The following is a 115,343-nucleotide window of genomic DNA, read 5'->3' as shown; positions in this document are numbered from 1 at the left end:
CTGGCCGCGGGCACGGACCCGGGAACGGTGACGGGTGCGGACACGGGTACGGGCGGGGACCAGGGGTGCGCCGATGCCTTCGCGTACGGCGTCCTGTACGCCCGGCAGCTGGCCGCGGCGGCGGCCGCCCGGGAGCGGCTGCCGGAGGTCTGGGCCCGCGCGGCCGGGCGGCGCCTGCCCCGCTTCGGCTGACCTGCCCGACGCCCCGGGAAGGGGCTCCTACGGCTCCGGGGACGGGTCCAGGCCGGCCCCTCGGGCCGCCGTGCGCAGGACGTCGCGGAGCATCGCGGGCGTCAGCCGGCCGGTGAAGGTGTTGCGTGGGCTGACGTGGTAGCAGCCGTGCAGCTCCAGTGGCGGCCCGCCGTCGGCGGCCGGCAGGCTGACGTGCGCGCCGTGGCCGAACACCGGGCGGGGCCGGGGCAGCTGCCAGCCGGCCGCGGCCAGCGCCGGGAGCAGCGCCTGCCAGGCGAACCCGCCGAGTGCGACCACGGCCCGGACGTGCGGGCGCAGCAGCGTCAGCTCGCGGGCGATCCACGGCCGGCAGGTGTCGCGTTCGGCCGGGGTGGGCCGGTTGTCGGGCGGGGCGCAGCGGACGGGGTCGGTGATCCGTACGCCGTACAGTTCCAGGCCGTCGCCGAGCCGGACGGACTCGGGGCGGGAGGCCAGGCCCAGGCGGTGCAGCTCGGCGTAGAGCAGGTCTCCGGAGGGGTCCCCGGTGAAGATCCGGCCGGTGCGGTTGGCGCCGTGGGCGGCGGGCGCGAGGCCGACCAGGACGAGCGGGGCGTCGGCCGGGCCGAACCCGGGGATCGGCCGGGCCCAGTAGTCCCAGTCCAGGTAGGACTTCCGCTTGGTGCGGGCCGCCTCCTCGCGCCAGGAGACCAGCCGGGGGCAGGCCCGGCAGTCCGTGACGGCGGCGTCCAGGACGGCCAGGTTCGTGGCGGCGGCCGCGGTGACCTCGGGATGTGCGGGGTGCTCGGGGTGCTCGGGGTGCTCGGGGTGTTCCGGATGTGCGAGGTGCTCCGGGGCGTCCGGTCGGCCTGTCCGGTCCGCCGCCGGGCGGTGCGCCGGGCGGGCCGGCCGCGACGGGCCGGCGGCGGTGGTGCGGCGCGCGGGCTGGGGCTGGTCCGGCATGCCCTCGATCCTAGGCGGGCGCGCCGGCCGCCGGGGATCGTCGCCCCGCCCGGGGGAGCGCGGCCGGCGCCCGTTCCGGCGGTGCCCGCGCAGGCGTAGCGTGGAAGGCGGCTGTTCCGGCGATCGTCAGCCCGGTCCCACCCCGATCGGGCCGGGGCGGTCGGGTGCCTGAGGTGGCGGCGATGCTGATTATCGATGTGGTGCTGGGGGCGGTGGCGGCAGCGGGTCTGTGGGCCGGGCTGAGCTTCCGGGTGGTCCAGCAGTTCCAGCGCGGCGTGGTGTTCCGGTTCGGGCGGGTGCGCGCACAGGTGCGCGATCCGGGGCTGGTGATGCTGATGCCGGTCGCCGACCGCCTGCACAAGGTGAACGTGCAGATCGTCACGATGCCGATCCCGGCCCAGGAGGGCATCACCCGCGACAACGTGACCGTACGGGTGGACGCGGTGGTGTACTTCAGGGTGCTCGACCCCGTCCGCGCGGTCGTCAACGTCCAGGACTACGGCTTCGCGATCTCCCAGGTCGCCCAGACCTCGCTGCGTTCGATCATCGGCAAGAGCGAGCTGGACGACCTGCTGGCCAACCGCGAGCCGATCAACCAGGGCCTGGAGCTGATGCTGGACACCCCGGCCCTGGGCTGGGGCGTCGAGATCGACCGGGTGGAGATCAAGGACGTGGCGCTGCCGGAGTCGATGAAGCGCTCGATGTCCAGGCAGGCGGAGGCCGAGCGGGAGCGGCGGGCCCGGATCATCACGGCGGACGGCGAGTTCCAGGCCTCGGCCCGGCTGTCGGAGGCGGCCGCGGTGATGAGCGCGACCCCGGCGGCCCTCCAACTGCGTCTGCTGCAGACGGTGGTGGAGGTCGCGGCGGAGAAGAACTCGACCCTGGTGCTGCCGTTCCCGGTAGAGCTGCTGCGCTTCCTCGACAGCGCGACGGCCGCCAACGTCCGGGCGGCGCCGGCGGGCGAGGCCGAAGGCGACGGGCAGCCGGGGGTGGTGGAGGCGGTCGAAGCCGTCGAGGCGGCCCGCCGGGGCGTCGAGCAGCTGGAACTGCCCCCGCTGGAGGAGCTGTTGGCGCGGGTCCCGAAGGAGGAGCGGACGGCTGTCGACGTCCCGCGGGTGGACGGCGGGGACGGCTCCGGGCCGGACCACGCCCGCGAACAGTGACGCCCGGTGGCGCCCCGGCCGGGGCCGGACCACGATGGGAGCAAGGGGCCGCGAGTGGGAGCGGGGGCCACGAGTGGGAGCGGGGGAGTGGGCAGTTACGGCAGGAGGCCTGACCATGACCAGAGCCGGCGACATCATGCACGCGGGGGCGGAGTGTGTCGGCGAGCACGACACACTCGCCGACGCGGCCAGGATCATGCGGGAGCGGGACGTCGGGGCGCTCCCCATCTGCGGCGACAAGCAGAAGCTGCTGGGCATTCTCACCGACCGCGACATCGTGCTGAAGTGCGTCGCCGAAGGGCGTGACCCCAGCCAGGTCGAGGCCGGTGAACTCGCCCAGGGCCGCCCGATGGTGGTGGAGGACGACGAGGACACCGAGCAGGTGCTCCGGGTCATGGAGCAGTACCGGGTGCGGCGGCTGCCGGTGATCAACCATCCGGAGCACGAGCTGGTCGGGATGATCAGCGAGGCGGACATCGCCCGCGGCATGCCGCAGGCCCGGGTCGCCGAGTTCGTGTCGGTGATCTGCGCCCGGTAGCGCCGGGCGGTGACCGACGGAGGTACCCGCCCTGGGTACCTCCGTCCTCGTTCTTCCGGCGTCCGGCGGTCCGGGGGTGGCGGTGCGGTCCGAAACCGTCGCCCGGCGCGTGTTCTCGGGTGGCGGTGCGCGGCCCGCGGCCGCCGCAGGCACCCGGAGAGGACACCACCCGATGCGGAACCCCGCACTCGACCGCCGTACCTTCCTGCGCGCGGCGGCCGCCGCCGGAGCCGGCCTGCCCGTGGCGGCCGCCGCGTTACCCGCCGAGGCCGCGCCACGGGACTGGCCGGGCCGGGCCGACACGCAGCCGCAGGAACAGCAGGAACAGCGGGAACAGCGGGAACAGCGGGAACAGCGGGAACAGCCGGACGGGCAGGAGCAGGCCGGGAGGCCGTCCGGCACCGTCTACCGCTGGCTCGGCACGGCGGGCTGGCGGATCGACCACGGCGGCCGCACCGTCCTGTTCGACCCCTACCTGACCCGCTTCAGCACCGGCCTCCACGTCGACGGCGGCAAGGCCTTCGACCCCGCCACGCCGCTGGTCACCGACCCGGCGCTGGTGGACCCGCACATCGGTACCCCGGAGCTGCTCCTGGTCAGCCACAGTCACTGGGACCACATCAACGACGTCCCGTACATCGCGGCCAGGACCGGCGCGCCGGTGGTCGGCACCGAGACCACCTACCACCTGCTGCGCGCCCTCGACGTGCCCGCCGGGCAGCTGATCGTGGTGAAGGGCGGCGAGGTGCTGGACTTCGGCGGCGGGCTGACCGTGGAGGTGGTGGCGAGCCGGCACAGCCGCAACGAGCAGCGCCGGTACTTCGCGCCCGGGACGCTGAACGCGCTTCCGCCGCGGCGGCCGGCCACCGTCGGCGATCTGCCCGAGGGCGACACGCTGGCCTTCCAGGTCGGCTTCGAGGGCGGCCCGACGGCCTTCCTGACGGGCGCGAGCGACTTCGCCGAGCGGGAGGCGGCCGGGTTGCGGCCCGATCTGGCGATGATCGCCGTACCCGGCAGCGCGGCCACCCACGGGTACGTGCCACGGCTGATGCGGGCGCTGGGCAACCCGCGGACGGTCGTGCCGGTGCACTGGGACACCTTCGAGAGCGCGCTGGTGAACCCCGTCCGGCCGGACCCGCACATGGACCTGGCCGCGTTCACCGCGCAGGTGGCGCAGGCCTCCCCGCAGACCCGCGTGGTGGTGCCGGACTACCTGACGCCCCGCACCTTCTGCTGACGCCGAGCGCCATCGGCCGAGGCCCCCGCACCTTCGGCGGACCCGGCGGACCCGGCGGCGCGGGCGAGCCGGGAGCGCGCCGGCGGGCGGCCCCGGGTGTGGGGCCGCCCGCCGGTGGAGCGGTGCGGTCAGCTGCAGGTGATGCTCAGCGAGCTGTTGGCCTTGCAGGTGCGGGTGGCGCTGTCGTTGGCCGCCGCCGGGTCGGCGGGCACGCTGGCGGTGCGGGTCGCGGTGACGGCCCAGGTCCGGTAGGTGAGCAGGCCGACCGGGACGGAGAAGTGCCGGGTGACGGCGGCGCCGTTGGCCAGGGCCGGCAGGGTGCAGGTGACCTTGCCGGCGGCCGCGGTGCAGTCGGTCGAGGTCGCGGTGGTCGGGGAGGTCAGCGGCACCGAGACGGTGCCGGAGGTGAGCTTCGAGGGACCGCGGTTGGTGACGGTCAGGGTGTAGTCGACGCGGCCGCCGAACAGGGCGGTCACCGGCGTCGCGGTGAGGGCGACGGCGAGGTCCGCCTGCTCGGTGTAGGTGTAGCGGTCGCCCTGGACGGCGGGGCTGACCCCCTCCGGGGTGGTGACCCGGATGTCGACCGTCCCGGCGGCGCCGGCCGGCGCGGTGGCGGTGCAGCTGGTCGCGGTGCAGGAGACGGCGGTCGCGGCGGCGGAGCCGAAGGTCACCGCGGTGGCCGTGGCCAGGTTGGTGCCGGTGACGGTGACGGCGGTGCCGCCGGCGACCGGGCCGCTCGCGGGGCTGACCGCGGTGACGGTCGGGGTGGGCCGCGGGATGTCCAGCACGCTCACCGCGCCGGCGCCGAAGTCGGCCAGGTAGCCGCGCTTGCCGTTGGGGGTGATCGCCAGCCCGTACGGGTTGCTGCCGACCGGGAGGGTGGCGCTCACCGTGTTGTCGGCGGTCGTGATGACGCTCACCGTGTTGTCGTCGTAGTTGCTGACGAACGCCTGCCGGCCGTCGGGGGCGACGGTGACGGCCAGCGGGTTGGCGCCCACGACGATCGATCCGGCGGCGGCCCCGGTGGCGGTGTCGATCACCCCGACGCTGTGGTCCTCCCAGTTGGCGGTGTAGATCCGGGCGCCGTTCGGCGTGACCGCCAGGTCGAACGGGGTGCTCGGGACGGTGATGGTGCTGCTCACCGTGTTGGTGGCGGTGTCGACGACCTGCACGGCCTTGTCACCGGGGACGGCGACGTAGAGCTTGTGGCCGTCGGGGGAGAGCGCCAGCCCGTGCGGCTCGGTGCCGACCGGGACGGTGGCGCTCACCGTGTTGCCGGCGGTCTCGATCACGCTGACGGTGTTGGCGTCGGCGTTGCTGACGTAGACGTGCCCGCCGTCCGGGGCGACCGCCACGTCGAAGGGCCCGGCGCCGACCGGGACGGTCGCGCCGACCGTCCGCCCGGCGGTGTCGATCACGCTGACGGTGTTCTCCGCGGAGTGCGTCAGGTAGGCGTGCCTGCCGTCGGGCGCGATCGCGACCGCGTAGGAGCCGGAGCCGGTCTCGACGGTGGCGGCGACGGTCCCGGCGGCGGTGTCGATGACCTTCACCGCGCCGGTGCTCTGGCTGGTGACGTAGGCCTGGGAGCCGTCGGGCAGCACCGCCACCCCGGCGGGGTAGGGGCCTACTTGGATGGTGCTGGTCACGGTGGGCGGCGCGTCCGCGAACGCCGCGCCGGCCGGGCACGTCACCAGCGCTCCCACGGTCAGACCTGTCGCCAGCAGGGCCGTCCAGGGTGTGCGGAAAGAACGACGTGTCCTCACAGAAGCCTCCGGGGCTCATCACATTCGGTAGGAGTGGTTCCGGTGGACGCCGTTGTGCGCCGCCGGAGCCGGTGCACAGCGTAGGAGGTGTCCTGACGCCGGGTCAGAACGTTGGATGGATTGTCGTTTAATGATTGAAGTTGAAAAGTCGTGAAATCTGTGGGGCTGTTGGGAAACGGGTGTGCTCACGCCCGTTCGCGCGGCTCCCCCACCCCGGCCCGCAGCGCGCGTTGCAGCAGCTCCGCCAGGTGCAGCGCGCGCCGGCCGTCCGCGAGCTGGGCGATCTGCGTCCGGCAGCTGAACCCGTCCGCCAGCACCACCGTGCCGGCCTCCGCGGCCCGGACCTCCGGCAGCAGCACCCGCTCCGCCACCGCGACCGACACCTCGTAGTGGCCCCGCTCGAAACCGAAGTTCCCGGCCAGACCGCAGCACCCCGAGTCGAGCACCCGGTTCGCCAGCCCGATCCTGGCGTCGATCCGGCGGTCGGCCCCGGTGCCCAGCACGGCGTGCTGGTGGCAGTGGGTCTGGGTGATCGCCTCCCCGCCGACCTGCGGCAGCTCCAGCCCGGCGGCGGACTCGTCCAGGAACTCGGCGAAGGTCCGCACCCGGGCCGCGGCCGGGCGGCCGGCCGGGCCGAGCAGCTTGGGCACCTCCTCACGCAGGGCCGCCGTGCAGCTCGGGTCCAGGCCGACCACCGGGACACCGTCGGGCAGGGCCCGCAGGCTGCGCCGCATCACCCGGCGGGCGGTGTCCAGCTGCCCGGTGGAGACCCAGGTGAGGCCGCAGCAGACCGGCCCGGTCGGGAGCTCGACCGCGAAACCGAGGTGCTCCAGCACCTCCACGGCGGCCCGCAGCACCTCCGGCTGGAGGTGCTCGGCGAAGGTGTCCGGCCAGAGCACGACGCGTTGCCCGCCGGCCGGGGCCGGGTGCGCGGCCCGGTGCCGGCGGAACCAGCGGCTGAAGGTCTCCGGCGGCAGGACGGGGATCGCCCGGCGCCCGTCCACACCCGCGAGCCGCTTCAGCGGGCCGGCCGCGGCCGAGCGGGCCACCCGGTTGGCGAGGCCGGGCGCGAGCGCGGCGCCGCGCAGCCAGAGCGGCAGCCAGCCCATCGAGAGGTGCGAGGCGGGGCGCAGGCGGCGGCGGTGGTGCTGGTACAGGAATTCGGCCTTGTAGGTCGCCATGTCGACATGGACCGGGCAGTCGCTCGCACAGCCCTTGCAGCCAAGGCAGAGGTCGAGCGCCTCCCGCACCTCCGCCGACCGCCAGCCGTCCGGCACCGCCTCGCCGCGCAGCATCTCCGCCAACAGCCGGGCCCGGCCCCGGGTGGAGTGCCGCTCCTCGCCGGTGGCCATGTAGCTCGGGCACATCACCCCCGTACTGGTGTCCACGCACTTGGCCACGCCGACACAGCGGTGCACGGCCTTGAGCAGGCTGCCCCCGTCCTGCTCGTACGGCAGCGCCAGCGGCAGGTCGCGCACCGGCCCGTCGAAGCGCAGGTCCGCGTCGAGTGGGCGCGGGTCGACCAGGTTGCCCGGGTTGAGCAGGTTCTCCGGGTCCCAGATCCGCTTGAACCGGCCGAACAGGGCGATGATCTCCGGCGGGTACATCCGGGGCAGCAGTTCGGCCCTGGCCTGCCCGTCGCCGTGCTCGCCGGAGAGCGAACCCCCGTACGACACCACCAGGTCGGCCGCCTGCTCCAGGAACTCCCGGAACACCCGGCCGCCGCGCGGCGCCGTCAGCGGGAAGTCGATCCGCAGGTGCACGCACCCCTCGCCGAAGTGCCCGTACGGGACGCCGCGCAGCCCTGACCGGCGCAGCAGCCCGCGCAGGTCCCGCAGGTAATCGCCGAGCCGCTCCGGCGGCACCGCGGAGTCCTCCCAGCCGGGCCAGGCCTCCCCACCGTCGGGCAGTCGGGTGACGATCCCCGCGCCGGCCTCCCGGACGCCCCAGAGCTGGCGCTGCTCCGCCGGGTCGGTGACCACCGAGGCGGTGGCGGTACGCTCGCGGCGGACGGCGTCGACCAGGGCGCGGGCGGCGTCCAGCGCCTGCGCCTCGGTCGCCCCGCCGGCCTCCATGAACAGCCAGCAGTCGCCGTCCGGCAGCCGGTCCAGCGCGGGCGGCCGGGGGCCGGCGGCGAGCAGGGCGGCGATCAGGTCGCCGGCCATCCCCTCCACGGTGAGCGGGCCCAGCGGCAGCAGGGCCGGCACGGCGTCCGCGGCGGCCGTCTCGTCCGGGTAGCCGGCCACCACCAGCACCCGGACGGCCGGCTGCTCGACCAGCTGCACGGTGGCGCCGAGCAGCAGCGCGCAGGTGCCCTCGGTGCCGGTGAGCGCGCGGGCCAGGTCGTGGCCGTGCTCGGGCAGCAGCGCGTCGAGGGCGTAGCCGGAGGTGCGGCGCGGCAGGTGGGGCATGCCCTGGCGCAGCGCGGCCAGGTTCTGGTCGGCCAGGTCCTGGAGGGCGCGGTGGAGTTCGCCGGGCCGGCCGGGCAGTTCGCGCAGCCGCCCGCGCGCGACGGGGGAGAGCGGGCCGCCGACGGTCAGCTCGGTGCCGTCGGCGAGCAGCAGGTCCAGCGACTCGACGTTGTCGGCGGTCCGCCCCCAGGCCACCGAGTGCGCGCCGCAGGAGTCGTTGCCGATCATGCCGCCGAGGGTGCAGCGGCTGTGCGTCGACGGGTCCGGTCCGAAGCGCAGCCCGTACGGCCGGGCGGCGGCCTGCAGATCGTCCAGCACCGTGCCGGGCTCGACCCGGGCCAGCCGGCGCTCCGGGTCCACGGACAGCACCCGGCCGAGGTGCCGGCGGAAGTCGAGCACCACCGCGCCGGGCCCCACGGCCTGGCCGCCGATACTGGTGCCGGCGCCCCGGGCGACCACCGGCACGCCGTGCTCCCGGCAGAGCGCCAGCGCCGCGCGGACGTCGTCGGAGTCGGCGGGTTTGACCACGCCGAGCGGCAACTGCCGGTAGTTGGAGGCGTCGTGGCTGTACACCGTGCGTTCGGCCGCGCCGAAGCGGACCTCGCCGCGCAGCGCGGCGGCGAGCGCCCGGGCCAGTTCGGCGCCTGCGGCGGAGTGCTGGGTCACGGCGTGCCTCCCGGGGTGGGCGCGGCGGTCATACCGCCGATGATCCCAGCCGGGGCGCCGGGGCGCGGGGCGGCCACCCCGGGCGGAGGCGACGGGGTGTCATATGGCAGGCTCGGCTGCCATGATCACCGACAACAGCTACCAGGCACGGGGCGACGGGCCCGGTTCGTACCTGGAGCGGCTCCCGATCGGCCGGCGTCCGCAGCTGCGGGCGGACGGCGTCCAGTCCTGGGACATCTTCCCCTTCGAGGGGGAGCTGCGGGTCAAGGTCCTGGACGAGCCGCTGCTGCCCGAACCGCCCCGGCAGGGCGAGGCCGGCGCCGAGGAGTGCGACCAGTGCGCCCGGCCGGACTCCGACTTCCTCTGGACGGACGAGCACTGGCGGCTGAGCGGGCCCGACCAGCCGGCCGGGCTGCCCGCCATGGTGCTGCTCCAGCCTCGCGACCACCACGACCTGACCGACCTGCCGCCCGCCCGGGCCGCCGAACTCGGCGCGATGCTCCAGCGGACCGAGCGGGCCGTGCTGTCGCTCGGCGGGATCGCGCGGGTGCACATCGACAAGTGGGGTGACGGCGCGGCGCACCTGCACTTCTGGCTGATCGCCCGCCCGGAGGGCATGGCGCAGCTGCGCGGCGCCTGCCTGCCGCTCTGGAACGACGCGCTGCCCCGGGTGCCGGCCGAGGAGTGGGCCCGGACCGGGCGGCTGATCGCGGCCGCGATGGCGGCCGGGGGCGGTACCGCGCAGGTCTGACGGCGGCGCCGGCCCGGTCCGGCGCCCCAGCCTGCTGCTGCTTCCGCTGCCGCTGTCGGTGAGGGCCGGCCCGGCAACGGCGGACCGTCAGCCGGCCGGCTCCGGGGTCCGGCGGCGGCCGGCGCGGGCGGTGACGGCGCCCCGGGCGATGTGCGAGAGCTTGGCGACCTCGAAGGCCGGGTACGAGCCGCCCGCCAGCAGGGAGAACTTCAACCCGTCCCGCCCGGCGGGCCGCCGGTGTCCGGCCGGCAGGAAGCGCCGGTGGTGCTCGGCGGCACGCTGGAAGAACTGCGGGCGCTCGGCCCTGGCCACGCACCCGGCCAGCTCGAAGACGAACAGGTAGTGCCGGATCATCCGGTCGAACAGGTGCGGGCGGACGGCTTCCAGGTCCGGCCGGGCGTCGAGCAGCTCGAAGCTGCGCTCGTACTGGCCGAAGAGGTCGAAGTGGCTGCTGCCGGGCGAGCCGCTGGGGTGCAGGGTGTGCCGGCGGCGCAGCTGGACGCACTCGCGGGGGAGGACGGCGATCCGCCGGGCGTCCATCAGCGCCTGGTGGACGACGGGCACCTCCTCGTAGCGGCCGTCGGGGAAGGCCAGGGCCAGGTCGTTCCACCGGGCGCGGTCGAGCAACCGGTCCCAGCTGAGCGGCGGGGCGCCGAACAGCTCGGGGCGCGCCGCCGGCCCGAGGACGGCGCCGCCCGCGGCGGCCAGCTGCTGCTGCGCGCCGCCGGGCCAGTCGCGGCCGCCGTGCCGGCGGGTGTGGCCGAACAGCAGGACGTCGACCGCGCCGGTCTCCGCCAGCCGTTCGGCCAGCGAGTCGAAGGCGTCCGGCGGCAGGACGTGGTCGCTGTCCAGGAAGAGCAGGTACTCGCCGCGGGCCTGGGCGGCGCCGGCGTTGCGGGCCCGGCCGACGCCGACGGCGGCGTTGAGGTGCAGGACGGAGACGTTGGGGTGCTGGGCGGCGTAGGCGACGGCCAGGTCCGCGGAGACGTCCGGGGATCGGTCGGCGACCAGGATGACCTCGAAGTCGCGGAGGGACTGGGCGAGGAGCGATTCGAGGCAGTCCGTCAGCTGTTTCTGCTGGTCGTAGGCGGGGAGTACGACGCTGATCAGGGGTGAGGGCATGCCGTGGAGGGTAGGAGCGGCCGCCTTCGCAGGCAACGGCCGGCCGCCTCCCGAAACTGACCATTCCCTGTCAAAAGGAACGGCGTGCGCCATATCTTCACCGCGCGCGCCGAGGGCGTCCACCTGGGCCGCGCGCCGGGCGCACGGAACGGCGCACACCGACATGTCGGTGTGCGCCCCCGGGCGACCTTGCCAGGCGTGTGACCAGCGCGAATCCGGGCCGTCCCCGGACCGTCCGTCCCCGGACCGTCCGTGTGCGGGTGGTGGGCGTCCGGCTCAGTACGCGTGGTGGACCTGCCAGAACTTCCACGCCCCGCACGGGCTGCCGTAGGTGGCGTTCATGTAGCTCAGGCCCCACTTGATCTGGGTGGCGGGGTTGGTCCGCCAGTCCGCGCCGGCCGCGGCCATCTTGGAGCCGGGCAGGGCCTGCACCAGGCCGTACGCGCCGGAGCTGGGGTTGGTGGCCGTCACCTTCCAGTTGCTCTCGCGCTCGATGATGTTGTTGAAGCACTGGAGCTGTCCGGCGGGCACGATCTGCGCGGCGATCTGCTGCGGGGTGCCGGTGAACGCGGCGGCGCTGTTCAGTGCGGAGCGCTGCTGCGAGCGGGAGGCGGCCGCGGCGGCGTCCGCCTTCGCCTTGGCGTCGGCCTGCGCCTTGGCCTGGGCCTGTGCGGCGGCCGCGTCGGACTGCGCCTTGGCTTCCGCGTCCGTCCGGGCCTGGGCCGCGGCGGCCGCGTCCGCCTCGGCCTTGAGCTTCGCGGCGGCGTCCGCCGCCTGCGCCGCGTCCGTCTGTGCCTGCGGTTCCTCCGCCGTCGGCGTCGCGGGGAGCCCGTCGACGGAGGCGGTGGTCACGGTGGTCACGGCCTCGGCGGTGGCGCTGTCCTGCGGGAGGGCCAGCGAGAGGGTGGCGGCCCCGGCCAGCGCGATGGTGGTCACACCGGTGATCAGGGAGTTGCGGCGGGCATGGCTGAGCTGCATGGGGCGGGTGTCCTCTTCCGTCGGGCGTGGGACCGCGCCGGAGCGCGGGGCGGCCGGACCCGCTCGGGGGAGAAGGTCCGGCGCCGCTCCGCGGGACGGCGGTGGCACCCCGGCTGTGGGGACGGGGCGGGCAGGTTGCGCGGCGGTGGGACGCCTCGCGGCCTGGCGGCCTGCACATTCTTCGCAGAGCCCCGAGCGGGGAGCAAAAGCCCCGGCTACTACGGACGGTAGTGGACACGGTGGTACCCGGCCGTAGCCGGGTGCGACGAATCTGGTTACCCGGAGTAGGGGAATTCCGCGCCGGGCGGGGGCGGCCGCCGCCGCGTCCAGGGCTGGAAGTCACCTGGTGGCCCCTGTTCCGGGCCGGGGCGCCCCGCCGTCGGCGCCCTCGGCCCACGGGCCGAGGACGGAGGGCGGGGCGCGCCCGACAGCCGGCAACTATCAGCGGTAGTAGTGACGGGAGAGCCTGTGTCCGGCCTCACAGGCGGTGCACGCCGCTGTGGCGCGGTGTCACCACCCGCTCGCCTTCGGTGGCCGCACGCGCTCGTGTCCGGGGTTACGGAGCGGACCGGTAGGGATTGGCCTCGACGCCGCCGCGGTACGGGTTGTGCGCCTGCGGGGGCTCCGCGTACGGGTTCTCGGGGTAGGCGCCCGTCGTGGAGGGGCCGCCGTACGGGTTCCCCTCCGGGTGCTCCCCGGACTCCCGGGCCGCCTGCGCGCCGTCCGTGCCGTCCTCGCCGTCCTCGCCGTCCCCGTCCGCCTCGACCGGGACGAGATCCCGGGCCAGCAGGGTCGCGCCCGCGACCGCGCCCGGCATCGCCAGCACGGTCAGCAGCGGGACCAGGAACAGCAGGATCAGCGGTACGCCGAACCCGAGCGCCAGCGGCAGCCGGCGGCGCAGCAGCCGGATCCGCTCGGCCTGCGGCACCCCGCGCCGTTGCAGCGCCACCGCGGAGAGCTCGACCACCAGGAAGAAGCCGGAGACGCAGAAGCCGAGGACCGGCACCACGGTCTGGCCGACCACCGGGATGAACCCGCAGGCGAACAGCAGGATCCCGAAGGCGAGCACCCGGACCAGGACGTACAGGCTGTCCCGGGCGGAGATCAGCAGCTCGCGCCAGAGCGGGATCTCCGGCTTGGCGGGCGCGCCGCCCTCGGTCTCGTCGACCTTCTCGCAGAGCGACTCGTAGAAGGGCTGGCCGACCAGCAGGGTCACGGCGGTGAAGGTGATCAGGGCGATCAGCAGGCCGCCGCCGAAGGTGATGGCCGCGAGCGCGCCGCGCAGCAGGCCCTGCCAGGGGGAGCCCCAGCCGTCGGCGAACGGGGTGGCCCAGGCGGCCAGGTCGTCGGCCCGGGTGCTGAGCAGCACCAGCGCCACGATGTATCCGACCAGGGTGATCAGCGCGGGAATCATCCCGAACCCCCACCAGCGGCCGTGTCGCGCCACCCACTTCTGGCCCTTGGCCAGGTACACCGTCCCCGCCACAAGATCTCGCATAGAGGGAAGGGTAGGGGACGCCGTCGGACCGGTCACCTCTGGTCCGGGGCCCACGGCCCGGCCCGCCGGACGGTCGGCCTGACGACGCGTCCGGCCGTCCGCCCGCCCGGTGAGGGCGGCCGGACGGCCGGAGGGGGTGCGCCGCCGGTGCCGGCTATCCGGCCGCGGCCGCGAGGGCGGCGGCCTTGCGGCGCCGGTCCACCACGGCCGCCGCCACCAGGACGACGGCTGCCGCGACCAGCGAGAGGTACATCTGGGTCCGGCCGTCGTGGTCGGTGAACATGTAGATCATCACGAACCCGATCAGGCCGATGGTGGCCCAGGTGAGGTACGGGTAGAGCCACATCCGGACGGTGAGGCGCTCGGGCGTCTCCCGCTCGATGATCTTGCGCATCCGCAGCTGCGAGAAGCAGATCACCAGCCAGACGAAGAGGGCCACCGCGCCCGAGGAGTTGATCAGGAACTTGAAGACGGTGTTCGGCGAGGTGTAGTTGAAGAACACCGCGAGGAAGCCGAAGACCACCGAGGACAGGATCGCGACCCGGGGCACGCCGCGCCGGCTCACCCGGGCGAAGGCCTTCGGGGCGTCGCCGCGCTGCCCGAGCGAGAAGGCCATCCGGGAGGCGGTGTAGAGGCCGGAGTTGAGGCAGGACAGGACGGCGGTCAGCACGATCACGTCCATCACCCGGGCGGCGCCGGGGATGCCGACGTGCTCCAGCACCGCGACGTACGGGCTGCCCTTGACCGAGGCGTCGTTCCACGGCAGCAGGGTCACCACGATCGCGATCGAGCCCAGGTAGAAGACCCCGATCCGCCAGATCACGCTGTTGGTGGCCCGGCTGACCGCCTTCTCCGGGTCGGCGGACTCGCCGGCGGCGAGCGTGACGATCTCGCTGCCCATGAAGGCGAACACCACGGTCAGCATGCCGGTGAAGACGGCGCCGACCCCGTGCGGCAGGAAACCGCCGTTGCCGGTCAGGTTGGCCGTGCCGACCGCGCTGGTGCCGGGCAGCAGGCCGAAGACGGCCAGGGCGCCGATCACGATGAAGGCGATGATGGCCACCACCTTGATCCCGGCGAACCAGAACTCGAACTCCCCGTAGGAGGCCACCGAGAACAGGTTGGTGGCCGTCAGCACGGCCATCACCAGCAGGGCGAACGCCCACTGCGGCACACCGGGGACCCAGGTGTTGAGGATCTTGGCCCCCGCGGTCGCCTCCACGGCCAGCACCACGACCCAGAAGAACCAGTACAGCCAGCCGATGCTGAACCCGGCCCAGCGGCCGAGCGCCCGGTCCGCGTACGCCGAGAACGAGCCGCTCTGCGGGTCGGCGGCGGCCATCTCTCCGAGCATCCGCATCACCATCACGACCAGCACACCGGCCAGGGTGTACGAGAGCAGGATGCCGGGGCCGGTGGAGGCGATGCCCGCGCCGGAGCCCACGAACAGGCCGGCGCCGATCACGCCGCCGATGGCGATCATCGACAGGTGCCGGTTCTTCAGTCCGGCCTTGAGGTTGCCGTCCTGGCCGCCGTCGCCGGGGGCGTCCGGGGGTGACGCGGTCCGGGTGGTGGTGGTTTCCGCACTCATCTGCAGGGTGCCTGTGCCTTCCCGCGCGGTCGACCCCTTCGGCCTGTGGTGCCGGAGGGTGGGGGGACGGATCCGCGCAATGCGACGCAACCTAACTTCTACTTCCGAGTATCGGAACAGCGCATCGCGATCTGTCCGCTCAGCGGACGCGTAAGGCCTGGCCAGAGCCCCTTTTCGAGTTGTCGGGGAAAGCTCAAATCTGACCCGACGTCAGGTGCTTCGACCCGATCCCGGCGTGACCCGGGCGTTACCCGGCGGGGGTCGGGGGCCGGTCGGGGGAGGGCCACCGGGGTGCTCATACTGTGGGGGTGAAGATCAGTGGAACGGTCCCGGAGTTGATGGCGGCGTGATCGTGGTCGTGGTGCTCGCCCTCCTGCTGGCCCTGGCCGTCGTCGGCCTCGCCCACTGGTACCTCTGGCGCCGCCTGGTCCGGGACGTCAGCGTGCCCGGCGGGCTCTGGCGGCGGACCGGCACCGTGCTGGCGTTCCTGCTCCCCGTCCTCGGCATCGGCGCCGTGGTCGGCGGGCGGGCCCTGCCGATGGCGGCCGAGCGCTGGATCGCCTGGCCCGGGTTCCTCTGGCTGGCGGTGCTGCTCTACCTGCTGCTCTTTCTGCTGGCCGGCGAACTGGTCCGCCCGCTGCTGACCCGGCTGGCGGCCCGCCGGGACGCGGCACGGGAGGCGGCAGGGGGCGCCGCAGCGGACGCGGGAGACCCGGGACGGGGCGCGGCGGGGGGCGCGGCTCCGGCCGGTGCCGCCTCCGGGCCGGTCGCCGGCCCCGCCCCCGACGCGGTTCCGTCGCCCGCCGACCCCGGCCCGCCGACCGTCGACGCCGCGGCGCCCGCACCCGGCGGCCCCGCCTCGCCGCAGCGGCGGCTGTTCATCGCCCGCACGGTCGCGATCGGCGCCGCCGGCGCCGCGGCGGCGGTGGTCGGCAACGGCACCTACGGTGTGCTGCGCGGCCCGCGCCTCAAGCAGGTGACCGTCCCGCTGGCCAAACTGCCCGCCCGGGCGGACGGCTACCGGATCGCGGTGGTCAGCGACATCCACCTCGGCCCGATCCTCGGCCGCGCCCACACCCAGCGGATCGTCGACACCATCAACGGGGCCCGGCCCGACCTGATCGCCGTCGTCGGCGACCTGGTCGACGGCACGGTGCCCGAACTCGGCCGGGACGCCGAGCCGCTGGCCCAGCTCCGGGCCAAGGACGGCGCCTTCTTCGTCACCGGAAACCACGAATACTTCTCCGGGGCGGCGCCCTGGGTCGAGTTCGTCCGCTCGCTCGGCGTCCACCCGCTGCAGAACGCCCGGGTGGAGCTCCCCGGCTTCGACCTGGCCGGCGTCAACGACCTGGCCGGCACCTCCGAGGGCGACGGGCCCGACTTCGACAAGGCCCTCGGCGACCGCGACCGCTCCCGAACCTCGGTGCTGCTCTCCCACCAGCCGGTGACCGTCCACGACGCCGTCCGCCACGGCGTGGACCTGCAGCTCTCCGGCCTCACCCACGGGGGCCAGCTCTGGCCCGGCAACTACCTGGCCGAGCTCGCCAACCCGACGGTGGCCGGGCTGGAGCGCTACGGCGACACCCAGCTCTACGTCACCCGTGGCGCCGGCGCCTGGGGCCCGCCGGTGCGGGTCGGCGCGCCCTCGGACATCACCATCGTCACGCTGGCCTCGCTGCGGGCCTGAGGGTACGGAACTCCGCCGGGCTGCGGGTGCGGACCCCGCCGGCCCGGCAGCGGGCAAGCGGGTACGGAACTCCGCCGGGCTGCGGGCGCGGAACCCCACGTGAGAGCGGCCGGTCGCCGGAGCGGTCGGCCGCTCTCACAGCGGGCGCAGCCCGAGCAGGGTGATCAGCCGCCGGTCGGCGGGCCGCCCGGTGAGGCGGGCGGCGATGATCCCGGGGATGTCGCTCTCCTGGGAGTGCCCGGGCAGTACGGTCACGTCCGCCCGGCGGATCCCGGCCCGGCCCGCCACGGCGTACGTGACCCGGTAGGTGGTGCGCTCCGGTGGCGGGGCGGATGTGCCCGGCGCGTACTCGATCATGTGCGCCGGCCTCCTCGTGAGCAGCCCCCGGGACCCCCTGCGGACATTCTCGTCGCGCCGGCTCGCGCTGTCCTGCGCGCGCCGGCGACCGGCGCCGCCGCCTGCGCAGAAGTCCTGCGGCCGCCGGTGTAGACCCCTCCGGGACCGGGCAGCACGCCTGTAGGGCCCGGCACCGGCATGATCCGGAGGTGGCGGGCGTCGAACGGACCCGGACCGACCTGGCGCGTACGCCGGGGTCTGGAGGCGAACGAGATGGATCCGCAGACAACCGGGGGCATCACCGCGGGCCCCCCGCAGCGGCCGCACGGCCACTGGCTGAAGCGGGCCTGGAAGGCGGCTGTCGGGCTGACCCCGACGGCGGTGGTGTTCCTGGTGGCACTCTCCCTGGGCCTGGTCCTGGTGGCCGTCCAGATGTCGTACACGCCGCTGCTGGTGGTGTTCGCCGTTGTGTGGGGCGTGACCGTGATCGTCCTTTTCGGGGTGGTGTCCCGCTGGATCAGCAAGAGCCAGGGCCCCGCGCGGCACCGGAGGATGGCCACCGGGCACTGACGTCCCGTCCCGACCGACCCGTCCTCGTTCGCACGGCCCCTTGAGCACGTCCGAACGCTGAGGACCTCCGAACGCGCCCGAGCACGTCCGAACGCGCCCGAGCGGGTCGGACCCGGGCCCGAGCGGGTCCGTGCAGCCCGTCGGCCCGCGGCCCCTTCCCGGGACCGCGGGCCGACGGAAGGCGGACCGCCTCAGGAGGCGGGCGGCCCCATCCACACCGTGGTGATGTTGCAGAACTCCTTGATGCCGTGGCCGGACAGCTCCCGGCCGAAGCCGGAGCGCTTGACCCCGCCGAACGGCAGCGCCGGGTGCGAGGCGGTCATCCCGTTGAAGAAGACGCCGCCCGCCTCGATGTCCCGGACGAAGCGCTGCTGCTCCGCGCCGTCCGTTGTCCACACGTTGGAGCTGAGGCCGAACGGCGAGTCGTTGGCCCGCTCGACCGCCTCGTCCAGGTCCGCCACCCGGTAGACCGTCGCCACCGGGCCGAAGGTCTCCTCCAGGTGGACGCGCATCTGCGGTGTGATGCCCGAGAGCACCGTCGGCTCGTAGAACCAGCCGGCCGCCAACGCCGGGTCCAGACCCGACGGGCGGCGGCCGCCGCACTCCACCCGGGCGCCGTGCGCGCGGGCGTCCTCGACCAGCTCCTCCAGGTCGGTGCGGCCCTGCTCGCTCGCCAGCGGGCCCACCTCGGTGCCCTCGGCCATCGGATCGCCGACCTTCAACGCCCGCATCGCCTCGGTGAACGCGGCCAGGAAGGGCTCGTACACCTCCTCGTGCACGATGAACCGCTTGGCGGCGATGCACGACTGCCCGTTGTTCTGGACCCGTGCCCGCACCGCGGTCGCCACGGCGGCCGGCAGGTCGGCGCTCGGCATCACCACGTACGGGTCGCTGCCGCCCAGCTCCAGCACCGCCTTCTTGACCTCGTCCGCCGCCGTCGCCGCGACGGCGCGCCCGGCCGGCTCGCTGCCGGTCAGCGTCACGGCCGCGACCCGGCGGTCGCGGATCACGGCCTCCACGGCGGCCGATCCGATCAGCAGGGTCTGGAAGCAGCCCTCGGGGAACCCGGCCCGCCGGAACAGGTCCTCCAGTGCGACCGCCGTCCGGGGCACGTTCGAGGCGTGCTTGAGCAGGCAGACGTTGCCCGCCATCAGCGCCGGCGCGGCGAAGCGGATCACCTGCCAGAACGGGAAGTTCCACGGCATCACGGCCAGCACCGCGCCGATCGGGCGGTAGCGCACGTAGGCGTCCGAGGCCCCGGCGTCCGCGACGTCCTCCCGGCGTGGGACCTCGTCCGCGAGCAGGCCGGGCGCCTGGTCGGCGTACCAGCGCAGCGCCTTGACGCACTTCGCGGCCTCGGCCCGGGCGGCCGCCAGCGGCTTGCCCATCTCCTCGGTCATGGTGCGGGCGACGGCCTCCTGGTCGGCCTCCAGCAGGTCGGCCGCGCGGTGCACCAGCGCGGCGCGTTGCTCGAAGTCCGTGGTGCGGTACTGCCGGAAGGCCGACTCGGCCCGGGACAGACACAGCTCGATCGCCGCGTCGTCCAGGGCTTCGAAGGTCTGCAGGATTTCGCCGGTCGCGGGGTTCACGCTGGCGATGGGCATGGCGGGCTCCCTGACGGGGGTGGTGGGCGGTCGGGTGGGGGAGGGACCGTGCGGACGGGTGGCCGGACGGGGGTGGGGGCTGCGGACGGCCGGGGCACCCGGGCCTTCACTCGGGTGTGGCCTCGGCCCGGGCGGCGGCCTCCCGGGTGCGGGCACCCGAGCGGGTGCGAGCGGCGGTGACCTGCCGGTTCGGGAACCGGTGCAGGTACTCCGCCTCCAGCTGGGCGGTGCGCGTGCTGTGGTGCGCCAGCGCGTCGTCCGAGCCGTAGAGGAAGGTCTCGTGCCTGGTGCGGTGGAGCTGTTCCAGCTCGTGCAGCAGCACCCCGTTGTCCAGGGCGTGCGGGGAGATCCCCTCCGGCTTGCTGCGGGGGCCGTCCGGGTGCCGCATGTCCGTACCTCCTCGGCGGTTGAACCTCCTTCTACCTTCTACCCGGGGCCGTCACTCCGCCGCCGCTGACCGGGCGGCGCGATGGGCCGATCGGGTGCGATCGGGCCTGAGCGGCCCGGCAGGCGCGGCCCCCGGGTATCGCCATGCCTGTCGGCGCATCGTTCTCCTCCTCGCCGACCCCTCGATCGCGGGCCCGCGCCCGGCGCCGGACGGTGGCAATGATCCGAAGATTCCTCGCCCGGTTCGAACTGTCGGCGGTGCAGGAGCGGCACGACCCCAGTCGGGTGCTGGCCTCCTACTCCGCCGTCAACGCCGGCATCTCGCTCGCGGTGATGGCCGCGCTGGCGCACTTCAGCAACGCGCCCTTCCTCTTCCCCTCGCTCGGGCCGACCGCCTTCCTGCTCTTCTACACGCCGACCCTGCCGAGCGCCTCGCCCCGCAGCACGGTGTACGGGCACCTGATCGGCGTGCTGTCCGGCTACTTCGCGCTCGCCGTCACCGGCATGCTGGACACCCCGCCGAACCTCGACGACATCACCTGGGCCCGGCTCGGGGCGTCAGCCGTCGCGCTGGGCCTGACCTGCGGGCTGATGCCGCTGTTCGGCGTCGCCCACCCGCCGGCCGCCGCCACCACGCTGATCGTCGCGCTCGGCCTGCTGCGCACCCCGCTGCAGCTGACCGTGGTGATGATCGCGGTCGTCCTGCTGGTCGCCCAGGGCCTCGTGGTGAACCGCCTCGCGGGCATCCCCTACCCCTGGTGGCGGCCCGCGCCGCCGGCCGCGCCGAAGCCCGCCCCGGCGGCGGACGGGGTGCGCGGCGGCGGGTCGTAGGATGGTCCCTTTCCTGATAGTTCCACCCCCGAGTACCGAATCGATCCCTTATGTCGCTGCCCAAGGCCGAACTCCACCTGCACATCGAAGGCACGCTGGAGCCTGAACTCGCCTTCGCCCTCGCCGCCCGCAACGGTGTCACCCTGCCCTTCGCGGACACCGAGGAGCTGCGGCACGCCTACTCCTTCAGCGACCTGCAGTCCTTCCTCGACCTCTACTACGCCCTGATGGCGGTGCTGCGCACCGAGGACGACTTCGCCGACCTCGCCGACGCCTACCTGGCCCGCGCCGCCGAGCAGGGCGTGCGGCACGCGGAGATCTTCTTCGACCCGCAGGCGCACACCGCCCGCGGCGTGGAGATCGGCACGGTCGTCGAGGGCCTCTCGCGGGCCCTGCGGCGCAGCGAGGAGCGGTACGGCATCAGCACCCGCCTGATCATGTGCTTCCTGCGGGACGAGTCGGCCGCCTCCGCGCTGGAGACCTTCGAGGCCGCCAAGCCCCACCTGCACCTGATCTCCGGCGTCGGCCTGGACTCCGCCGAGGTCGGCAACCCGCCGGCGAAGTTCCGCGAGGTGTACGAGCTGGCCGCCGCCGCCGGCCTGCGCCGGGTCGCGCACGCCGGGGAGGAGGGCCCCGCCGAGTACATCCGCGAGGCGCTGGACGTGCTCGGCGTGGAGCGGATCGACCACGGGCTGCGCTGCCTGGAGGACCAGGACCTGGTCGCCCGGCTGGTCCGCGAGCAGATCCCGCTGACCCTCTGCCCGCTGTCGAACGTCCGGCTGCGCTGCGTCGACACCCTCGCCGACCACCCGCTGCGCCGGATGCTGGACGCCGGACTCCTGGTCACCGTCAACTCCGACGACCCGGCCTACTTCGGCGGCTACGTGGAGGACAACTTCACCGCCCTGCGGGACGCCCTCGGCCTGGACCGGGAGACCCTGCGCACGCTGGCCGCCAACTCCTTCAAGGCCGCCTTCCTGGACGAACCCCGGCGCCGCGCGCTGCTCGCCGAGGTGGCCGCGTACGAGTTCACCGACTGAGCGGGCTCTCCGGGCTCCCGCCCGACCGGACGGCCAGGCCCTCGGCCGGGTTGTCAGGCGTCCGGGTGGGGAGCGAGCCGGGCCCAGACCGACTTGCCGCCGGGGACGGGCTCCACGCCCCAGGATTCGCTGAGCCGGGCGAGCAGGTGCAGGCCGAAGCCGCCGTCGGCGCCCGGCTCCCGCCGGACCGGCAGCCGTGGCGAGGAGTCGCTGACCCGGAGCAGCACCCCGCCCGGCACCGGACTCAGTTCCAGGTCGGCCGGGCCGCCGGCGTGCCGGTGGGCGTTGGTGACCAGCTCGGACACCAGCAGGACGGCGTGGGCGTACTCCTCGCCCGGGTGGTCCCATTCCCGCAGGGTGTTCCGGGCGAGCTCGCGGGCGCGGGCGAGGGTGCCGCTCCCGGGCGGGATCCGCCAGCCCCGGCCGGGTGCTTCCGGGAGGTCGGCGACGGATGGGAGGCCCGGGACGTGCGGGAGGCCCGCGACGTGCGGGGAGCCGGGCGCCAGCGGCAGCACGGCGGTGTCCGGGGTGCTCTCAGTCATCGGGCGGAGCCTCCTCCGGGCCGGGCCGTCCGAGCGGTTTCCGTCGGCCCGGGGCCGGCCCCGGGCCGTCCGTGTGTCGTTCTCCGGCTGTGCCATGTCCACTGCCCCTCCCTGGTTCGGGCTGCGTCGGTGCGGTCGGGGCCGGGGAGCGGGCCGCTCTCCGGCTCACGACCCGCCTACCCGAAGGGGTGGGGCGCATGCGGCCGGTGGTCCCTTTTGTCCCTCGCCCCGTGGCCGGCGCGCCATGCCACCGGGGCCGCTCCCGCCCGGCCCCGCCCGGCCCCGCCCGGGGACGGCGGTCGACCGGCGCCGGACCCGGCGGCCTCAGTCCAGGCAGAACTCGTTGCCCTCGGGATCGGTCAGCACGATGAAGCCGGCGCTCATCGGGGGAGCGGGCTCGTAGCGGCGCAGCCGGGTGGCGCCGAGGGCGACCAGCCGCTCGCACTCGGCCTCCAGTGCCGCCATCCGCTTCTCCCCCTGCAGCCCGGGAGCCGCACGGACGTCAAGATGGACGCGGTTCTTGGCGACCTTGTCCTCCGGCACCTGCTGGAAGAACACCCGCGGGCCGTTCCCGTCCGGATCCTGGATGGCCGACCTCGTGTTGCGCTGGTCCTCCGGCACGCCGATCCGGGCGAGGAAGTCGTCCCACGCGGCCAGCGGGTCGGCGCCCTCGGGCAGGGCGACCCCGGGCGGTCCGGGGTGGACGTAGCCCAGCGCGTCGCGCCAGAAGGACGACAGCGCTCGCGGGTCGTGGGCGTCGAAGGTGACCTGGAACTGGCGGCTCATCGGGGTACTCCGTTCGTAGCGGTGTCGGTGTCGGTGTCGGTCTCGATGCGGGTGCGGGATGCGGTCGTGCGGGGGTCGGGCCTCGCGCGCGTCCGCCCCCGTGGGGTCCCGGCCGTGGTCCTGTCACCACCCTGACACCTCGGACCGACAGGACCGGTGCGCCATGAGGGGAACGGCCGCGCGCGCCGGGCGGTCCACCGCGTGCCGCCGGGTGGACGGCCCGGCCGTATGCCCGCTTTCTCGCGGAAGATTCCCAGGAATAGCCCCGACCGACCCGGGCATGCGGTTTTCGACACCGACTGGGAGGTCTTCGAAATGGGTCCGCTGCTTCTGGTACTTCTTCTCGCGCTTCTGCTCTTCGGCGCCGGTTTCGCCCTCAAGGCACTGTGGTGGATAGCCGTCTTCGTCCTGGTGGTCTGGCTGCTCGGATTCGTCGCCCGGGGGACGCACCCCTCCGGCAGTCGCCACCGGTGGTACCGCTGGTGACACACCGCGCCGGTAAGGCGCGCTGGTCGTAGGGCAGTTCGGGCGGGGCGCACCCCAAGGGTGCGCCCCGCCCGCGTGCCCGGCCGCGCGTGTCCGGCCGCGCGTGTCCGCCGCGTCGGTCCGGCCGCTTCCGTCCGGCCGGGGAGTGACGGGCAGTCGGACGGTACGGATGGCGAAACGGGCCGGAAATCACGACGGCGGACGTGCGACCACCGGACGCGCCGTCGGAATACCGGAGGAAATCCCCCTACGCCGAATGGGGCGCCGTGGGCATCGTGATTTCGTCGTCCGCACGGTCCGCGCCCTCCGGTGCGGCTGATCCCGCCTCCGGCTGACACTCCGCCAAGTTCGTCCTCCCCGGGAACGGTCAGGCCGACTGCCCGTACCGCGCGGGTCGGCACTCCGGTCCACCTGAGGGCGCAAACCCGTACAAGCGTCATACATGCCGCATGTACGGTCAGTTTCGCGCCGCGGCGCATGCGCGGGTGATCGCGGGGTAGCCGCGGCCCAGGAGCGTTGCGCCGATCCGTGGCCCGCGTTCGTGACCAGGGAGAGGGATATCCATGGCAGTCCTTCAGGACACAGCGTCAACCGTCGCTTCGGACCTCGGCGTGACTTCGGCCCCGGCCACCGCGCGACCCGAGGCCGCTCCGGCGGCTTCGGACGGGCCTGCGCCACGGATCGAGGACGCGGGTGCGATCGCGCCGGCGGACGCCCGGGTGCTGTCCAAGGACCTCTTCCTGCGGCTGCGGGACCTGGAGGAGGGCACCCGCGAGTACTCGTACGTCCGCGGCACCCTGATCGAGCTGAACATGGCGCTGGTGAAGTTCGCCGCCCGGCGTTTCAGCAACCGCAGCGAACCGATGGACGACATCATCCAGGTCGGCACGATCGGCCTGATCAAGGCCATCGACCGGTTCGACCCGACGCGAGAGTTCGAGTTCGTCACCTTCGCCCTGCCCACCATCACCGGCGAGATGAAGCGGTTCTTCCGCGACACCAGCTGGATGGTCCACGTGCCCCGGGGGATGCAGGAGCTGCGGCTGGCCCTGGCCAAGGGCTCCGACGAGCTGGAGCAGGTCCTGGACCGGCTGCCGACCACGGCCGAGCTCGCCGAGCACCTCTCGCTGACCGAGCGTGAGGTGATCGAGGGGATGAAGGCCGCCAACGCCTACACCGCGCACTCGCTGGACGCCCCCTCCGAGCACGACGACGCCGGGTCGGGCTCCGGCGCCGGGCTGGGCGCCCGGTTCGCGGTGGAGGAGGCCGGCTTCGAGGCGGTCCTGCACCTGGAGACCCTCAAGCCGCTGATCGCCGCGCTGCCCGAACGGGACCGCGCGATCCTCGCGATGCGGTTCGGCGCCGAGATGACCCAGGGCCAGATCGGCCAGGAGCTGGGCCTGTCCCAGATGCACATCTCCCGCCTCCTCACCCGCATCCTCGGCCATCTGCGCACGGCCCTGCTCGCGGAGAGCTAGGCCGGCGTGTCCGCCCCGGACCGGGGCCGGGCCGGCGTCCCCGCCGGGTTCGGCCCCGGTCCGCGCGGTGCCCGGGGCGGCTGACGGCTCCCGCACGGGGCGCCCCGGTCCGGCGGCGACCGGCCTGCCCGCGGGCGGCCGGGCGATTTTTTGTAGGGTCAGATGTGAAGGTCGGTGCGGTGCCGACGACGAAGAACCGAGGTGGAGATGAACGATCCGGCGAACGCCGCCGCGATGCCGGCCCCCGACGGGCCGGGGGCGGAGTTCCGGCGTACCGACGACGGTGCGCTGGTCTGCTCCCTGGAGGGCGAACTGGATCTGGACGGCGTGCTCGCGGTCGGGCCGGCCCTGGAGGAGGCGGTCCGCTCCGGCGCGCCGCTGATGGTCGTCGACCTGTCCCGGGTCGGGTTCTGCGACTCCTCGGGCCTCAACCTGCTGCTGCGCACGCGTACCGACGCCGACAGTGCCGGTACGGCCCTGCGGCTGGCGGGGGCCCCCGACCAGCTGCTGCGGCTGCTGGAGATCACCGGCGCGGACCGGGTGTTCGCACTCGAACCCACGCTTGAGCACGCGCTCGCCGCACGGTGACCGGGCCCGGGACGGTCGCGGCCGTCGGCCTGGACCCTCCGGCCGTGCCGGCGGCCGCCGCTGCCCGCCGTCCGGCCTGGCGGCTCGGCCCGGCCTGCCCGCCGCCCGGGGAGATGTGCAGAAACAGGGCAGCTGGTGTTCCCCGGGTCTCAGCGGGCAGGCGTGACACGGTACGGAACGGCGTGCGAGCCGCCGGGCCGGCGGACCGCGCCGGGTACCACCGGATCCGTGACCTCCCGATCCACCGACAGCGCCGAACCGCGGGGTGAGAACGTAGTGACATCCATCGACCCAGGGGCGGGCGTGCCGCAGCGGGCAGGTGTGCCGAAGGCCGGCCAGCGCCGGCGCCTCGCCCTGCTGGCCGTGCCCGGGCCCGTCGGCCGCGGCCGGCACTTCGCCCGGCAGGCCCTGGAGGACTGGGGGTGGGCCGACGCCGACACCCTCACCGACGACATCCTGCTGATCGTCTCGGAGCTGCTCGCCAACGCCTGCATCCACGGCGGTGGCCCGCGCGAACTCGTCCTCACCGCCTCCCCGGAGGGGCTGCGGGTCGAGGTGCTGGACCACGAGACGACGCTGCCCGGTCCGCGTCCGCCGCACCTCACCACCGCCCCGGGCGGCCACGGGCTGCACATCGTGGCGCGGCTGTCGGAGCGCTGGGGCGCCGACCCGCATCCGGGCGGCAAGAGCGTCTGGGCGGAGCTCGGCGCGGCCCGCCTGCGCAGTCGCGAACCGGCCGGTCCCGGCTTCACGGGCCGTCCGGCCGGACGGGACTCCGCGCCGGCGGTGTGAACGACCGGCGGTGCGGACGGCGGTGTGAACGACCGGTGGTGCGGCCGGCTGTGGGTACGAGCGGCCGTGGGTGCAAGCGGTTGTCGGTACGGACGGCCGTGGGTGCGGGTGGCCCGGCGGTGCGAGCGGCCGGTCGGCTGCGGGGAGCGGGCGGTGCCCCGTACCGAGCGAACCGAGGGGCATGGGAGTGGCCGGGGCGGGCAGGCGGGACGTACGGCGGGGCGGTTCGCCCCCCGCGTCCGGAACGGCGAGTCCTTCCGGAGCCGTCCCGCCGCTCCCGAGTCGCGCGCCTTGACCGGCGCGTCCCGAGTCCGCCCGAGGTCCGATGAATCATCACATGTCCCTGTTCCCCGCCGAGGCGGGTCCGGCCGCGGACGGCCGGACCCCGGGCCTCCCGGCCGCCTCGGCGATGGTCCCGCCGGCGGCGGTCGCCCGTCCGCTCGCCGCCGGCCCGTCGGTCCTGCGGGGTGCGCATGGTTAGCGCACGGGAGCTGCCGGGGGAGTCCGGAGCCGTCTCGCCGGCCGCCGGCGGGCCCTCGGCCCGTGAGCGCGAACTGCTGGCCGCCCTGGCGGCCTCCCGGGCCCGGTGCCGCGAATCGGAGCGCAGTCTCGCCGCGTTGCGGGAGAAGCACCGGGAGGCGGTGGCGCGGTACTCGGTGCTGTCGGCGGAGCTGGAGGAGACCAACCGCGGTGTGGTGGCGCTCTACAGCGAGGAACACCAGTTCGCCCTGACACTCCAGCGTACGTTCCTGCCGGCGACCCTCCCCGACTGGCCGGGCGTCGGCCTGGCGGTGCGCTACCTCCCGGCGGCGACCGAGAACGAGATCGGCGGGGACTTCTACGAGGCCGTCGCCACTCCCGGGGGCCTGCTGATGGCGGTCGGCGACGTCGCCGGCCACAACCTGCAGGCCGCCATGGTGATGGGGGAGCTGCGGCACGCGCTGCGGGCGTACGCCAACGAGGGGCATCCGGCCGATGTGCTGCTGGAGCGCCTGGACGCGCTGCTGGGCCGGCACCGGCCGGGCTGGACGGCCACGCTCTGTGTCGCGCTGCTGGAGTCCGGCACGGGCCTGCTGCACCTGGCGAACGCCGGGCACCTGCCGCCGCTGCTGGTCGGCCCGGACGGCCGGGCCCGGTACGTCCACGAGCACGGCCCGCTGCTGGGCCTGGGCCTGCCGCAGCCGCCGGCGACCCGGCACGAGGTGGCCCCCGGCAGCAGGCTGGTGATGGTCACCGACGGGCTGGTCGAGCGCCGGGGGGTGGACCTGGACCGTTCGCTGGAGCGGTTGCGCCTGGCGGCCGAGGCCGGACCGGGCGAGCCGGAGGCGCTCTGCGACCACCTGCTGGAAGGCTTCGGCACCCGCCAGGAGGACGACACCGTGGTCTTCGCGGCCCGGCTGGGCGGCGGCTGAGCCGGCGCGGGCCGGGTGCCCTCCGCCCGGGCCGCGCCGTGCACGGGCCGGGGCCGGCGGCGCCCACGGGCCGCTCCGCCGGAGCGCCCCGGCGCCGGGACGGGCGGAAGGGCCTCCCGGGGCCGGGCACGAGGGGTGACCGGCGGAGCCGGCTCAGTCCAGGGGGAGGTGCGCCCGGACGCGCTTGCCGCCCGCGTGCCGCTCGATGTCGTAGCGGCGGCAGACCGCGAGGACGATCTCCAGGCCGTGCTGGCCGACCCGTGCCGGATCCGGGGACCGGGGGGCCGGAAGACGCGCCTCGGTGTCCCAGACCGTCACCCGGATGTCGTCGACGGTGAGTTCCAGGTCGAGCAGGCAGGGGCCCGGTGCGTACTTCGCGGCGTTGGTGACGAGTTCGCTGACGACCAGCCGAACCGTGCCGGCCAGCGCCTCGGTCACCGGGACCCCGTGGACCGTCTGGGCCTCGGCGAGGAAGTCGTCGGCGAAGCGCCGTGCCGCCGAGGCGGTGCCCGGCGTGCCGTCGTAGGCGGCACCGGCCCGGAAGATGAAGTCCGTCCAGGTCTGTTCCGTCAGTGTTCCCGCCTCCGGCACCAGGCACCGTCCCCGTTCGTGGCCCGGTGCGCTCGCGGCCGGGCATGCGCCACCGCCTACCCCGGTTCCGCGAGGTCATGCACCGGCCGTCGGACCGGTGGCCGGCGACCGGGAGGCGGGGCCGGGGACGCGCCCCCGGCGGGGCGCCTCCCGGCTTCTGCCGCAGGTCAGGGCCGGGCGAGGACGGCGGCCGTCTCCAGGTAGAAGTTGTCGATGCTCTGGACGGCCCGGGTGAAGTCGTCGAGATTGACGGGCTTGGTGACGTACGCGTTGGCGTGCCGGTGGTAGGCACCGCTGACGTCCTCGGGGGCGGCGGAGGTGGTGAGGACCACGATCGGGATCAGCTTGAGCTGCTCGTCCGCCTTGAGGACCTCCAGCAGCTCACGGCCGTTCATCCGGGGCATGTTGAGGTCGAGGATGATCAGGTCGGGGTACCGGGCGGCGTTCTCCCGGAGGTGTTCGAGGGCGACGACGCCGTCCTCCGCCTTGACGATGGTGCGGGCCATGCCCTGCTCGAACAGGGCCTCCTCGATCAGCATGGCGTCGGCTGCGTCGTCCTCGACGAGCAGGACGCTGTACGAGCCGGCTTGCGGGCGGGCGGCCATCAGGTGCTCCGGTTCTCAGGAATGGGCGTTGCGGTGCGGAGCCGGGGGGACCAGCCCGGGCCAGCGCAGTCGGGCGGCCTGGCGGCTGATGTCGCAGGCCTGCCCGAGCTGCGGGTAGCCGGCCCCGGCCCTGGCCGCGTCGCGGGCCGCCTGGTCGGCGAGGCGCTCGGCGGCCTTCCGCAGGTGCATCAGGGCGTGCAGCCGGGTCAGCGCGTCGTGCTGCGCGTCGGCCTCCCAGGGCTCACCGGGCGCGGGGGCACCCGGGTCCGCGGCGGGCAGCGGACGGAACGCCCGGGCGGCGAGGCGGCCGGCGAGTTCTCCGAGCGTCGCGTCCGCGAGGGACGCGAGTTGGTCCTCGCCCAGGAGGGCGGCGAAGCGGTCGGCTGGCATGCCTGCCACCATAGGTGACCGTTCGTCGGGCGACAACCAAACTTGTCGGACGGCGTGTAGGGTGTGGCTGCCGCGCGCGACCTGCCGCAGGCGGGCACGGACGAAGGCGCATCCGGCGACGGATGCCGGATGAAGGACCCGACATGGCCAGCCAGACCCCGGCGGCGCACCGCCCCGCCGCCGACACCCAGGGGCGGTCCCCTTCGGAACGAGGCGCCGGGGCGGGCACCGGCTGGACCACCCGCCGCTGGCTGCGCGTCGGGGTGAGCGCCTCGCTGGCGGTCCTCGTCCTGCTCGGAGCCCTGGGATTCTGGGTGTTCGCCCACTCCTCGGCGGTGAACAATCGTCTGGTCGACGTCAGCTCGCCGGCCCTGATCGCGGCCGTCCGGCTGGAATCCGGCCTGGTCGACCAGGAGACCGGCATCCGCGGCTACGGCCTCACCGGGCAGTCCGAGTTCCTCGCCCCCTACGAGCAGGGCGTCACCCAGCAGCGCGAGGCCGTCGCCACGCTCCGGCAGCTGGTCACCGGCGACCAGGGCCGGGCCGACCTCGACCGGGTCGTCGCCCGCGCGGAGACCTGGCAGGCCCAGGTGGCCCGGCCGGTGGCCGAGGCCTCGCCGGGCAGTGCCACGCCGACCGCCGGCCGGCAGACCGCCGAGGGAAAGGCGGCCTTCGACGCGCTGCGCGAGGCGATGACGCTGCAGCAGGAGCACCTGCAGGCCGACCGGGCGGACGGCCGGGCGGCCCTGCGGTCGGTCCGCACCCTGCGCAACGTGGTGTTCAGCGCGATCGCGCTGATCATCCTGCTGCTCGCCGCCCTGGTCTTCGAGGGCCTGCGCCGCGGCGTCACCCGCCCGCTGGAGCACCTGTCGGCCGACGCCGAGCGGGTCGCGCGGGGCGACTTCAGCCACCCGATCACCCCCACCGGCCCCGCCGACCTGCGGCAGCTCGCCGCCGTGGTCGAGGCGATGCGCGGCCGGCTGGCCCACGAACTCCTCGCCAAGGAGCAGGCCCGGCAGGCGCTCGACTCCCAGGCCGGTGACCTGCGGCGCTCCAACGCCGAACTGGAGCAGTTCGCCTACGTGGCCTCGCACGACCTCCAGGAGCCGCTGCGCAAGGTGGCCAGCTTCTGCCAGCTGCTCCAGCGCCGCTACGGCGGCAGCCTCGACGCCAGGGCCGACCAGTACATCGAGTTCGCCGTGGACGGCGCGAACCGGATGCAGACGCTCATCAACGACCTGCTCGCGTTCTCCCGGGTCGGCCGGCTGCACGCGAGCTGGACGCCGGTGGACCTGGAAGAGGTGTTCGCCCGGACCGTCGACTCGCTGAGCATCGCGATAGCGGACAACGAGGCCGTGATCACCCACGACCCGCTGCCCCGGATCAGCGGCGACGCCACCCAGCTCGGCATGCTGCTGCAGAACCTGCTCAGCAACGCCGTCAAGTTCCGCAGTCCGGACCGCGCGCCGCGGATCCACCTGGAGGCGGTGCGCGACGGCGACCTGTGGCGGTGCGCGGTCACCGACAACGGGATCGGCATCGACGGCGACTTCGTGGACAAGGTCTTCGTCATCTTCCAGCGTCTGCACACCCGGGACGCCTACCCCGGCAACGGCATCGGCCTGGCCATGTGCAAGAAGATCGTCGAGTTCCACGGCGGCACCATCGAGGTCGACCTCGCCCACACCCCGGGCACCCGCCTGGCCTTCACCCTGCCCGCAGAGGTGCCCACCGAGGCGCCCACGGAGCCGCAGGACGCCGCCGGGGCCCCGGCGGACGGCCGGACCGAGGGTCTCCTGGTGGCCCCCCGGGCGGAAGCGGGGCGCTCGTGATCCCCGGTCAGAAGCACCGGCCCGAACCGCCGGCGTACGCACTCACGCAGCCCGGCGCGGAGGCCTCCGACGTACGCGTCCTGCTGGTGGAGGACGACGCGGGGGACGCCCTGCTGGTCGAGGAACTGCTCGCCGACACCGACCTGGGCCACACCCTGCGGTGGACGCCGACCCTGGCCGGGGCCGTCGCCGAGCTGGAGCGCGAGCCCGCGGACTGCGTCCTGGTCGACCTCCACCTGCCCGACGGCTCGGGCGTGGGCCTGGTCGCCGCCGTCCAGCAGGCCTGCCCCCGGGCCGCGGTGATCGTCCTGACCGGCCTGGCGGACTCCGGGGCCGGTGCGCAGGCCGTCGCGGTCGGCGCCCAGGACTACCTGGTCAAGGGGCAGGTCGACGAGCAGCTGCTGCAGCGCGCCCTGCGCTACGCGGTCAACCGCAAACAGGCCGAGCTGGCCGGCGCCGAACTGCGCGAGGACCGCATCAGGGCCCGGGAGAACGCCCGGCTGGAACGCGGCCTGCTGCCGACCCCGCTGCTGCGCGGCGAAACCGCCACCGTCACCACCCGCTATCTGCCCGGGCGCGAACGCGCCCTGCTCGGCGGGGACTTCCTCGACGTGGTGGAGACGGCGGACGGCGCGGTGCACGCCGTCATCGGCGACGTCAGCGGGCACGGACCGGACGAGGCGGCGCTCGGTGTCTGCCTGCGGATCGGCTGGCGCGCGCTCGTCCTGGCCGGTCACCGCGGCCCCGAGCTGCTGGACCTGCTGGAGCAGATCCTGGTCGCCGAACGCGACCGCACCGACATGTTCGCCACCTGCAGCATCGTGTCCGTCGCCGCCGACCGCCGCACGGCGACCCTGCACCTGGCCGGGCACCACGAGCCGCTGCTCACCCCCGCCCGCCCGGAGGGCGCCGGCCGGCCGCCCGGCACGACCGAGGTGGCCGCCGCGCACGGCGTGGCACTCGGCATCGCGCCCGGGCTCCGGCACTGGCCCGCCACCGAACTGTCGCTGCCGCCCGCCGGCGCCCTCCTCCTCTACACCGACGGCCTCACCGAGGGCCACTGCGGCCCGGGCGCCGAGCGGCTCGGTACGGAGGGCCTGCTGGAGCTGATCGCGGCGGCGCCGCCCACCGGTACCCCGGCCTTCCTCGACCACCTGGTCGACACCGTCCGGCGGCTGAACGCGGGCCGGCACGCGGACGACCTGGCGATCCTGCACCTCGCCTGGACCTCTGCCCCGGACCGGGCACGGCCGGTGGAGCCGGGCCCGACCCCCGCCATGATCCGGGTGGAGTCCGGCTGAGCGGGTGTGTGGGCCCGGGGAGCGGGGCAGGCGCTGAGGGGTCGTTCGTGGTCCGTACCTACTCGGCCGTAGCATGACGAGGGCCGGTCACGGCCCGCGAAAACGTTGGTTTGGACGGCCGGATGCCGTTGTGATGAGGGAGTTTTTGGTGGCGGAACGTCAGGAATCCGAGCGACTGGTGAAGCTGCTCTCGCAGCAGGGCGACGTCCTCGTCGGCCGGTGGATCGAGGGAGTCTCCCACACGCTGCGCGGGCGACTGAGCGTGCTGGAGCTGGACCGGGAGCTGCGGGAGCTGTACAGCGCGTTGGTCGAGGGCCTGCGGGCCGGTGGGCCGGACTGGCGGGCCGAGGGCTGGTCGGAGGTGCGGGCGCTGCTCACCGAGCTGTCCCGCAACCGCGCCCGGCAGGGGTTCACCCCGACCGAGACGGCCACCGCCGTCTTCGCCCTGAAGGAGCTGCTGGTCCCCGACACCGACACCTCGCAGCAGGACATCGCGGCCTACCTGGAGCTGAACCGGCTGGTCGACGCGATCGGCCTGTTCACCGTGGAGACGTACTCGAAGACCCGCGAGGAGATCATCGGCGCCCAGGCCGAGCAACTGCTGGAGCTGTCCACCCCGGTGGTGAAGCTGTGGGACGGCGTGGTGGCGGTGCCGCTCGTCGGCACGCTCGACTCGGCCCGGACCCAGGTGGTGATGGAGAAGCTGCTGCAGACGCTGGTCGACACCGGCTCCGAGCAGGCGATCATCGACATCACCGGCGTTCCGGCGGTCGACACCGAGGTCGCCCAGCACCTGTTGAAGACCGTCGTGGCGGCCCGTCTGATGGGGGCCGAGTGCACCATCTCCGGCATCCGCCCGCAGATCGCCCAGACCATCGTCGCCCTGGGGATCCAGTTCGGCGACATCGTGACCAAGGCGACGCTGGCCGACGCCCTCAAGCACGCCCTGCGCCGGCTCGGCACCTCGACCGAGGCGGTCGCCGCCACCGTGCGGAGCGCCCGGTGAGCGAACGTATCCCCGTCCTGCGGATCGGCGACGTCCTGCTGGTCTCCATCCAGACCGATCTGGAGGACCAGTCCGTCCTCGACCTCCAGGAGGACCTGGCCGCCCGGATCGTGGACACCGGCGCACACGGGGTGGTGATCGACATCACCGCGCTGGAGATCGTCGACTCCTTCGTCGGGCGGATGCTCGCCACCACGGCCGCCATCTCCCGGATCCTGGACGCGGAGACCGTGCTGGTCGGCATGCGGCCCGCGGTGGCCATCACCCTCGTCGAGCTCGGACTGTCGCTCGGCGGAGTCCGCACCGCGCTCAGCCTGGAGCGCGGCCTGGCGATGCTCGGCCGGTCCGGCGGCGTCGGCGCGGGGCGCGCGTGATCGCGGCCCACGCCGGACCGGAGGGCGAGCAGCAGACCCTGCCGATCGCCTCGAACGACGACGTGGTGCGGGCCCGGCAACTGGTCCGCACGCTCGCCCAGCAGTGCAAGCTCTCGCTGGTCGACCAGACCAAACTGGTGACGGCCGCCAGCGAGCTGGCCCGCAACACGCTCGTCCACGGCAACGGCGGGACCATGCGGGTCGGCCTGGTCGACAAGGGCGGCCGACGGGGGGTCAGCGCGGTCTTCCAGGACACCGGGCCGGGCATCCCCGACCTGGACCTGGCGCTGACCGACGGCTGGACCTCCGGCGGCGGCATGGGCCTGGGCCTGAGCGGGGCCCGGCGGCTGACCGACGAGTTCGCCATCGACACGGAGGTCGGCCGCGGCACCGTCGTCACCGTCGTCAAGTGGACCAGGTGAATCCCCCGATGCTGCTCAAGACACAGGACATCGCGTGGTTCCGGGACTCGGAGTCGCTGCCGACGGCGGCGCGCGGCGCCGCCACCGCGCTGGCCCGCCGGATCGGGCTGGGCGACCAGCGGGCCGCCGAGGTGGGCCTGGCCGTCACGGAGGCCGCCACCAACCTGCGCCGGCACGCCGTCGACGGTTCGCTGCTGCTGCGGGTGCTGCGGACCGAGCACGACGCCGCGGTGGAGTTCCTCACCCTGGACAGCGGCCCGGGCATGCCCGACGTGCCGTACGCGATGACCGACGGCACCTCCTCCGCGGGCACCCTCGGCATCGGACTGGGCGCGATCGCCCGTCTCGCGGACACCTTCGACGTGCACTCCCTCCCCGGGGCCGGCACCGTCCTGGCCGCCCGCTTCTGGGGGCCGGGCGCCGTACCGAGGGTGCCGGCCGGCGCCACGCTCGTCGGCGGTCTCACCCGCCCGATCAGCGGCGAGGAGTCCTGCGGGGACGCCTGGGCGGTCCGATCGGCCACCGCGGCCGACCCGGACGGCCCGCTGCTGGTGATGTTCTTCGACGGGCTCGGGCACGGCCCGCTGGCCGCCGTCGCCTCCCAGCAGGCCGTCGCGGCCTTCCGGAGCTCCAAGGCCGACCGGCCCGCCGACGTCCTCGCCCAGCTCCACCGCGCCCTGAACGGCACCCGGGGCGGCGCCGCGGCCGTGGCCCGGATCGAGCCCGCCGCCGGCCGGGTGCTGTTCTGCGGGGTCGGCAACGTCAGCGGGTTCGCCGTCGACGAGCAGAAGCGGCACGCCCTGCTGTCCTCGCCCGGGATCGTCGGCCACCAGCTGCCGACCCTGCGCACCCACGAGCAGGCGCTGCCCCGGGGCGGCGCCGTCGTCCTGCACTCCGACGGGCTCACCGAGCGCTGGCAGCTCTCCGCGATGCCCGGACTGCTGCGGCACATCCCGCTGGTGACGGCCGGCATCCTGCTGCGGGAGGCGGGAGTGCGCCGCGACGACGCCGGGGTCGTCGTCGTCAAGGGAAGCTGGTGACAGCCCGGGCGGCCCTGCCGCTGCTGACCACCGCGGTCGGCTCCGAGCAGGAGATCTTCGCGCTGCGGCGCAGCGGGCGGGTCGTCGCGCAGGCCCTGGGCCTGGACAACCAGGCCCAGGTACGGCTCGCGACCGCCCTCAGCGAGCTCGGCCGCGACCTGCTGGGCGTCCGCGGCCTGAGCGCCTCCTTCACCCTCGCCGCGGGCGAGGAGCCGGCCCTGCTGGTCACCCTCGTCTGGGAGGACCGGCGGCGTGAGCCCGGCGAGGAGACCCTCGAAGCGGTCGGACGGCTGCTGCCCGGTGCGGTCCGCCGGCCCGCCGTGCCGGGCCGCCTGGTGGTCGAGCAGCCCCTGCCCGGCAGCTCGCCGTCGCCGGCCGAGCTCGCCGTGCGGACCCTGCGGGTGCTGAGCGCGCAGCCGGCGGCCAACCCGATGGAGGAACTCCGGGCGCAGAACCGCGACCTGATCGCCGCACTGGAGGACTCCCGCGCCCAGCGCGAGGAACTCCAAAGGCTCAACGAGGAGTTGGAGACCACCAACCAGGGAGTGGTGGCGCTCTACTCGGAGCTGTCGCAGGAACTCGAGGACACCAACCGCGGCGTCGTCGCGCTGTATGCCGAACTCGACGACAAGTCACGCCGGTTGCACGAGGCCGGCGACGCCAGGACCCGGTTCTGGGCCAACGTCAGCCATGAACTGCGCAGCCCTGCCAACTCGGTGATCGGGCTGGCCCGACTGCTGCTGGACGCCGACGAGGACCAGCCGGCCGAGGAGCGCAGGCACCAGCTGGCCCTGATCGGCGCCTCCGGGAGCACACTGCTCGCGCTGGTGGACGAACTCCTCGACGTGGCCAAGGCCGAGTCCGGCCGGCTGGAGCCGCACTGGAGCTCCGTCGACCTGCGGATCCTGCTGGGGCAGCTCCGCGGCACCATGCGCGGCCTCGTCCAGCACCCCGGCGTCACCCTGGTCATCCCCGATCCGCTCCGGCCGCCGGAGCTGATCGGCGACGAGGTCATGCTGACCCGGATCCTGCGCAACCTGCTCTCCAACGCCCTGAAGTTCACCGAACAGGGCGAGGTCCGGCTGGACGCCGCCACCGACCGGGCCCCCGACGGATCCGAGCTGGTCGTGCTGACCGTCACCGACACCGGCGTCGGCATCCCGGCGGAGGAGCAGGAGCGGATCTTCGAGGAGTTCTACCAGGTGCGCGGCCCGCACCAGCGGGGCCGCTCCGGCACCGGGCTCGGCCTGCCCTACGCCCGCCGGGTGGCCGAACTGCTCGGCGGGGGGATCACCCTGGTGAGTACACCGGGCCGGGGTACCACCGTGACCCTGCGGCTGCCCGCCGTGCCGCCCGCCGTCCGCCGCCCGCCCGCGGCCGCGCCCGCCAAGCTGGCCGTCCTGGTGACCGTCGACGACGACCCGGCCTTCCGCATCGGGGCCCGCCCGGTCCTCGGCGAGATCGCCGAGCGGGTGGTCGAGGTCCCCCGGAGCGCGGACGCGCTGGCCGCCGTCCGGCGCGAACGCCCCGACGCCGTGCTGCTCGACATCCACATGCCCGCCCCCGACGGCTACCAGCTGTTGGCGGAGCTCGCCGCCGACCCGGTGCTGCGGGACATCCCCGCCCTGATCCTCACCTCGGCCCGGAGCGCGGACCTGGACCACGAACGTCTCGTCCACGCCCGGGCGGTGGTCGAGAAGACCGGCCTCGACGCGGCGCGGCTGACCCGGGCGCTGGCCCTGCGGGAGCTCGCCGCGGCCCTCGCCGGCGCCGCCACCGGCGCGGAGCCGGACTCCCCGGCCGGCGCCCCCGCGGCTGCGCCGGGCCCGCACCGAGAGGGAACCGCGCCATGACCGAGCAGGCCAACCCCGACAGCGCGGCCGCCACCGTCCTGGTGGTCGACGACGACGACACCAGCCGCTACATCCTGGCCAGTTGGCTGCGCCGGGACGGCCACCGGGTGTCCGAGGCGGCGGACGGCGCCCAGGGGCTGGCGCTGCTCGCCGCCACGACCGGTCCGGACCGGCCCGAACTCGCCGTCGTCGACGTCAACCTGCCCGACATGAGCGGCTTCCAGGTCTGCGAGAGCATCAAGGCCGACCCGCTCACCGCCCACCTGCCGGTCATCCACGTCTCGGCGACCGCGATCGAGGTCAACGACCGCGCCCAGGGCCTCTACCGCGGCGCCGACGCCTACCTCACCGAGCCGATCGCCCCCACCGAGTTCCTGGCCACCGTCACCGCCGCCCTGCGCTACGCCCGGGCCCGCCGCCGGGCCGAGCGGCTGGCCGGCCGGATCGCCGTCCTCAACCAGGTCACCCTCGACGTGTACGGCGCGCGCGACGGCCGCTCCTTCGCGGCCCTGGCGGCGGCCGGCGCGGCCACCCTGATGTCCGCGCCGGCCGCCGTCCTGGCACTGGACCTCGACGGGCGGGCGGTGGGCGCCGCCGCCGGCGGACCCGGCGCCGACCCGCAGCGGTTCGGCGGGGCGGCGGCCGTGCTGGGGGTGCTGGTGGACGCCTCCGCCCCGCAGGAGGGGACGGGGACGCGGACGGCGGTGCTGACCGCCGAGCAGTGGGGCGGCCTCACCGACTGCCAGGCGTTCGAGGGTGAGGGCGAGGTGGCGGTGATCCTGGCCCGGACCTCCCCCGGCCGTCCACCGGTGGCCCTGGCGGTGCCCGCCCGGGCGCTCGGCGACGGCGACCGTGACCTGTTCGCCCAGCTCGCCCGGACCTGCGCGCTGGCGCTGGAGGCCCAGCGCAGCCTGCGGGAGGAGCAGGGCCTCGCGCTCGCGCTGCAGCGCACCTTCCTGCCGAGCCGGCTGCCCTCGCCCCCCGGGGTCGAACTGACCGTCCGGTACGTCCCGGCCGGCTCCAGGACGGAGATCGGCGGCGACTTCTACGAGGCGGTCGAGACGCCCGCCGGACTGCTGCTGGCCATCGGCGACGTCGCCGGGCACTCGCTCGCCGCGGTGGTGGTGATGGGTGAACTCCGGCAGGCCCTGCGGGCCTACGCCATCGAGGGGCACGAGCCGCACGTCGTCCTCGACCGCCTGGACGCCTTCCTGGCCCAGTTCCACCCCGGGGTCACCGTGACCGCCTGCCTGGTCCTGGTCGACCCGGGCCGGCGGAGCGTGCGGATCGCCAACGCGGGCCACGTTCCGCCGGTGCTACGCGACCCGGACGGATCGACCCGCTACCTCACCGAACACGGCGTCATCCTCGGACTCGGCACCGCCCACGCGCCGGCGGTCCGTCACCCGACGCCGGTCGGGGCCACGCTGCTGCTGTTCACCGACGGCCTGGTCGAGGTCCCCGGCGAGCACCTCGACCGGGGCCTGGAGACCCTGCGACGGCGGATCACCGAGGGCCCGCAGGAGCTCGGCCGGCTCTGCGACCGTCTGCTCGACCTGTTCGCCGAGGGCAAGCAGGACGACATAGCGCTGCTGGCCGCCCGGCTCGACTGACGGCGCCGCCGCCGGGGCGGTCGGGCGTCAGCGCCCCTCGTGCGGCGGCAGGGCGACCGTGTCGAGGTAGAAGGCGTCGATGCTCCGGGCGGCGCGGATGAAGTCGTCGAGGTTGACCGGCTTCGTGACATAGGCGTTCGCGTGGTGCCGGTACGAGCTGGTGATGTCCTCGGGAGCCGCGGACGTGGTGAGCACCACGACGGGGATCTGCTGGAGTTCCGGGTCGTTCTTCAGGACGTGGAGCAGCTCACGGCCGTTCAGGCGCGGCATGTTGAGGTCGAGGATGATCAGGTCGGGCAGTCGGCGCAGGCTGTCGCGCAGGTACTCCAGGGCCGCCACGCCGTCCACGGCGCGGGTGATCGTCCGGGCGGAGCCGCGGTCGAGCAGGGCCTCCTCGATCAGCATCGCGTCGGCGGCGTCGTCCTCCACCAGGAGAACGCCGAGCGAACGGATCGGGCCGGGGACGGTCATCGGGGGCTCCGCTCGGTCGGGGGACGGCTCGGGGCGGCGGGCACCAGGCCGGGCCAGCGCTTCCGGGCGCCCTGGCGGCTCATCTCCAGGGCCTCCCCGAGCTGGGGGTACCCGGCGCCGGCCTCGACCGCGTCCCGGGCGACCTGGTCGGTCAGCCGTTCCGCCGCCCGCCGCAGATGCACCAGGGTGTGCAGCCTGGCCAGGGCGTCGCCCTGGGGGTCCGGCCCCTCGTCGGGAGCCGGCGGCACGTCAGGACCGGTCGCGGGCGGCAGCGGCCGGAAGGCCCGCTGCGCCAGCCGTGCGGCGAGGTCGGCGAGGGCCGCGTCCGCGAGGGCCGCGATCTGCTCCTCGCTCATCCGGGGGACTCGGCGGGCACGGGACATGGGGCCACCCTACTGGTCGGCGCCCCGGCCGGTCCGGGGGTCCGGGGGTCCGGGGCCCTTCCCGTCGGCCGGGCAGGGAAACGCCGCGGCCGGTCCGGGGGTCCGGGGCCGTTCCCGTCGGCCGGGCCGGGAAACGCCGCGGCCGGCCCGGGAGCAGGACTCCCGGGCCGGCCGTCGACGACATCGCTCCCGCAGGGTGCGGGGGCACGGCGCTCAGATCAGGGTGCGCCAGTAGTACCAGAACCGGCTGAGGATCAGCAGGGCGATCACCGCGTACCAGAGCGCGGGCACCACCCAGTGGTAGCGCAGGGCCTCCCGGACGGCCGGGCGCAGCCGTGCGGACACCGGGATCACGCCGCTGCGCAGGCTGTGCAGGGTGGTGTACCAGAACAGCGGGATCATCGCCGCCCAGACCAGCATGCAGTACGGGCAGAGTGCCCCGATCCGGTAGAGCGTCTGGATCATCAGCCAGGTCACGAAGCCGACCCCGAACACGGTGCCGGCCTGGAGGCCGAGCCAGAACCACCGCCGGTAGCGGGCCCCGGCGAGCAGCCCGACGCCGATCGCGACCACCACCGAGAACCCGATCAGGCCGATCAGCGAGTTGGGGAAGCCGAAGGCCTCCGCCTGGTCGCTGCCCATCACCGAGCCGCAGCTGATGATCGGGTTGATGTTGCAGTTGGGGACGTACGAGGGGTCCTGCAACAGGCGGATCTTGTCGATGGTCAGGACGACCGACGCGGTCAGGCCGAGCGCGCCGGTGACCACCAGCAGCCAGGCGAAGGCCCGGCTCGCGCCGATCGGTCCGCCGCCCGCCACGGTGGTGCCGGTGCTCTCCGGGCCGGCGGGGGTCATCCGACGGCCTGCTTGACCATCGCGGTGAACTGGTCCGGGGTGACCGCGGCGCCGTTGCCGAAGACCTCCAGCTTCTTGCCGTCCAGGTTCACCGTCGGGGTGCCGGTGACGCCGCTGTTGTCGAAGGCCTTGGAGACCTCGGCGGCCCAAGGGGCGTAGGTGCCCTCCTGGACGGCCTTGACGAAGGCGTCGGTCTTCAGGCCCGGCACCTTCCCGGCCAGGTCCAGCAGGTGGTTGGTGTCGGCGAAGGCGTCGTCGCGCTCGTCGGGCTGGTTGGCGTAGAGCATGTCGTGGAACTGCTTGAACTTGTCCACGCCCTCGTTCAGCGCCGCGCCGGCGGCGGCGAGCGCGGTGCGTGAGCCCTTGCCGCCGAGGCCCTTGTCGAGGAAGGTGGCCAGGTGGTACTCGATCTTGTACGTGCCGTTGTCGGCGAGTGCTTGCATGGCCGGCCCGTCGGTGGTCTCCAGCTGCTCGCAGTACGGGCAGCGGAAGTCCTCGTAGACCTCCAGGGTGTGCGCGGCGTCGGCCTTGCCGTACGTCACCACGGTGCCGTCGGGGCCGCTCGCGTTCGCGGGGACCACCAGCGGTCCGCTCTGCGCCCCGCCGCCGGAGCCGCCGACGGCGAACGCGACGCCCGCGGCCAGGGCCAGGACGGCCGCCGAGGCGGCGCCGACCACGGTGCGGCGGCGGATCTTCGCGGACCGCTCGGCCCGCCGGCGCTCCGCGTGCAGCCGCTCGGTGGCGGCCCGGCCGCCGGGCTTGCGGCTGCCGGTGCCGTTGTCGTCGGGGGTGCCGTTGGTGCTGTTCTTGCTCATGGGGAGGTCGTCCTGTGCTCGATCGGAGGTCGGCTGGCGCCGGCGGCCCGCGGGGAGCGGGAGGCCTGGCGCGGCGGGGCGACCGCTGAGAGCGGAGGTGTTCTCAGCAGGCCGGCGCGAGCACCGGCGGACCTCGCCGGACGGCCGGGCCGAGCAGGACGTCCTCGACCGGGAGGTGCTCCCGGCTGGACGGCGGGAGGGGCACCCGGACCACCGGGCGGGCCGGGACCGGTGCGGTGAGCAGCCGCAGCAGCCGTCGGACGGCGGCCGTCGCCCGGCTGTGCAGGAAGTCGCGCAGGGTGCGCAGCGCCTCGGCAAGGCCGGTCAGGGCGGCGTCGGCGCGCCGCAGCCAGAACGCGGCGAACAGCGCGATCAGGGTGTGCACCAGCAGGAGCAGGACCCCGCCGGCGGCGGTCGGCACGCCGGCCGACGCGGCGCCGTGGCCCAGCAGGCCGCCGTCACCGGCGAGCCCGCTGTTCCCGGCCAGGCTGCTGTTCCCGACCAGGAAGGCGCCGACCGAACCGCCGCGGCAGACCAGCGGCTCGAAGACGTGCGGTCCGGTGCCGGAGCCCGGGCCGCAGGTCGTCTGCGCGAGGTCGAAGAGGGCGGACAGGGCCAGCTGCAGCGGCAGGAACACGGCCGCGATCCGGACGAACCCGCGCCCGCGGCCCGCCAGGGCCAGGGCGAGGGCGAAGACGGCGCCGCCCGCGAGGGCCAGCACCGCGACGGGCAGCGGCCGGCCGGTGACCAGCACCTGGCCGAGCGCGGCGAGCAGCACGACCAGCGCGGCGAAAATCGCCGCGCGGAGCGTCCTGGTGGCCTGCTTGCTGTCCATTTGTCCGAGTCTGCCACAGGTGTGTCCACGGACGGCGGCGCTGTTCGGCCCTGTGAAGAGCCTCACGATGGCCCTGTGAAGAGCCGCACGGCGCCGCCGCGGGCCCGGTGGGCGGCCGGCGGGCTGCGGCGGCGGGGCGGCTGCGGGAGACTTTCCCCATGCCGGAACTGCCGGAGGTCGAGGCCCTCAGCGCCTTCCTGGGTGAGCACCTGGTCGGGCACACCATGGCTAAGGTCCACCCCGTCGCGGTGAGTGCGCTGAAGACGTACGCGCCGCCGCTCTCCGACCTGGAGGGCCGCACCGTCGACGCGGTGACCAGGCACGGCAAGTTCCTCGACGTCACGGGGGGCGGACTGCACCTGGTCGTCCACCTGGCGCGGGCCGGCTGGCTGCGCTGGCGCGAGAACCTCCCGCCCGAGCCGCCGCACCCCGGCAAGGGGCCGCTGGCCCTGCGCGTCCTGCTGGCCGAGCCGGCCGGGGCCGGTTTCGACCTCACCGAGGCCGGCACCCAGAAGCGCCTCGCGGTGTACTGCGTGCACGACCCCGCCGAGGTGCCCGGCATCGCCCGGCTGGGCCCCGACCCGCTGGACCCGTCCTTCACCCCGGAGGTCTTCGCCCGCCTGCTGAGCGGCGAGCGGCGCCGGCTGAAGGGCGTCCTGCGTGACCAGGGTGTGCTGGCGGGGGTGGGCAACGCGTACTCGGACGAGGTGCTGCACGCGGCCCGGATGTCGCCGTACAAGCTGGCGGCGAGCCTCGACGAGGAGGAGACGGCCCGCCTGTACGAGGCGCTCGGCAGCACCCTGCGGGAGGCGGTGGAGCGCTCGCGGGGGCTGGCCGCCGGGCTGCTCAAGGCGGAGAAGAAGAGCGGACTGCGGGTGCACGGGCGCACCGGGCAGCCCTGCCCGGTGTGCGGCGACACCATCCGCGAGGTGTCGTTCAGCGATTCGGCGCTGCAGTACTGCCCGACCTGTCAGACCGGCGGCAAGCCGCTCGCCGACCGCAGGATGTCCAGGCTGCTGAAGTAGCGGCCGCCGGTCGCGGGCCGCCGCACCCCGTGCGCGCCGGCGGGGTGCGGCGGGCGGCGGCTACTTCTTGCGGGCGACGCCGGACCAGTAGTAGGCGGTCTCCGGGTCGGCGGTCAGCTCGCCGTCGGGGAGCCAGGCCATCACGGGCGAGACCCCGGGCTCCAGCAGCTCCCAGCCGTCGAAGAACCGGGCCACCTCCTCGCGGGTCCGCGGGACGAGGGTCATGCCGCCCTGCCGGGCGGACTCCTCGACCTGCCGGACCGCCTCGGGGTCGAAGTCCTGGGTCGGGTGGGTCAGCGCGATGCAGCTGCCGGAGGGGAGGGCGTCGCGCAGGGCGGCGACCTTGCTCCAGGGGTCGTCCTCGTCGGCGATCAGCATCAGGACGGCGATCAGCAGCAGGCCGACCGGCTGCTCGAGGTCCAGCGTGGAGGTCAGCGCCGGGTCCGCCAGGAGCTCCTCGGCCCGGCCCAGGTCGGCGTGGATGTAGCTGGTGCGGCCCGACGGGTCGCCGATCATCAGCGCCCGGGCGTGGGCCAGCACGATCGGGTCGTTGTCCACGTAGACGACCCGGGCCTCGGGGGCGATGGCCTGCGCGATGTCGTGGGTGTTGGGGGAGGTGGGGATGCCCGTCCCGAGGTCGAGGAACTGGCGGATGCCGTGCTCCCGCACCAGGTGCCGCACCGCGCGGCCCTGGAAGGCGCGGTTCTCCTTGGCCATCGTCCGGATGCCGGGGATCGCCTGCTCGATGGCCTCGCCCATGGCCCGGTCGGGGGCGAAGTTGGTCTTGCCGCCCAGCCAGTAGTCGTAGATCCGCGCGGAGTGCGGCTTGCTGGTGTCGACGCCGAAGCGCTCCCAGTCGCCCACCTCGCTGCGGTCGCCGTCGTCCTGCTGCGCGAAAGCCTGACTTGTCGTCATTACTACTTCCTCTGGAGGCAGATCATCACACTGCGGGTCAGGGTAGCGGTCGCAGCTCGACGGAGGGGTTGCTTACGCCGTCCAGGTGGTGAAATGCCTGCCGCGATCCGGATGTCGGGAGGGAGGGGTGGCAACGGGGCAGAGATTCGGAATGTTGTCCGATCGTCAGACTTACTCGCGAAGAGTGCTGTTGGTCGCCGCCGGTGCGGCCCTGCTGTCGGTGAGCGGGTGCGGTCGCCCGTCGTTCGAGCAGGGTGAGAGCGCCCTGTGGCCCGGCTCCGGGGCGTTCGGCGCCGGGCTGGACGCCGGTGCCGTCCCGGACGGCGGCGGCGACGGCCCCCCGCCGGCCCGCGCCGCGGCGCCGGTCCCGGATCCGGGACGGAGCCCCGCGTCCGCGCCCGCCGCCGGGCCCGAGCCGGCTCCGGCGGCCGGCCCGAGCCCGACCGCGGGCCCGACCGCGAGCCCGCTCCCGGGGACGGGGCAGGGGAGAAGCGCACAGCCTGCCCAGAGTGCGAGTGCGAGTGCGAGTGCCGGTACGGTTACCGGCGCGGCCGCTGCCCCGTCGCCTTCCGCACCCGCCCCGGCCCCGGCTCCGCGGGCCCTGGACCAGGCGCAGAACCGGCCGGTCAGCGAGCTGTCGGCGGCCCGACGCTTGGTGGCGATCACCGTGGACGACGGGCCCGACCCCCGCTACACCCCGGCGGTGCTCGCCCTGCTGCGGCAGTACGGGATCAGGGCCACCTTCTTCGTGATCGGGCAGAACGCCGCCCAGTACCCCTCGCTGGTCCGGGCCATCGCCGACGGCGGCCACCACCTGGCCAACCACACATGGTCCCATCCCGAGCTCCGGGGGCTCCCCGAGGCCGCGGTACGGACCGAGCTGCAGCGCACCTCGGAGCTGCTGGAGAAGGCCACCGGCCGGGCGACGACCTGGTTCCGGGCGCCGGGCGGGGACTGGTCCCCGGTGGCGATCAAGGTCTGCTCGGAGCTGGGGCTGCGTCCGATGGGCTGGTCGGTGGACCCGCAGGACTGGGCGCGTCCCGGCACGGCGGCGATCACCTCCCGGGTGCTGGGCGGGGTGCGGCCCGGCGCGATCGTCCTCAACCACGACGGCGGGGGCGACCGCTCGCAGACGGTCGCGGCCCTGCGGACCTACCTGCCGGCCTTGATCGACAAGGGGTACGCGTTCACCGCGCCGCCCTGACCCGCCGCCCCGGCGTGCCCTCCTGATGTTCGGACCTCGCGCGCGGCGCGGGCCCGCCGGCCCCACGTCCGGGTTCGGTCCGCCGCCCGGTGCGGCCCCGGCTCAGCGGGAGGCCGCGGCGATGGCGCCGAGGAGCTCCGTCCACGGGGTCGGCTCCAGGCCGAAGGTCTTCCGGGCGGCGGTGGAGTCCATCACGAACGGGTCCCGCAGCTGGTAGGCGGTCTCCTTGAGGGCCCGGACGGTCGGGTTGAACAGGCCGACCGCGGCGAGCACGGCGTCCGGGAGGCCGGTCACCTTCACCTGCGGCACCCCGGCGGCCCGGCAGAAGTCGGCGACCACCTCGCGCTGGGTCCGGGGCTCGTTGGTCGGCACGTGCCACGGCCGGCCCCAGGCCCGCTCGTCGCCGCCGACGGTCACCAGCAGCCGGGCGGCGTCCTCGGTGTACGTCCAGCTGTGGGCGGCGTCGGGGTTGCGCATCACCTGCACGGCCCGCCCGGTCAGGGCCTTGTCGAAGACCCGGGAGTCGATGGCGCTGAGGGCGCCCGGGCCGAGGTAGTCGGAGCTGCGGATCTCGGTGGCCCGGACGCGTCCCGCCAGGTGCAGGGCGTGGGCGTCCTGCCACATCCGGGCGCGCACCTGGCCCTTCACCGAGTTCGGGTTCAGCGGGGTCTCCTCGGTGATCGGGGCGGTGACCGCGCCGTAGGCGTAGAGGTTGCCCACCGAGGCCAGCACGGCGCCCGAGCGCTCCGCGGCGACCAGCAGGGCGGCGGCCAGCGGCGGCCAGTCGGTGGCCCACCGGTGGTAGGCGGGACCGGCGCAGTTGTACAGCACGGCCGCGCCCGCGGCGGCCTCGGTGAGCGCGGCCGCGTCGGTGGCGTCCAGCCGTATGTGGCGGACACCCGGCAGCGGTGCGGCGCTCGCGCCCGAGCGGGTGGCCACCGTGACCTCCTCGCCGCGGGCGGCCAGCAGGCGGGCGGTGGCGGTGCCGACAGGGCCGGCGCCGACGATCAGGTGCTTGCTCACGGTGGACTCCTCGGGTGGTGGCGGCCGGACGGCCGGTGGACTACGGCCGGCGGGTGACCGTCGGCGGCTTCGGCGGGATTCGGCGAGAACACCGTTCTCGCTCGATCACGAGAGTGGCGGACGGCGGGCCGACGTGTCAAGAACACCGTGCTCGTTTCTCAACACCGTTCTCGTTCGCATGAGGCGTTCTCCGATGTTGCGGGTGTTCTCGCCTGCTGCCAGGATGGGCGCATGTCCACCGCGCCCAGACCGCTCACCGCCCGTGAGCGGGCCCGCATCGAGTTCACCCGGGACATCAAGGAAGCGGCGCGTCGCCAGCTGGCCGAGCACGGGGCCGCCGGGATCTCCCTGCGCGGGGTCGCCCGCGACATCGGCTTGGTCTCCGCCTCGGCGCTCTACCGGTACTTCCCCGGGCGCGACGCCCTGCTCACCGCGCTGATCGCGGACAGCTACACGTCCCTGGGCAACGCGGCGGACGCCGCGGCGGCCCTGGACGCCGAGCCCCCGGCCGGCGGGGACCACCTCGGCCGGTGGGTGGCCGTCTGCCACGCCGTCCGCGACTGGGCTCTCGCCCACCCGCACGAGTACGCGCTGATCCACGGCTCGCCCGTCCCCGGCTACACCGCGCCCGAGGACACCGTCGAGCCGGGTACCCGGGTCCCCTTCCTGATCGGCGCCCTCTTCGCCCGGGCCGCGCAGGACGGCGCCTACCGCCCGCTCGACCGCCTGCCCGTCCCGGCGGACGCCCACCGGGCGCTGGTCCCGCTGCTCGGCCGGCTGCCCGAGGGCATTCCCGACGACCTGGTGGTCGCCGGCCTGACGGCCTGGACGTACCTCTTCGGGGCGGTCTCCTTCGAGGCCTTCGGGCACCGCGCCAACGTCGTCGCCGACCCGCAGGCCTACTTCGACCACGAGGTCCGCCGCCTGGGTGTCCTGCTGGGCCTCGGCCCGTCGGTCGCGGACGGCGGACGGCCCTCCGGGCCAGGCGCCTGACGCTCCGCCCGTACGTCGTAAGGGGCCTGACGTCCCATCCGTCCGTGGGCGCCCGCGTCCCGGGCGTCCGCCGTCGGAGGCGCCCGGGCCGGGCGCTGGCCGGGAGTGCTGCGTTCGGCCCAAGCATCCGCCGCGGGAGTCCGCCGACGGCCGTCCTGGTGCGGGCGTGCTGCCGCTCGATCCTTGTGCGGGCAGCCCGATCGCCGGCTACGTCACCGCGCTCGACAGGTAAGGGGTTCACGGCCAAAACCACCGAAAAGGGTGAATCTGAAGAACCGTTTCGCCACTTTTCCGGCACCTAGGGTGATTCTGCACCGCACCACTTGGAAAAGGATCACCTCTCATGCGTCTCCGCAACGCCGCGATCGCCGCCGCCAGCGCCGTCACCCTCGTGCTGGCCGTCCCGGGCTCGGCGACCGCCAGCTTCGGCGAGTTCCGCTACACCTACCGAGACGCCGGCGGCGAGCGGACCGGACGGCTGGTCGGGCCGCCGAGCGGAGCATGCGTCAACCTGGCCGAGGCCACCCGGGAGGAGCCGGCCCGCACACCGAAGAACCGGACCGGTGCGACCGCGACGGTCTTCCCCGGCCCGGACTGCGCGGGGGACGGCTCGTACCTGCTGCGGCCCGGTTTCGTCGCCCCCGAGGGGGCGGCGGTGCGTTCGGTGGTCTTCTCCTGAGTGCGCGGCGCCCGTACCGGGCGTACGGCCGAGCGGCCCGGCCGCGGAGTCGATGGGCGTCCCGTGCCTGCGGGGCGGCCCTCCCCTGCACATCTCCCGCACATTTCCCACCAACCCCGGGACGCCCGCCGCTCCGGCTGCGACACTGTCGGCACCCGGGGCGGCCCCGGGGGTCAGGACAGGGGGAGCGGCTGTGCGGATCGGGCGGGCGGAGCTCACCTCCCGGAGCGGCCGGATCGTGCTCCTCGTCGCGCTGTTGGCCCTGGTCGCGGCCGGTCTCGGCATCCAGCGGGCGCTGGGTGACGATCCGGGTGGCGCGGCCGCCGACGGCGCGTCGACCGCGCCGACCGGCTCCCACCGGGTCGTCCCCGCCCCGCTGGCCGCGACCGACGGCACCGGCGCCGGGTACACCCTCACCGCGCGGACCGCGATCAGCACGCCCGACGGCAACCCGGCGGCCCGGCAGATCGCCGAACAGCTCGCGGCCGGACTGCGCCGCTCCACCGGCCTGCCCCTGCCGGTGACCGACGGCCACGGCGCCCGGGACGGCATCGACCTGGCCCTGGACCGGACCCTGTCCGAGGAGACCGGCCCCGAGGGCTACCGGCTCCAGGCGGACGCGAACGGCGTCCGGATCGCCGCCCGGACCGAGGAAGGGCTCTACCGGGGCACCCAGACCCTTCGTCAGCTCCTTCCGGCGGAGGTGGAGAGCCGCACCCAGGCCTCCGCCGACTGGACGGTCGCCCCGGTCGGCATCACCGACCGGCCGCGCTACGCCTATCGCGGGGCGATGCTCGACGTCGCCCGGCACTTCTTCACGGTGGACGAGGTCAAGGCCTACGTGGACCGGCTGTCCCTGTACAAGTTCAACCACCTGCACCTGCACCTGACCGACGACCAGGGCTGGCGGCTGGCCGTGCCGGGCCGCCCGGGGCTCACCGGGATCGGTGCGGCCACCGAGATCGGGGGCACCCCGGGCGGCTTCTACACCGAGGCGGACTACCGCGAGATCGTCCGCTACGCGCAGGAGCGCTACCTGACCGTCGTCCCCGAGATCGACCTGCCCGGCCACACCAACGCCGTGCTCACCGCCTACCCCGAACTCGACTGCTCGGGCGGGCCCGCGGCGCAGCCCTACTTCGGCAACGCGGTCGGCTTCAGCCTGATCTGCCCCACCGACGAGCGGACGTACGCCTTCACCGGCGACGTGATCGCCCAGCTGGCCTCGCTCACCCCCGGGCCGTACCTGCACATCGGCGGGGACGAGGTGAAGACCCTGGCGCCGGCCGGCTACCAGGAGTTCGTCCGCCGGGTCGCCGGGCAGGTCCGGGCGGCCGGCAAGATCCCGTTCGGCTGGAACCAGACGGCCCCGGTCGCGGGCGGGGACGGCGTCGGGATGCTGGAGTTCTGGAGCACGGACGGCGCGAGCGCGCGCGACATGTCGGCGGCCGTCGGGCGCGGCGCGCGGGTGGTCATGGCGCCGGCCGGCCGGGCCTACCTGGACATGAAGTACGACGCCGGTACCGCGCTCGGGGTCCGGTGGGCGGGCACGGTGAGCGTGAGCAACGCCTACTCCTGGAACCCGGACACCGAGCTGGAGCTGCCGGCCGGCGCGGTCGCCGGGATCGAGGCGCCGCTGTGGACGGAGACCCTGCCAGGCCTCGCCGAGGTCGACCAGATGGCGCTGCCCCGGCTGCCCGCGCTGGCCGAGGTCGGTTGGTCCGCGCAGTCCGCCCGCGACTGGAACGGCTTCCGGCTCCGGCTGGCCGCGCAGGGTCCGCGCTGGGAGGCGGCCGGTTTCGGCTTCGCCCGGCGCCCGGAGATCCCCTGGCCGTAGCGGCCCGGGGACAGCCGCCGGCCGTAGCGGCCCGCCCCGGAACCCGCGCTCACGCCCGGGGGCCCACGCTCCTGCCCCGGGCCGGCCCGCTTCCGCGTGCCGTTCCGGCCGGCGGGAGCGTAGCGTTGCCAGGAGAGAGTATGTCCGGATCATCCGCCCGCCGAGCCGTGTCCGGGCGGCCGAACCCGCCTCCCCGCCGCGGCCCGATGCCGTAGGAGGAGCGATGACTGTTCGGGAGCTCGACCAGGCGAAGCAGGAGGCGTTCGGCGGCCGGATGGTGCAGATGCTGAACGACGGCTGCCTGGCGTTGATGACCAGCCTGGGGCACCAGGGCGGCCTGTTCGACGCCATGGCGGACCTGCCGCCGTCCACCTCGCAGGAGATCGCGGCCGCCACCGGGCTGACCGAGCGCTACGTCCGCGAGTGGCTGGGAGCGATGGTGGTCGGCGGCGTCGTCGAGTACGAGCCCGGCGACCGGACGTACCGGCTTCCGGCCGAGCACGCGGCCTCGCTGACGCGGGCGGCCGGACCGGACAACCTGGCCGGCCTGATGCAGGACTTCGCGATGATGGGCGAGGTCGAGCAGCGGGTGCTGGAGGCCTTCCGGACGGGCGGCGGGGTGCCGTACTCCGCCTACCCGAGGTTCCAGGAGCTGCAGGCGGAGGAGACGAACCGGGTCTACGACGCGGCGCTGGTCGGGAGCATCGTCCCGGTCGTTCCCGGGCTGGCCGAACGGCTGACGGCGGGGGCCGACGCGATCGACATCGGCACCGGTCAGGGGCACGCGGTGAACGTCCTGGCACGGGCCTTCCCGGCCGGCCGGTTCCACGGCCTGGACATCTCCGAGGAGGGTGTCGCGGCCGGGCGGGCGGAGGCGGCCGCGCTGGGGCTCGGCAACGCCACCTTCGAGGTGGGCGACTGTGCGGAGCTGACCGGCGAGTACGACCTGGTCACGGCGTTCGACGTGATCCACGACCTGGCCCGGCCGACCGCCACACTGGCCGCCGTCGCCTCGGCGCTGCGGCCGGGCGGGGTGTTCCTGATGGGCGACATCGCGGCCTCCAGCAAGCTGGAGGAGAACGTCGGGAACCCGTTCGCACCGGCCCTGTACACCTTCTCGGTCTTCTACTGCATGAGCGTCTCGCTGGCCCAGGGCGGCGAGGCGCTGGGGACGGTCTGGGGCGAGCAGACCGCGCGGCGGATGCTGGCCGAGGCGGGGTTCACCCAGGTGGAGACCCACCAGGTGGAGGGCGACGTGCTGAACGTCTACTACGTGGCACGGCGCTGAGCGTCGCCCACCCGGCCCCCGTCGCACCGGACACGTCCGGTGCGACGGGGGCCGGACGCTCCGGGTTGCACGGCGTGCGGGGAGCGTCTCCCGCGTGGCACGGCGTGATGGCACTGATATGACGATGCGTTACATATCATGAACATTTCATAACAAGGGAGTGGACCGCCGCCCGCCGGGACAGGACGGAGGGCAGACCTGACGTCAGGTCCCCACCGCCCCAGCGATCCTGGAGGAAACACGTGCGCAAGAGGCTGATCGTCTCTGCCGCGGGCGCCGCCGCCCTGCTTCTGGCCGTCCCCGCCGCCGCCGCCCCGGCCGGAGCCGGCGCACCCGGCATCGGCGACCCGTACTACCCGACGTACGGCAACGGCGGCTACGACGTGTCGCACTACGACATCCGCCTGACCTACCAGCCCGCCACCGACCGGCTGGAGGGCACCACGACCATCCTGGCCACCGCCACCCAGGACCTCACCCGCTTCAACCTCGACTTCGCCCTGGACGTCAGCCAGGTGCTGGTCAACGGCCGCCCGGCCGCCTACGCCGCCACCGGCGAGCAGGAGCTGGAGATCACCCCGGCCGTCCCGCTGGCCAAGGGCGCCGGGGCCACCGTGGTGGTCCGCTACGCCGGCACCCCGTCCAAGGTCTCCCGCTACGGGTTCACCGCCTGGCTGCGCACCCCCGACGGCGGGATCGCGGCCGGCGAGCCCGAATCGGCCTGGTGGTGGTTCCCCAGCAACGACCACCCCGCCGACAAGGCCACCTTCGACGTCTCCGTCCAGGTGCCCGACGGCACCCAGGCGATCAGCAACGGCACCCTCGTCTCGCAGACCTCCAGGCTCGGCTGGACCCGCTACAACTGGCGCCAGAACAAACCCCAGGCGACCTACCTCACCACCCTCGCCCTCGGCAGGTTCGAGATCAGCACCGACACCACGCCCGGCGGGCTGCCGGTGCTCACCGCCTACAGCAAGGACCTCGGCGACAACGCCGGCGCCGCCCGCGCCAGCGTCCAGCGCACCGGTGAGGTGATCGACTGGCTCAGCGGCTGGTTCGGCCCGTACCCCTTCGGCTCGGCCGGCGGCTACGTCCCCAACGTGACCACCGGGTACGCGCTGGAGACCCAGGGCCGGGTCTTCTACAGCCCCCGGCAGTTCGCCGCCGGCTCCAACACCTCCGTGGTCGTCCACGAGCTGGCGCACCAGTGGTACGGCGACAGCGTCTCGTTGCAGCGCTGGAGCGACATCTGGCTGAACGAGGGGTTCGCCCGCTACGCCCAGTGGCTCTGGTCCGAGCACGAGAACGAGGGCACGGCCCAGGAGATCGCCGACTACGTCTACGCCCTGCACCCGGCCGGCGACACCTTCTGGAACGTCAAGCCCGGCGACCCGGGCCCGGAGCGGCAGTTCGACGCCGCCGTCTACGACCGGGGCGCGCTCACGATCCAGGCGCTGCGCAACACCGTCGGTGAGGAGGCCTTCTTCCGCATCCTCAAGGAGTGGCCGGCCGAACACCGGTACGGCAACGCGACGATCACGCAGTTCCAGCAGTTCGCCGAGCGGGTCTCCGGGAAGCCGCTCGGCGACCTGCTGAACACCTGGCTCTACACGGCGGGACGCCCGGCCGCCGGGCCGGTGGCGCCGCAGGCCGGAGGGGCGTCCTTCGCGGCAGCGGCCCGGCCCTCGGCCGACGCGGTGCCGGAACCGCGCTCGTGGAAGCAGATCCGGGCCACCGACGGCGTCCACGACCACACGGAGCGGCACCCCCGCCCGTAGCCGTCGCCGCCGTGACCGGTCCCGGGCGCGCCGCCCGGGGCCGGTCGCGGCGCCGCCGCCGGCGGCGTGGCGACGCCGGTCAGGGCGTGCCGGGCCGGTCCGCCGTCACCAGGTAGTAGTCGAGCAGCCCGTCCCGCCAGGCGGGCAGGAAGTTGCGTGACCAGTGCCCGGGCGGCACCACCCCGCCCGCCAGGAAGCGGTCGAAGCCGGGCCAGACCGCCGGCCCGATCGACCGCACGGCCGGGCGCGCGAACCCGGCGGCGTCCAGGGCCTCGGCGAAGCCGTCGATCGGATGCGGCACGTCCAGCCCGTCCGCGAAGCTCTCCAGCAACTCGCGCAGCGGCCCCGCCGCCGCCGGGCCGCTGGTGAAGAAGGTGGTCACCACCAGCCGCCCGCCGGGGCGCAGCACCCGGGCCGCCTCCCGGGCGAAGCCCGGCAGTTCGGGAAAGTGCTGGGCCGCCTCCACCGAGTACACGCCGTCGAGCGTGCCGGCCTCGAACGGCAGCCGGTCGGCGGCGCCGGTGGTGTACGCGAGCCGGTCCGGGTGGGCGGCCAGCGGGCCGGCGTTGGCGGCCGTCGCCCGGGCCACCTGCTCGGGGTGGATGTCCACCCCCGTGACCGCCGCGAACCCCAGCTCCTCGACCGCCAGCGCGCACCCGAGCCCGCGCCCGCACCCCACCTCCGCCAGCCGGCCGGCCCCCGGGCGCGGGAACTCGCCCAGCACCCGGCGGTAGAGCGCCTGCTGACTGCGCACCCGGTCCGCCCGGGTGGGCGGGCCGGCCGGGGCCACCCCGCTCCAGTCCCCGAAGTTGATGTACCCGCCGGCGAAGGGCGCCGCGGTGCTGAGGTCCTCCGGTCCGTAGACCCGGCGCACCGCGGGCGGAATCCCGTCCTGGCTCACCTGAACTCCGATCTGTAGCCGCTGCTCCGCGGGCACCTGCGCCGGCGGACGACCAGTACGTACCCGGACCGGCACCCCGGTGACACCGCTCGGGCGGGTGGAGCCGGCCCTCCGGGGCGCCGTCCGGTGCCGTGCTCCGCCGGCGCCCGCGGCCGGCGACCCACGCGCCTGCCTCCCGTACCCGCCACGCACGCTGCCAGGATCAGGTGCCGGTGACGACGATCTCCGCGGCGGAGGTCCACGGCCCGCGGTTGCCCGCCTCCGTGAGGGCGCGCAGTCGCAACGTACCGGCCGTTGACCGTAGCGAAGGCGACGGCTTTGGGCTGGGCGGCGTCGGCGAAGGTGCCGGTGGCGACCGGGGTGCCCCGATTGGTGGCGTCGTTGCTGACGTAGACCTCGTACCGGCCGATGCGGCCGTTCGCTCCGCCGCTCTGCCTCGGCAGGTAGCACAGCCGGGTCACCGCGTGGGGGCCGCCCGTGTCGAGCTGGATCTCGTGCGGCAGGGTCGCCGGGGTCGGCGACCATGAGGCGGCCGTTCGCGCCGTCGGCCCGTGCGGTGACCTCGGGGTTGGCCTGCCCGGCGGTGGTGGCGGTGACCCGGTTGCCGCGGAAGCGCCGGTGCAGGCCGTTCGGGCCGTAGAGGGAGAGGTCGTAGCCGCCGTCCGGACTGCCGCTGACGAAGTAGTCGGTCAGGGTCTTCCCGGCTTCGACGGTGTGCCGCCAGGGGCCGTCCGTACGGTACGCGTTGGGGTAGAGGTAGACGCACAGTCCGGCGGTGCCGCTGTTGGCCATGTCGATGCAGAAGAGGTGAAGCTGTCCGCGAGCTGGTAGTAGAAGTCCAGGTCCGGGCGGGTGAAGTAGCCCATCCCGACGCCCGGGCTGCGGGCGGTGTTCCACGCGTCGAAGAGGGGCGGGACGGGGTCGGTGTCACGGCGGTGCGGGCCGCACGTGGGGGTACTTCCTTCGGGGCTGCGGGCCGCGGCTGAGGAGCGCGGCTGAGGAGCGCGCGCCGTCGCCCGCCTCGACGGAGACCGGTGGGGCCGCCCGGTGGGGACGGCCCCACCGGGCCACCGGGGTCCGTTGTCCTGCTTCGCCGTTCGGCAAGGCACGCCATGGACTTGAGGGCTCGTGCACTCTGCTCATGTTTGCGCCAACAGGAGGCTGGCGGACAGCTTCCACCGCCGACGGGCGGGAGTCAAGCAATGCGCGAGCCTGATGTGGTCGTCGTACGAACCTTGCCCGCGCGGGAGGTACGGGTCGTGCCACCGGCTGACGCGATCACCGGGACTTCGGCCGGGTGCCCCGGGTCATGCCGGGTCGGCCGGTGGCTCCCGGTCCCGTGCCGCCGGCTTCTGCGGGGGGTGACGGGCAGAACGCGTCGAGGGTCATGCGCCGGAGTGGCGGGCGCGCTCCGGACGGCGGTGCGGGAGTCGTGACGGGTGGCCCGCGCACGGCCCCGCCGGCGGCCGACGGTCATCCGCCCGGCAGGAAGGCCGGGCGGTGTTCCGACCGGCCTTCACCGGCCCGAGGGGTGGATCCCTGCCGCCGAAACATCCGATCTATCGTCCCGATTCTGGGTCTCCGGGTCGTGGGGCCCGCCCGGTACCACTTGTCGATTCGAGCCTTTTGCCCGGGGGATCCCGCCGGCTTGCGGAGGCGGGTCCAACCGCTACCCGCGCCGCCTTCGCGGCCGGCGCGACGTACTTCGTCGCCGCTGCCGGTAGCGATACCGACGCCACCTGCGGAAAGGCGTTGCGGTGTCCACTGTCGCTGCGGGACGCGAGCCCGGCCGTTCGTACGCCAGGCGATGCAGGGTCGGTGAGACGCTGCTCCTGCCGTGCCCCCGGCTGGGTCGGCGCGCTCTGTCCACCGGTCGCGGCCAGCCGTGCGAGGACCATTGACACAGCCGATGTTTACGAAAACACTCGCCGCACAGTGCGCTTGGCCCGAGCCGGGCCGGCCCGGACCCCTGACCGCGCGCGCACTGTCCGATCTACCCACAGAGCGCAATCGCGTGGCCGGGACGCCGCGCAGATACGCGAACCGGCTCGGTCCGTGCGAGCGGATCCGACCGACTGGCACTTTCCCCCACCACCGTAGGAGTTACGCCATGCAGCCCTTCCTTCGCCGGCGGGGGTTGCCCGTCGCGGGCATGTCGGCCGCGCTCGTGGTCGCCGCACTGGTCCTGCCCGTGCCCGTGGGATCGGCCCGGGCAGCCACCGAGACCGTGGTCGACGTGACCACGTTCGGCGCCGACCCGACCGGCCTGCGCGACAGCGCCGCCGCCGTGGCCCAGGCCGTCCGGTACGCCAAGACGGTCACCGGCCCGGTGCGGATCCTGTTCCCGCACGGTACCTACCAGATCTACCCCGAGCAGGCCGAGAGCCGTGAGCTGTACGTGTCCAACACCGTCGGCGCCGACCAGGCCTACAAGGACAAGCGGATCGGCATCCTCGTCGAGGACATGCACGACGTCACGATCGACGGAGGCGGATCGCACCTGCAGTTCCACGGGCTGATGAGCACCTTCGCGGCCATCCGCTCCACCAACGTCTCCGTCAGGAACTTCAGCTTCGACTACACCGCCCCCAAGGTCGTCGACGCCACCGTCGGTGAATCGGGGGTTTCCAACGGCCACGCCTACCGGGTCCTGACGATCCCCTCGGGCAACGGCTTCTCGGTCTGGGACAGATGGGTCACCTGGCGGGGGGAGACGAGCCCGGCCACCGGGCAGCCGTACTGGTCCGGGGTCAACGGCATGGAGTACACCCAGATCCACGACCCGGTGGCGCAGCGCACCTGGCGCGGACCCAATCCGCTGTTCGACGACGTGGCCTCGATGACGGACCTCGGCGGCCAGAAGCTGCGCATCGACTACGGCAGCGGCACCGCGCCGAGCGACCGCGGGCTGGTCTACGAGATGCGGCAGACCACACGGGACACCCCCTCCGCCCTCTTCTGGGAGTCGAAGAACGTCACCGTCCAGGGCCTGAAGGCCGGCTACCTGCACGGCTTCGGCTTCGTCGGCCAGCTCAGCGAGAACATCACGCTCGACGGCAACGAGTTCCGCACCGACCCCGCCACGGGGCGCAGCACGGCCGGGTTCGCGGACTTCGTCCAGATGTCCGGCGTCAAGGGCACCGTGAAGATCACGGGCAACGTGTTCGACGGTGCGCACGACGACGCGATCAACATCCACGGCACCTACCTGGAGGTGACCGGGCGGCCCACGCCGAACACCCTCACCCTGGAGTACCGGCACAACGAGACGGCCGGATTCCCGCAGTACCACCCCGGTGACGAGGTGGAGATCGTGGACAAGCGCACCATGGTGGCGGTGCCCGGGGTGACGGCGAAGGTCGTGTCGGTCGACGGCCCCTCGGGCCAGGACCACGACAAGTCCCTGACGAGCATGACGGTCACCTTCGACCAGCCGCTCCCGGACTCGGTCAGGCCCTGGGACTTCGTGGTGGAGAACACCACCTACACGCCGACCGTCCTGATCAGCGGCAACACCTTCCGCGACATCCCCACCCGGGGCGTCCTGGTGACGACCCGCAAGCCGGTGGTCATCGAGAACAACGTCTTCGACGGCATGTCGATGGCCAGCGTCTTCATCTCCTCCGACGCCTACCAGTGGTACGAGTCGGGGCCGGTGCGCGACGTCCTGATCCGCGGCAACACCTTCCTGCGGCCCGCGAGCCCCGTGATCTTCGTGGAGCCGACCAACCAGGTCCTCGACCCGGCCCAGCCGGTGCACCGCAACATCCGCGTCGAGTCCAACACCTTCAAGGCCGGTGACGTGCGGCTGCTCGACGCCAAGAGCGTCGGCGGCATCACGTTCAACTCGAACACGGTCTCCCGCCTCGACCGCAACACCGCCTTCACCGCCCAGGCGAAGAACCTCTGCCCCGCACGGAACACCACCACCTCCGTGCGCACCGTCACCACCGCCTCGCCGTCCTCCACCTCGCTGTTCTCCTACCACGGCTCCTCCGGGGCCGTCATCAACGGCAACGCCTTCGACAACGGCCTGAACCTGCGCGCCGACCTCGATGCCACCGACCCGGCCCAGGTCACCAGCGACGAGGTCGTCAACGGCGGTGACCGCGTCCTTCCGCTGCTGCCGACGGTGAGCTACACCACCAGCAACGGGACGGTCGCCAAGGTCGACTCGACCGGCAAGGTCACGGCCAGGTCCGCCGGCACGGCCGTCATCACGCCCGTCACCCACAGCCAGCTCGGGGACACCACAGGCGTGCCGGTCACGCTGACGGTCGGCGGGGACCCGGCCTCGCCCGCCTGCACCAAGCCGCTCAATCTGAACACCGACGCCTGGTCCGTGGTCCGCGATCAGCCGGACCACCGCGCCGTCCTGCCCGGCGACACCCTGCAGCTCACCCCCACCGGCAGCGGATTCCTGTGGGCCGGCGCCAACAGCGCCCACAATCTCCTGCTCACCGGCACCGGAAACGGCACCGGCACCGCGACGGTCAGGATGAGCGGCCGCACCCAACGCGGCTACATGGAGGCCGGACTCCTCCTCCACCGCGGCGACGACGACTACATCGCCATCCAGCGCAAGAACAACAACGGCAGCCCCACCGTCACCCTCTCCTCGGAGACCAACGGCTGGGCCACCGAACCCGCCCGCGTCCCCGACCCCGGCCAGCAGGACATCTGGCTGCGGCTGCAGCGCAACGGCGCCACCGTCACCGCCTCGTACTCGCTGAACGGCACCACCTTCACTCCGGTCGGCGCGCCGATCGACGCCTCCTGGCTCACCGGTGCCCGCTTCGGCGTGCTGGCCGAGGTGGAGAACCCCTCCACCACCGACACCCCCTTCCTGTTCAGCAAGTTCACCGTCAACGGCGCCCCCGTCCCCTTCACCTCCGAGTGGTGACCCGGTACCGCCCATGTCTCGGGCGACCGGCGCCCGCGAGGCCGTCCGCCGCCATCTCCGTCCCGTGTCGACCGTAGGAGCAGCACCATGATGTCCGATTCCACCCCTCAACGGCCGGCGGTCGGCGGCGGGCCCGAGGTCTCCCGCCGTGGTGTTCTGAGAGCGGCCGCCGCTCTCGGGACGTTGTTCGCGATGTCGGCGCTGCCCGAGTTCACCACATCCGCCGCAGCCGTCACCCGGCCGGCCACGCTGTCGCTCGTGCCGGAAAGCGCGGCGTTGTCGCTCTGGTACCCCTCCCCGGGCCAGGAGAGCACGATCATGCAGGAGGGCCTGCCCGTCGGCAACGGGCGGCTCGGGGCCCTGGTGTCCGGCGACCCGTCCCGGGACGTGCTCGTCCTCACGGACGCGACGTTGTGGACGGGGACCGCCAACGCCACGCTCCAGGCCGACGGACAGTTCGCCTACGGCACGGACGACTTCGGCACCTTCGGCATGCTGGCCAAGGCCTTCCTGGAGATCCCCGCCCACACCGGCTCCGCGATCAGCGGCTACCGCCGCTCGCTCGACCTGAGCAACGGCCTGGCCACCGCCTCCTACCAGCTGGGTGGCGTGACGTACCGGCGCGAGGTGTTCTCCAGCTTCCCCGACGACGTCCTCGTCGTGCGCCTGTCGCAGAGCGGCGGCGGCTCCTACACGGGCTCGTTGACGCTCGCCGGTACGCGTGGCGAGACGGTGACGTCCAACGCCGGCGCGGCGGAGGCCTCGTTCGCGGCGGTACTGCCCAACACGCTGAAGTACGCAGCCCTGGCCAAGGCGGTCGGTACGGGCGGCAGCGTCTCGGCGACCGGGTCGAAGGTGACGTTCACGGGCTGCACCGAGGTGGTGCTGATCCTCTCCGGCGGCACCAACTACAAGGCCGACTCCTCCGTCGCCTACAAGAACGCCACGCTGGTTCCGCTGACCGCGGCCCGCAGCAGGGCGACGGCCGCGGCGGCGGCGAGCGGCACGGCGCTGCTGGCGACGCACGTCGCCGACTTCCAACGGCTGCAGCAGCGGATGTCGGTGAACCTGGGAGTCTCCACCGACGCGCAGCGAGCGCTGGACACCCCTTCCCGGCTGGCGGCGCGCGCCGCCGGGTCCGCGTCCGACCCGGAGCTGGAGGCCGCCTACCTTCAGTTCGGCCGCTATCTGACGATCACCGGCTCCCGGGGCAGCCTCCCGACCAATCTGCAGGGGCTGTGGATCGACAGCAACACTCCCGACTGGATGAGCGACTACCACACCGACATCAACGTCCAGATGAACTACTGGCTGCCCGACCGGGCGGGCCTTCCGGAGTGCTTCGACGCGTTCACCGACTACTGCGTCGCGCAGCTGCCCGGCTGGCAGGCCAGGACGACGAACCTCTTCCAGGACTCCCGCAACCGGTTCCGCAACACCTCGGGCAAGGTGGCGGGCTGGACCCTGGCCATCTCCACCAACGTCTGGGGCGGCAACGGTTGGTGGTGGCACCCGGCCGGCAACGCCTGGATGTGCAACTCGCTGTACGAGCACTACGAGTACACCCAGGACACCGCCCACCTCGCCAAGATCTACCCGCTGCTCAAGGGCGCCTGCCAGTTCTGGCAGGCACGGCTGATCACGACGACCGTGACCGACCCCGCGACCGGGACAGCCCGCCAGGTCCTGGTCGACGACCACGACTGGTCGCCGGAGCACGGTCCCGAAGACGCCCGGGGCATCACCTACGCCCAGGAGCTGGTCTGGCAGTTGTTCAAGAACTACCGGGCCGCGGCGGCGAAGCTCGGCAAGGACGCCTCCTACGCTTCCACCGTCGCCCAGCTCCAGAACAAGCTCTACCTGCCCGAGGTCAGCGCCAGCAGCGGCTGGCTGGAGGAATGGATGAGCGACGGCAATCTCGGCGAGTCCGCCCACCGCCACCTCTCCCCGCTCATCGGGATGTTCCCCGGCGATCGCGTCAACCTCCAGGAGTCGCCCGCCGCCCTCGTCGCCGGCGCCACCAAGCTCCTCGAAGCACGCGGGACGGAGAGCTTCGGCTGGGCCACCGCATGGCGAGCGCTCTGCTGGGCCCACCTCAAGCACGCCGACAAGGCGTACCTGTGCGTCATGAACGTGCTGAAGCCCTCCGTCGGCGCCGCCAACGGCTCCGCCGTCAACCTTTTCGACATGTACAGCCTCGGCGGCCGGACGGTCTTCCAGATCGACGCCAACTTCGGCACGCCCGTCGCGATGCTCGACATGCTGGTGCAGTCCCGCCCCGGACGCGTCGAGCTCCTGCCCGCCCTGCCCGACGCGTGGGCCGCCTCCGGATCGGTCACCGGCATCGGCGTACGAGGCGGTCTCACCGTCGACCTCGGCTGGTCGTCCGGACAGGTCACGAGCGCCACCCTCCGGGGCCCGGCGGGACGGTCGACCACCGTCGTCTTCGGCGACTGGAGCCAGCCGGTCACCATCCCCTCCAGCGGGTCGGTCACCGTCACGCCGCCTGCCCGGTACACCGTGTTCCAGCTGGTCAACCGCCTCAGCGGAAAGGCCGTCGACGTCCCCGGCGCCTCCACCGGCCCCGGCACCGAGCTCATCCAGTACACGCCGAGCGAAGCGCCCAACCAGCAGTTCCGCTTCATCCCGGTGGGTGGCGGCCTCCACGAGATCCGCACCACCCACGGCGGCACCGCCCTGTCCTGGGACGTCAGCGGCGGCGGCACCGCCGACGGCGCGAGACTGGTCCAGTGGAACCCGACCTACGCGGACAACCAGCACTGGAAGGTGACCGACACCGGCGACGGCTACGTCACCCTCACCTGTGCCCGCAGCGGCAAGGTGCTCGGCATCACCGACCGGTCCGCCTCCGACGGCGCCACCCTCGAACAGCAGACCCCCGACGGCAGCACCCAGCAGCAATGGCGCCGCGTCAACAGGTAGGCCGGCGAGGACGTGAGTGCCCTGCGCCTCGTCGCCCACACGGCGTCGTGCGCCTGAAACATCCGCTCCCTACGGCTGTCCCCGGTGCCCGCCCGACGCGGTCGCCGGGGACGGTCCCCACCGGTGCCGACGACCATCGCCGTCGGCTCGTCGGCTCGTCGGCTCGGCGTCGACCCAAGCGCGGACCCGCGGCCCGACTGCCCGGGGAATTCCCCGTACCCGCGAAATGCATGGAAGGAAGCGTGGAAGCATATGCTGCGAAACGGTCTGGAACCCTGGCACCTGTTGGTGGTGCTCGCTGTCATCATTCTGCTCTTCGGCTCGAAGAAGCTGCCTGAGATGGCCCGCGGTCTGGGCAAGTCGATGCGCATTCTGAAGGCGGAGACGAAGGCCCTGCGCGAGGACGACGTACCCGCCGAGGGTTCGGTTGCGGAGGATGCGCCCGCCCCGCCCGCCGGGCGACCGCGGCCGGCCCCCGTGACGGCCTCGAACATCACCGCGCTCCGCGAGAACAGTCGATCCGCCGACGCACCCTGACCCCGGCCGTGCCCGCGGGCTCCGCGGGATCCCGTGGGGTGTCAGTGCCGGGCACCGTTGGTCGACCCGTGACATCCGTTCCCGAAGAGCGAACTGGAGGACGGAGGTTGAACAGCTCTTCCCAAGCGCCCCCGGACGCCCCGAGGCAACATGCCCTTCGCCGGTCACCTTCGTGAACTCCGCAATCGGGTGCTCGGATCTCTCCTGGCGATCGTGCTCCTCGCCGCCATCGCGCCGATCCTCCTGCGCGACCCCTGACGACGGCGCCACCGTGCCGCATGCAGGTCCTGCCCCGCGCAGATTCCCCTGAAGGGCGCACGTCTTCCCCGAGGACGACGCATTCACGGTCGGCAGCGCCCTGCCGCCTTGGTCTGCCACATAACGGACTCCTTGGCCCCCTGAGGGGTCGGCACGGGATCTGCCCCGGTCGGGCAGCCGTCGGGAGCCGGGACAGCAGACATGGCGTGTCCACCACGTACGCGAACAGCACCCAGTACCCCAGTACACCCCAATACCCCAGCACCCAGCACCCAGCACCCAGGAGTCGACATGAACAGCAAGACGAGCAACGGGCCCGCCGGTGTCCCGCGGCGCAGCGTGATCCGGCTGCTGGGCGCGGGGGCGGTGGCGCTCGCCGCCGGTCCCGCACTCGGCGGTCTGGCCTGGCCTTCGCGGGCCTACGCGGCGACCAACGGTACGGGAGTGCCGGTGAACCTCACGAACACCAACAGCGGCTACCTGCTCGATGTCTACGGCGGCTCCGGCAGTGATGGTGCGGAGATCATCCAGTGGACGGCGACCGGCGCCGTCAACCAGGAGTGGGTCCTCGTCCAGGGGGCCGACGGCTGGGTGACGATCATGTCGATGGGGTCGGGCAAGGTGCTCGACGTGACCGGCGGCCAGACCTCCGACGGTGCCCGGGTGGTCCAGTGGCCCGCCACCGGCGCCACCAACCAGCAGTGGCAGCTGGTCGACGCCGGGCAGGGCCGGGTGAAGATCGTCGGCCGGGCCAGCGGCAAACTGCTGTCGGCCGTGGGCTCCTCCACCACCCCCGGAGCCGCGATGGAGATCCGCTCCGACACCGGCGGCCCCGACCAGTTGTGGACGCTCGCGGTGAAGCCGTACCGGCTGGACGCCACGGCCGTCGAGGCGCGGCCCGACACGCCCCTGGCCAACGCCGGCGGCGTCGCGGGCGGCACCGCCTACGGCGTCACTCGCAACGGCTGGTCCCGCGACGGGAAACCCTGGTACCCGGTGAGCGGTGAGTTCCACTCCGTCCGCCATCCGGCCGGCCGCTGGGAGCGCGAGCTGGGCAAGATGCGCGCCGCGGGCCTGGACACCGTGGCCACCTACGTGTTCTGGAACCACATCGAGCAGACCGAGGGCACCTTCGACTGGACGGGACGCAAGGACCTGCGGGCCTTCGTGGCCGCCGCGCAGCGGCAGGGACTGCTGGTCTGGCTGCGGGTGGGACCGTACGTCAACGCCGAGGCCACCGACGGCGGGATCCCCGCCTTCGCGCTGTCCGGGGCACGCTCCGACGACGCCGGCTACCTGGCCAAGGTCGACGCCTACTTCGCCCAGATCGCCGCCCAGCTCAGCGGAATGTGGGTCAAGGACGGCGGGCCGATCGTGGGCATCCAGCTGGAGAACGAGTTCGCCTCCGGCGACCCCGCGCACATCACCACCCTGCGGCAGATGTGCACCGCCCACGGGATGGTGGTGCCGTACTACACGGTCACCGCCAACTCCCGGTTCGACAAGGACACCGCGATCCCCCTCCAGGGTGCCTACACCTACCACGGCTGGGAGTCCGGAGCGGGTGACTATCCCACGTCCGGGTTCATCTACGGCACCGACGAGTGGACCGCGAACACCGACATCGGCGGAGCGACCTACGACACGCTCGACTACCCGCGCGGGTTCTGCGAGCTCGGCACGGGCAGTCCGATGCGCGGCAACGACCGCTTCCTCGTCGAGCGCAGGTACGTGGCGGCGCACGCCTACGACAGCGTCGGGCGCGGCGCGAACTACCTGGGCTACTACATGTTCCACGGTGGCACCCAGATGCCGGGCCTGAACGGGAACTGGCCGCTCACCTACGACTTCCAGGCCCCGCTGGGCGAGTTCGGGCACACCAGGGACTCCTACCGGCACTACCGGCGCCTGCACACCTTCGTCACCACCTGCGCCGCCGAACTGGTCAGGACGCGGATCAGCCGTGATCCCGGACAGATCCTCGACCCCACGCAGACCCGCCGGCTGCGCTACATCGGCCGCTTCGACGCCGCCGGACGCGGCTTCGCCTTCGTCAACAACACCCAGCGCAACGTGGCCCTGCCCACCCGGTCCGACGTCCAGATCCGTGTCAGCACGGCCGGCGGCACCGTCACCCTGCCCGCCGCTCCGCTGACCATGCCGGCGGACCGCTGCAACGTGTTCCCCGTCATGACCGACCTGAACGGCGTCGACCTGCGCTGGGCCACCGTCGAACCGCTGGCGAAGCTCGCCGGTGACGACGTCCCCACCTGGGTCTACTGGGCCCCGGACTGGACGGACCGCGCGCTCGCCTTCGACAGCGCCACCGTGGTCACGAGCGAACTGGGCAGTGTCACCCAGACGGTGACCGGCTCCGAACGCATCGCGACCCTGCCGGCCGGGCAGCGCACCTCGCTGCTCGTGCGCAAGGCCGGTGCCACGACCCCGTCCGCCAGGATCATCGTGCTGACCGAGACCGAGTCGCTGGGGGCGGTGGTCACCCCGCTCAACGGCCGCGACCGCCTGGTGCTCACCGGCACGGCCAACCTGACCGGAGTCAGGCCGACCGTCCGCTTCAGCGCCGCGGCAGGCAGCAAGATCACTGCCGACATCTTCCCCGCGGCCGGCCTGGCACCGGCCACCGGATGGAAGGGGGCCCAGGCCGCCAGGCCCTTCACTCGCTACACCTACCAGCTCGCGGCCGCCCCGGCCGCTCCGCAGATCACGTCGCTCGGCTCGGGCCGGTGGCGCATCACCAGCAACGCCACGGCGGTCGCCGGTCTGGCCGAGGCCCGCCTGGTGCTCGACTACCGAGGCGGCGAAGCGGCACTGATCGGTGCGGGAACACCGATCACCAACGACCTCTACCACGGTGAAACCTGGACGATCGACCTGAAGTACCTCGACGACGCCGCACGCGCCGACCTGATCCTGCAAGTCTCCGCCTGGGACGCCGCGATCCACGGCGTCACACCGCCGTCCGGCACCACCCCCGGCCTGACCGCATCGACCTGGAACCCGCAGCGCGAAGCCACCTGGCGCTGACCGCGGTACCCACCGCATGCCGTGAGTCTGCTGACCGACGTGCGGCAGCGACGGCGGTCGAGTGCCGTGGCCCTCCGCGGCCCTCGGCCCCCGCGCCGCACCCGTCCTCGGCGAGGACCACCAGGTCGGTGGGCCGAGGGCGGCGGTCGGGTTCGGCGGCAGCGAGCTCACCGAGCTCTGTCGCCCGGGTCGGCGTCGTCCCGGTGCTGCCGATCCTGCTCACGGAGCGGCGGTGGTCCAGCGGCTCTGGAAACCGTCGGCCGGCAGGGGCCCAGCGGCCCCGAGGGTGTTGCGCAGCCACTGCTCGACCCCTGCCACATGGACGGTCGCCCACGCGTGCGCGAGCTGGGGGTTGCGGCCGGCGATGGCCTCGAAGATGGCGCGGTGCTGCAGCCGGGTCCGCTCGACGGCGCCCTCCTCGGTGAGCCCGCGCCAGATACGGGCTCGTGCGGTCGGGCCGGAGAGTCCCTCGATCAGCGAGCAGAGCACGGTGTTGCCCGAGCCGGCGGCGATCCCCCGGTGGAACACGAGATCGTTGTCGATCAGCTCTTCCAGGGAAGGGTCGTCGCTGAGACTGTCGAGCACCTGTCGCAGGGCGGCGATGTCCTCGTCGGACATGGCGCGCGCGGCCATGGCCGCCGCAGCGGGCTCCATGATGCGGCGAACCTCCAAGAACTCCAGGACGGTGTTGTCCTGGTGGAAGTCGACCACGAAGGCCAGCGCGTCCAGGAGCAGGTTCGGTTCCAGGCTGGTCACATAGGTGCCGTCGCCCTGGCGGACGTCCAGGACCCGGATGATCGAGAGTGCCTTCACCGCCTCGCGCAGGGAGTTGCGCGACAGGCCGAGCCGCTCCGCGAGGTCGGACTCCTTGGGAAGCCTTGAGCCGGGTCGGAGCTCACCGCTGACGATCATGGCCTTGATCTTCTCGATCGCCTCGTCGGTGACTGGCAATGCTCCACCCTTCATTGATCCGATCTCTTCAGCATAGCCCGCGCCTGGCTCGCTCGGAGGTGTCATCCCCCTCCGCCGGCGGGGGCGGCCTCGCGCGCTCCGGCGGCGGGCATCAGCGCCGTACCGGCGGCCTGTTCGGTCTCCTCCAGTCCGTAGACGCGGATCGCGTTGCGGTGGAAGAGCGCCCGCTTCTCGGCGGGGCTCAGCCCCTCCGTCAGGTGGTCGGCGATCCGGACGACCTCCCCGTAGCCGGCCTCCAGCGTGCAGACCGGCCAGTCGGAGCCGAACAGCAGCCGTCGCGGGCCGAAAGCATCGAGGACCGTGTCGGCGTAGGGCTTGAGGTCCTGCGTGCGCCAGGTGCCGGGGGCGGCTTCGGTGACGAGGCCGGAGAGCTTGCAGACGGTGTTGGGCAGGGCGGCGAGACGGCGCAGGTCGGCGGCCCAGGGTTCGAGCGCGCCGGTGGCGATCGGAGGTTTGCCGAGGTGGTCGAGGACGAAGGTCAGTCCCGTGAGCCCGGCGGCGGCGAGCGTGGCGGCGGGCAACTGGTGCGGCTGGACGACGAGATCGTAGGCGAGGCCGGCCTCGGCCACCGCGAGCAGCCCGCGGCGTACGTCGGCACGGAGCAGCCACTCGGGGTCGGGCTCTTCCTGGACCTGGTGCCGGATGCCCACCAGCCGGTTTCCGCCCGGTTGTCCACGCAGCGCGGCGATGGCGTCACGGACGTCCGGCGCGGTGAGGTCGGTCCAGCCGACGACCCCGGCGACGAGGTCACTGCCGGCTGCGAGGGCCAACAGCTCGGGTGTTTCCTCCGGAAGGCAGACGGTCTGGACGGCGACGGTACCGACCACGCCGGCCGCGCCCGCCTCGGGGGCGAGGTCGGCGGCGGAGAAGGAGCGGGCCAGCGGTGCGAGGGCCTCGCCGGTGATCCATGGCTGCGGGCGCACCGCGAGGTCCCAGAGGTGGTGGTGCGAGTCGATGATCAGCCGGTCGGTCACAGCTGCCACACCACCGGAAGCCCCGCCGAGGCGCCCGCCTGGGAGTAGTCGTGGACGACGTCGAGGAGTCCGTCCATCCTGGCCTGCCAGGTGATGTTGACCGGAAGGTGTTCCAGCTCTGCGAGCAGGCGGGCGTAGTCCTCGCACTCCAGGAGATGGAAGAGCTCGCAGCCGCTGCGCCAGATGGTCCAGGAGGTGACGCCGGCGGCCCCGATGGCGGCGGCCAGTTCGGCCGGCACCGCGCGGTGGGCGGCCTCGTACTCCTCGATCCGGTCCTCCCGGACGCGGGTGTGCAGGGCGATCCTCATGGCTGCTCCGGAAGGGCGGGGTCGACGATGATGACGTCCAGGGTGCGGGGGCCGTGTACGCCCTCGACCCGGTCGAGTTCGATGTCGCTGGTCGCGGACGGCCCCGAGACGAAGGTCAGCGGCAGGGTGGGGTCGAGGCGGGCGAGGGCTTCGGGGACGTCGGCGGCGATCCGGTCGGCACGGACGACGCACAGATGGTAGTCCGGGACGAGGGTCAGGGCGCGCCGGCCTTGGCCCGGGCCGGTGTCGAGCACGAGGGTGCCGGTGACGGCGATGCCCGCGGCGGCGAGGGTGAGCGCGCCGTCCAGAGCGTCCAGGCCGGGGATGTCGAGTGGTTCCGTGTGCCACTGCCACCGGCCGGCCGGCAGCAGTTCGACGGGGAAGCCACCGGGCAGGGCCAGCTGTTCGACGCCGCGCAGAGTGAGCGCTGCGGCGATGGCGGCGCTCAGGCCGGCCCGGTCGGTGCGGGTGACGGTGGCGCGGTAGTCGGCGACCCGTTCGGCGAACAGGGCGACGGTGTCCTCGCCCGGTTCCGCGTGGCTCCGGCGGTAGTGCCTCGGCACGGGTACGTCGTGCGGCTGCTCGCCGGCCGGGACGTCGGCGAGGGCGGTGCGGATGCGCCCGAGGATGGCGTCTCGGCTGTTCATCGTTCCCCCTCCTTGTTCTTGCGCCACCAGGTGCGGAAGGACTCGACCGGTGGCGCCGGCGTGTCGCGGGTGTCGGACCAGCCGCGCAGCGGGCCGGGAAGCCGGCCGATCCGTCCGTCCCTGGCAACCGCGCGGCCGCCGAGCGCGGCGGCCTTCTGCGCCGCGGCGAGCAGACGCGGGGAGTCGAGGACCTTGCCGGCGGCCTTCATCGCCACCGCCTCCGCTGTGGGCAGGCGGTTGGCCGTGCGCTTGGCTTCGACGGCCTCGGCCCGCAGGTGGGCGAGCACCTCCGGGATGTTGATCTTCACGGGGCAGGCGTCGTAGCAGGCGCCGCACAGGGTGGAGGCGAACGGCAGCGAGGCGGCCTGCTCGATGCCGACCAGCTGGGGGGTGAGCACGGCACCGATCGGCCCGGGGTAGACGGAGCCGTAGGCGTGGCCGCCGGTGCGTTCGAAGACGGGGCAGACGTTGAGGCAGGCCGAGCAGCGGATGCAGGCGAGGGCCTGGCGGCCGACCTCGTCGGCGAGGGTGTCGGTGCGGCCGTTGTCGAGCAGTACCAGGTGGAACTCGGTGGGGCCGTCGCCGTCGGTGGTGCCGGTCCAGGTGGAGGTGTAGGGGTTCATCCGCTCGCCGGTGGAGGAGCGGGGCAGCAACTGCAGGAAGACCTCCAGGTCCGACCAGGTGGGGATCACCTTCTCGATACCCATGACGGTGATCAGGGTCTCGGGCAGGGTCAGGCACATCCGCCCGTTGCCCTCGGACTCCACCACGACGACGGTCCCGGTGTCGGCGACGGCGAAGTTGGCGCCGGAGACGGCCACCTTGGCGGTGAGGAACTTCTCCCGCAGGTGACGGCGGGCGGCCTCGGCGAGTTCGCGGGGGTCGTCGCCGAGGTTCTCCGGGGCGGGCTGCCCCCAGCGGCCCATCTCGGCGGTGAACAGGTCGCGGATCTCGGTGCGGTTCTTGTGGATCGCCGGGACGAGGATGTGGGACGGACGGTCGTCGCCGAGCTGGACGATGAGCTCGGCGAGGTCCGTCTCGTAGGCGGTGATCCCGGCGTCGGCCAGGTGTTCGTTGAGGCCGATCTCCTGGGTCGCCATCGACTTGACCTTCACGACCTCGCGCTCGCCGGTGGCCTGGACGAGCGCGGTGACGATGCGGTTGGCCTCGGCGGCGTCGCAGGCCCAGTGCACGGTGCCGCCGGCCGCGGTGACGGACTCCTCCAGGCGCACGAGGTAGTGGTCGAGATGGCGTGCCGTGCGGTTCTTGATCGCGGCGGCGGCGTCGCGCAGGTCCTCCCAGTCGTCCAGCTCGGAGGCTACGGCGACCCGCTTGTCGCGGATGGTGGCGGTGGCCCGCTTCAGGTTGGCGCGCAGCCGGGTGTCGCCGAGGGCGATGCGGGCGGCGTCGGGGAAGGACGGTGCGCCGAGCCAGACCACGCCGCGGCTGCCGGGGGCGGGTGCGGGGTCGCGGGCGGTCATCACGGGGTCCCTTCCGTGGCGGCGAGGATCTCGGCCAGGTGCATGGTCCGCACGGCGGCGCCCTGCCGCGACAGGCCTCCGCCGATGTGCATCAGGCACGAGTTGTCCGCGGCGCACAGTACCTCGGCCCCGGTGGCCAGGACGCCGTCCGCCTTGTCGGCGAGCATGGCGGCCGAGGTGTCGGCGTTCTTGACGGCGAAGGTGCCGCCGAAGCCGCAGCAGGAGTCGGCCGCGGGGAGGTCGACCAGGTCAAGGTCCCGGACCCCGCGCAGCAGCCGCAGCGGCCGGTCGCCCAGGCGCAGTCCGCGCAGGGAGTGGCAGGTGGGGTGGTAGGCGACGCGATGCGGGAAGCGGGCGCCGACGTCGGTGGCGCCGAGGACGTCGGTGAGGAACTCGGTGAACTCGTACACCCGCGGCACCAGGTCGGCGACCTGCCGCTGGAGTCCGGCGTGCCCGTACCGGGCGGCCAGTACGGGGTGGTTCTCGCGGACCATGCCGGCGCAGGAGGCGGAGGGGGTGACCACGGCGTCGAATCCGGCGAAGGTCCGCGCGAAGCGGGCGACCAGGGGGACGGCGTCGGGGCGGTAGCCGGTGTTGAAGTGCATCTGCCCGCAGCAGGTCTGTTCCTGGGGGAACTCCACCGTGTGGCCGAGGCGCTCCAGGACGGTGACCACGGCCCGGCCGGTGTCGGGGTAGAGAGTGTCGTTGAAGCAGGTGATGAAGAGGGCGATGCGCATCAGTCCGCCTCCCGGGGGGTCGGCACGGCGGTGGGCAGCAGTCCGCGTTCCTTGAGCACGCTCCACAGGGTGGCCGGGACGGGGCGCCGCAGCATCGCGGCGGCGTCCCGGGCCTCGGCGGCGCTGCGGGTGCCGACCAGGACGCTCGCCACCGCCGGGTGTCCGAACGGGAAGCGCAGGGCGGCGGCGCGCAGCGGAACGCCGTGCTGTTCGCAGACGGTCTTGAGGTCGAGCGCCCGTGCCAGCAGGTCGCTGGGCGCGGCGCGGTAGTCGAAGGTGGCGCCCGGGTGCGGGTCGGCGAGCAGGCCGGAGTTGAAGACGCCGCCGATGACGACACCGACGTCGTGACGCTCGGCGAGGGGCAGGAGTTCGTCGAGGCCGCGCTGGTCGAGCAGGCTGTAGCGGCCGGCCAGCAGCACGGCGTCGATGTCGGTCTCGCGGATGAACCGGGCGGGGAGTTCGGCCTGGTTCATGCCGACCCCGATCGCGCCGAGCACGCCTTCGGCGCGCAGGCGTTCCAGCTCCGGATAAGCCTGGTCGAGGGCCTGGCCGGCGTGTTCGTCGGGGTCGTGCAGGTAGGCGATGTCGATCCGGTCGAGGCCGAGCCGACCGAGGCTGTCCTCGATGGAGCGGCGGACTCCTTCGGCGCTGAAGTCCCAGACGCGGCGGTGGGTGGCGGGCACGGCGAAGCCGCTGGCAAGGTCGTCCCCGCCGCCAAGGTCGGCCGGCTCCAGCAGCCGGCCGACCTTGGTGGACAGAACGTACTCGTCCCTCGGCAGGCCCCGCAGAGCTGCGCCGAGCCTGCGCTCGGACAGGCCGAGCCCGTAGTGCGGGGCGGTGTCGAAGTACCGGACGCCCGACTCCCAGGCGGCGGCGACGGCCTGCTCGGCCTGGGGGTCGCTCACCGGGGCGAACAGGTTGCCGATGCCGGCGGCGCCGAAGGCGAGCTCGCTGACCCGGACCGCACTGTGTCCGAGCGCGTGCCGTGGCAGCGTCACCGCTTCACCTCCGGGCGCAGGCGCAGGCCCGCCATGCCGCCGTCGACCGCCAGGGCGGTGCCGGTGGTGCTGCCGGCCGCCGGGGAGGCGAGGTAGGCGATCGCGGCGGCCACCTCGTCGGAGGTCACCAGCCGGCCGGTCGGCTGGCGGCCGCTCAGGGCGGCCCGCTCGGCGGACGGGTCGTCGGCTGCGTCCAGCAGCCGTGAGACCCAGGGGGTGTCGACGGTGCCGGGGTTGACGCAGTTGACCCGGATGCCCTCGCGGACGTGGTCGGCGGCCATCGCCAGGGTGAGGGAGAGGACGGCGCCCTTGCTCGCCGAGTACAGCGCGCGTTCGGGAAGCCCCGCGGTGGCGGCGATGGAGCAGGTGTTGACCACGGAGGCGGCGGCCGAGCGGCGCAGATGGGGAAGGGCGGCGCGGGTGGTGCGGACGATGCCGAGCACGTTGACGTCCAGGACCCGGTGCCACTGCTCGTCCGGGTTGTCCTCCACCGTCCCGGCGGCGCCGATGCCGGCGTTGTTGACCAGGATGTCGATCCCGCCGAGTGCGCCGGCCGCCGCGGAGACGGCCGCGCGCACGGAGTGGTCGTCGGAGACGTCGGCGGTGAAGCCGCGCAGCGGGAGGCGGACGCCGCCCGGGTCGAGGTCGAGGACGGCGACGTCCGCTCCGCGCTCACTGAGCAGGTGCGCGGTGGCCAGGCCGATGCCGGAGGCGCCGCCGGTGACCAGGGCGGTGAGCCCGTCGAGGTCGGTCGTCATGCGCGCTCCTCCGCGTCCGCACCGGCCAGGTCGGCCGCCCAGAACGCTCCGCCGGGGTAGGTGTACGTGTCGATGGTGGCCTGGTGCATGGTGGCGGAGAATCCGGGCATGGTGGGCGCCCGGTAGTGGCCACCGTTGATCACCACCGGGTCGAGGAAGTGCTGGTGGAGGTGGTCGACGTACTCGATGACGCGGTCCTCGACCGTGCCGGACACGGCGATGTAGTCGAACATCGACAGGTGCTGGACCAGCTCGCACAGGCCCACGCCACCCGCGTGCGGGCAGACCGGGACGCCGAACTTGGCGGCCAGCAGCAGGATGGCGAGATTCTCGTTGACGCCGGCCACACGGGCCGAGTCGAGCTGGAGGACGTCGATGGCGCCGGCCTGGAGCAGTTGCTTGAAGACGATCCGGTTCTGCACGTGCTCGCCGGTGGCGACCTTGATGGGGTGGACGCCGCGTCGGACGGCGGCGTGGCCGAGGATGTCGTCGGGGCTGGTGGGCTCCTCGATCCAGTACGGGTCGAACTCGGCGAGCGCGTTGGTCCATTCGATCGCCTCGGCGACGTTCCAGCGCTGGTTGGCGTCGATGGCCATCCGGATGTCCGGGCCGACGGCTTCGCGGGCGGCGCGGCAGCGGCGGATGTCGTCCGCCAGGTCGGCGCCGACCTTCAGCTTGATCTGGGTGAAGCCGTCGGCGACGGCCTGCTCGGCGAGGCGGGTGAGCTTCTCGTCGCTGTAGCCGAGCCAGCCGGGCGAGGTGGTGTAGGCGGGGTAGCCGCGGCGCAGCAGGCCTGCCGCGCGGTCGGCCGCACCCTGCTTGCCCTTGCGCAGCAGTTCCAGCGCCTCGTCGGGGGTGAGGGCGTCGGAGATGTAGCGGAAGTCGATCTGGGAGACGAGCCAGGCGGGGTCCGCGTCGGCCAGCAGCTGCCACAGCGGCTTGTCCGCACGCTTGGCGGCCAGGTCCCAGACGGCGTTGACGACGGCGCCGATGGCCATGTGCATCACGCCCTTCTCGGGGCCGAGCCAGCGCAGCTGGCTGTCGCCGATCAGGTCGCGGTACAGCGCGCCGGGGTCGGCGCACAGGTCGGCGACGGGACGTCCGACGATGTGCGGGCGCAGGGCGTCGACGGCGGCGACCTGGACGTCGTTGCCGCGGCCGATGGTGAAGGTGAAGCCGTGGCCCTCGTGGCCGTCCGCCGAGGTGCGCAGGATGACGTAGGCGGCGGAGTAGTCGGGGTCGGGATTCATCGCGTCGGACCCGTCCAGCTCCCGTGAGGTGGGGAAGCGGACGTCGTAGGTGTCGACGGCGGTGATCCGCGCGGTGGTTGCGGACAACTCGGTGCCTTTCACGCGTCTGTGAAGGTCTGGCGCTGGGTGCCGAGGCCGTCGACGGACAGCTCGACGGTGTCGCCCGCGCGCAGGTAGGGGGTGCCGGGCAGCCCCAGGGCCACGCCGGCCGGGGTTCCGGTGTTGATGACGTCGCCGGGGTTGAGCACCATGTACTGGCTGAGGTACCAGATCAGGTACGGCACATCGAAGATCATGTTCTTGGTGTCGCCGTCCTGGCGCCGGACGCCGTTGACGGTCAGGTGCAGGCCCAGCGACTGCACGTCACCGGCTTCGTCCGGGGTCACCAGCCAGGGTCCGAGCGGGTTGAAGGTCTCGCAGGACTTGCCCAGGTCCCACTGGGCCGAGTACTCGAGTTGGAACTCGCGCTCCGAGACGTCGTTGCTGATCGCGTAACCGGCGACGTGGCCGGCGGCTTCGGCCGGGCTCGCCAGGTAACGGGCCTCGCGGCCGATCACGACGGCGAGCTCCACCTCCCAGTCCGTCTTCACCGAGCCGCGCGGGATCAGCACCCGGTCGTAGGGGCCGACCACGGTGGACGGGTCCTTCATGAACACCACCGGCCGCTCGGGAACGGCGGCCCCGGTCTCCTGCGCGTGGTCACGGTAGTTGAGGCCGATGCACACCACCTTGCCCGGGCGGGCGACGGGCGCGCCGGTCCGCCGACCGGCCGTGTCGATGGTCGGCAGGCCCCCCTCGGCCAGGGCCCGCCCGACTCGCTCGATCCCCCCGGAGGCAAGGAACGCTCCGTCGATGTCGGCGGTGAGGCCGGTGAGAGCGAAGGTGGCGCCGTTGTCGTCGAGGACTGCCGGAATCTCTTCTCCGGGTGCCCCGATGCGCAGTAGCTTCATGGCTGATCTCCTGTCGTCGCTCCAGAGACTGAGATTCCCTGGCCAACACATCGGATGAATCCGTAGTGCCCTGACCATACGAGCGGCAGTCGCATCACCGCAAGGAGTCCTCCGACGTTTGTTGTCGCTGTCAACGTCCGCCGCTCATAGAGGCAGTTCAGGACGGGGGTGCCAGCTCCCTGCGGCGCGGAACGGAAACCTGGACGTCACGGTTGAGATTCGTCCGAGGTTTCCTCTTGTCAGCCAAGTGTCCGGCTCGTAATCTCCTCGGTACCGCAAGCCATCCGATGACTGCGGGGGAGTGCAGTCCACGGCATCTGGCCCGAACCGGTACCGGCGGGAACCGGCCTCCCCTTGGACCGAGGGCCGACACGGAGCCCGGTTCCCGCTTCGCCCACGGCCTTCACACCTGCCGGACCGTGCCGGCTCCCTCCGTTCCCGGCAGTGGCACCGGTTCATCCCAGCCAAGGAGATCAGCACCATGAAGCTTCGCTCCTCCAGAATCGCGGCCACCGCCGCCGCCGTGGTCGTCCTGGCGGGGTTCGCCACGGCCTGCAACCGCGGCAGCGACTCGAACTCGTCCGCTTCCGGCGGCAAGCCGGCGATCGGCGTCGACCTGCCGCGTGCGGACTCCGACTTCTGGAACTCCTACGCCCAGTACATCAAGCAGGACGCCTCCGCCCAGAGCCTGAACACCCTGCCGGTGAGCAACTCGCAGAACGACGTCACCAAGCTGGTGGCCAACGCCCAGGTCTTCCAGAACACCGGCGCCAAGGCCGTCGTCATGGCCCCGCAGGACACCGGCGCGATCGCCTCCACCCTTGACCAGCTGTCCGCCAGGAAGATCCCGGTCGTCAGCGTCGACACCCGCCCCGACAAGGGCGACGTCTACATGGTGGTGCGCGCCGACAACAAGGCGTACGGCACCAAGGCCTGCGAGTTCCTGGGCGGCCGGCTCGGCGGCAAGGGCAAGGTCGCCGAGCTCCAGGGCGCGCTCAGCTCCATCAACGGACGCGACCGCTCGGAGGCCTTCGCCGCCTGCATGAAGGAGAAGTTCCCCGGTGTCCAGGTGATCGAACTGGCCACCGACTGGAAGGGCGACGTCGCCTCCGCCAAGCTCCAGTCCACCCTGGCCGCCAACCCGGATCTCGGCGGCGTCTACATGCAGGCCGGCGGCGTCTTCCTGCAGCCGACCCTCGCCCTGCTCGAGCAGAAGGGCATGCTGAAGCCCGCCGGCCAGCCCGGACACATCGCCATCATCTCCAACGACGGCATCCCGCAGGAGTTCGACGCGATCCGCAAGGGCGACATCGACGCCACCGTCTCCCAGCCCGCCGACCTGTACGCCAAGTACGCCCTCTTCTACGCGCAGGCCGGCGCAGCGGGGAAGACCTTCCAGCCCGGCCCCACCGACCACGACTCCGTCATCATCCAGCTGCCCAACGGCCTGGAGGACCAGCTCCCCGCGCCCCTGGTCACCAAGGACAACGTCGACGACAAGACCCTCTGGGGCAACAACATCAGCAAGTGACCACCACGAGCCTCGTGGGCGGCGGCCCGCACCCCCTGACCGGGCCGCCGCCCCCGAGTCCACCCTCGGAAAGGACACCCCCCGCCATGGCGGACCCCACCCCCGTCCGGGGCCCCGTCGTCGAGGCCGACGGGATCAGCAAGCGCTTCGGCGCCACCGTCGCCCTCAGCGACGCCCGTATCTCCGTGGCCCCCGGCGAATCGCACGCCCTGGTCGGCCGCAACGGCGCGGGCAAGTCCACCCTCGTCTCGATCCTCACCGGCCTGCAGAACCCCGACACGGGAACCCTGCGCTTCAGCGGCGAGCCCGCTCCGGCCCCCGGCGACACCGACGCCTGGCGCTCCAAGGTCGCCTGCGTCTACCAGCGCTCCACCATCATCCCGGCACTGACCGTCGCCGAGAATCTCTTCCTCGACCGGCAGAGCGCCGGCGCGCTGCGCCCGATCAGCTGGAAGCACCTGCGACTGCGCGCCACCGGGCTGCTCGCCGAGTACGGCGTGGACGTCGACCCGGCCGCGCGCGCCGGGGATCTGACGGTGGAGCAGCGGCAGTTCGTGGAGATCGCCCGGGCCCTGTCCTTCGGCGCCCGCTTCATCATCCTGGACGAGCCCACCGCCAGGCTGGACGCGCGCGGCATCGAGAAGCTCTTCGACAAGCTGCGCTCGCTCCAGCGGCAGGGCGTCGCGTTCCTGTTCATCTCCCACCACCTGCGTGAGGTCTACGACCTCTGCGCCACCGTCACGGTCTACCGCGACGCCCGGCACATCGTCACCGCCCCTGTCGCCGACCTCGACCAGCAGGCCCTGGTGGAGGCGATGACCGGCGAGAGCACCCGCGGCGGCGAACCCGCCTGGTCGGTGACCGGCCGGGCACTGTCCGACGGCAAGCCGCTGCTGGAGGTCGCCGGGCTCAGCCTGGCCGGCGCCTACCAGGACGTCGCGCTCACCGCGCGCCCCGGCGAGGTCGTCGGCCTGGCCGGAGCCGCCGCCAGTGGCAACGTCGAGCTCGGCGAGACCATCGCCGGCCTGCACCGCCCCCAGGGCGGCACGATCACCGTCAACGGCCGCCCGGTGCGCACCGGCAAAGTCCCCGCCGCCCTCGCCGCAGGCATCGGCTTCGTCCCCGAGGACCGCCACATCCAGGGCCTCGTCCCGCAGCGCAGCGTCGCCGAGAACGCCACCCTGACCGTGACCGACCAGCTCGGTCCGTTCGGCACGGTGCTGCCCTCGCGCACCCGGGCCTTCGCCCAGCGGATGATCGCCGAACTCGACATCAAGACGCCCGGGCCCACCGCCCCGGTGTCCGCCCTGTCCGGCGGCAACCAGCAGAAGGTCGTCATCGCCCGGGCCCTGGCCACCGAACCGCACGTCCTGGTCGCCATCCGGCCCACCAACGGCGTCGACGTCAAGTCGAAGGAATCCCTGCTCGGCACCGTCCGCGCGGTTGCCGACGCCGGGAAGAGCGCCCTGATCGTGTCCGACGAACTCGACGACCTGCGGGTCTGCGACCGCGTCCTGGCCATGTTCCACGGCCGCGTCGTCGCCGAGTTCGCCCACAACTGGAGCGACGAACAACTGGTCTCAGCCATGGAGGGCATGTCCGGCCCGGCCGACTCGAAGGAAAGCCATGTCTCCCACCACTGACGTCCGCCCGCACTCGGCCACCGCCGTCCGCGTGCCCGCCGGGCGGCGCTTCCAGCTCGCCCGCTTCCGCGACCTGTCGCTCGTCCCGGTTCTGCTCGTCCTGTGCGTCATCGGCTTCGCCGTCTCGCCCGCCTTCCTCACCTCCGACAACCTCCTGGGCGTCGGCCAGCAGGCCACCGAACTGAGCCTGCTGGTGCTGGCCGAGGCGCTGATCCTGATCGCCGGCCGGATGGACCTTTCGCTGGAGTCCACGATCGGCGTCGCCCCGGTCATCGCCGTCTGGCTGGTCCTGCCCGACCACGGCGCGCGCTTCAACGGCCTCGGACTCCTCCCCTCCTGGACGGCCGTCCCGCTGTGCCTTCTGGTCGGCGCGGCCATCGGCGCGGTCAACGGCTTCCTCATCCTCAAGCTGCGCCTGAACGGCTTCATCGTCACCCTCGGCGCGCTCACCCTGCTCCGTGGCCTCCAGGTCGCCATCTCCCAAGGCCAGTCGATCGTCAACCTGCCCGGCTCCTTCACCTATCTCGGCCGGAGCACCTGGCTCGGCGCCCCCGCCGCGATCTGGGTCTGCGCCCTGCTCTTCCTCGCGGGCGGCAGCGCCCTCGCCTGGCTGCGCCACGGCCGCGCCCTCTACGCGATCGGCGGCAACTCCGAGGCCGCCCGCGCCGCCGGCATCCGGGTCGACCGGATCACCTGGATCGTCCTGATCCTCGGCGGCCTGCTGGCCGCCTTCGCCGGTGTCCTCTACACCGGTCACTACGGCTCCATCTCCGCCGACCAGGGCAACGGCTGGATCTTCCAGGTCTTCGCCGCCACCGTCATCGGCGGCGTCAGCCTCAACGGCGGCCGCGGCACCCTCTTCGGCGCCCTCACCGGCGTTCTCACCCTCCAGCTCGTGGTCAACGTCATGACCCTGGCGGGCGTTCCGCCGCTGTGGAACCAGTTCCTCAACGGCGCGATCATCATCGTCGCGCTGGTCATCTCCCGCTTCGCCTCAGGCGAGAAGCAGGAGTAGCCGGCCCGAGCGGCGCGGCCGGTCCGGACGGGGATCTGGCCGCGCCGCTTCGGTACCCGCTGCCCCCGTAGGCCTCCACCGCACCTGCCCGCGCATGCCACACAGGAGGGGACCGCACCATGGCGGTGACCGACGAAGCCATCGAGAAGATCAAGGAAATGATCGTCTCCGGCGTCCTGCAACCCGGTGCCCGCCTCCCCAACGAGGCCGACCTCGCCGACCAGCTCGGCCTGTCCCGCAACTCCCTGCGCGAGGCCGTCCGCGCACTCACCGCGATGCGCATCCTGGTCCCCAAGCAAGGCGACGGCACTTACGTCTCCGGTCTGGAGCCGCACCTCCTCCTGGAAGCCATGGCGTTCGCCGCCGATGTCTCGCACGGTCACACCGCCCGCCAACTCCTCCAGGTACGACGCCTCCTGGAACCCCAGGCCACCGCACTCGCTGCGGGCCTGCTCACCGACGCCGACCTCCAGGCGCTGCGGGCCGTCCTCGACCGCAGCGCCTCGGCCGCCGGCATCGAGGAGTTCATCGAGCTGGACATCGAGTTCCACCGCACCATCGCCGACGCCGTCGGCAACCCCGTGCTGTCCACCCTGCTGAGTATTCTCTCCACCCACACCCAGCGTCTGCGCATCGTCCGTGGCACCATTCCCCAGACTTCGGCCGGCGGCGCCCCCACCGCCCCCGCCCGCGAACTGGCCCACCGCGAACACGAGGCCATCTGGCGGGCCCTGGTCAGCCGCGACGCCGGGCTCGCCGCCAGCGCCAGCACCGTGCACGTCGCCGCCGTCGAGGACTGGCTGGCCGCCGGCACCGACTCCCTGGGGCTCTGCGTCATCGCCTGACCGCGGCCTGCCGCGGCCCCGCACTCCGGAAGGCCGACGCGAAGTACGCAGGGAGAGCAGGGCGTCGGGCCGGTGAAGTGCGGGCTGTCCGGCCAGGTGGCTGTGGCCGTGGCCGTGGCCGTGTCTGAGTTGGTGCAGGAGCCGGCGGATTCGGTGGGCGGCGGTGCCGGGACGTCTCCGTCGGGGCCGGTGGCCGCTCGGCCTGCACGCCGCGGCCCGAAGCCGTCCCCCCGTGACCACCGAGGCGGAACCCTGGGCCGCCGAAGGGGACACAGGGCGCCCGGTGCCGTGACCGCGCGGGTCGGCGGCGCCGGCCCGACCACGGCCCGGTCTCGCGGACCCGGGCCGCCGCCGGGGTCGTCCACGCAGGCCGTGGATGGTGGGGTCGCGTCCAGGAACGGCCCCGCCGCCCACGGTCGGTGCCGGGCACCCTCCTGCTCCAGGGCTTCGGCCGCGCCGACCCGGTCGGCGCGGCGCGTCGTTGAGGCTTCGTCCGCCGGCGTCGTCATCGTGGATGCCGGCCCGGGGTGTTCCGGCCCCCACCAGCGGTATTCGCGGCACCCCGGAGCCCGGGCCCGTGGGGCGGTCGCGGCGCCGCCGCGGCGGGGCGGTCGAGGTGAGTGTGCGTCCGTGAGTGTTGGGCGGGCGATGGTTGGGGTACCAACAGGGGGACGGCGGGCCCCACCGCCTCGGCGCGGACGGTCCGAGTGCCCCGTACCCGCCGGGTCCGGTCCCGCCGCTTCGCTCGTACGTTCCCAGTCCCTCCCAGCACAGTCGCCCGCGCCGGGCCGAGCCCGGTGCGGCTGCCGGTCTGCCGCCGGCCCCTGACGCTCCGCGCTCCGGCCGGACGTGTCGTCAATCCCCCCCCGCGCCGTGGCACCGCCGTGCCCGCGTACCCCCGCCCGCCCCACCGGAACGGAGAATCCGCATGTCGGACGCCGCTCGCCGCACCGCCCGCACGGTGCTGCAGTCCACCCTGGCCCTGGCCGCCGGACTGCCCCTGCTGATAGACACGGCCGGCCTGTCCCGGGCGCTGCCCGGGGTGGGTGTCGCCCTCACCGTCGCGACCGTGCTGACCCGGCTGATGGCCCTGCCGGCCGTCGACCGCGCGCTACCGCCCTGGCTGCGGACCGCCGAACCGCCGAAGGCGCTGCCGACCGCCCCGCCACCGCCGGACGACGTGCCGCCGGAGCAGCCGTGAACCACGGGGACCCGGACGGTCAGCCGGGTCTGGGGGTGGAGGTGGCGGTCAAGCTGGAGCACATCCGCGGCATCATGGAGACCGGGTTCGCCCGGCTCAACGGCCGTCTGGACGTGGTCTCCACCCGGATCGCCCAGTTGGAGGACGAGGTCGCGACCCTGCGCGAGGAGATGGAGGCGGTGCAGCGCTCGCGCTGGCCGCTGCCGTCGCTGGCCGCGCTGACCGGCATCGGCGCACTGGTGGTCTCCGTCGTGGTCTACCTGCAGCGTTGACGGGCCGGCCGCGCTGCGACCCGTGGGGCCCGGGCCCCGGGGCCGGGTCAGCGCCCGGCGGGCGCGGGCCGGGAGGGTCCGCCGGGCACGGCACCGGGTCACCGGGTCGGTCCCGGTGGCCAGGGCCGGCCAGGGGCCGGGGCCGGGTCAGCGCCCGGCCGGGGCACGGCTCGTACCGGTTCCCGGGCGGGGCGTGCTGTCGTGGTCGTCCGCCCGGCCGCGTGCGCCCCCTGCGCCGGGCGCTGCGCGGGAGGGCCGGTCGTGCGCGGGCGTGCGGCGGTCTCCGCGCGCTGGGGGCGGCCGCCGTGCGCTCCGGTCCGACCGCACGTACACGCATGACCGCGGGGGTGCGGAGGAATGATCCTCGGCGGCGTCGGCGTCATGCCCATGGCGCACGCCCCGGAAGGTGGGTCATGACCGGTACCGAGGAGTTCCTGTTCCTGTCCGCGGAGTTGACGGGGTTCGGGGTCGGACAGTTGTCCGCGACCGGGCTGGCCGACACCTATCGCAGCCTGGTGCTGGAGCGCGCCGGGCCGAACCGGCTCGATCGCCTGCGGGCCGCGGTGGCCGCCGGCGCCGGCCGTCCGCCCGCCTTCCCCGACGAATCGGTACGGGAGCTGGCGCGGGCGGTCGTCCACCTCTGGTACCTGGGCACCTGGCCCGGGCTAGCGCCGGCCGACGCGGACAGGACGGCGGACGGGACGGCGGGCGCGCCGACGGACGAGCGGGTGGACAGGTCGGCGGACGGCCCCTTCGTGGTCTCGTCGCGGGCCTATGCCGAGGGCCTGGTCTGGCGCACCTTCGGTGCCCGGGCGCCGGGCACCATACCCCAGGAGCACGGCAGTTGGAGCCTCCCGCCGTCCGTGGAGGAACCGGCCGGCGGGCCGCCGGGGCCCCGCCGCGGCGCCGCGACCGCCCCGGCGGGGCAGCGATGAGCGCGCCGACCGCCGGCCGGTGGGACGTGATCGTGGTCGGCGCCGGGTTCGCCGGCTCCCTGGTCGCCCGGGACCTGGGCGCCCGGGGCTGGCGCGTCCTGGTGCTGGAAGCCGGTGCGGGGACGCCCGACGACCCCGGCCGGGAGCGGGCCGACGCGCTGGAGAGCTTCCGTACGGCCCTCGCCAAGGTGCCCAACTCGCCCTACCCGGTGAGCACCGCCGCACCCTCGCCGGACATCCTCGACCTCACCGGCCGCCCGGACGGCGGCTTCGAGGCGGACGGCTACTTCGTGCAGCGCGGCCCGCTGCCCTACGCCAGCGGATACCTGAGGGCCAACGGCGGCACCGGGCTGGCCTGGACGGGCCTGGCACCGCGCATGCACCCCGAGGACTTCCGCGCCGGCGACTTCGGCCACGGCCGCAACTGGCCGATCGGGTACCAGGACCTGGAGCCGTTCTACCGCGCCGCCGAACGCGAGCTGGGGGTGGCCGCCGACGCCGACGAGCAGCGCGAGGCCGTCGGCCTGCCCTTCCCGGCGGGCTACCGGTTCCCGACCCGGGCGATCCCGCGCAGCCACCTGGACACGGTGATCGCCGGCGCGCTCGACGGCCGCCAGGCGCGTGACCCGGCCGAGCAGGCGCCGACCACTCTGCGGGTCGTCACCACCCCGCACGCCAGGAACGGCCGCCCGCACCCGGAGCGCGGCCCGGACGACGGGCCGCGGCCCGCCGCCGAGGGCGAGGTGTGCCGCGGGCACGCCAGCTGCGTGCCGATCTGCCCGTCCGGCGCCAAGTACACCCCGCTGCGCACCCAGGCCCGATGGAGCCCCTCCGTCAGCCTGGTCACCCGGGCCGTGGTCAGCCGCCTTCGGATCGACGGGAGCGGCCGCGTCACCGGTGTCGAGTACCTGCGCCACCCGGCGGACGGCGGCGCGACGGGAGCCGCCCCCTGCACGGCCGAGGCCGACCTGGTGGTGCTGGCCGCGCACGCGATCGAGAACGCCAAAATCCTGCTGCTCTCCGGGGCAGCGGCGGGCAGCGGCCAGGTAGGCCGCAACCTGATGGACCATCCGGTGCTGCTCACCTGGGGGCTGATGCCGGGGCAGGTCGGACCCTACCGGGGCCCGGGCTCGACGTCGGGGCTGGAGGGATTCCGCTTCGGCCCGGCCCGGGCCCGCCGGGCGCCGTTCCGGATCGAGATCGGGAACTGGGGGTGGACCTGGGCGCTCGGCCCGCCGGACGCGCGCGTGGCCGAACTCCTGCGCACCGGCGGGCCGGACGGGCGCGGTCTGTTCGGCCCGCAGCTGCGGCGGGCGGCCGGCGACCGGATCGGCCGCGAGTTCGCCTTCCAGTTCGAGCTGGAACAGGACGCCGACCCGGCGAACCGGATCACCCTCGACCGGGCCGTCCGTGACCCGCTGGGAATTCCGCGCCCGGTGCTGCACTACGACCTCTCGGACTGGGTCAAGCGGGGGATCGCCGCCGCCAAGGCGGTCTCCGACCAGCTCTTCGCGCTGCTCGGGGCCGAGGACCGGACCAGCTTCGCGCCCGGGCCGGGGTGGCCCGGTCGGTTCGAGCACGAGGGCCGGGCCTACGCCTACCGGGCGGCCGGCCACGGCGCGGGGACCCACATCATGGGCGACTCCCCGCGGACCTCGGTGGTCGACCAGTGGCAGCGCTGCTGGGACCACCCCAACCTGTACGCCGTCGGCTGCGGCAGCATGCCGAGCGTCGCCACCTCCAACCCCTCGCTGACCATGGCGGCCCTCGCCCTGCGCAGCGCCGGGCGAATCCACCGGGACCTGCTGGCCCGTCACCGGCCGGTGCCGCTCCGGGGCCCCGCCGAACTCGAAGGAGCCGACCGCCCGTGAGCCCGTTCCCGCCCGTGAGCCCGTCCTCGCCCGTGAGCCGCTCCCCGCGCGCCACCCCCCTCGCCACCCCCCTCGCCGGCCCGGAGCGGCGTCCGCCGCTGCCGCCGGTACCCGATCCCTACCAACTCCCCTTCCACTACGGCGCACTGCACACCGTCGGACTGGACTTCCTGGTGGCCCCGGGGCCGGTCCGCGACGTGCTCGCCGAGCACCACCCCGGACTCGCCGCGGCCGACTTCGACGGCCGGGCCTGTGTCTCCCTCAACTACCAGCTGTACTTCGCCCAGTACCCGACCGGCGGCGGGATCACCCAGGAGGTGGAGGTCAACATCATCGCCCATCCCGCGGCCGCCCGGCCGGCGGCGATCGGGTACGGCGAGTACGCGCGCGGGGTCGACGGGACCAAACTGCTCGGCATCGCCCGGATCCACGTCCTGTGCGACAATCCGCTCGCCATCGACGCCGGCCGCCGGCTGTACGCCGAGCCCAAGTACCCGGGCCGCTTCGAGACCACCATGCCCTCGCTCAACGGCCCCGCCGACGGCCTGGCCTGGTCGGTCGTCTGCCGGCAGGCGGAGCTCGGAGCGGACGGCACGGTCGGTCCCGGCGGCCGGGAGCTGTTCTCCTTCTCGGCCGATCTGGCCGGCCTCGCCCCCGAGCCGGTGAACAGCGCGCCCGTCACCGGCTACGGCACCGACCCGGTGGCGGGCCTGCTGGCCGGGCCGATGAACGTCTACCAGCCCTACCGCTACCACGAGCTGGACGGCTCTACCGCGAGCCGGGTCGGCCTCACCGTCGCGGACCGGGCCGGCGCCGTCGGCCGGCACCTCGCCGAGCTGGTCGGCGGCGCCCCGGCGGCGGGGGTCTGGACGTACCAGTCAGCGCCGGTGGCCGCCCACAACCGGCCGTACTACGTCCCGTCGAAGGCCTGATCCCGGCCGGGGCCGCCCGCCCGGGGTCACCGGGAGCCCGCTCGGGCTGCCCGCCCTCGCGGTGCGGTCGGTGCGGTCGGTGCGGTCGGTGGGGTCGGCGGTCGGTGTTCGGCGGTCGGGCCCCGGTCGCGGGCGGCGAACCCTTCGGTCCGTACCGGCATCCGGGGGGCGCCGTGCGGCGCCTAGCGTCTGGGCCGGGCGGGGGTCCTCCCGGCCCCCGCCCGGCGGCCCGCCCGTCGTCCGGTCCAGCCCGAGCAAGGAGATGACGGATGGTCCGGTGCGCAGCGACCGCCGTACGCCGGACGGCGAGGCGACCGGCCCACCCGGCTGTCGCCGGGACGGGCCGGCGTCCGTCGTGACCGGGCGGAGCGTGCTCTGCCACGACCTCGGGCTCCTGGAGGGCGGACCGGACGGGTCGGACGGGCCCGGCAGGTCGCACGGCTCGGACGGGCCGCTGATTCCGGGCCCCGGCGAGGTGGCCGCCGGCCCACCGGGGCCGGCCGCGACGGCGGCCAAGGCCGTCGCCTGCCTCGCGCTGGTGCTGGCTGTGCCGCTGACCGGCGCCGGCCGGCCGGGCGGTCAGGAGCCTGGTGCGCCGCCCGCCGAGCCCCGGCCGGCCCACCGCGCGGCCGGCCCGTACACCGATCCGGCGGGCGGGGCGCCGGGCGGCGACAGCGGTGATCCCTCGGGCCGGGTGGGCGCGGTCGAGCTGCCGTTCGCCGCCCGGGCGGCCGCCCCCTCCTACCAGGGCCTGGGGATGCTGATCGCGCAGCGCTCGGGCCGCCGGCTGGAGTCCGGCCCGGCCCAGCGGCAGCCCTCGGCGCAGTCGCAGTCGCAGTCGCAGATGCAGGCGCGGGCCGGGGGCGGGACCGGTGCCGAGGCGGACCCGGGCCAGGGCGTGGTCACCCGCGCCGCGGCCGCCGGGGACGCCCAGCAGTGGATCCTGTGGCCCGCACCGGGCGGGGAGGTCGTCGTGCAGTCCCTGCCGTCGAGCGGCTCCCAGGAGCCCATGGTCCTCACCGTGGAGGCGGACGGCACGGTCGGGCTCCGGTACGACCGGTCGCCGGCCGGCCAGGACGAGACCTCCCAGTTGTGGAGATTCGTCGATCGTTCGGTGATCGCCCTCCGGGCCGATCCGTTCACCGGCCTGCGGGCGACCGCCTTCAGGATCCGTGCGCACCAAGGCGGTTGCCTGCTCGACGGGGGCGCCGGCCGGAGTCCGGAGCTGGGGCCGTGCGAGGACCTGCGGGCCTGGTGGACCGCCCAGGGGTTCTACAGCGGAACCCCCTGGGGGCTTCGGTAGTTGCTACGGGTACCCGAGCAGCTCGAGCGAGACGTAAGGGTGTTGGTGCACCGTTCGGACGGGGTACCGAAAGGGCGGGCGCGGGGCACCGAAAGGTCGTGTCGGCGCGGCCTGCCGGCCTTGCCCGGCGGGTCGGGCCGGTGCTGGGATGGGTATGGCAGAGGTGTCCGGGTGTACTCCGGGCGCGGCGGGGCAGACGCGTCCGAGGACGCCGGGCCCACCACCCGGGAGTTCCGACCGTCCACTGCGTGGGGTCGGGCGGGCGGGCCGCGCCGGCGGCCCGCCCGTCACGCCGTCGGCGGTGTCCGTGAACCGCACTGTTCCGCCTGTTCGAACGAGGAGTCTTGCAGCATGTACGGGGATGACATGTACGGGAACGGTTCCGCTCTGGTGTACCGCTGCGTGGACCGGCACGTGGAGGCAGGCCTCGGCGACCGCGTCGCGATCCACTTCGAGGGCGGCCCCGGGGGCGGCCGCTCGCTCAGTTACGCCCGTCTCCAGCAGGAGGTCGCCCGGGCCGCCGAGGCGCTGGCGGAGCTGGGGACCACCGCGGGCGACCAGGTGCCGGTACGGGCCGCGGCCACCCCCGAAACCGTCGTCGCGGTCCTCGCCTGCGCCCGGCTCGGCGCGCTGCCCGTCCCGTCGGCCGGCCCGTCCGAGACGGCCGGCGGCGGCGCGGGCGGCGACGCGCTGGCCGTCCGGAGACGTGAGCGGGCGGGGCGGGCCGCCGGCACCCCGGACGCGGGCTGCGGCTGTGCCCGGCCGGCCGAGGCCGGGCCCGGCGCGGAGGAGCCGACGGCGGGTGGCGGTTGCGTCGGTGCCTCGCCGGGCCGGCCGCCGAGGGCCGGTCAACCGCGCTGCTGCGGCCCCGAGTCCGGCCGCACCGCGCGGGTGCATCCGGGCCCGCCCGCGCCCGGCCGCCGCCGTCCCGGCGCCCCCGTGCCCGCCCGGCACGTCGTCCCCGAGCCCGAGCCGGACGTCGACGTCTACTGGAGCCGGTTCACCGACGGGTGGGGGAGCGGCCTGCCGGAGGGCGTCCGCGGCCCGCTGGCAGCGGGTGCCACGCAGGTGATCCACACCACCGGCCCGGAGGACCTCCGCGAGGAGGAGCTCTGGGAGACCGTCCGGAAGTACCGCGTGAGCGTGCTCTACACCACCCCCGAGGACATCCGGACGCTGATGCTCTGGGGCGACGAACTCGCCACCCGCCACGACCTGTCGAGCCTGCGCATCCTGGGCACGGTGGGCGCCCGGAGCGGCACCGAGGGCTGGATCTGGTACCGCGACCGGGACGGCGCCGACGAGGAGGGCGGCGACGGCGGACCGGCGAAGTGGGAACTCCGTACCTGCTCCACCCCGTGGGCCGCGCCGGAGCCGGGCGGTCGGCGCCGGCTGTACGTGGTGCGCTGACAGCCGGTGCGCCGACAGCGCGGCGGGGAGCAGGACCGGACCGTGCCGGCACCAGGACGGACCGAGAGGTTTTCCCCGGTGCACCGAGAGTTCTGCGGGATCCGGGGATTCGGGCGGCCCGGCATGGCGCATGATCGGAGCTGACCCCCGGGAGGACACCCTCCCGACCCGAGGACCTTGTACAAGGAGTGCGCGTTGAGCAACGAGAGCCTGGCCAACCTGCTCAAGGAGGAGCGGCGGTTCGCCCCGCCCGCGGAGCTCGCCGCCGCGGCCAACGTCACGGCGGCCGCCTACGCGCAGGCCTCCGAGGACCGGCTGGCCTTCTGGGCGGAGCAGGCGCGCCGTCTCGACTGGGCCACCGAGCCCACCGAGACCCTCGACTGGTCGAACCCGCCGTTCGCCAGGTGGTTCGCCGACGGCACCCTCAACGTCGCCCACAACTGCGTGGACCGGCACGTGGACGCCGGCCACGGCGACCGCGTCGCCATCCACTTCGAGGGCGAGCCCGGCGACAGCCGCGCCATCACCTACGCCCAGCTCAAGGACGAGGTCTCCCGGGCCGCCAACGCCCTGCTGGAGCTCGGTGTCGCCAAGGGCGACCGCGTCGCGGTCTACCTGCCGATGATCCCCGAGGCCGTCGTCGCGATGCTCGCCTGCGCCCGCATCGGCGCCACCCACTCCGTGGTCTTCGGCGGCTTCTCCGCCGACGCCGTCGCCTCCCGCATCCAGGACGCCGACGCCAAGCTCGTCATCACCGCCGACGGCGGCCACCGCCGCGGCAAGCCGACCGCCCTCAAGCCCGCCATCGACGAGGCCCTGGCGAAGTGCCCGCAGGTCGAGCACGTCCTGGTGGTGCGCCGCACCGGCCAGGACACCGCCTTCACCGAGGGCCGCGACGTGTGGTGGCACGACATCGTGGAGCGCCAGTCCGCGGAGCACACCGCGCAGCCGCACGACGCCGAGCACCCGCTGTTCATCCTCTACACCTCCGGCACCACCGGAAAGCCCAAGGGCATCCTGCACACCACCGGCGGCTACCTCACCCAGGCCGCCTGGACCCACCACGCCGTCTTCGACCTCAAGCCCGAGTCGGACGTGTACTGGTGCACCGCCGACATCGGCTGGGTCACCGGCCACTCCTACATCGTCTACGGGCCGCTCGCCAACGGCGCCACCCAGGTCATCTACGAGGGCACCCCCGACACCCCGCACCAGGGCCGCTTCTGGGAGATCGTCCAGAAGTACGGCGTCACCATCCTCTACACCGCGCCCACCGCGATCCGCACCTTCATGAAGTGGGGCGACGACATCCCCGCCAAGTTCGACCTCTCCACCCTGCGGGTGCTGGGATCGGTCGGGGAGCCGATCAACCCCGAGGCGTGGGTCTGGTACCGGGAGCACATCGGCGCCGGCAAGGTCCCCGTCGTCGACACCTGGTGGCAGACCGAGACCGGCGCGATGATGATCAGCCCGCTGCCGGGCGTCACCACCACCAAACCCGGCTCCGCCCAGCGCGCGCTGCCCGGCATCGCCGCCACCGTCGTCGACGACGAGGCCCGTGAGGTGCCCGACGGCGCCGGCGGCTACCTCGTCCTCACCGAACCCTGGCCGTCCATGCTCCGCACCATCTGGGGCGACGACCAGCGCTACATCGACACCTACTGGTCCCGCTTCGAAGGGCGCTACTTCGCCGGCGACGGCGCCAAGAAGGACGAGGACGGCGACATCTGGCTGCTCGGCCGCGTCGACGACGTCATGCTCGTCTCCGGCCACAACATCTCCACCACCGAGGTCGAGTCCGCCCTCGTCGGCCACCCCGCCGTCGCCGAGTCCGCCGTCGTCGGCGCCACCGACCCCACCACCGGCCAGGCCATCGTCGCGTTCGTCATCCTGCGCGCAACCGCCACCGACAGCCCCGAACTCGTCGAGGAACTGCGCGCCCACGTCGGCCGCACCCTCGGCCCCATCGCCAAACCCAAGCAGGTCAAGGTCGTCGCCGAACTCCCCAAGACCCGCTCCGGCAAGATCATGCGCCGCCTGCTGCGCGACATCGCCGAAGGCCGCGAGGTCGGCGACACCACCACCCTCGCCGACCCCACCGTCATGAACCTCATCCAGTCCCAACTCCCCACCCAGGACTGAGCCGGCGCGCACCACTCACGGCTCCGGACGGCGGACTTATCGGACGGTTACGCCGGGCGCGCAGGATGACGAGGAGCAGAGCGGTGTCCACGGACCGGCTCCGGATCGGCGCGACCGGCCGGCCGGAGCCGGGACCGGCGGCCCCGCACCGCGCCCCCGGTACGCCGGGGGCGCGGTGCGGGGCTCCGGTGCTTCCGGGGCCGCCGCCGAGCAGTGGCCGTACGGGCGGAGGTCCGCCCCGGGCGGCCAGCCGTTCCCCGGCCGGCGCACGCCCGGCCGGACCGCCGACCCACCACCCGATCGAGCCGCCATGCCCTCCTCGCCCCCGCCCGTCCGCACCTTCGCCGTCCGCCGCCCCGCCGTCCCCACCACCGGCGGCCGCGGTCCCGCCGCACCCCAGGCCACCGCACCTCAGGCCACCGCATCCGCCGTCGCCGCCCGCGCCGCGGCCCGTGCGGCGCGGGTCGCCGGCCGCACGGCCGCCGCCGTCCCCGCCGCCCCTGATCCCGTCACCCCGGGCCCGGCCGCCCCCGCGCCCGACGCCCTCGCCGCCGGCCGGCCCGTACCCGCCCCGGAGCCCCGGCCCGACGGGACGGCGCCGGCCGGCCGGGAGCGTGAGCTGGCCGCGCTGGCCGCCCTGCTCGCCCGGCCGACGGAGCAGGGTGTCTGCGTGCTCGTCCAGGGCGAGGCGGGCAGCGGCAAGAGCGCGCTGCTGCGCGAGGTGCTCCGGCGGGCGCAGGCGGACGGCGCCGACGTCGTCGCCGCCTGGGCCGATCCGTCCGAGAGCGGGGCGGAGTTCGGCGTCGTCCGCCAGCTCTTCGGGCACCTGGTCCGCGGCGGGGCCGACGACGGGGCGGCCGAAGTGCTGGACGGACCGGCCGCCCCCGCCCTGCGGGTGCTCGCACCGGCGCTTGCGCCGGACCACCCGGTCGAGACACCGGCGGACATGAGCGGGCCGGCTCCCGGCGCGACCCCCGCTCCGGACGGCGGCGGGGGCGGCGCGGCGGCGGTGCCCGACGCCGCGCAGGCGGCCGCCACGACGGGCCTGCACCGGCTGGTCGTCGAACTCGCGGCCCGCAGCGCCCGGCTGGTCCTTGTCGTCGACGACCTTCAGTGGGCCGACCGAGCCTCGATGCTGTGGCTGCGCTGCCTGCTCCGCCGCACGGCCGAGCTGCCCGTGGTGGTGATCGCCACGGTCAGCCCGGGCGAGCCCTCCCGCGAGGCGCAGACCCTGGCCGGCGTGCTGCCCCTGTTCCGGCACCGGCTCGCGCTCACCCCGCTCGACCGGGCGGCGGTCACGTCGGTCGTCGCCGAGGTGCTCGGCGAGGCCGGCGAGGAAGCCTTCACCGAGGCCTGCCAGGTCGCGACGGGCGGCAACCTCTTCCTGCTCCGGGCCCTGTTGCGGTCGGTCCGGTCGGCGGCGCTGCCTCCGGACGCGCGGACCGCCGCACGGCTCACCCACCTCGTCCCGGCCGAGGTGGGACGGGCCCTGCAGGAACTGATCCGGACAGCCGGCCCGGACGCGGTGGCGGTGGCCAGGGCCGTCGCCGTGCTCGGCGAGGTCTCCGCCCACGCACCCGCCGTGCTGGGCGAACCCTCCGAGCAGGCAGCCGCCGTACCCGGGGAGGACGCCGCCCACGCACCCACCGTCGACCTGATCGCCGCCGTCACCGGGCTCGCCGAGACGGCCGTGCAGGACGCCCTGCACACCCTCGCGCGGGCCGGGCTGACCGTCCGGTCGGAGCGCACCGCCGCCTTCGTCTGCCCGGTGATCGGCGTCGCGGTGGCCGACGAGGTGCTGCCCAGCGTCCGGCGGGACCTGCACGGCCGCGCCGCCCACCTGATGCTCACCCAGGACCTCCCGCCGGCCCGGGTGGCCGCGCACGCGCAGCTGGCGCCGCCGGGCCTGCCGTGGGTCCCCGGCCTGCTGCGCCGGGCGGCCGCCGACGCCGCCCGCCGGGGCCGGCCGCAGGACGCCGTCGGCTGGCTCCGCCGCGCCCTGCGCGAACCCCTCGACGACGACGCCCGGGCGAGCCTGCTGATCGCGCTCGGCGAGGCCGAACTGGCCTCCGACCTGCCCGAGGCCGCCGACCACCTCCGGCGCAGCCTCGACCTGTCCGAGGACCCGGTCGAGCGCACCGCCGCCGCCCGCCGGCTGGCGGGCGCGCTGTTCGCGCTGGACCGCTACCCCGAGGGGATCGCGGTGCTGGGGCGGACCGCCGCCGCGCTCCGGGCCGTCGACCCCGGCCAGGCGCTGCGCCTCGAGGTCGACCACGTCTACGCCGGCCTGCACGGGCTGGACTCGGCCCCCGCGGTGCTCGCGCGGCTGGCCGGGCTGCGGGCGCACGACGCCACCGGAACGGCGGCCGAGCGGCCGCTGGCCGCCCTGCTCGCGCTGCGCCGGATCCTCGTCGAGGGCGACTCGCCGCAGGAGGCCGCCGTCCTCGCCCGGCAGGCGCTGGCCGACGGGATGAACCCGGCCGACGACGAGTCCTTCGTCTACGCCGGCGCGGTGCTCTTCCTCGGCGCCACCGGGGAGACCGAACTCGCGCTGCGCCACGCCGACGAGGCGGTGACCCGGGCCGGCGCACCGGGCTCCGCCTTCGCCCTGGCGCACAGCGTCGTCGTCCGCGCCTGCGTGCAGGGCCAGTTGGGCCGCGTCCTGGACTGCGAGGCGGACGCCCGGGCGGCGCTGCGCACGCTCCGCGAGATCGGCGTCGACGAGCGGCACAGCCACGGCGCGCTGGCGGTCAGCACCCTGCTCGACTCGCTCCTCAAACAGGGCCGGGTGGCGGAGGCGGAGGCCTTGCTGGAGCGGGCCGGCCTGGGCGGCGACCTGACCGGCCACTGGATCAACGACTACCTCCAGCTGGCCCGCGGGCAGCTGCGGGTGGCCCAGGGACGCCCCGCGGAGGCCTTGGCCGACTTCCGGGGCTGCGGCGGGCGGATCGCGGCCCGCGGCATCGAGTGCACCTGGATCTACCCGTGGCGCTCCGAGGCGGCCCTGGTGCACGCCGCCCTCGGCGAGCGGCCGCAGGCCGTCCGGCTCGCCGAGGAGGAGCTGGCGATCGCCCGGCGCTGGGGCAGCCCCGAGACGGTCGGCGCCGCCCTGCGCGCGCTGGCCCTGGCCACCGGCGGACCGGACGGGCTCGACCTGCTGCGGGAGGCGGTCGGACTGCTGGCGCGGTCGCCGTCCCGGTACCGGCACGCGCAGGCGCTCGGCGACCTCGGCGCCGCACTGCGCCGGGCCGGCCGCGTGCCGGAGGCCCGCGAGCACCTCCAGCAGGCGGCCAGCGCGGCCCACGCGACCGGCGCGTCGGCCGTGGCCGAGCGCGCCCTGGAGGAGCTCCGCGCCTGCGGCGACCGGCCGCGCTCCCGCACCTTCCACGGGGTGGCCGCGCTCACCCCCACCGAGCAGCGGGTCGCGGGCCTGGCCGCCGAGGGGATGACCAATCGCGAGATCGCCCAGCACCTCTTCGTCGGACTGCGCACCGTGGAGGTGCATCTGACGAACACCTACGGCAAGCTCGGCATCGACGGCCGGCCGGGCCTCGCCGCCGCGCTCACCCCGCCGGTCGGGGCCTGACGGCGCTCCGGCCCGACGGCGGCGGCCCGGGCCTGACGGCGGGTCGGGCGGGCGGCGGCCCGGGCCCGACCGGCGCGTACGGCCGGACGGTGGCCCGCACCCGTGCCGCCGCCCGCGTACGGACCGCCCGGCGCCACCGCGCTCACCCCGCCGGTGCGGGGCCCTTCGCCGGGCTCGGCGCCACCGGTGCGTCCGCCGCCCGCTCCTGGGCGGCGAGGCTGCGGGCGAGGGTGTCGCGGGCCAGCGCCTCCGCGGCGGGACGGTGCAGCTCCCGGGCGGCGGTGACGGCCCGGGTCGCCCAGCCGGCCGCGTCGGCCGGGCGGCCGGCGTCCAGGTGGCACTCGGCGACGTGCAGCAGCGCCAGCGGCTTGAAGACCGCGAAGCCGTGCGCGCCGGCCTGGGCGAGACCTCGTTCGTGCAGCGAGATCGCCCGGTCGGTGTCGCCCAGGCGGCGCACCGCCCGGCCGGCGCAGTGCAGGGCGTACACCTCCCCGAAGGGGTCGTCCAGGGCGCGGAAGGCCGCCAGGCCCTGCTCGGCGGCCTCGACGGCCAACCCGGGCCGGTCGTCGGCGAGGTGGGCGATCACACTGGACGTCACCGTGTTCGCCCTGGTCCAGGCGCTGCCGCAGTCGTCCGCGAGGCGCATCGACTCCCGGTGCAGGGCGACCGCCTCCGGAACCCGCCCGGTCTGGTGGGCGAGCATGGCGCGGACGTTGAGGATCTCCGCCAGCACCGGCAGGTCCTGGCAGGCCGCGGCCTGCTCGGCCGCCCGGGCCGAGACCTGCTCGGCCTCGTCCAACTGCCCCAGCTGCATGAGACCGCCGCCCAGCATGTAGCCGGCCCGGCCCTCGGCCCGGGCGTCCCCGTGCTCGGCGGCCGACCGCATCGTGCGGCGGCAGACGTCGATCAGCTCACGCCACAGGAACCCGGCCTCCAGATGCGGGTCCAGGGTGAGCAGGAGGTCGGCCACCGCCGCGTGGCAGTCGGCGATGCCCAGGGCCTGCCCGGCCAGGCTCAGCAGGCCGCCGCCCTCCTCGGCCAGCCAGCGCTGCCCGTCGGCGCGCCCGGGCACCGGTAGTCCGGCGACCGCCACGGGGGTGAGCCGGTCCGGGATCCGGTGGCCCGGCCGGACGGTCCGGTAGGCGTTGCCCGCGGTGGCGAGGGCCTGGTCGAGGATCCGGCGGACGAGGGCGTGCCGCTCCGCGGCCGGGTCCAGTTCCTCCGCGCGGGCCTGGGCGAACAGGCGCAGCAGGTCGTGGTAGCCGTACCGGTCGGGGGCGGGGGCTTCCAGCAGTCCGGCGTGCACCAGGCCGTCCAGGACGTCCAGTGCCGGTGACGGACCGAGGGCGAGGCCCGCCGCCGCGGCCGGCAGCGAGAGGTCGGGCGTCTCGGGGACGGCGAGCAGCCGGAAGGCCCGGGCGTCGGACGCGGAGAGCTGTTCGTAGCTGAGCCGGAAGCACGCCTCGACGGCCAGGTCGCGGGTGCTCAACTCGGCCAGTCGGCCACGGCGGTCGGCCAGCCGGCGGACGACGTGGTGCAGCGTCCAGTCCGGGCTGGCCGCGGTGCGCGCGCCGATGATCCGGATGGCGAGCGGGAGGTGGCAGCAGGCGGCCAGCACCTCCCGGGCCGCGGCCGGCTCGGCGTCCACCCGGGTGCGGCCGACCATCCGGGCGAACAGCTCGGCCGCCTCCTCGGGCTCCAGCACGTCCAGGTCGACCTGGCGGGTGGGGGCGAGGCCCGGCAGGCGGGTGCGGGCGGTCACCAGGACGGCGCAACCCTCGGAGCCGGGCAGCAGCGGCCGCACCTGGGCGACGTCGCGTGCGTCGTCCAGGACCAGCAGGATCCGCCGCCCGGCGAGCAACGAGCGGTAGAGCGCGGCGCGTTCGTCCAGCCGCTCGGGGACGGCGCTGCCGGTCACGCCCAGCGAGCGGAGGAAGCGCGCCAGGACGCTGCCGGGATCCGCCGGGTCCGGCCGGGCACCGCGCAGGTTGACGTACAGCTGCCCGTCGGGGAAGTGCCGCCGGACCTGGTCGGCGACCTCGGCGGCCAGCGCGCTCTTGCCGACGCCGCCCATCCCGGCCACCACCGCGACGGTCGGCGCGGCCGGCTCCGTCGCCGTCAGCAGCCCGGCCAGCGAGCCGACCAGCTCCGCCCGGCCGGTGAAGTGCTCCGCGCGGGGCGGGAGCCGGGACGGCGTGGGCCGGGGCGGCGGCCCGCCGGCGGGGGCGGGCGGGGTCGCCAGGCCGGGGTCGCCGGCGCGGATCCGCCGCCGCAGGTCCCGCAGCGGGGCGGTCGGCTCCACCCCGAGTTCCGCGTCCAGCAGCCGCCGGGCCTCGGCGAAGGCGGCCAGCGCCTCGGCCGGCCGGCCGCACCGGTACAGGGCCGTCATCAGCAGCGCCCTGATCCCCTCGTGCAGCGGGAACTGCGCGGCCAGCAAGGAGAGTTCGTCCACCACCTGGCGGTGCAGGCCAAGCGCCAGCCGGACGTCCAGGTGCTCCTGCCGGACGTCCAGGTGCCGCCCCGCGAAGCGCTCGCGCTCGCGCCCCGCCAGCACCCCGGGCACACCGGCGAAGGGCTCGCCGTCCGGCAGGTCCAGGGCCTGTGCCAGGCGTTCGGCCGCCGCCGGGAGATCGCCCGCCGCCCGGAGCGCGGCCGCCTCCCCGACCAGGCGCCCGAACACCGCGAGGTCGACAGCGTCGGCGGGCAGCCGCAGCAGGTACCCGCCGCCGGCCGAGACCAGAACCCGTGGGGTGGACCGGTCCTGCTCCAGCACGGCCCGCAGCCCCGAGACGTGGTTGCGCACCGCGGCCACCGGGCGGGCCGGGGCACGATCGCCCCACAGGCCGTCCACCAGCTCCTCGGTGGTGACGGCGCACCCCGGGGAGACGGCGAGCGCGGCCAGCACGGCGTGCCGCTGGGCCGGGCCGAGCCCGACCTCCCGGCCGGCCACCCAGGCCCGCACCGGCCCGAGCAGCGAGATTCGTATGTCGGTCACCCTGTTCCATTCGTCTTCCGGCCGCCGCCTCGGCCGGGCCTGTCCGCCGGGCCCGGACCCGTGACGGGTCGGGCGTGCGCCGGCCGGGTTCGAGGGGGAACCGGGGCGCGTACGGCTGCTACGAGGGCCCAACCTACCCAGCGGGCGGCCCGGCCCGCACATCGTCCCGCGCGGGACACGGGCGGCCCGGCCCCACGGCCCGGCCGGCCCGGTGGCAGGCCGGTGTGATCGGGCGCGGACCGTACCCGCGGCCGGCCCGGTGCGGCTCCGCCCGGGCCGGTGACCTCGGATGTCGTGGCACACTGTCCCCTTCGCCCTGGTCCGCCCGCGACCCGGCCGACGCCCCGGGCCCGCCCCGCGGGCCCGGTCGTGGTCCGCCGCCCGCGGTCGCGGGGCACGGGGAGAGGCACGGGGGTGGAGTCGTGGCGGAGCTGACGATCGCGGTGCTGGGTCCGATGCGGATCCGGCGCGCCGGCCAGGAGCTGCCGACCGGCTCCGGGCAGCGCCAGGCCGTCCTCGGGATGCTCGCCGAGCGCGCCGGCCGCGCCGTCCCGGCCCGTGAACTCGCCCACGGGCTCTGGGGGGAGGACGAACCCGCCTCCGCCGCCGCCGTGCTGCGCAACCACATCTCCCGGCTCCGAGCGGTGATCGATCCGCCCGGCGCCGGCACCCGTACCCTGCTCTCCCGGGACGGCGGCTACGCCCTGGAGGTCCCCGGGCGGAGCCTCGACGCGGTGGCCTTCGCGTCGCTGGCCGCGGACGCGGCCCGGCGCCGCGACGCCGGCGACGCGGCGGCCGCCGTCGGGCTGTACCGGCGGGCCCTGGCCCTGTGGCAGGGCGCGGCCCTGGCCGGCCTCCCCGGTCCGTGGGCCGAGCAGGAGCGCGCGCGGCTGACCGAACAGCGGCTGGCCGTCCTGCGGGACCGCCTCGCACTGGAACTCGAACTCGGCCGCCCGGCCGGCCTGGTGGCGGAACTGACCGCGCTGTGCGCCGAACACCCGCTGCGCGAGCCGCTGACGGCGCTGCTGATGACCGCCCTCTACCGCGGCGGCCGGCAGGCGGAGGCGTTGGAGGTCTTCGACACCACGGCGCGGACGCTGGCCGCCGAGCTGGGCGTCCGCCCCGGCCCCGAGCTGCGGGAGCTGCGGCAGCGGATCCTGTGCGCGGACCTGCCACCGGCGTCTGCGGCTCCGCCCGCCGGTGTGACGGCGACCGGCCCCGGCCCGGCGGCCCGGTGTGCCGCCCTCGGCGCCGCACCTGCTCAACTGCCTTCCGATGTTGGTGACTTCACCGGCCGGGTGGCTGAGGTGGGTGCGGTCGCTGCGGCCCTCGCCGCCCACCGGGCGGAGGCCGGCGGCCCCGCCGTGGTGCTGGTCCACGGAGGCTGGGGGACGGGCAAGAGCACCCTGGCCGTACGGGCCGCCCGGACCGTCCGGGCCGAGTTCGCCGACGGCCAGCTCTTCGCCGGCCTCGGCGGCGCCCGCGGCGACGTCGCCGACCCGGCCACCGTGCTCGGCGGCTTCCTGCGGGCGCTCGGCGTCCCGGCGGCGGAGATCCCGGCCGGCACCGCCGCGCGGGCCGCGCTCTACCGCGCGGTGACGGCGGACCGCCGGCTCCTGGTCGTCCTGGACGAGGCCGCGGACGAGGCACACGTCCGCCCGCTGCTGCCCGCCGGCCCCCGCTGCGCCGTGCTGGTCACCGCGCGCGGGCCGCTGCCGGGCCTCACCCTCTCGGCCGGCCTGCGGCTCGGCAGGCTCACCCCGCAGGAGTCGGCCGGCCTGCTCGCCGCCGTCGCCGGGACGGCCCGGATCGCCGCCGAACCGGCGGCCGCCGAGGCGGTCGCGGCCGCCTGCGGGCACCTGCCGCTGGCGCTGCGGATCGCCGCCACCAGGATCTCGGCGCGGCCCGGTTGGAGCCTCGCCGCCTTCGCGGCCCGACTGCGGGACGAGGGCCGCCGCCTGGCCGAGCTGCGGGTCGGCGAGCTGTGCGTCGAGGCGGACTTCCGGCGGGCGCACCACCGCCTGCCGGCCGAGCTGGCGGCCGCCCTCGGCGACCTCGCCCGGGCCGCGCCGGCGGCGGGGGCCGCCCGGCCCGCCGGGGACGCCGTGCCCGCCCTCGGACCGTCGGCTGCCGGACCGTCGGCTGCCGGACCGGCTGCTCCCGGGACGCCGCCGGAGCGGTCCGGGATAATGGAACGGCTGCTCACGGAAGGGCTGTTGGAGCCCTCGGACCGGCCCGGCCCCGGGTACCGCCTCGACGAGCTGGTCCGCCTCTGCGTCCTGGCCGGAGCCGGAGCCGGAACCGGAACCGGGGCCGGGGGCGGGGGCGGGAACGGAGTCGAGGCCGGGGACGGAGCCGCGGCCGGTGGTGGAAGCGAGGTCGCCAGCGGGTCGGGCGGGGTGGCCGGCAGCCCGACCGGGCCGCCGGCGGCGTGAGCCGAAGGACCGGGCCGACGGCCCGGCGACGAGGAGGAAGCGTGCGCGATCCGTTGGAGTGGCGGGCCGGGGACGGGCCGTTGGCCGCCTGGCTGGAGCTGGTCGGGGAGCGGCTGGCCGGCCCGCAACCGGACGGGTACGTCGTCCGGGGCGACGTCCGATGGCCCGACCAGCCCTACGGCGTGGTGCTCGCCGGCGGTCTGGCGCCGGCCGCGGTGGCCGAACTGCTCACCGCGGAGGGCGTGGACGGCCTGTACGTCCGCACCTCCGGCGGCCGGCGGTTCGCCGAGCCGCACCTGGAGATCGCACCCACGACCGAACCCGACCTCGGCCCTGACGGCCCCGGCGTGCGGATCCTCCACGTCACGCCGGCCGGGGTGCCGGCCGGCACCGTGCCCCTGGTCGGCCGGATCAAGGCGCCCGCCGAACTGGCCGGCTGGCTGGGCCGGTTGTCGCCACTGCTGCCGGGCGGGATGCCCGGGTTCGAGTGGCCTGGCACGGCCCTCGCCGAGCCGCTCGGCGTGACCCTGCTGCGCCGCCGGGACACCGTCCTGCTGTCGCTGCAACCGCTGGCGGCCGCCGAGCGCAGCGGGACGGACGCTGCCTTCCGGCTGATCCTCGGCTCCCGCGCCGACGCCCTGGCGGGGCACGCCGGGTTGCTGGGCTCGCCCGCCGTGCTGGAGGAGCGGGCGCCGTCCACCGTGCGCGATCTCGCGCGATGGCTCGGCGAACTGGCGGCCGGGTGGGGGAGCGGGCCGGTGCCGCGGCCGGGCCTGCTGGCGGGCGCCGCGCCGCTGCCGCGTGCCACCCGTGCGAGCGTGCGGAGGATCGAGGACGGCGAGGCCGAGCTGATGTTCCGACGGCACGGGCGTCCCGAACTGTGGGCCCGGGGGCCCGCGTCCGAGGTCTCCCGCTGGGCCCTCCCACTGCTGGAGCCGGCCGTCCACGAGGAGGCCCCGGCCGGCTCCCCGCGCCGGCTCACGGCCTGGCTGGAGCGGGTCGGCCGGGCGGTCCTCGGCGGGCCGGCGGCCTGGACGGTGGACGGGCTCGCCGCCCCGCTGGCCGCCGCCGAACTGGCCGGCTGGCTGCTCGCGCACTGCCCGGGGCGGGCCGTCGCGGTCGACCGCGTCGGCGGAGGCGGGCTCACCCTCGGCGGGACCCGCACACCGGCCGGCTGGGTCACCGTCACCGGCCGCCGGGCCCGCTGAGTCCGCTCCGGCCCGCGCGCCGGATCAGGGGCGGTCGGCCTACGCCGGACCGGGTCGATTGTCAGACCCGCCTCATATCATAGGTGTTGTCAGTGAGCACCCCACCGCCGCACCAGGAGGTCGCCGATGTCCGCTGCCACCGTCAGCCGTTCCATGCCCAAGCGCAAGGCGGCAGCACCCGCCCGCCCACGTCGCCGTCTCGGACCGCCCGCCCCGCAGCCCCTGCCGCCCGGGCTGCCCCGGGCCTGGTACGAGGACCACAACCGCCGCCTCAAGGCGATGCGCCTGGCCATCGTCCTGCTCGACTCCGGCAACTACCTCCCGCAACAGGCCACCAACCGTCGTATCCGCTCCGTCGCGAGCCGGATCGGCATCCACCGGCCGTCGGCGGTGACCTGCCGCGCGGTCAGGTCCCTGCTGGCCTAGCCTCCCGGTACGGGTCGTCCCGCCGACCGCCACGGCGCCCGGCCCACGGGCGCCGTGGCGGCCCGCCGCGTCCTCGCCGTCGGGCCCTGCGCCCCGCCCGTGGTCGGGGGGCCGCCGCGCCGGTGGCGGACCGACTCAGCCTCGGACCGACTCAGCCTCGGGCCGGTCCCATCACGGGCCGGTCCCATCACGGGCGGGTTCAGCCGCGGACGGCGGCCCGTTGTTCGAGCACCCGTAGCGCCAGCTCGCCCCAGCGGATGTTCTCCTGCTCGAAGGCCATCCCGCGCAGCAGGGTCAGATAGGGGCCGACGCGCTCGGCCCCGGCGAAGTACTGCTCCTCGCTCCGGCCGTTCAGCAACCGGACCTGGAGGCGTTCGTAGCGGGCCAGTTTGGCCGTCGCCCACTCGATCCGCTGCGCCACGGCGATCCGGACCGCCCCGAGGTCGCCGACGTCAGCGCACCGGACCTTGACCATCAGTTCGTCGCGGACGGCGGTGGGCCTGGCCGCCGGCTCGGCGGTGTAGGCGTGTACGGCCGCCAGCCCGGCCTCGGTGAGTGAGAAGAGCCGCTTGGTGGGACGCCGTTCCTGCTCCACCACGCGCGCGGTGATCAGCCCGTCGCCCTCCATCCGCTCCAGCTCCCGGTAGAGCTGCTGCGGTGTGGCCATCCAGAAGTTGGCGACCGAGGCGTCGAAGGCCTTGGCGAGGTCGTACCCGGACGCCTCACCGTCCAGCAGGGCGGCCATCACCGCGTTGCGCAATGCCATCCCGTCAACCTAGCACCAGGTGGACGGGCCGCCCGGGGCCCGTGACGGGGTGCGCGGCGGCCGGTCGGGCGGCTGCTCCGGTGCTCGGACCGGTGCTCGTTCCGGCGGTCGGCCAGGTGGCGCGAGCGGCCTTCGCGCGGGCTCTGGACACCGGGCGGGCCCGCGCGGATACTCACTGAAGCACCTACTCAATTTGTTGACTATCGAGAGGTTGGCCCGTGCACCCCTTCCGCAAGGCCGTCGAGACCCGCGACGAGGAGGCCGTCGCGGCCCTCCTGGCCGAGAACGTCGTCTTCACCAGCCCGGTCGTCTTCAAGCCCTACCCGGGCAAGGCGATCACCGCGGCGATCCTCCGGGGCGCGATGCGGGTCTTCGAGGACTTCACCTACGTCCGTGAGATCGCTGACCCGGACGGCCGCGACCACGCCCTGGTCTTCACCGCGACCGTGGGCGGGAAGCAGATCCAGGGCTGCGACTTCCTGCACTTCGACGAGGCCGGGAAGATCGACGAGTTCATGGTCATGGTCCGGCCGCTCTCGGCCGCCCAGGCCCTGGCCGAGGCGATGGGCGCGCAGTTCGACCGGATCACCCGGGAGGCGGCGGGGCAGTGAAGGCGGGGCGCCCGTCCGAACCCGGCGGAACGGTCAGGCCCCGGACCGGCGGTCGGGAGCCCCGTGGCGGATCACGGAGGCGGGGCTTCGCGGACGCCGCGGATCCCTTGACTTGAAGTGCGCTTCACCTTGGAGGCTGGGTAGGTAGCTCCCCCGATCGGGAGGGAGCCGCCCGACAGCCTGGAGGGGATCCGCCATGAGTCCGCAGCTCGCAGGAGTCGCCGTTCCACGGGAGGACGTGGACGCCGTGGTGGCGCTGGTCGCCGACGTCGAACGGGCCCAGCAGAACGCGTCGCCGGAGAACTTCCTGCGGCACTTCCGGGAGGACGCGATCTGGACCACCGGGCACGGCAGGCTGCTCACCGGCCTGGACGAGATCGCCGCCTTCACCCGCAAGGTGCTGCCGCCCACCGCGGACTCGCCCACCACAGCCGGCTACCGGCCCGTCCACATCCTCTTCATCCGTCCGGACATCGCCGCCGTCAAGGTCCGCCAGCGCCCCGTCACCCGCGACGGGGTGCACCTCGACGAGATCTTCCGCGGCCACCCCGACCCGGCCGCCCTCGCCGTCGACCACCCGGGTGCTCTCCCCGGTACCCCGACCTGGTTCCTGGCCAAGGACGACGGCGTCTGGCGCATCGCCGCCGCCCAGAACACCGTCGTCCAGGACCCGGACACCCTGGCCGCCGGCTGAGACGCCGGCCAGGGCCCCGCCCCGGGCCGCCAGGTCCGCGCCCGACGACCCCCCCGCGGCGCCCCGTGCCGCAGGGCCCGGCCCCGGGCGTCAGCCCCGGACGGGGACCGCCGTGAGGGTCGCCGGCGTCGGGCCGTCCGGGCGGACGGTGATGCTGTACGCGGCCCCTGCGGGCACGGAGTGGAAGGCCAGGGTGTAGGCGGGCAGCAGGTGTTCGAGCAGCACGGTCGACTCGCGCAGCGCGAACTGCAGCCCCAGACAGGCCCGAGGCCCCAGGCCGAACGGCAGATAGCTGCCCGGCACGGCCGGCCGGAGCCCCGGGACGGTGAACCGGCGGGGGTCGAACCGCTCCGGCTCCGGCCACAGGGCCGGGTCCCGGTGCGTGAGGTACGGGCAGACCAGCAGATCGGTGCCCGCCTCGACGCGGTGGCCGGCCAGCACGTCGTCCGCGGTGGCGTACCGGGGCAGGACCCAGGCCGACGGGTAGAGCCGCAGGGTCTCGCTGACCAGGGCCTGGACGGCTTCGCGGCGCTCCGGCGAGCCTTCGCCGCCGGCGGCGAGTGCCCGCTCGCGCGCCTCCGGGTGGCGGTCCAGGAGCAGGTACAGCCAGGTCAGGGTGGTGGCGGTGGTCTCGTGGCCGGCCACCAGCAGGGTGACCAGTTCGTCGCGGATCAGCCGGTCGGTGTACTCGGGGCGCTCGACGGCCGCGTCCAGCAGGACGTGCAGCAGGCCCGGGCCGTCGGGGCCGGCCGAGCCGTCGCGGGCCGCCTCGATCGCCCGGGCGGCGACGGCGTCGATCCTGGCCAGGTCGGCGGCGACGGCCTGCTGGGCACCGGGCGGGCCGTCGGTCAGCGTCGGCAGGGCCGCCACCACCGAGCCGACGGCGTCCAGTTCGTCCTCGGTGCCGGCGTCGAGCGGATGCCCGGTGAGGGAGCGCCAGATGGTGTCGAGGGCGAAGGTCCGCATCTCCAGGCCGACGTCGACAGCCTGCCCGGAGCGGGCGTGGCCGGCCCAGCGTTCGGCGGTCCGCCGGGCGGCCGCGGTGATCCGCTGCTCGTAGCGGCGCATCCCGGTTCCGGTGAACTGGGCCTGCAGCACCCGTCGTTGCTGCTTCCAGGCCTCGCCGGTTGCGGCCAGCACGCCGTCACCGATCAGCAGCCGGGCGCGGTGGGAGCGCTTGACGTACTGGTCCGGCCGCTGCGCCAGCACCCGGAGGACCGCCGAGGGGTCGGTGACCAGGACGGTCGGGTCCGGCCCCAGCCGGACTGCGGCGACACCGCCGAGCAGCTCGCGCGCCTGGGCCAGCAGGTCGACCAGGTCGGCGCCCGAGGAGCGCCACCGCTCCACCAGGGCGGGCTCCACCTCGGGGACGGGCGGCGCTCCGGAGGCGTTCGGGGGGACGGGTACGGGACTGGCTTGGGTGGCCACCGGTCTTCTCCTGTTCGGCCGCGGAGGGATCGTCCCTGACGGAGCGTCGACAGCACGGACTGTACGCGAACCGGCGTGGCCGGTGACAGTCCGCTCGGACGTCCCCGCTGCACCCCGCTGCTCTGGCGTCCCATCCGAAGCAGTGATCGACGCCGGCTTGCAACCATCGTGCAACTGGTCTGCAACTTCCGGCGTCATGACCTTGCGCGCGGCTGCCCATTGCCACAACTCTTGGACCGGACGCCGAATCGGCGCCCGGCGTTCCTCACGCCGAACCGCTTCCCCCGCAAGCGCATTCACCAGCAGTCTCGCGTCCCGACGGCCGGTCGGCCGGCCGCGCGAGCCTACCGAAGACCGTCCACCACAACGATGTTGGCGAGATGCGTTCGGCGGCCCGCGCGGGCCGCCGGTCCAGGCCCGGACACGGCCGAGCACCCAGAGACTCAAGGAGCGGAGTGACGATGCCAGCTGCGATCATCGGGCGTGAGGGGCCCCTGGCCGGACGGCGGTTCCCGATCGGCAACAAACCGGTCACCTTCGGCCGCAGCGGCGACAGCGGCGTGGTGATCGCGAGCGGGAGCGCCTCGCGGCTGCACGCGGAGGTGGTCCGCGACGGTGACCGCTACATCCTGCACGACCGGGGGAGCCGCAACGGGACGCTGGTGAACGGCGCCCCGGTGACCTCGCGGGTGCTCACCTCCGGTGACCTGATCACGATCGGCGGGGAGGTCTTCGCCTTCGAGGTCGCCGATTCGATGGAGACCATCACCGAGGTCTTCCACCTGGCGCCCGCCGTGGCGGAGCCCGTCCTGCACGTCACGGTCTCGGGCGGCGGCCCGGTGGGCCTCGCCTTCGCCCTGCTGCTGGAGCACCACCTGGGGCGCCGGGTGTCCGTCACGGTCCACGACGGGCGCTGGATCCAGGACGGACCGCGCGTCGTCTGGAAGAACGAGTCGCAGGGCAACGTCCGGCGCCAGCAGGTGGTGACCGTCCAGAGCCGGCAGTTCCTGAACCTCCCCGAGGAGGTCCAGGCGCGGCTGTTCACCGCCGAGGCGTTCTCCGAGATGTGGCCGGCCGGGCCGGACTCCATCCGCGGCTTCGGCCCGCGGAACATCCGGATCGCCCATGTGGAGGACGTCCTGCTGGAGTTGGCGAACGAGAAGGCGGACCGGATCCGGCTGGTGCCGGCCAACTTCGACCCGGCCGAGCAGCGCGAGGAGGTCGCCAAGGGCCATGTGCTCGCCATCTGCGAGGGCGGCCGCTCCCGGACGCGGGAGTTCTTCACCGACAAGTTCGGCACCCCCGACACCTCGATCTACTCGCTGGCGGGGCAGCACGTCCAGGACGTCGTGCTCGGCCTGCGGGTGAAGTCCGACCTGCCCGATCCGACGGCCGTCCTGCTGACCGTCGCCCAGAACCGGTTCCTGCTCAACTCGCTGCGCGGCGAGGGCTTCCTGAACATGCGGCTGACCGACGCGGAGGCCCGTGAGGTGATCGGGGTCGACCCCGTCCGGCAGGTCTTCGAGCAGTGCGTGGCCTCCCGGCCGTGCCTGATGGGCCGGGACGAGGAGGGCGACTTCCGCTGCTCGACCCACGGCACGCTGTTCCTGCCCGCCCTGGTCAAGGGCTCCGCGCTGTGGAAGCGGGTCCTGGAGGGGTTGGCGCTGTTCGGCGTCACCGAGGACAACCTCAGCGCCGTCACCGGGTTCCGGCTGGACATGGTGCAGCGGCCGCGGTTCACCGCCCACCTGTACTCCGCCACCGCCAACACCCCCGGGACGTACGGGTTCCTGCTCGGCGACGCCGCCAACGCGATCCACTTCTGGCCGGGTCGCGGCCTCAACAGCGGGCTGGCCTCGGCCATCTCGCTCGCCCGCTCGCTGAACAACGCCTGGCGCGGCCGGTCCTTCCGGGACGCCGACTTCGTCCGGCACGAGGCGGCGATGTCGATGCTCCAGTACCGGCACAAGAGCCGCGCCTGGAACGCCATGGTGACCACCGACCAGCAGGGCGTCGCCTGCGCCATCAAGGACCGGATCGCCCGGAGCATCGAGGAGGGCCTGCCGGAGGGCGAGGACGGTTCGGCGGACCGCGAGGCCCTGCTGGTCCAACTACGGCAGATCAGGGACCGGCTGGCGCCGCGGATCGCGGGCATGCCCGACGACGCGGCCCTGCGCGAGCGCCTGGCGCAGCTGAAGGGCGAGACCGTCCGGACCCTGCTCGCGAGCGGGGCCTGGGACACCCTGACGGTCGGCGGCGAGGAGGTCGACATCGACATCTTCTACCGGGAGGGCCCACCGGTGACCGGCCCGAAGGCGCTGACGCCGATCAGGCGAACCTGACGACACCCGGCTGCGACAGCCGGGCACGGCACCCGGTTCCGGGATCAGGCCCGGTCCTGGTTCCGGTCCCGGTCCCGTCAGGGTCGTTCCCGCCCGGTCCGGGTCCGGGCGGGACCCTCGGCCGGGCCCGGGCCCCCGTCGTCCGGCCGGGCCGGTGCCGTCGTCGACACCGGATCCGGCGCGGCCGGGGCCCCGGCCGAGGTCAGTGCCGGCGCCGCCGCCCGGGGCGTGAACGACGGGCGGTCGGTCCCGGGGAGTGCCGCGCGGTGACCCCGCGCCTCCCGGTAGTGGTCGAACAGCCGGCCGGCGGCGGCGCGTCCGACGGCGTCGCCCTGCTCGGCCAGCAGCTCCGCGCCGAAGCTGCGGACCAGCCCGGACTGCGCGTGGCGGCCGGGAGACACCTCGGCGAGGAGGTGGTGGTCCGCCAGTGCGGCCAGGGCCCGCCGGGCCCGGGGCCGGTCGCTGCCGAGCAGCGCCGCCGCCGCGCCGCTGTCCACCGGGAGGTCGGGGTGCACGGTCAGCAGGGCGAGCAGGTGCGCGCCGTCCCACGGCAGGTGGCGGTACGTCATGATCAGCCGGCTGCGCAGGCCGGCGGGGCCGGGGGTGTCCAGCGTCTGCAGCCGGGTGCGTTCGTCCTCCAGCGCGGCTGCCAGGGTGGCCGCGCTCCAGGTCGGGCGGGCGCAGAGCCGGGCGGCGGCGGTCCGCAGGGCGAGCGGCAGCCCGTCGCAGAGTGCGGCGAGCCGCCGCACGGCACCGGCGCCCGCACCTGAACCCGCGCCCGCACCCGCGCCCGCACCGGCGCCCGCACCTGAACCCGCACCTGAACCCGCGCCCGCACCGGCGCCCGCACCTGAACCCGCACCCGCACCGGCGCCCGCGCCCGCACCTGAACCCGCACCTGAACCCGCGCCCGCACCGGCGCCCGCACCCATACCCGTACGAGCACCGGCACCCGCCCGGGCATCCGGGCCGGCCTGCGCCCGGCCGGGCGGCAGCAGCCTGTCCAGCAGGGCGGCCGCGTCGGCCTCCGGCAGCGGGCCGAGCTGCAGCAGGGTCGCGCCCTGGGTGACCGTCAGCTCCTCGAGGGTGGCGCGGGCGGTGATGACGGTGACGCAGTGCGGCCCGGCCGGGAGCAGTCCGGCGACCTGCGCCGCGTCCCGGGCGTCGTCCAGCACCACCAGCAGCCGGCGCCGGCCGGCCTCCTGCTGGTAGAGCGCGGCGCGGGCCGCCGGTTCGTCCGGGAGCGCGGCCTCCGGGACACCCAGCGCGCGCAGCAGTGCGCCCAGGACCTCCGCGGGCGCGGCGGGTCCGGCCGGGTCGAAGCCGCGCAGCGGTACGAAGAGCCGGCCGTCCGGGAACCCCGGGGCCTGGCGGGCCCAGCTCACCGCGGTGGCGGTCTTGCCCACCCCGGCGGGGCCGGTGACGACGGCGATCCCGCCGCCGGCCGGCTGCGGCCCGCACAGGTGGTCCAGCCGGCGGTACTCCTCGGCGCGGCCGACCAGATGGTCCGGCAGTCGGGGCAGCGCGAAGCCGGTGGCCGCCACCGCGGGCCGCTCATGTGCGGCCGGCTGCTCCGCCGCGGGAGGGCGCTGTCCGGGAGCCGCCCCGGTGTCGCGCCGGGCCGGCAGCGCCGGGCGCGCGCCGTCCGTGCCCAGGACGGCGCGCAGTGCGTCCTGCAGGGCGGGGCCCGGCGCGATGCCCAGCTCGTCGTCCAGCCGGGTCCGGGCGTGGTGGTAGGCGGCCAGCGCGTCGGGGGCGCGGCCGTCCTGCAGCAGGCAGCGCATCAGCAGCGCGACCGCCGGCTCGCGCAGCCCGTCGGCCCGGACGTAACTCTCCAACTCCGCCACGGCCGCAGCGCCGAGCCCCAGGCGCAGTTGCCGCTCCGCCCAGGCGACCAGCACCCGGGCCCGGGCCTCGCCGAGCCGGTCCGCCAGGTCCCGGCACAGCGGGGTGTCGGCGAGGTCGGCGAGCGGCAGCCCGTACCAGAGGTCCAGGGCCTGCTTCAGCAGGTCCGCCGCCGAGTGGTCGTCATCCTGGACGGCCTCGGCGCGCGCGGCCAGCGTCTCGAACCGGCAGAGGTCGATCCGGGTCGGGTCACCGGTGAGGAGGTAGCCCGGCGCCCGGGTGCGGAGTTCGAAGGCGGTTCCGGCCAAGGCCTTGCGCAGGGCCGCGACATGGCCTTGCAGGGCGGCCCTGGCCCGGGCCGGCGGTTGGTCGCCCCACAGCAGCGCGAAGAACCGGTCGAGCGGGACGACCCGGTCGAACTCGACGGCCAGCAGGGCCAGTACGGACCGCTGTTTGGGCCCGGCCACGATGGCGGGGACGCCCGCCGCGGTCCGCAGTTCGATCGGCCCCAGCAGTCGTATGCCCACGAGATCCACCCTACTGGCCGCGGCACCGGATTCCGGTCACTGCTGCCCGCAGGGCGGTCGGTGGCCGCCGGTCGCGGCACCCGGGTCGACTGCGGCACGCGGCCGCGCCGGCCGTGAAGGGATCACGACCGGCGCGCCGGGGCCGACGAGCGGGGCCGACCGGTGGAGCGGATGGATGGACGGACGGACGGACGGAGCGGACCGGCCGGGCGGACGCCGGGTCGGCGCAGATGCCGGGTGAAGAACCGCAGCGAGCCGTCCGTCTCGAACCGCGGCAGCTCCCCGTGCCGGCCGGGGTTGGCGTGCAGCGTCTTCTCGGCCGAACCGAAGGCTTCTACCACGAGGGGCCGACACCTGCGGCGCGGCAGGGGGGCCACGGCCTGACACCGCTTCGGATCCGGGCCCGACGGTCAGCCAGAAGAAGTCCTCCGAGCAGCCGGAGGCCGGTGGCCCGCCGGCCGGGCATCTCCGGCCGCGTATCTCCGGCCGCTCACCCGGGCGCCTCAGCCGCTGCGGTGCGCCGGTGCGTCGGCGGCGCGGCCCAGCCAGAGCACGGCCACCAGGCACAGGACCGAGAGCCCGCCGAGCAGCAGCGGCACGGCACGCACCCCGGACCACTCGATCGCCTTGCCGAGCGCCGGCCCCGCGGCGACCCCGCCGAGCATCGATGCGGCGATGACCAGGGCACCCGCCCGCCTGGCCCGCGGCGCGGCCCGGTTCAGCCAGGGCAGTCCGGTCGGGAAGATCGGCGCGATGAACAGGCCGACGCCGGCGTACGCGTACGGGGCGAGTCCGGGGACGGAGGCCAGCAGCAGGCAGGCCGTCATACCTGTGCAGGAGGCCGTGATGATGGCCCGGGCACTGAAGCGCAGGGCCATCGGCGCGACCAGGAAGCGGCCGGCGGTCAGCATCAGCCAGAAGACGGACGTCGCGGTGGCGGCGACGCCCGCGCCGTAGCCGACCGTCTCCAGGTGGGTGGGCTCCCAGCCGCCCACGCCCGCCTCGATCCCGACGTGCAGGACGTAGAGCACGACGAAGACGGCCAGCACGGTGAGCAGGCTGCGGTTCCTGGCCCCGCCGGGGGCGCCGGCCGCGGTGGCGTCGTCGTCCGCCGTCGGCGCGCCTTGCTGGCGCACGCCCCGAAGGAACAGCAGCAGCGGCAGGTTGGCGAGCGCGAAGCCGAGGAAGACCGCGGGGTAGTGCTCGGGGCCCACCGCGCCGATGAGCACCGGCCCGAGGATCGCGCCGACCCCGAAGTGGGCGTTGAGGATGTTGAGCATCGCGGCCGAGCGGTGTCCGAAGCCCACCGCGAAGAGCTGGTTGAGGCCGTAGTCGATGCCGCCGAAGCCGAGCCCGGCCAGCAGCGCCGCCGCCAGGGCGAGCGGCCAGTCCGGCGCCAGGGCGAAGCCGGCCGCACCGACGGCCATCAGCAGGTACGAGCTGCCCAGGATCTGCTGGTTGCCCAGCCTGCCGTGGAGCCGGTCGAAGAGCAGCACGCCGGCCACGCCGCCGGCGAAGTGGGCGCTCAGGCCCAGCCCCGCGGCGGAGGGGGAGAGCCCGAACTCCTCCCGCAGGGCCGGGATCGCCGGGCCGTACAGCGCCTGGAGCGCGCCGATGAGGACGAAGCCGACGCAGGAGGCGACCACCGCGGCGGGGCTGAAGAGTGCGACCTGCGCCGGTGCGGCCGCGGCGGCCCGCCGTACGGTCGGCCCGGCGGTCACCAGGACACCCGGACCGACCGTACGGCAGGCCGGCCGGTGCGGGGGGCGGCCGGGGTCGCCGACCATCCGCTGTCCGTGGGCGGGACGGACGGGGGCCCCGTGGGCGGGGCGGTCAAGGCGACGGTCGGCATCGGTGTGTCTCCCCCAGGAATCGTCGGATCGAGCTTCCGGACCCGGGGGCGGGGGTCGGGCGGGAGCCGTGCTTCTCGGCGAAGCCACGGCGGGGCCGGTCCGGCGGCGGTGTCGGATGCCCCGGAACGGGTGTGCCCCCGGCGATCCGGCGCCGTCGGCCGTGGAACACCCGGCCCGGCCCTCATGATTCAACCAGAAGTCACATATACCAACAACGCATTTTGTGGATCGTTGACCGAAGGTGGTGCGGTCGTCCGGGGCGGGCCCGTCGGCCCGCCCCGGACGCCGGGTCCGTCGTCCTGGCCCGGATGCCGGGCCGCGACGACGGCCGGCCCGGCCGTGGGGGGATCCCGCCACCCACGACCGGGCCCTGAAGGCCGTCACCCTCAGGCTATGGTGCGCTGCCAGTGCTGGTTGGTGCCGCCGGAGCAGGCCCACTGGTCGAGCGCGGTGCCGTCGGCGGTCGAGGTGTTCACCACGTCCAGGCACTTGTTGCTGTGCTTGGCGACGATCTCGACGTAGCCGGCCGTGCTGGTGGTCCGGAGCTTCCACTGCTGGGACGGCTGGCCGTTGCAGGTGTTCTGCACGGCCGACGCGCCGTCCGCGGTGGACGCGCCCGCGACGTCCAGGCACTTGCCGCTGTGCCTGGCCATGATCTGGACGTAGCCGTTGCCGAGCTTCTTGATCCAGAACTGGTCGTTGGCGCCGGCGCCGCAGCCCCACTGGACCAGCGGCGCCGCGTCCCCGGTGTCGTAGTTGGCCACGTCGGCGCACTTGCCGCTGTGCTGGGCCGTCAGGGTCTCCCAGGTGACGTTCATGCCCTTGACGGTGCCGGCCGCCGCGTCGACGGTGAGCTGCGGGGAGTACTCCAGGCTCATCGTCGTCTTGGTCGGGAACTTGATCGGCAGCCACACGTACTGGGAGTCGTTGACCGACTTGCCCATCGAGTTGCCCCAGCGGTCGCCCATGTACAGGTAGCTGGTGGCCCCGGTGCCCTGCACGGGCAGCACGTACGCGGTCTGGCTGCGGAAGGTGGTGGAGTCGCCGACGTCCTTCAGGCCGGTCCAGGCCCCGGTGATGCTGGTGGCGGTGGCGTACTTCTGCTGGTTGGGCGCCCAGCCGGTGGCGCCCGAGGTGAGCAGGAAGTACACGCCGTTGCGCTTGAACATCGCGGGGGCCTCCCGCGAGCTGCCCGCCCAGAGGTTCTGCACCTGGGACTGGATGCCGGTGTAGTCGGCCGTCAGCTTGTAGACGTGCAGGTCCCGGTTCTCGTTGGCGGCGGAGATCATGTAGCCGGTGCCGTCGGTGTCGACGAAGGTGGTGATGTCACGGGACATCTCGCCCAGCGGCCGGAAGCTGCCCTTGTAGCTGTAGTCGCCGTCGACCGTGCTGGAGACGGCCACCGCGGCCCGGGCCTCCCCGTAGTCCGCGTTGTTCTCCTTGTGCATCCACATCACGAACTGGTGCGTCGAGGCGTTGTACATGACCTTGGGTCGCTCGATGTTGGCGGACCCCAGCTCCGGGTCGGTGGCCTGCGTCAGCGCGTGGTTGCGGAACTCCCAGGTCTTGAGGTCGGTGGAGCGGTAGACCGAGACGTAGTGGAAGGTGTTGTCGGCGTTCCGGTCCTCACCGAACCAGTAGTAGTACTGGTCCACCTTGATCACGCCGCCGCCGTGGGCGTGCACCGGGTTGCCGCTCGGGTCGGTGAACTGGGTGGCGTTGTCGATGGTGACCGGCGCGGCCTGAGCGGGGGCGACCGCGCCGACCAGGGAGAGGGGGAGGGCGGCCAGCGCGGCGAACAGTGTCGCGGAGGCCTTGCTGCGGAGAGACATGGGGTACCTCTTGCTCTTCACTTCAGGCATGACCGGTCCGTGCTCCGGACGAGCCGGAAGCGAACGTGGGGGTGGACACGTGTGTCATGCGCAGGGGCGGAGGCGATGGCCGGCCGGCGGTGCCGGGCGGGTGGGCGATCGCGGTCCCGAGGAGGGACGGGCGTACCGGTGGTGGCCGGCCGCTCGGTGCGCCGTCGCGCCGGCTGAGGGGGTGGGCCGGGGGCGGTGAACCGTGGTGGTGCGCCGGATCCGCGGACTTTGATGTCTGCGTTAACACGGCGGGTTGAGGAGATTCTGGGAGCAGCGCGGGAGTCTGTCAAGGGACCCCCGGCGGACGCCCGCCGCGCACCCGGGCCGTCGCGGCCGCCGCACCCGGGCGGCCCTCCGAATCCCTTGGGGTAGGGGCGCTGCGCCGGTGTTCGTCCGGTTTCGGCCGGATTGCGCCTCGCGATGCACGGTGCGGGCGCCGCGGGCACGGATGGGTAACAGCGGGTGCGCGGCAGCCGGTCAGGCCGGCGGACGGGCACGCGGGCCGGCGGACGGCCGGCCGGCGGACACGGGGGCAAGCAGGCGGTCGTCAGCCCGGTACGGCCTCGGCCCAGGCGCCCCCCGGGGGCGGTCCCGCACGGGAGCCGGGAGCTTCGGCGGACGCCCGGAATCTCCGGCGGAGGCCGGGGATTCCGGGCCGGGCGGGCCGGGCGGGCGGTCAGAGTTCCAGGTCGTCCCACTCACCGAGGAGCATGTCGCCCAGTGCCTCCTCGTCCGGCGTCCCGCTGCTGTCCAGCGTCTGGGAGGCCCAGATGGTCTTCCCCCGGCTGGAGTAGCGAGTCCCCCAGTGCTCGGCGTACCGGGCGACCAGGAAGAGCCCTCGGCCGCCTTCGTCGGTGTCCTTGGCACGGCGGATGTGCGGGGCGGTGCTGCTCCCGTCCGAGACCTCGCAGACCAGGGTCTCGGTGAGCAGCAGCCGCACCCGGATCGGCACCTTGCCGTAGCGGACGGCGTTGGTGATCAGTTCGCTGAGGATGAGCTCGGTGCCGAAGGAGATGTGCTCCAGGCCCCACTCCTCCAGCTTGCGGGCGCAGGCGTTGCGGACCGGGCTGACCGCCGCCGGGTCGGGTTCCACGTCCCACTCGGCGACCCGGTCCGGTGCGAGCAGCCGGGTCTGCGCCACCAGCAGCGCCACGTCGTCGTCGGGCCGGGTGGGCAGCATCGACTCCATCACGCCCGCGCAGACCTCCTCCGGTCGGCGCTCCGGCCCGCCGACGGCCTGCCGGAGCGCCTCCAGGGCCGCGTCCAGGTCGCGGGTGCGGTTCTGCAGCAGCCCGTCGGTGTAGAGGACCAGCCGGGAGCCCTCGGGCAGGGTCGCCTCGGCGGTCTCCACGGGCAGGCCGGCGCCCAGGCCCAGCGGCGGGGAGACCGGCGGGCAGAGGAAGTCGACCGTCCCGTCAGGGTGGACCAGCGCCGGCGGGGGATGGCCGGCCGTGGCCGCGGTGACCACCCCGGAGACGGCGTCGTAGATGACGTACAGACAGGTGGCGCCGGTGATCGCCGGCTGCGCGTCGTCCTCGGTGTCCTCGTCCTGGACGTCGATGCGCGCCACCAGTTCGTCGAGGTGGCCCAGCAGTTCGTCCGGGGGGAGGTCCAGGGTCGAGAAGTTGTGGACGGCGACCCGCAGCCGGCCCATGGTGGCCGCCGCGTGCAGGCCGTGTCCGACCACGTCGCCGACCACCAGCGCGACCCGGGCGCCGGGCAGCGGGATCACGTCGAACCAGTCGCCGCCCACGCCGGCCTGCGCGGGCAGGTAGCGGTGGGCCACGTCCAGGGCCTCCTGGGCCGGGAGGCCGCGGGGCATCAGACTGCGTTGCAGGGTCACCGCGGTGGCGTGCTCGCGGGTGTAGCGCCTGGCGTTGTCGATCGACACCGCGGCCCGGCCGGCGACCTCCTCGGCGAAGGCGAGGTCCTCCTGGTCGAACGGCGGGGAGTCGCCCGCGCGCCAGAAGTTCACCAGGCCCAGCACCACGCCGCGGGCCTGCAGCGGCACCACCGCGAGGGAGTGGATCCCGTAGTCGAGGATCTCCTGGGCCCGGGCGCGGTCCTGGCCCTGCCAGCCGGGGGAGCCGGCCAGGTCCGGCGCCACCACGGACCGGCCGTCGGCCACGCTGGTCGCCATGGGGGTGCCCGGCACGAAGTGGATCAGCTGGCCGACGGGGTAGAGGGGGTGGTCGGCCGCCAGGCCGGCGACGGCGCTGCGGCGCAGCTCGGTGCTGGCCCCGCTCGGCTCCTCGCCGCGCAGGACCAGGTCCTGCAGCTCCACGGTGACCACGTCGGCGAACCCGGGGACGGCCACCTCCGCGAGTTCCTCGGCGGTGCGCGACACGTCCAGGGTGGACCCGATCCGCATGCCGGCGTCGTAGAGCAGCCGCAGCCGCCCGCGGGCCACCTCGGCCCGGCCCGAGAGCTCGCGCAGCTCGGTGGTGTCCCGCAGCGTCACCACGCTCGTCCGGTGCACGCCGAAGGGCGTGGTGGACCGCTTGTTGAGGGAGAGCAGCCGGTCCGCCGCCAGGTGGACCTCGTCGGTGGCGATCCGGTCGGAGGCCAGCAGTTCGGCGGTGCCCGCGTCCAGGCCCAGGGATTCGACGGGGCGTCCCTCCGCGTCGGCGGGCAGGTCCAGCAGCCGCCGGGCCTCGTCGTTGGCCAGCAGCAGCCGGCCGTCGTCGCCGGTGATGAGCACGCCCTCGCGCACCGCGTGCAGGACGGCGTCGTGGTGCTCGTACATCCGGGTCATCTCGGCCGGGCCCAGGCCGTGGGTCTGGCGGCGCAGCCGGTGGCTCACCAGGCCCGCGCCGACCGCGGCGAGGGCGACGGCCGCGCCCGCGCTGACCAGGAAGACCGGCAGCTGCCGGTTGACGGTGTTCTGCACCGACTCCACGGTGACCGGGGCGGAGACGATGCCGACCACCTGGCCCGAGGCGTCCTTCACGGGGGCGGCCGAGATCACGGACGGGCCGAGCGCGCCGTTGAAGGTCCTGGTGAAGGCCTTGCCCTCGGCGGCCTGGGCGTACGGGCCGATGACGTGCTTGCCGAGCTGCGAGACGTCGCTGTGGGTCAGGGTGATCCCGTCGAGCTTGTACACGATGAGGGCGTCGATGCCGGCGGCCTTGCGGGCGTCCTCGGCGAGCGGCTGCAGTGTGGCGCTCGGGTCCGGGCCGTCCAGGGCGCTCACCAGTCCGGGGGCGTGCGCGAAGGACTCGGCGGCGGCGAGGGTGCGGTGCCGGGCATCGGCCATGGTGTCGCGCCGGGTCTGGACGACGACGGCCACCAGCGCGGCCGCGACGAGCAGGATCACCAGCATCAGCTGGAGGAGGAAGACCTCCCGGGCGAAGCTGCGCGGGGTCTGCCGGGCCCGTGGGCGGGGCCCGCCCGGGGGCGCCAGCACGGTGATGTCGTCCGGCTGCGGGGGGTCGCCGGCTTCGGGAGGGGGCGGGTCCACCGTGCCGGCTTTGCCGGAACGGCGGAT

The 115,343-nt window shown here is 74.4% G+C and carries 92 protein-coding genes and 4 pseudogenes (1 of these 96 only partly in view); 53 read left to right on the top strand and 43 right to left on the bottom strand.

Going from position 1 to position 115,343, the window contains the following annotated elements:
* Positions 1-192 carry the 3' end of a CHAD domain-containing protein gene (locus OG689_RS06615; RefSeq protein ID WP_266318558.1) on the top strand. It extends 759 nt beyond the left edge of the window, so the window shows 192 of its 951 coding nt (coding positions 760-951); its start codon lies beyond the left edge, outside the window; it ends in the stop codon at positions 190-192.
* Positions 193-219: 27 nt separating this feature from the next.
* Here the strand turns inward: OG689_RS06615 and OG689_RS06610 are convergent, their stop codons facing one another.
* Entirely contained in the window at positions 220-1,131 is a 912-nt protein-coding gene (locus OG689_RS06610; protein WP_323189260.1) for a uracil-DNA glycosylase, read from the bottom strand.
* A 182-nt stretch (positions 1,132-1,313) separates the two neighbouring features.
* On the opposite strand from OG689_RS06610, the gene OG689_RS06605 reads away from it, so the two are divergent.
* The 3 genes from OG689_RS06605 to OG689_RS06595 all read left to right on the top strand — a co-directional run bounded on the left by OG689_RS06605 (position 1,314) and on the right by OG689_RS06595 (position 4,069).
* Positions 1,314-2,294 carry a slipin family protein gene (locus OG689_RS06605; protein WP_266318556.1) on the top strand — a complete coding sequence of 327 codons (981 nt, stop codon included), beginning with the start codon at positions 1,314-1,316 and terminating at the stop codon, positions 2,292-2,294.
* 115 nt (positions 2,295-2,409) lie between these two features.
* Entirely contained in the window at positions 2,410-2,832 is a 423-nt protein-coding gene (locus OG689_RS06600) for a CBS domain-containing protein (protein ID WP_266318554.1), read from the top strand.
* Between the two features lie 172 nt (positions 2,833-3,004).
* The gene (locus OG689_RS06595; RefSeq protein ID WP_266318552.1) at positions 3,005-4,069 is read left to right on the top strand and encodes an MBL fold metallo-hydrolase; all 1,065 of its coding nucleotides are present in this window, start codon (positions 3,005-3,007) and stop codon (positions 4,067-4,069) included.
* A gap of 128 nt (positions 4,070-4,197) precedes the next feature.
* Here the strand turns inward: OG689_RS06595 and OG689_RS06590 are convergent, their stop codons facing one another.
* On the bottom strand, positions 4,198-5,772 hold the full coding sequence (locus OG689_RS06590) for an IPT/TIG domain-containing protein (RefSeq protein WP_266318550.1): 1,575 nt from the start codon (positions 5,770-5,772) through the stop codon (positions 4,198-4,200).
* Between the two features lie 245 nt (positions 5,773-6,017).
* The gene (locus OG689_RS06585; RefSeq protein ID WP_266318548.1) at positions 6,018-8,909 is read right to left on the bottom strand and encodes an FAD-binding and (Fe-S)-binding domain-containing protein; all 2,892 of its coding nucleotides are present in this window, start codon (positions 8,907-8,909) and stop codon (positions 6,018-6,020) included.
* Between the two features lie 121 nt (positions 8,910-9,030).
* Between OG689_RS06585 and OG689_RS06580 the strand changes: the two genes are divergently transcribed.
* Positions 9,031-9,660, top strand: coding sequence for a hypothetical protein (locus OG689_RS06580; RefSeq protein WP_266318546.1), 630 nt, complete (start codon positions 9,031-9,033; stop codon positions 9,658-9,660).
* Between the two features lie 87 nt (positions 9,661-9,747).
* Here the strand turns inward: OG689_RS06580 and OG689_RS06575 are convergent, their stop codons facing one another.
* The 4 genes from OG689_RS06575 to OG689_RS06560 all read right to left on the bottom strand — a co-directional run bounded on the left by OG689_RS06575 (position 9,748) and on the right by OG689_RS06560 (position 14,849).
* Positions 9,748-10,782: a glycosyltransferase family A protein gene (locus OG689_RS06575; protein WP_266318544.1), complete on the bottom strand. Its 1,035-nt coding sequence runs from the start codon at positions 10,780-10,782 to the stop codon at positions 9,748-9,750.
* A gap of 276 nt (positions 10,783-11,058) precedes the next feature.
* Entirely contained in the window at positions 11,059-11,760 is a 702-nt protein-coding gene (locus OG689_RS06570) for a lytic transglycosylase domain-containing protein (RefSeq protein ID WP_266318542.1), read from the bottom strand.
* Positions 11,761-12,316: 556 nt separating this feature from the next.
* Positions 12,317-13,258 carry an EI24 domain-containing protein gene (locus tag OG689_RS06565; protein WP_266318540.1) on the bottom strand — a complete coding sequence of 314 codons (942 nt, stop codon included), beginning with the start codon at positions 13,256-13,258 and terminating at the stop codon, positions 12,317-12,319.
* 154 nt (positions 13,259-13,412) lie between these two features.
* A complete protein-coding gene (locus tag OG689_RS06560; protein ID WP_266318539.1) occupies positions 13,413-14,849 on the bottom strand; it encodes an amino acid permease in 1,437 nt (478 codons plus the stop codon).
* Positions 14,850-15,195: 346 nt separating this feature from the next.
* Between OG689_RS06560 and OG689_RS06555 the strand changes: the two genes are divergently transcribed.
* On the top strand, positions 15,196-16,536 hold the full coding sequence (locus tag OG689_RS06555) for a metallophosphoesterase (protein ID WP_266318537.1): 1,341 nt from the start codon (positions 15,196-15,198) through the stop codon (positions 16,534-16,536).
* Between the two features lie 135 nt (positions 16,537-16,671).
* On the opposite strand, the gene OG689_RS06550 is transcribed toward OG689_RS06555, so the two are convergent.
* Positions 16,672-16,893, bottom strand: a complete 222-nt coding sequence (locus OG689_RS06550) for a hypothetical protein (RefSeq protein ID WP_266318536.1) — start codon at positions 16,891-16,893, stop codon at positions 16,672-16,674.
* 252 nt (positions 16,894-17,145) lie between these two features.
* Here OG689_RS06550 and OG689_RS06545 point away from each other — a divergent pair, with 252 nt between their 5' ends.
* On the top strand, positions 17,146-17,442 hold the full coding sequence (locus OG689_RS06545; protein ID WP_266318534.1) for a hypothetical protein: 297 nt from the start codon (positions 17,146-17,148) through the stop codon (positions 17,440-17,442).
* A 191-nt stretch (positions 17,443-17,633) separates the two neighbouring features.
* Here the strand turns inward: OG689_RS06545 and OG689_RS06540 are convergent, their stop codons facing one another.
* Entirely contained in the window at positions 17,634-19,046 is a 1,413-nt protein-coding gene (locus OG689_RS06540) for an NADP-dependent succinic semialdehyde dehydrogenase (protein WP_266318532.1), read from the bottom strand.
* 106 nt (positions 19,047-19,152) lie between these two features.
* Positions 19,153-19,434 carry a DUF6158 family protein gene (locus OG689_RS06535; RefSeq protein WP_266318530.1) on the bottom strand — a complete coding sequence of 94 codons (282 nt, stop codon included), beginning with the start codon at positions 19,432-19,434 and terminating at the stop codon, positions 19,153-19,155.
* A 218-nt stretch (positions 19,435-19,652) separates the two neighbouring features.
* Between OG689_RS06535 and OG689_RS06530 the strand changes: the two genes are divergently transcribed.
* Positions 19,653-20,264, top strand: coding sequence for an HPP family protein (locus OG689_RS06530; RefSeq protein WP_266318529.1), 612 nt, complete (start codon positions 19,653-19,655; stop codon positions 20,262-20,264).
* A gap of 50 nt (positions 20,265-20,314) precedes the next feature.
* Positions 20,315-21,304, top strand: a complete 990-nt coding sequence (locus OG689_RS06525; protein ID WP_266318527.1) for an adenosine deaminase — start codon at positions 20,315-20,317, stop codon at positions 21,302-21,304.
* A gap of 53 nt (positions 21,305-21,357) precedes the next feature.
* On the opposite strand, the gene OG689_RS06520 is transcribed toward OG689_RS06525, so the two are convergent.
* Together OG689_RS06520 and OG689_RS06515 are read right to left on the bottom strand one after the other, a co-directional pair.
* Positions 21,358-21,846, bottom strand: coding sequence for an ATP-binding protein (locus OG689_RS06520; RefSeq protein ID WP_266318525.1), 489 nt, complete (start codon positions 21,844-21,846; stop codon positions 21,358-21,360).
* A gap of 324 nt (positions 21,847-22,170) precedes the next feature.
* Positions 22,171-22,632 (bottom strand): VOC family protein, encoded by a 462-nt coding sequence (locus tag OG689_RS06515; protein WP_266318523.1) that lies wholly within the window; start codon positions 22,630-22,632, stop codon positions 22,171-22,173.
* 315 nt (positions 22,633-22,947) lie between these two features.
* Between OG689_RS06515 and OG689_RS06510 the strand changes: the two genes are divergently transcribed.
* From OG689_RS06510 to OG689_RS06490, 5 genes are all read left to right on the top strand, one after another.
* Positions 22,948-23,118, top strand: coding sequence for a hydrophobic protein (locus tag OG689_RS06510; RefSeq protein ID WP_266318521.1), 171 nt, complete (start codon positions 22,948-22,950; stop codon positions 23,116-23,118).
* A gap of 563 nt (positions 23,119-23,681) precedes the next feature.
* Positions 23,682-24,596: a SigB/SigF/SigG family RNA polymerase sigma factor gene (locus OG689_RS06505; protein WP_266318520.1), complete on the top strand. Its 915-nt coding sequence runs from the start codon at positions 23,682-23,684 to the stop codon at positions 24,594-24,596.
* A gap of 207 nt (positions 24,597-24,803) precedes the next feature.
* Positions 24,804-25,184 carry an STAS domain-containing protein gene (locus tag OG689_RS06500; protein ID WP_266326913.1) on the top strand — a complete coding sequence of 127 codons (381 nt, stop codon included), beginning with the start codon at positions 24,804-24,806 and terminating at the stop codon, positions 25,182-25,184.
* 303 nt (positions 25,185-25,487) lie between these two features.
* Complete coding sequence (locus OG689_RS06495; protein ID WP_266318518.1) at positions 25,488-25,976, top strand: ATP-binding protein; 489 nt, start codon at positions 25,488-25,490, stop codon at positions 25,974-25,976.
* A gap of 473 nt (positions 25,977-26,449) precedes the next feature.
* The gene (locus OG689_RS06490) at positions 26,450-27,388 is read left to right on the top strand and encodes a PP2C family protein-serine/threonine phosphatase (RefSeq protein ID WP_323189259.1); all 939 of its coding nucleotides are present in this window, start codon (positions 26,450-26,452) and stop codon (positions 27,386-27,388) included.
* Positions 27,389-27,541: 153 nt separating this feature from the next.
* Here the strand turns inward: OG689_RS06490 and OG689_RS06485 are convergent, their stop codons facing one another.
* The 3 genes from OG689_RS06485 to OG689_RS44760 all read right to left on the bottom strand — a co-directional run bounded on the left by OG689_RS06485 (position 27,542) and on the right by OG689_RS44760 (position 28,974).
* Positions 27,542-27,979 (bottom strand): ATP-binding protein, encoded by a 438-nt coding sequence (locus OG689_RS06485; RefSeq protein ID WP_266318517.1) that lies wholly within the window; start codon positions 27,977-27,979, stop codon positions 27,542-27,544.
* A gap of 167 nt (positions 27,980-28,146) precedes the next feature.
* Entirely contained in the window at positions 28,147-28,584 is a 438-nt protein-coding gene (locus OG689_RS44765) for a response regulator (protein ID WP_323189258.1), read from the bottom strand.
* A gap of 15 nt (positions 28,585-28,599) precedes the next feature.
* A complete protein-coding gene (locus tag OG689_RS44760) occupies positions 28,600-28,974 on the bottom strand; it encodes a hypothetical protein (protein ID WP_323189257.1) in 375 nt (124 codons plus the stop codon).
* A gap of 143 nt (positions 28,975-29,117) precedes the next feature.
* On the opposite strand from OG689_RS44760, the gene OG689_RS06475 reads away from it, so the two are divergent.
* From OG689_RS06475 to OG689_RS06440, 8 genes are all read left to right on the top strand, one after another.
* Positions 29,118-30,806 carry a sensor histidine kinase gene (locus OG689_RS06475; RefSeq protein ID WP_266318515.1) on the top strand — a complete coding sequence of 563 codons (1,689 nt, stop codon included), beginning with the start codon at positions 29,118-29,120 and terminating at the stop codon, positions 30,804-30,806.
* Positions 30,807-30,886: 80 nt separating this feature from the next.
* Positions 30,887-32,107, top strand: coding sequence for a fused response regulator/phosphatase (locus OG689_RS06470; protein WP_266326911.1), 1,221 nt, complete (start codon positions 30,887-30,889; stop codon positions 32,105-32,107).
* A gap of 133 nt (positions 32,108-32,240) precedes the next feature.
* On the top strand, positions 32,241-33,113 hold the full coding sequence (locus OG689_RS06465) for an STAS domain-containing protein (RefSeq protein ID WP_266318513.1): 873 nt from the start codon (positions 32,241-32,243) through the stop codon (positions 33,111-33,113).
* Positions 33,110-33,487, top strand: coding sequence for an STAS domain-containing protein (locus tag OG689_RS06460; RefSeq protein ID WP_266318512.1), 378 nt, complete (start codon positions 33,110-33,112; stop codon positions 33,485-33,487). The genes OG689_RS06465 and OG689_RS06460 overlap by 4 nt, the downstream gene beginning before the upstream one ends.
* Positions 33,487-33,909 (top strand): ATP-binding protein, encoded by a 423-nt coding sequence (locus OG689_RS06455; protein WP_266326909.1) that lies wholly within the window; start codon positions 33,487-33,489, stop codon positions 33,907-33,909. The genes OG689_RS06460 and OG689_RS06455 overlap by 1 nt, the downstream gene beginning before the upstream one ends.
* An 8-nt stretch (positions 33,910-33,917) precedes the next feature.
* Entirely contained in the window at positions 33,918-34,949 is a 1,032-nt protein-coding gene (locus OG689_RS06450) for an ATP-binding SpoIIE family protein phosphatase (RefSeq protein WP_266318510.1), read from the top strand.
* The gene (locus tag OG689_RS06445) at positions 34,946-36,802 is read left to right on the top strand and encodes a hybrid sensor histidine kinase/response regulator (RefSeq protein ID WP_266318508.1); all 1,857 of its coding nucleotides are present in this window, start codon (positions 34,946-34,948) and stop codon (positions 36,800-36,802) included. Before OG689_RS06450 ends, OG689_RS06445 begins: the two co-directional genes overlap by 4 nt.
* Positions 36,799-38,415 carry a fused response regulator/phosphatase gene (locus tag OG689_RS06440; RefSeq protein ID WP_266318506.1) on the top strand — a complete coding sequence of 539 codons (1,617 nt, stop codon included), beginning with the start codon at positions 36,799-36,801 and terminating at the stop codon, positions 38,413-38,415. Before OG689_RS06445 ends, OG689_RS06440 begins: the two co-directional genes overlap by 4 nt.
* A gap of 27 nt (positions 38,416-38,442) precedes the next feature.
* On the opposite strand, the gene OG689_RS06435 is transcribed toward OG689_RS06440, so the two are convergent.
* The 5 genes from OG689_RS06435 to OG689_RS06415 form a co-directional block, all read right to left on the bottom strand.
* The gene (locus tag OG689_RS06435) at positions 38,443-38,886 is read right to left on the bottom strand and encodes a response regulator (RefSeq protein ID WP_266318504.1); all 444 of its coding nucleotides are present in this window, start codon (positions 38,884-38,886) and stop codon (positions 38,443-38,445) included.
* On the bottom strand, positions 38,883-39,269 hold the full coding sequence (locus OG689_RS06430; RefSeq protein WP_266318502.1) for a hypothetical protein: 387 nt from the start codon (positions 39,267-39,269) through the stop codon (positions 38,883-38,885). Before OG689_RS06430 ends, OG689_RS06435 begins: the two co-directional genes overlap by 4 nt.
* Before the next feature lie 213 nt (positions 39,270-39,482).
* Positions 39,483-40,124, bottom strand: coding sequence for a vitamin K epoxide reductase family protein (locus OG689_RS06425; protein WP_266318500.1), 642 nt, complete (start codon positions 40,122-40,124; stop codon positions 39,483-39,485).
* Positions 40,121-40,939: a thioredoxin domain-containing protein gene (locus OG689_RS06420; protein WP_266318498.1), complete on the bottom strand. Its 819-nt coding sequence runs from the start codon at positions 40,937-40,939 to the stop codon at positions 40,121-40,123. Before OG689_RS06420 ends, OG689_RS06425 begins: the two co-directional genes overlap by 4 nt.
* 103 nt (positions 40,940-41,042) lie before the next feature.
* Positions 41,043-41,774 (bottom strand): hypothetical protein, encoded by a 732-nt coding sequence (locus tag OG689_RS06415; protein WP_266318497.1) that lies wholly within the window; start codon positions 41,772-41,774, stop codon positions 41,043-41,045.
* A 158-nt stretch (positions 41,775-41,932) separates the two neighbouring features.
* Here OG689_RS06415 and OG689_RS06410 point away from each other — a divergent pair, with 158 nt between their 5' ends.
* Complete coding sequence (locus OG689_RS06410; protein ID WP_266318495.1) at positions 41,933-42,799, top strand: DNA-formamidopyrimidine glycosylase family protein; 867 nt, start codon at positions 41,933-41,935, stop codon at positions 42,797-42,799.
* Between the two features lie 60 nt (positions 42,800-42,859).
* Here the strand turns inward: OG689_RS06410 and OG689_RS06405 are convergent, their stop codons facing one another.
* A complete protein-coding gene (locus tag OG689_RS06405) occupies positions 42,860-43,714 on the bottom strand; it encodes an SAM-dependent methyltransferase (protein ID WP_266318493.1) in 855 nt (284 codons plus the stop codon).
* A gap of 655 nt (positions 43,715-44,369) precedes the next feature.
* On the opposite strand from OG689_RS06405, the gene OG689_RS06400 reads away from it, so the two are divergent.
* The gene (locus tag OG689_RS06400) at positions 44,370-44,918 is read left to right on the top strand and encodes a polysaccharide deacetylase family protein (protein WP_266318491.1); all 549 of its coding nucleotides are present in this window, start codon (positions 44,370-44,372) and stop codon (positions 44,916-44,918) included.
* 102 nt (positions 44,919-45,020) lie between these two features.
* Here the strand turns inward: OG689_RS06400 and OG689_RS06395 are convergent, their stop codons facing one another.
* Positions 45,021-45,941, bottom strand: a complete 921-nt coding sequence (locus OG689_RS06395; protein ID WP_266318489.1) for an NAD-dependent epimerase/dehydratase family protein — start codon at positions 45,939-45,941, stop codon at positions 45,021-45,023.
* A 231-nt stretch (positions 45,942-46,172) separates the two neighbouring features.
* Between OG689_RS06395 and OG689_RS06390 the strand changes: the two genes are divergently transcribed.
* The 5 genes from OG689_RS06390 to OG689_RS06370 all read left to right on the top strand — a co-directional run bounded on the left by OG689_RS06390 (position 46,173) and on the right by OG689_RS06370 (position 52,516).
* Positions 46,173-46,934, top strand: a complete 762-nt coding sequence (locus tag OG689_RS06390) for a TetR/AcrR family transcriptional regulator (protein WP_266318487.1) — start codon at positions 46,173-46,175, stop codon at positions 46,932-46,934.
* Positions 46,935-47,277: 343 nt separating this feature from the next.
* The gene (locus tag OG689_RS06385; RefSeq protein ID WP_266318486.1) at positions 47,278-47,613 is read left to right on the top strand and encodes a hypothetical protein; all 336 of its coding nucleotides are present in this window, start codon (positions 47,278-47,280) and stop codon (positions 47,611-47,613) included.
* A 193-nt stretch (positions 47,614-47,806) separates the two neighbouring features.
* A complete protein-coding gene (locus OG689_RS06380) occupies positions 47,807-49,450 on the top strand; it encodes a beta-N-acetylhexosaminidase (RefSeq protein ID WP_266318484.1) in 1,644 nt (547 codons plus the stop codon).
* A gap of 223 nt (positions 49,451-49,673) precedes the next feature.
* Positions 49,674-50,738, top strand: a complete 1,065-nt coding sequence (locus OG689_RS06375) for a methyltransferase domain-containing protein (protein WP_266318482.1) — start codon at positions 49,674-49,676, stop codon at positions 50,736-50,738.
* A gap of 242 nt (positions 50,739-50,980) precedes the next feature.
* Positions 50,981-52,516, top strand: a complete 1,536-nt coding sequence (locus OG689_RS06370) for a M1 family metallopeptidase (RefSeq protein WP_266318481.1) — start codon at positions 50,981-50,983, stop codon at positions 52,514-52,516.
* Between the two features lie 79 nt (positions 52,517-52,595).
* Here the strand turns inward: OG689_RS06370 and OG689_RS06365 are convergent, their stop codons facing one another.
* The 3 genes and pseudogenes from OG689_RS06365 to OG689_RS06360 form a co-directional block, all read right to left on the bottom strand.
* Positions 52,596-53,417: a class I SAM-dependent methyltransferase gene (locus OG689_RS06365; RefSeq protein ID WP_266326907.1), complete on the bottom strand. Its 822-nt coding sequence runs from the start codon at positions 53,415-53,417 to the stop codon at positions 52,596-52,598.
* Positions 53,414-53,935 (bottom strand): annotated as a pseudogene (locus OG689_RS45010) (discoidin domain-containing protein); the annotation flags it as partial. The pseudogene OG689_RS45010 and the gene OG689_RS06365, both read right to left, overlap by 4 nt.
* A 94-nt stretch (positions 53,936-54,029) precedes the next feature.
* Positions 54,030-54,209 (bottom strand): annotated as a pseudogene (locus tag OG689_RS06360) (phospholipase domain-containing protein); the annotation flags it as partial.
* Positions 54,210-55,527: 1,318 nt separating this feature from the next.
* On the opposite strand from OG689_RS06360, the gene OG689_RS06355 reads away from it, so the two are divergent.
* From OG689_RS06355 to OG689_RS06335, 4 genes are all read left to right on the top strand, one after another.
* On the top strand, positions 55,528-58,320 hold the full coding sequence (locus OG689_RS06355) for a DUF1349 domain-containing protein (protein ID WP_266318480.1): 2,793 nt from the start codon (positions 55,528-55,530) through the stop codon (positions 58,318-58,320).
* Positions 58,321-58,407: 87 nt separating this feature from the next.
* Positions 58,408-61,263, top strand: a complete 2,856-nt coding sequence (locus tag OG689_RS06350; protein ID WP_323189256.1) for a glycoside hydrolase N-terminal domain-containing protein — start codon at positions 58,408-58,410, stop codon at positions 61,261-61,263.
* A gap of 252 nt (positions 61,264-61,515) precedes the next feature.
* A complete protein-coding gene (gene tatA / locus OG689_RS06340) occupies positions 61,516-61,800 on the top strand; it encodes a Sec-independent protein translocase subunit TatA (protein ID WP_266326903.1) in 285 nt (94 codons plus the stop codon).
* A gap of 549 nt (positions 61,801-62,349) precedes the next feature.
* Complete coding sequence (locus OG689_RS06335) at positions 62,350-65,103, top strand: beta-galactosidase (protein ID WP_266318478.1); 2,754 nt, start codon at positions 62,350-62,352, stop codon at positions 65,101-65,103.
* 219 nt (positions 65,104-65,322) lie between these two features.
* Here OG689_RS06335 and OG689_RS06330 read toward each other — a convergent pair whose 3' ends face one another.
* The 10 genes from OG689_RS06330 to OG689_RS06285 all read right to left on the bottom strand — a co-directional run bounded on the left by OG689_RS06330 (position 65,323) and on the right by OG689_RS06285 (position 74,178).
* Positions 65,323-66,054, bottom strand: a complete 732-nt coding sequence (locus tag OG689_RS06330; RefSeq protein WP_266318477.1) for a FadR/GntR family transcriptional regulator — start codon at positions 66,052-66,054, stop codon at positions 65,323-65,325.
* A gap of 62 nt (positions 66,055-66,116) precedes the next feature.
* Positions 66,117-67,049 carry an amidohydrolase family protein gene (locus OG689_RS06325; RefSeq protein ID WP_266318476.1) on the bottom strand — a complete coding sequence of 311 codons (933 nt, stop codon included), beginning with the start codon at positions 67,047-67,049 and terminating at the stop codon, positions 66,117-66,119.
* Entirely contained in the window at positions 67,046-67,357 is a 312-nt protein-coding gene (locus OG689_RS06320; protein WP_266318475.1) for an L-rhamnose mutarotase, read from the bottom strand. The genes OG689_RS06325 and OG689_RS06320 overlap by 4 nt, the downstream gene beginning before the upstream one ends.
* Entirely contained in the window at positions 67,354-68,004 is a 651-nt protein-coding gene (locus OG689_RS06315) for an LUD domain-containing protein (RefSeq protein WP_266318473.1), read from the bottom strand. The genes OG689_RS06320 and OG689_RS06315 overlap by 4 nt, the downstream gene beginning before the upstream one ends.
* A complete protein-coding gene (locus tag OG689_RS06310) occupies positions 68,001-69,485 on the bottom strand; it encodes a LutB/LldF family L-lactate oxidation iron-sulfur protein (protein WP_266318472.1) in 1,485 nt (494 codons plus the stop codon). The genes OG689_RS06315 and OG689_RS06310 overlap by 4 nt, the downstream gene beginning before the upstream one ends.
* A complete protein-coding gene (locus OG689_RS06305; protein ID WP_266318470.1) occupies positions 69,485-70,222 on the bottom strand; it encodes a (Fe-S)-binding protein in 738 nt (245 codons plus the stop codon). Before OG689_RS06305 ends, OG689_RS06310 begins: the two co-directional genes overlap by 1 nt.
* Positions 70,222-71,214, bottom strand: a complete 993-nt coding sequence (locus OG689_RS06300) for an aldo/keto reductase (protein WP_266326901.1) — start codon at positions 71,212-71,214, stop codon at positions 70,222-70,224. The genes OG689_RS06305 and OG689_RS06300 overlap by 1 nt, the downstream gene beginning before the upstream one ends.
* 2 nt (positions 71,215-71,216) lie before the next feature.
* On the bottom strand, positions 71,217-71,978 hold the full coding sequence (locus OG689_RS06295; protein ID WP_266318468.1) for an SDR family oxidoreductase: 762 nt from the start codon (positions 71,976-71,978) through the stop codon (positions 71,217-71,219).
* On the bottom strand, positions 71,975-73,315 hold the full coding sequence (locus OG689_RS06290; RefSeq protein WP_266318466.1) for an L-fuconate dehydratase: 1,341 nt from the start codon (positions 73,313-73,315) through the stop codon (positions 71,975-71,977). The genes OG689_RS06295 and OG689_RS06290 overlap by 4 nt, the downstream gene beginning before the upstream one ends.
* Before the next feature lie 11 nt (positions 73,316-73,326).
* Positions 73,327-74,178 (bottom strand): fumarylacetoacetate hydrolase family protein, encoded by an 852-nt coding sequence (locus tag OG689_RS06285; RefSeq protein ID WP_266318464.1) that lies wholly within the window; start codon positions 74,176-74,178, stop codon positions 73,327-73,329.
* 481 nt (positions 74,179-74,659) lie between these two features.
* Here OG689_RS06285 and OG689_RS06280 point away from each other — a divergent pair, with 481 nt between their 5' ends.
* The 14 genes and pseudogenes from OG689_RS06280 to OG689_RS06215 all read left to right on the top strand — a co-directional run bounded on the left by OG689_RS06280 (position 74,660) and on the right by OG689_RS06215 (position 92,864).
* Positions 74,660-75,709, top strand: coding sequence for a sugar ABC transporter substrate-binding protein (locus tag OG689_RS06280; RefSeq protein ID WP_266318463.1), 1,050 nt, complete (start codon positions 74,660-74,662; stop codon positions 75,707-75,709).
* An 86-nt stretch (positions 75,710-75,795) separates the two neighbouring features.
* The gene (locus tag OG689_RS06275; RefSeq protein WP_266318461.1) at positions 75,796-77,352 is read left to right on the top strand and encodes a sugar ABC transporter ATP-binding protein; all 1,557 of its coding nucleotides are present in this window, start codon (positions 75,796-75,798) and stop codon (positions 77,350-77,352) included.
* Positions 77,336-78,367, top strand: coding sequence for an ABC transporter permease (locus OG689_RS06270; protein WP_266318459.1), 1,032 nt, complete (start codon positions 77,336-77,338; stop codon positions 78,365-78,367). The genes OG689_RS06275 and OG689_RS06270 overlap by 17 nt, the downstream gene beginning before the upstream one ends.
* Positions 78,368-78,486: 119 nt before the next feature.
* Entirely contained in the window at positions 78,487-79,212 is a 726-nt protein-coding gene (locus OG689_RS06265; protein WP_266318458.1) for a FadR/GntR family transcriptional regulator, read from the top strand.
* 928 nt (positions 79,213-80,140) lie between these two features.
* Positions 80,141-80,413, top strand: coding sequence for a hypothetical protein (locus OG689_RS06260; protein ID WP_266318457.1), 273 nt, complete (start codon positions 80,141-80,143; stop codon positions 80,411-80,413).
* A complete protein-coding gene (locus tag OG689_RS06255; protein ID WP_266318455.1) occupies positions 80,410-80,685 on the top strand; it encodes a hypothetical protein in 276 nt (91 codons plus the stop codon). Before OG689_RS06260 ends, OG689_RS06255 begins: the two co-directional genes overlap by 4 nt.
* Before the next feature lie 413 nt (positions 80,686-81,098).
* Entirely contained in the window at positions 81,099-81,620 is a 522-nt protein-coding gene (locus OG689_RS06250) for a hypothetical protein (RefSeq protein ID WP_266318454.1), read from the top strand.
* Entirely contained in the window at positions 81,617-83,491 is a 1,875-nt protein-coding gene (locus tag OG689_RS06240; protein ID WP_323189255.1) for a GMC family oxidoreductase, read from the top strand. Before OG689_RS06250 ends, OG689_RS06240 begins: the two co-directional genes overlap by 4 nt.
* Positions 83,488-84,423 (top strand): hypothetical protein, encoded by a 936-nt coding sequence (locus OG689_RS06235; protein ID WP_266318453.1) that lies wholly within the window; start codon positions 83,488-83,490, stop codon positions 84,421-84,423. Before OG689_RS06240 ends, OG689_RS06235 begins: the two co-directional genes overlap by 4 nt.
* Before the next feature lie 262 nt (positions 84,424-84,685).
* Positions 84,686-85,726, top strand: coding sequence for a hypothetical protein (locus OG689_RS06230; RefSeq protein ID WP_266318451.1), 1,041 nt, complete (start codon positions 84,686-84,688; stop codon positions 85,724-85,726).
* 387 nt (positions 85,727-86,113) lie between these two features.
* Positions 86,114-86,356 (top strand): annotated as a pseudogene (locus tag OG689_RS06225) (AMP-binding protein); the annotation flags it as partial.
* A 261-nt stretch (positions 86,357-86,617) separates the two neighbouring features.
* Entirely contained in the window at positions 86,618-87,136 is a 519-nt protein-coding gene (locus OG689_RS44755; protein ID WP_323189377.1) for an AMP-binding protein, read from the top strand.
* Between the two features lie 195 nt (positions 87,137-87,331).
* Entirely contained in the window at positions 87,332-89,278 is a 1,947-nt protein-coding gene (gene acs, locus OG689_RS06220; RefSeq protein ID WP_266318450.1) for an acetate--CoA ligase, read from the top strand.
* A 310-nt stretch (positions 89,279-89,588) separates the two neighbouring features.
* On the top strand, positions 89,589-92,864 hold the full coding sequence (locus tag OG689_RS06215) for a LuxR family transcriptional regulator (RefSeq protein WP_266318448.1): 3,276 nt from the start codon (positions 89,589-89,591) through the stop codon (positions 92,862-92,864).
* Positions 92,865-93,006: 142 nt separating this feature from the next.
* On the opposite strand, the gene OG689_RS06210 is transcribed toward OG689_RS06215, so the two are convergent.
* Entirely contained in the window at positions 93,007-95,859 is a 2,853-nt protein-coding gene (locus OG689_RS06210; RefSeq protein WP_266318446.1) for a BTAD domain-containing putative transcriptional regulator, read from the bottom strand.
* Positions 95,860-96,281: 422 nt separating this feature from the next.
* Between OG689_RS06210 and OG689_RS06205 the strand changes: the two genes are divergently transcribed.
* From OG689_RS06205 to OG689_RS06195, 3 genes are all read left to right on the top strand, one after another.
* On the top strand, positions 96,282-98,294 hold the full coding sequence (locus OG689_RS06205; RefSeq protein WP_266318445.1) for an AfsR/SARP family transcriptional regulator: 2,013 nt from the start codon (positions 96,282-96,284) through the stop codon (positions 98,292-98,294).
* Positions 98,295-98,335: 41 nt separating this feature from the next.
* Entirely contained in the window at positions 98,336-99,502 is a 1,167-nt protein-coding gene (locus OG689_RS06200) for a hypothetical protein (protein WP_266318443.1), read from the top strand.
* A 153-nt stretch (positions 99,503-99,655) separates the two neighbouring features.
* Positions 99,656-99,928 carry a hypothetical protein gene (locus OG689_RS06195; protein WP_266326897.1) on the top strand — a complete coding sequence of 91 codons (273 nt, stop codon included), beginning with the start codon at positions 99,656-99,658 and terminating at the stop codon, positions 99,926-99,928.
* Positions 99,929-100,127: 199 nt separating this feature from the next.
* Here OG689_RS06195 and OG689_RS06190 read toward each other — a convergent pair whose 3' ends face one another.
* Positions 100,128-100,694: a PadR family transcriptional regulator gene (locus OG689_RS06190; protein WP_266318441.1), complete on the bottom strand. Its 567-nt coding sequence runs from the start codon at positions 100,692-100,694 to the stop codon at positions 100,128-100,130.
* A 218-nt stretch (positions 100,695-100,912) separates the two neighbouring features.
* Here OG689_RS06190 and OG689_RS06185 point away from each other — a divergent pair, with 218 nt between their 5' ends.
* Complete coding sequence (locus tag OG689_RS06185; protein ID WP_266318439.1) at positions 100,913-101,305, top strand: nuclear transport factor 2 family protein; 393 nt, start codon at positions 100,913-100,915, stop codon at positions 101,303-101,305.
* A 196-nt stretch (positions 101,306-101,501) separates the two neighbouring features.
* Positions 101,502-101,999 (top strand): SgcJ/EcaC family oxidoreductase, encoded by a 498-nt coding sequence (locus OG689_RS06180; protein ID WP_266318437.1) that lies wholly within the window; start codon positions 101,502-101,504, stop codon positions 101,997-101,999.
* Positions 102,000-102,089: 90 nt separating this feature from the next.
* On the opposite strand, the gene OG689_RS06175 is transcribed toward OG689_RS06180, so the two are convergent.
* Positions 102,090-103,427 carry a cytochrome P450 gene (locus OG689_RS06175; RefSeq protein WP_266318436.1) on the bottom strand — a complete coding sequence of 446 codons (1,338 nt, stop codon included), beginning with the start codon at positions 103,425-103,427 and terminating at the stop codon, positions 102,090-102,092.
* Positions 103,428-103,888: 461 nt separating this feature from the next.
* Here OG689_RS06175 and OG689_RS06170 point away from each other — a divergent pair, with 461 nt between their 5' ends.
* Positions 103,889-105,769 carry an FHA domain-containing protein gene (locus tag OG689_RS06170; protein WP_266318434.1) on the top strand — a complete coding sequence of 627 codons (1,881 nt, stop codon included), beginning with the start codon at positions 103,889-103,891 and terminating at the stop codon, positions 105,767-105,769.
* 77 nt (positions 105,770-105,846) lie between these two features.
* Here OG689_RS06170 and OG689_RS44750 read toward each other — a convergent pair whose 3' ends face one another.
* From OG689_RS44750 to OG689_RS06145, 5 genes and pseudogenes are all read right to left on the bottom strand, one after another.
* Complete coding sequence (locus OG689_RS44750; protein WP_323189254.1) at positions 105,847-108,141, bottom strand: BTAD domain-containing putative transcriptional regulator; 2,295 nt, start codon at positions 108,139-108,141, stop codon at positions 105,847-105,849.
* 227 nt (positions 108,142-108,368) lie between these two features.
* Positions 108,369-108,476 (bottom strand): annotated as a pseudogene (locus OG689_RS06160) (alpha/beta hydrolase); the annotation flags it as partial.
* A gap of 168 nt (positions 108,477-108,644) precedes the next feature.
* The gene (locus OG689_RS06155) at positions 108,645-109,862 is read right to left on the bottom strand and encodes an MFS transporter (RefSeq protein WP_266318433.1); all 1,218 of its coding nucleotides are present in this window, start codon (positions 109,860-109,862) and stop codon (positions 108,645-108,647) included.
* A gap of 518 nt (positions 109,863-110,380) precedes the next feature.
* A complete protein-coding gene (locus OG689_RS06150) occupies positions 110,381-111,826 on the bottom strand; it encodes an RICIN domain-containing protein (protein ID WP_266318432.1) in 1,446 nt (481 codons plus the stop codon).
* A 706-nt stretch (positions 111,827-112,532) separates the two neighbouring features.
* Positions 112,533-115,178: a SpoIIE family protein phosphatase/ATP-binding protein gene (locus OG689_RS06145; protein WP_266326895.1), complete on the bottom strand. Its 2,646-nt coding sequence runs from the start codon at positions 115,176-115,178 to the stop codon at positions 112,533-112,535.
* Positions 115,179-115,343: the final 165 nt, after the last annotated feature.

The organism is Kitasatospora sp. NBC_00240, assembly GCF_026342405.1.
Taxonomy (GTDB): domain Bacteria; phylum Actinomycetota; class Actinomycetes; order Streptomycetales; family Streptomycetaceae; genus Kitasatospora.
Note: the sequence above shows the minus strand (reverse complement) of the source record. Positions and strands in the feature narration are given on the sequence as shown.

Bases quoted from the DNA above. Each gene is read 5' to 3' on its own strand.
- OG689_RS06410 (WP_266318495.1), top strand. From the start codon at position 41,933: ATGCCGGAACTGCCGGAGGTCGAGGCCCTCAGCGCCTTCCTGGGTGAG.
- OG689_RS06180 (WP_266318437.1), top strand. From the start codon at position 101,502: ATGAGTCCGCAGCTCGCAGGAGTCGCCGTTCCACGGGAGGACGTGGAC.
- OG689_RS06580 (WP_266318546.1), top strand. From the start codon at position 9,031: ATGATCACCGACAACAGCTACCAGGCACGGGGCGACGGGCCCGGTTCG.
- OG689_RS06195 (WP_266326897.1), top strand. From the start codon at position 99,656: ATGCCCAAGCGCAAGGCGGCAGCACCCGCCCGCCCACGTCGCCGTCTC.
- OG689_RS06350 (WP_323189256.1), top strand. From the start codon at position 58,408: ATGATGTCCGATTCCACCCCTCAACGGCCGGCGGTCGGCGGCGGGCCC.
- OG689_RS06415 (WP_266318497.1), bottom strand. From the start codon at position 41,774: ATGGACAGCAAGCAGGCCACCAGGACGCTCCGCGCGGCGATTTTCGCC.
- OG689_RS06285 (WP_266318464.1), bottom strand. From the start codon at position 74,178: ATGAAGCTACTGCGCATCGGGGCACCCGGAGAAGAGATTCCGGCAGTC.
- OG689_RS06425 (WP_266318500.1), bottom strand. From the start codon at position 40,124: ATGACCCCCGCCGGCCCGGAGAGCACCGGCACCACCGTGGCGGGCGGC.
- OG689_RS06240 (WP_323189255.1), top strand. From the start codon at position 81,617: ATGAGCGCGCCGACCGCCGGCCGGTGGGACGTGATCGTGGTCGGCGCC.
- OG689_RS06560 (WP_266318539.1), bottom strand. From the start codon at position 14,849: ATGAGTGCGGAAACCACCACCACCCGGACCGCGTCACCCCCGGACGCC.
- OG689_RS44765 (WP_323189258.1), bottom strand. From the start codon at position 28,584: ATGGCCGCCCGCCCGCAAGCCGGCTCGTACAGCGTCCTGCTCGTCGAG.
- OG689_RS06535 (WP_266318530.1), bottom strand. From the start codon at position 19,434: ATGCGGCACCCGGACGGCCCCCGCAGCAAGCCGGAGGGGATCTCCCCG.
- OG689_RS06435 (WP_266318504.1), bottom strand. From the start codon at position 38,886: ATGACCGTCCCCGGCCCGATCCGTTCGCTCGGCGTTCTCCTGGTGGAG.
- OG689_RS06215 (WP_266318448.1), top strand. From the start codon at position 89,589: ATGCCCTCCTCGCCCCCGCCCGTCCGCACCTTCGCCGTCCGCCGCCCC.
- OG689_RS06375 (WP_266318482.1), top strand. From the start codon at position 49,674: ATGACTGTTCGGGAGCTCGACCAGGCGAAGCAGGAGGCGTTCGGCGGC.
- OG689_RS06440 (WP_266318506.1), top strand. From the start codon at position 36,799: ATGACCGAGCAGGCCAACCCCGACAGCGCGGCCGCCACCGTCCTGGTG.
- OG689_RS06540 (WP_266318532.1), bottom strand. From the start codon at position 19,046: ATGCCCATCGCCAGCGTGAACCCCGCGACCGGCGAAATCCTGCAGACC.
- OG689_RS06275 (WP_266318461.1), top strand. From the start codon at position 75,796: ATGGCGGACCCCACCCCCGTCCGGGGCCCCGTCGTCGAGGCCGACGGG.
- OG689_RS06520 (WP_266318525.1), bottom strand. From the start codon at position 21,846: ATGACTGAGAGCACCCCGGACACCGCCGTGCTGCCGCTGGCGCCCGGC.
- OG689_RS06505 (WP_266318520.1), top strand. From the start codon at position 23,682: ATGGCAGTCCTTCAGGACACAGCGTCAACCGTCGCTTCGGACCTCGGC.
- tatA (WP_266326903.1), top strand. From the start codon at position 61,516: ATGCTGCGAAACGGTCTGGAACCCTGGCACCTGTTGGTGGTGCTCGCT.
- OG689_RS06605 (WP_266318556.1), top strand. From the start codon at position 1,314: ATGCTGATTATCGATGTGGTGCTGGGGGCGGTGGCGGCAGCGGGTCTG.
- OG689_RS06465 (WP_266318513.1), top strand. From the start codon at position 32,241: ATGAGGGAGTTTTTGGTGGCGGAACGTCAGGAATCCGAGCGACTGGTG.
- OG689_RS06355 (WP_266318480.1), top strand. From the start codon at position 55,528: ATGCAGCCCTTCCTTCGCCGGCGGGGGTTGCCCGTCGCGGGCATGTCG.
- OG689_RS06265 (WP_266318458.1), top strand. From the start codon at position 78,487: ATGGCGGTGACCGACGAAGCCATCGAGAAGATCAAGGAAATGATCGTC.
- OG689_RS06335 (WP_266318478.1), top strand. From the start codon at position 62,350: ATGAACAGCAAGACGAGCAACGGGCCCGCCGGTGTCCCGCGGCGCAGC.
- OG689_RS06295 (WP_266318468.1), bottom strand. From the start codon at position 71,978: ATGACGACCGACCTCGACGGGCTCACCGCCCTGGTCACCGGCGGCGCC.
- OG689_RS06595 (WP_266318552.1), top strand. From the start codon at position 3,005: ATGCGGAACCCCGCACTCGACCGCCGTACCTTCCTGCGCGCGGCGGCC.
- OG689_RS06260 (WP_266318457.1), top strand. From the start codon at position 80,141: ATGTCGGACGCCGCTCGCCGCACCGCCCGCACGGTGCTGCAGTCCACC.
- OG689_RS06320 (WP_266318475.1), bottom strand. From the start codon at position 67,357: ATGAGGATCGCCCTGCACACCCGCGTCCGGGAGGACCGGATCGAGGAG.
- OG689_RS06145 (WP_266326895.1), bottom strand. From the start codon at position 115,178: ATGCTGGTGATCCTGCTCGTCGCGGCCGCGCTGGTGGCCGTCGTCGTC.
- OG689_RS06310 (WP_266318472.1), bottom strand. From the start codon at position 69,485: ATGACCGCCCGCGACCCCGCACCCGCCCCCGGCAGCCGCGGCGTGGTC.
- OG689_RS06305 (WP_266318470.1), bottom strand. From the start codon at position 70,222: ATGCGCATCGCCCTCTTCATCACCTGCTTCAACGACACTCTCTACCCC.
- OG689_RS06490 (WP_323189259.1), top strand. From the start codon at position 26,450: ATGGTTAGCGCACGGGAGCTGCCGGGGGAGTCCGGAGCCGTCTCGCCG.
- OG689_RS06315 (WP_266318473.1), bottom strand. From the start codon at position 68,004: ATGAACAGCCGAGACGCCATCCTCGGGCGCATCCGCACCGCCCTCGCC.
- OG689_RS06565 (WP_266318540.1), bottom strand. From the start codon at position 13,258: ATGCGAGATCTTGTGGCGGGGACGGTGTACCTGGCCAAGGGCCAGAAG.
- OG689_RS06575 (WP_266318544.1), bottom strand. From the start codon at position 10,782: ATGCCCTCACCCCTGATCAGCGTCGTACTCCCCGCCTACGACCAGCAG.
- OG689_RS06150 (WP_266318432.1), bottom strand. From the start codon at position 111,826: ATGTCTCTCCGCAGCAAGGCCTCCGCGACACTGTTCGCCGCGCTGGCC.
- OG689_RS06515 (WP_266318523.1), bottom strand. From the start codon at position 22,632: ATGAGCCGCCAGTTCCAGGTCACCTTCGACGCCCACGACCCGCGAGCG.
- OG689_RS06600 (WP_266318554.1), top strand. From the start codon at position 2,410: ATGACCAGAGCCGGCGACATCATGCACGCGGGGGCGGAGTGTGTCGGC.
- OG689_RS06385 (WP_266318486.1), top strand. From the start codon at position 47,278: ATGCGTCTCCGCAACGCCGCGATCGCCGCCGCCAGCGCCGTCACCCTC.
- OG689_RS06545 (WP_266318534.1), top strand. From the start codon at position 17,146: ATGGATCCGCAGACAACCGGGGGCATCACCGCGGGCCCCCCGCAGCGG.
- OG689_RS06500 (WP_266326913.1), top strand. From the start codon at position 24,804: ATGAACGATCCGGCGAACGCCGCCGCGATGCCGGCCCCCGACGGGCCG.
- OG689_RS06190 (WP_266318441.1), bottom strand. From the start codon at position 100,694: ATGGCATTGCGCAACGCGGTGATGGCCGCCCTGCTGGACGGTGAGGCG.
- OG689_RS06280 (WP_266318463.1), top strand. From the start codon at position 74,660: ATGAAGCTTCGCTCCTCCAGAATCGCGGCCACCGCCGCCGCCGTGGTC.
- OG689_RS06270 (WP_266318459.1), top strand. From the start codon at position 77,336: ATGTCTCCCACCACTGACGTCCGCCCGCACTCGGCCACCGCCGTCCGC.
- OG689_RS06390 (WP_266318487.1), top strand. From the start codon at position 46,173: ATGTCCACCGCGCCCAGACCGCTCACCGCCCGTGAGCGGGCCCGCATC.
- OG689_RS06570 (WP_266318542.1), bottom strand. From the start codon at position 11,760: ATGCAGCTCAGCCATGCCCGCCGCAACTCCCTGATCACCGGTGTGACC.
- OG689_RS06550 (WP_266318536.1), bottom strand. From the start codon at position 16,893: ATGATCGAGTACGCGCCGGGCACATCCGCCCCGCCACCGGAGCGCACC.
- OG689_RS06430 (WP_266318502.1), bottom strand. From the start codon at position 39,269: ATGTCCCGTGCCCGCCGAGTCCCCCGGATGAGCGAGGAGCAGATCGCG.
- OG689_RS06230 (WP_266318451.1), top strand. From the start codon at position 84,686: ATGACGGATGGTCCGGTGCGCAGCGACCGCCGTACGCCGGACGGCGAG.
- OG689_RS06170 (WP_266318434.1), top strand. From the start codon at position 103,889: ATGCCAGCTGCGATCATCGGGCGTGAGGGGCCCCTGGCCGGACGGCGG.
- OG689_RS06405 (WP_266318493.1), bottom strand. From the start codon at position 43,714: ATGACGACAAGTCAGGCTTTCGCGCAGCAGGACGACGGCGACCGCAGC.
- OG689_RS44760 (WP_323189257.1), bottom strand. From the start codon at position 28,974: ATGCCAGCCGACCGCTTCGCCGCCCTCCTGGGCGAGGACCAACTCGCG.
- OG689_RS06510 (WP_266318521.1), top strand. From the start codon at position 22,948: ATGGGTCCGCTGCTTCTGGTACTTCTTCTCGCGCTTCTGCTCTTCGGC.
- OG689_RS06250 (WP_266318454.1), top strand. From the start codon at position 81,099: ATGACCGGTACCGAGGAGTTCCTGTTCCTGTCCGCGGAGTTGACGGGG.
- OG689_RS06420 (WP_266318498.1), bottom strand. From the start codon at position 40,939: ATGAGCAAGAACAGCACCAACGGCACCCCCGACGACAACGGCACCGGC.
- OG689_RS06450 (WP_266318510.1), top strand. From the start codon at position 33,918: ATGCTGCTCAAGACACAGGACATCGCGTGGTTCCGGGACTCGGAGTCG.
- OG689_RS06610 (WP_323189260.1), bottom strand. From the start codon at position 1,131: ATGCCGGACCAGCCCCAGCCCGCGCGCCGCACCACCGCCGCCGGCCCG.
- OG689_RS06530 (WP_266318529.1), top strand. From the start codon at position 19,653: ATGATCCGAAGATTCCTCGCCCGGTTCGAACTGTCGGCGGTGCAGGAG.
- OG689_RS06525 (WP_266318527.1), top strand. From the start codon at position 20,315: ATGTCGCTGCCCAAGGCCGAACTCCACCTGCACATCGAAGGCACGCTG.
- OG689_RS06475 (WP_266318515.1), top strand. From the start codon at position 29,118: ATGGCCAGCCAGACCCCGGCGGCGCACCGCCCCGCCGCCGACACCCAG.